General features: G+C 68.3%; 107 protein-coding genes, 4 tRNA genes and 2 pseudogenes (2 of these 113 only partly in view). 45 read left to right on the forward strand and 68 right to left on the reverse strand.

The genetic code is table 11. The features are described from left to right. The 4 genes from Q9R39_RS01315 to Q9R39_RS01330 form a co-directional block, all read left to right on the forward strand. Window positions 1-63 carry the 3' portion of a helix-turn-helix domain-containing protein gene (locus tag Q9R39_RS01315; RefSeq protein ID WP_068971883.1) on the forward strand. The gene continues 327 nt to the left of window position 1, outside the view, so 63 of the gene's 390 nt are visible here — the last part of the coding sequence; its start codon lies beyond the left edge, outside the window; it ends in the stop codon at window positions 61-63. Window positions 64-123: 60 nt separating this feature from the next. Next, window positions 124-312, forward strand: coding sequence for a hypothetical protein (locus Q9R39_RS01320; RefSeq protein ID WP_058252067.1), 189 nt, complete (start codon window positions 124-126; stop codon window positions 310-312). Window positions 313-438: 126 nt separating this feature from the next. Then, window positions 439-511, forward strand: a tRNA-Asn gene (locus Q9R39_RS01325). A gap of 122 nt (window positions 512-633) precedes the next feature. Continuing rightward, window positions 634-707: transfer RNA gene (locus Q9R39_RS01330), tRNA-Ile, on the forward strand. 62 nt (window positions 708-769) lie between these two features. Here Q9R39_RS01330 and Q9R39_RS01335 read toward each other — a convergent pair. From Q9R39_RS01335 to Q9R39_RS01360, 6 genes are all read right to left on the reverse strand, one after another. Continuing rightward, window positions 770-1,009, reverse strand: coding sequence for a three-helix bundle dimerization domain-containing protein (locus Q9R39_RS01335; RefSeq protein ID WP_311276985.1), 240 nt, complete (start codon window positions 1,007-1,009; stop codon window positions 770-772). 99 nt (window positions 1,010-1,108) lie between these two features. Continuing rightward, entirely contained in the window at window positions 1,109-1,660 is a 552-nt protein-coding gene (locus Q9R39_RS01340) for a dihydrofolate reductase family protein (RefSeq protein ID WP_311276986.1), read from the reverse strand. Between the two features lie 162 nt (window positions 1,661-1,822). Next, window positions 1,823-3,745 carry a DNA primase gene (gene dnaG / locus Q9R39_RS01345; protein WP_311276987.1) on the reverse strand — a complete coding sequence of 641 codons (1,923 nt, stop codon included), beginning with the start codon at window positions 3,743-3,745 and terminating at the stop codon, window positions 1,823-1,825. Window positions 3,746-3,808: 63 nt separating this feature from the next. After that, window positions 3,809-5,125, reverse strand: coding sequence for a deoxyguanosinetriphosphate triphosphohydrolase (locus tag Q9R39_RS01350; RefSeq protein ID WP_078112889.1), 1,317 nt, complete (start codon window positions 5,123-5,125; stop codon window positions 3,809-3,811). Next, the gene (locus Q9R39_RS01355) at window positions 5,118-5,603 is read right to left on the reverse strand and encodes a cold-shock protein (RefSeq protein ID WP_058252071.1); all 486 of its coding nucleotides are present in this window, start codon (window positions 5,601-5,603) and stop codon (window positions 5,118-5,120) included. Before Q9R39_RS01355 ends, Q9R39_RS01350 begins: the two co-directional genes overlap by 8 nt. A 136-nt stretch (window positions 5,604-5,739) precedes the next feature. Then, a complete protein-coding gene (locus Q9R39_RS01360; RefSeq protein ID WP_078112890.1) occupies window positions 5,740-7,125 on the reverse strand; it encodes a glycine--tRNA ligase in 1,386 nt (461 codons plus the stop codon). 193 nt (window positions 7,126-7,318) lie between these two features. On the opposite strand from Q9R39_RS01360, the gene Q9R39_RS01365 reads away from it, so the two are divergent. The 3 genes from Q9R39_RS01365 to Q9R39_RS01375 all read left to right on the forward strand — a co-directional run bounded on the left by Q9R39_RS01365 (window position 7,319) and on the right by Q9R39_RS01375 (window position 9,744). Further along, window positions 7,319-8,857, forward strand: a complete 1,539-nt coding sequence (locus Q9R39_RS01365; protein WP_078112962.1) for a M28 family peptidase — start codon at window positions 7,319-7,321, stop codon at window positions 8,855-8,857. An 87-nt stretch (window positions 8,858-8,944) separates the two neighbouring features. Next, window positions 8,945-9,319, forward strand: coding sequence for a helix-turn-helix transcriptional regulator (locus Q9R39_RS01370; RefSeq protein WP_065631461.1), 375 nt, complete (start codon window positions 8,945-8,947; stop codon window positions 9,317-9,319). After that, window positions 9,316-9,744, forward strand: coding sequence for a Fur family transcriptional regulator (locus tag Q9R39_RS01375; protein WP_058252074.1), 429 nt, complete (start codon window positions 9,316-9,318; stop codon window positions 9,742-9,744). The genes Q9R39_RS01370 and Q9R39_RS01375 overlap by 4 nt, the downstream gene beginning before the upstream one ends. Before the next feature lie 303 nt (window positions 9,745-10,047). Here Q9R39_RS01375 and Q9R39_RS01380 read toward each other — a convergent pair whose 3' ends face one another. The 14 genes from Q9R39_RS01380 to hrcA all read right to left on the reverse strand — a co-directional run bounded on the left by Q9R39_RS01380 (window position 10,048) and on the right by hrcA (window position 23,944). Further along, window positions 10,048-10,458, reverse strand: coding sequence for a hypothetical protein (locus tag Q9R39_RS01380; RefSeq protein WP_068970366.1), 411 nt, complete (start codon window positions 10,456-10,458; stop codon window positions 10,048-10,050). Beyond that, window positions 10,455-11,276 (reverse strand): isoprenyl transferase, encoded by an 822-nt coding sequence (locus tag Q9R39_RS01385; protein ID WP_311276988.1) that lies wholly within the window; start codon window positions 11,274-11,276, stop codon window positions 10,455-10,457. The genes Q9R39_RS01380 and Q9R39_RS01385 overlap by 4 nt, the downstream gene beginning before the upstream one ends. Continuing rightward, window positions 11,257-12,060, reverse strand: a complete 804-nt coding sequence (gene recO / locus Q9R39_RS01390; RefSeq protein ID WP_055475472.1) for a DNA repair protein RecO — start codon at window positions 12,058-12,060, stop codon at window positions 11,257-11,259. The genes Q9R39_RS01385 and recO overlap by 20 nt, the downstream gene beginning before the upstream one ends. Window positions 12,061-12,114: 54 nt before the next feature. Further along, window positions 12,115-13,974, reverse strand: a complete 1,860-nt coding sequence (locus tag Q9R39_RS01395; RefSeq protein WP_176455918.1) for a pyruvate kinase — start codon at window positions 13,972-13,974, stop codon at window positions 12,115-12,117. A 55-nt stretch (window positions 13,975-14,029) separates the two neighbouring features. After that, window positions 14,030-15,442 (reverse strand): YhgE/Pip domain-containing protein, encoded by a 1,413-nt coding sequence (locus tag Q9R39_RS01400; protein ID WP_078112893.1) that lies wholly within the window; start codon window positions 15,440-15,442, stop codon window positions 14,030-14,032. 56 nt (window positions 15,443-15,498) lie between these two features. Next, entirely contained in the window at window positions 15,499-16,410 is a 912-nt protein-coding gene (gene era, locus Q9R39_RS01405; protein WP_055475474.1) for a GTPase Era, read from the reverse strand. Then, window positions 16,403-16,747, reverse strand: a complete 345-nt coding sequence (locus tag Q9R39_RS01410) for a hypothetical protein (RefSeq protein ID WP_078112894.1) — start codon at window positions 16,745-16,747, stop codon at window positions 16,403-16,405. Before Q9R39_RS01410 ends, era begins: the two co-directional genes overlap by 8 nt. Beyond that, the gene (locus Q9R39_RS01415) at window positions 16,744-18,168 is read right to left on the reverse strand and encodes a hemolysin family protein (RefSeq protein WP_078112895.1); all 1,425 of its coding nucleotides are present in this window, start codon (window positions 18,166-18,168) and stop codon (window positions 16,744-16,746) included. Before Q9R39_RS01415 ends, Q9R39_RS01410 begins: the two co-directional genes overlap by 4 nt. Continuing rightward, complete coding sequence (gene ybeY / locus Q9R39_RS01420) at window positions 18,165-18,767, reverse strand: rRNA maturation RNase YbeY (RefSeq protein WP_078112896.1); 603 nt, start codon at window positions 18,765-18,767, stop codon at window positions 18,165-18,167. Before ybeY ends, Q9R39_RS01415 begins: the two co-directional genes overlap by 4 nt. Then, the gene (locus Q9R39_RS01425) at window positions 18,764-19,846 is read right to left on the reverse strand and encodes a PhoH family protein (protein ID WP_055475523.1); all 1,083 of its coding nucleotides are present in this window, start codon (window positions 19,844-19,846) and stop codon (window positions 18,764-18,766) included. The genes ybeY and Q9R39_RS01425 overlap by 4 nt, the downstream gene beginning before the upstream one ends. Before the next feature lie 138 nt (window positions 19,847-19,984). After that, complete coding sequence (locus Q9R39_RS01430; protein WP_311276989.1) at window positions 19,985-20,764, reverse strand: alpha/beta hydrolase; 780 nt, start codon at window positions 20,762-20,764, stop codon at window positions 19,985-19,987. After that, window positions 20,761-21,510 (reverse strand): 16S rRNA (uracil(1498)-N(3))-methyltransferase, encoded by a 750-nt coding sequence (locus Q9R39_RS01435; protein ID WP_058252185.1) that lies wholly within the window; start codon window positions 21,508-21,510, stop codon window positions 20,761-20,763. The genes Q9R39_RS01430 and Q9R39_RS01435 overlap by 4 nt, the downstream gene beginning before the upstream one ends. A gap of 63 nt (window positions 21,511-21,573) precedes the next feature. After that, window positions 21,574-22,743: a molecular chaperone DnaJ gene (dnaJ, locus tag Q9R39_RS01440; protein WP_058252082.1), complete on the reverse strand. Its 1,170-nt coding sequence runs from the start codon at window positions 22,741-22,743 to the stop codon at window positions 21,574-21,576. Between the two features lie 166 nt (window positions 22,744-22,909). After that, entirely contained in the window at window positions 22,910-23,944 is a 1,035-nt protein-coding gene (hrcA, locus tag Q9R39_RS01445) for a heat-inducible transcriptional repressor HrcA (protein ID WP_055475525.1), read from the reverse strand. 162 nt (window positions 23,945-24,106) lie between these two features. Between hrcA and Q9R39_RS01450 the strand changes: the two genes are divergently transcribed. Beyond that, window positions 24,107-24,565, forward strand: coding sequence for a type II toxin-antitoxin system VapB family antitoxin (locus tag Q9R39_RS01450; RefSeq protein ID WP_058252083.1), 459 nt, complete (start codon window positions 24,107-24,109; stop codon window positions 24,563-24,565). Window positions 24,566-24,584: 19 nt separating this feature from the next. On the opposite strand, the gene hemW is transcribed toward Q9R39_RS01450, so the two are convergent. Then, window positions 24,585-25,784 carry a radical SAM family heme chaperone HemW gene (hemW, locus tag Q9R39_RS01455; protein ID WP_311276990.1) on the reverse strand — a complete coding sequence of 400 codons (1,200 nt, stop codon included), beginning with the start codon at window positions 25,782-25,784 and terminating at the stop codon, window positions 24,585-24,587. Window positions 25,785-26,153: 369 nt separating this feature from the next. Here hemW and Q9R39_RS01460 point away from each other — a divergent pair, with 369 nt between their 5' ends. From Q9R39_RS01460 to Q9R39_RS01480, 5 genes are read left to right on the forward strand one after another with little or no spacing between them, the layout of a single operon-like run. After that, window positions 26,154-27,917: a nitrite/sulfite reductase gene (locus Q9R39_RS01460; protein WP_211540193.1), complete on the forward strand. Its 1,764-nt coding sequence runs from the start codon at window positions 26,154-26,156 to the stop codon at window positions 27,915-27,917. Then, window positions 27,914-28,693 (forward strand): phosphoadenylyl-sulfate reductase, encoded by a 780-nt coding sequence (locus Q9R39_RS01465; RefSeq protein WP_055475483.1) that lies wholly within the window; start codon window positions 27,914-27,916, stop codon window positions 28,691-28,693. The genes Q9R39_RS01460 and Q9R39_RS01465 overlap by 4 nt, the downstream gene beginning before the upstream one ends. Then, on the forward strand, window positions 28,675-29,664 hold the full coding sequence (gene cysD, locus Q9R39_RS01470; protein ID WP_176455919.1) for a sulfate adenylyltransferase subunit CysD: 990 nt from the start codon (window positions 28,675-28,677) through the stop codon (window positions 29,662-29,664). Before Q9R39_RS01465 ends, cysD begins: the two co-directional genes overlap by 19 nt. Beyond that, window positions 29,664-30,959, forward strand: a complete 1,296-nt coding sequence (locus tag Q9R39_RS01475) for a GTP-binding protein (RefSeq protein ID WP_311276991.1) — start codon at window positions 29,664-29,666, stop codon at window positions 30,957-30,959. Before cysD ends, Q9R39_RS01475 begins: the two co-directional genes overlap by 1 nt. After that, complete coding sequence (locus tag Q9R39_RS01480; RefSeq protein ID WP_311276992.1) at window positions 30,956-31,687, forward strand: CbiX/SirB N-terminal domain-containing protein; 732 nt, start codon at window positions 30,956-30,958, stop codon at window positions 31,685-31,687. Before Q9R39_RS01475 ends, Q9R39_RS01480 begins: the two co-directional genes overlap by 4 nt. 279 nt (window positions 31,688-31,966) lie before the next feature. Here Q9R39_RS01480 and Q9R39_RS01485 read toward each other — a convergent pair whose 3' ends face one another. Continuing rightward, complete coding sequence (locus tag Q9R39_RS01485) at window positions 31,967-32,167, reverse strand: hypothetical protein (protein WP_055475487.1); 201 nt, start codon at window positions 32,165-32,167, stop codon at window positions 31,967-31,969. Window positions 32,168-32,318: 151 nt separating this feature from the next. On the opposite strand from Q9R39_RS01485, the gene Q9R39_RS01490 reads away from it, so the two are divergent. Beyond that, window positions 32,319-34,325, forward strand: a complete 2,007-nt coding sequence (locus Q9R39_RS01490) for a glycoside hydrolase family 15 protein (RefSeq protein WP_311276993.1) — start codon at window positions 32,319-32,321, stop codon at window positions 34,323-34,325. A gap of 21 nt (window positions 34,326-34,346) precedes the next feature. Here Q9R39_RS01490 and Q9R39_RS01495 read toward each other — a convergent pair whose 3' ends face one another. Genes Q9R39_RS01495 through lepA form a run of 3 tightly spaced genes read right to left on the reverse strand, consistent with a single transcriptional unit; the run spans window position 34,347 to window position 39,209 of the window. Further along, entirely contained in the window at window positions 34,347-35,258 is a 912-nt protein-coding gene (locus Q9R39_RS01495) for a cation diffusion facilitator family transporter (RefSeq protein WP_311276994.1), read from the reverse strand. Between the two features lie 13 nt (window positions 35,259-35,271). Further along, on the reverse strand, window positions 35,272-37,320 hold the full coding sequence (locus Q9R39_RS01500; RefSeq protein WP_311276995.1) for a M3 family metallopeptidase: 2,049 nt from the start codon (window positions 37,318-37,320) through the stop codon (window positions 35,272-35,274). A 32-nt stretch (window positions 37,321-37,352) separates the two neighbouring features. Further along, window positions 37,353-39,209 (reverse strand): translation elongation factor 4, encoded by a 1,857-nt coding sequence (gene lepA / locus Q9R39_RS01505; protein WP_311277065.1) that lies wholly within the window; start codon window positions 39,207-39,209, stop codon window positions 37,353-37,355. A 225-nt stretch (window positions 39,210-39,434) separates the two neighbouring features. Here lepA and Q9R39_RS01510 point away from each other — a divergent pair, with 225 nt between their 5' ends. Next, complete coding sequence (locus tag Q9R39_RS01510; RefSeq protein WP_226513646.1) at window positions 39,435-40,115, forward strand: alpha/beta fold hydrolase; 681 nt, start codon at window positions 39,435-39,437, stop codon at window positions 40,113-40,115. Between the two features lie 2 nt (window positions 40,116-40,117). Continuing rightward, window positions 40,118-40,543: a type II toxin-antitoxin system PemK/MazF family toxin gene (locus Q9R39_RS01515; RefSeq protein WP_065631478.1), complete on the forward strand. Its 426-nt coding sequence runs from the start codon at window positions 40,118-40,120 to the stop codon at window positions 40,541-40,543. A 16-nt stretch (window positions 40,544-40,559) separates the two neighbouring features. Here Q9R39_RS01515 and Q9R39_RS01520 read toward each other — a convergent pair whose 3' ends face one another. From Q9R39_RS01520 to Q9R39_RS01535, 4 genes are all read right to left on the reverse strand, one after another. Beyond that, a complete protein-coding gene (locus Q9R39_RS01520) occupies window positions 40,560-41,408 on the reverse strand; it encodes a transglutaminase family protein (protein ID WP_058252095.1) in 849 nt (282 codons plus the stop codon). Continuing rightward, window positions 41,405-42,382: an alpha-E domain-containing protein gene (locus tag Q9R39_RS01525; protein WP_058252096.1), complete on the reverse strand. Its 978-nt coding sequence runs from the start codon at window positions 42,380-42,382 to the stop codon at window positions 41,405-41,407. The genes Q9R39_RS01520 and Q9R39_RS01525 overlap by 4 nt, the downstream gene beginning before the upstream one ends. Then, on the reverse strand, window positions 42,379-44,280 hold the full coding sequence (locus Q9R39_RS01530; RefSeq protein ID WP_068970224.1) for a circularly permuted type 2 ATP-grasp protein: 1,902 nt from the start codon (window positions 44,278-44,280) through the stop codon (window positions 42,379-42,381). The genes Q9R39_RS01525 and Q9R39_RS01530 overlap by 4 nt, the downstream gene beginning before the upstream one ends. A gap of 92 nt (window positions 44,281-44,372) precedes the next feature. Further along, complete coding sequence (locus tag Q9R39_RS01535; protein ID WP_137810294.1) at window positions 44,373-45,545, reverse strand: sulfotransferase family protein; 1,173 nt, start codon at window positions 45,543-45,545, stop codon at window positions 44,373-44,375. Between the two features lie 239 nt (window positions 45,546-45,784). Between Q9R39_RS01535 and rpsT the strand changes: the two genes are divergently transcribed. Then, the gene (gene rpsT, locus Q9R39_RS01540; protein ID WP_004023072.1) at window positions 45,785-46,045 is read left to right on the forward strand and encodes a 30S ribosomal protein S20; all 261 of its coding nucleotides are present in this window, start codon (window positions 45,785-45,787) and stop codon (window positions 46,043-46,045) included. A 254-nt stretch (window positions 46,046-46,299) separates the two neighbouring features. Here rpsT and holA read toward each other — a convergent pair whose 3' ends face one another. Next, a complete protein-coding gene (gene holA / locus Q9R39_RS01545) occupies window positions 46,300-47,268 on the reverse strand; it encodes a DNA polymerase III subunit delta (RefSeq protein ID WP_311276996.1) in 969 nt (322 codons plus the stop codon). Between the two features lie 249 nt (window positions 47,269-47,517). Here holA and Q9R39_RS01550 point away from each other — a divergent pair. Continuing rightward, a pseudogene (locus Q9R39_RS01550) lies at window positions 47,518-48,845 on the forward strand (amino acid permease). 12 nt (window positions 48,846-48,857) lie between these two features. On the opposite strand, the gene Q9R39_RS01555 reads toward Q9R39_RS01550, so the two are convergent. The 11 genes from Q9R39_RS01555 to Q9R39_RS01605 form a co-directional block, all read right to left on the reverse strand. Beyond that, window positions 48,858-50,255, reverse strand: a complete 1,398-nt coding sequence (locus Q9R39_RS01555) for a ComEC/Rec2 family competence protein (RefSeq protein ID WP_311276997.1) — start codon at window positions 50,253-50,255, stop codon at window positions 48,858-48,860. Window positions 50,256-50,258: 3 nt separating this feature from the next. After that, window positions 50,259-51,260 carry a ComEA family DNA-binding protein gene (locus tag Q9R39_RS01560; protein ID WP_311276998.1) on the reverse strand — a complete coding sequence of 334 codons (1,002 nt, stop codon included), beginning with the start codon at window positions 51,258-51,260 and terminating at the stop codon, window positions 50,259-50,261. Between the two features lie 117 nt (window positions 51,261-51,377). Next, window positions 51,378-52,238 carry a DegV family protein gene (locus Q9R39_RS01565; RefSeq protein ID WP_311276999.1) on the reverse strand — a complete coding sequence of 287 codons (861 nt, stop codon included), beginning with the start codon at window positions 52,236-52,238 and terminating at the stop codon, window positions 51,378-51,380. Between the two features lie 4 nt (window positions 52,239-52,242). Then, window positions 52,243-53,067, reverse strand: a complete 825-nt coding sequence (octT, locus tag Q9R39_RS01570) for a diglucosylglycerate octanoyltransferase (protein ID WP_311277000.1) — start codon at window positions 53,065-53,067, stop codon at window positions 52,243-52,245. 13 nt (window positions 53,068-53,080) lie between these two features. Then, the gene (locus Q9R39_RS01575; RefSeq protein ID WP_058252104.1) at window positions 53,081-53,794 is read right to left on the reverse strand and encodes a histidine phosphatase family protein; all 714 of its coding nucleotides are present in this window, start codon (window positions 53,792-53,794) and stop codon (window positions 53,081-53,083) included. Continuing rightward, window positions 53,791-54,153, reverse strand: a complete 363-nt coding sequence (gene rsfS / locus Q9R39_RS01580; RefSeq protein ID WP_004023080.1) for a ribosome silencing factor — start codon at window positions 54,151-54,153, stop codon at window positions 53,791-53,793. Before rsfS ends, Q9R39_RS01575 begins: the two co-directional genes overlap by 4 nt. Before the next feature lie 10 nt (window positions 54,154-54,163). Beyond that, a complete protein-coding gene (gene nadD / locus Q9R39_RS01585) occupies window positions 54,164-54,943 on the reverse strand; it encodes a nicotinate-nucleotide adenylyltransferase (protein ID WP_058252105.1) in 780 nt (259 codons plus the stop codon). 48 nt (window positions 54,944-54,991) lie between these two features. After that, window positions 54,992-56,386: a VWA domain-containing protein gene (locus tag Q9R39_RS01590; RefSeq protein ID WP_311277001.1), complete on the reverse strand. Its 1,395-nt coding sequence runs from the start codon at window positions 56,384-56,386 to the stop codon at window positions 54,992-54,994. Continuing rightward, the gene (locus Q9R39_RS01595; RefSeq protein ID WP_175401209.1) at window positions 56,386-57,330 is read right to left on the reverse strand and encodes a MoxR family ATPase; all 945 of its coding nucleotides are present in this window, start codon (window positions 57,328-57,330) and stop codon (window positions 56,386-56,388) included. Before Q9R39_RS01595 ends, Q9R39_RS01590 begins: the two co-directional genes overlap by 1 nt. After that, on the reverse strand, window positions 57,330-58,628 hold the full coding sequence (locus Q9R39_RS01600) for a glutamate-5-semialdehyde dehydrogenase (RefSeq protein WP_058252189.1): 1,299 nt from the start codon (window positions 58,626-58,628) through the stop codon (window positions 57,330-57,332). The genes Q9R39_RS01595 and Q9R39_RS01600 overlap by 1 nt, the downstream gene beginning before the upstream one ends. Before the next feature lie 105 nt (window positions 58,629-58,733). Further along, entirely contained in the window at window positions 58,734-59,024 is a 291-nt protein-coding gene (locus Q9R39_RS01605; protein WP_197414683.1) for a metal-sensitive transcriptional regulator, read from the reverse strand. Between the two features lie 127 nt (window positions 59,025-59,151). Here Q9R39_RS01605 and Q9R39_RS01610 point away from each other — a divergent pair, with 127 nt between their 5' ends. The 4 genes from Q9R39_RS01610 to Q9R39_RS01625 are packed head-to-tail and all read left to right on the forward strand — an operon-like array spanning window position 59,152 to window position 62,830. After that, window positions 59,152-61,314, forward strand: a complete 2,163-nt coding sequence (locus tag Q9R39_RS01610) for an MMPL family transporter (RefSeq protein WP_068970229.1) — start codon at window positions 59,152-59,154, stop codon at window positions 61,312-61,314. Between the two features lie 53 nt (window positions 61,315-61,367). Then, window positions 61,368-61,772, forward strand: a complete 405-nt coding sequence (locus tag Q9R39_RS01615; RefSeq protein WP_068970230.1) for a DUF302 domain-containing protein — start codon at window positions 61,368-61,370, stop codon at window positions 61,770-61,772. A gap of 38 nt (window positions 61,773-61,810) precedes the next feature. Next, window positions 61,811-62,416: a DsbA family protein gene (locus Q9R39_RS01620; RefSeq protein WP_068970231.1), complete on the forward strand. Its 606-nt coding sequence runs from the start codon at window positions 61,811-61,813 to the stop codon at window positions 62,414-62,416. Window positions 62,417-62,464: 48 nt separating this feature from the next. After that, on the forward strand, window positions 62,465-62,830 hold the full coding sequence (locus Q9R39_RS01625) for a multidrug efflux SMR transporter (RefSeq protein ID WP_336276194.1): 366 nt from the start codon (window positions 62,465-62,467) through the stop codon (window positions 62,828-62,830). Between the two features lie 18 nt (window positions 62,831-62,848). On the opposite strand, the gene Q9R39_RS01630 is transcribed toward Q9R39_RS01625, so the two are convergent. The 3 genes from Q9R39_RS01630 to Q9R39_RS01640 form a co-directional block, all read right to left on the reverse strand. Continuing rightward, window positions 62,849-63,616 carry an HNH endonuclease family protein gene (locus Q9R39_RS01630; RefSeq protein WP_396275633.1) on the reverse strand — a complete coding sequence of 256 codons (768 nt, stop codon included), beginning with the start codon at window positions 63,614-63,616 and terminating at the stop codon, window positions 62,849-62,851. A gap of 125 nt (window positions 63,617-63,741) precedes the next feature. After that, a complete protein-coding gene (gene recG, locus Q9R39_RS01635) occupies window positions 63,742-65,988 on the reverse strand; it encodes an ATP-dependent DNA helicase RecG (protein ID WP_311277003.1) in 2,247 nt (748 codons plus the stop codon). Next, window positions 65,985-67,634: a DAK2 domain-containing protein gene (locus tag Q9R39_RS01640; protein WP_065632722.1), complete on the reverse strand. Its 1,650-nt coding sequence runs from the start codon at window positions 67,632-67,634 to the stop codon at window positions 65,985-65,987. Before Q9R39_RS01640 ends, recG begins: the two co-directional genes overlap by 4 nt. Before the next feature lie 281 nt (window positions 67,635-67,915). Between Q9R39_RS01640 and rpmB the strand changes: the two genes are divergently transcribed. Continuing rightward, window positions 67,916-68,107 carry a 50S ribosomal protein L28 gene (rpmB, locus tag Q9R39_RS01645; RefSeq protein ID WP_004023092.1) on the forward strand — a complete coding sequence of 64 codons (192 nt, stop codon included), beginning with the start codon at window positions 67,916-67,918 and terminating at the stop codon, window positions 68,105-68,107. Window positions 68,108-68,214: 107 nt separating this feature from the next. After that, a complete protein-coding gene (locus Q9R39_RS01650) occupies window positions 68,215-69,054 on the forward strand; it encodes an enoyl-CoA hydratase/isomerase family protein (protein WP_068970235.1) in 840 nt (279 codons plus the stop codon). Window positions 69,055-69,316: 262 nt separating this feature from the next. Here the strand turns inward: Q9R39_RS01650 and Q9R39_RS01655 are convergent, their stop codons facing one another. Genes Q9R39_RS01655 through Q9R39_RS01665 form a run of 3 tightly spaced genes read right to left on the reverse strand, consistent with a single transcriptional unit; the run spans window position 69,317 to window position 71,623 of the window. Beyond that, entirely contained in the window at window positions 69,317-70,000 is a 684-nt protein-coding gene (locus Q9R39_RS01655) for a uracil-DNA glycosylase (RefSeq protein ID WP_226513652.1), read from the reverse strand. A gap of 26 nt (window positions 70,001-70,026) precedes the next feature. Continuing rightward, complete coding sequence (locus tag Q9R39_RS01660) at window positions 70,027-70,548, reverse strand: gamma carbonic anhydrase family protein (protein ID WP_058252116.1); 522 nt, start codon at window positions 70,546-70,548, stop codon at window positions 70,027-70,029. Between the two features lie 31 nt (window positions 70,549-70,579). Beyond that, window positions 70,580-71,623 (reverse strand): thiamine-phosphate kinase, encoded by a 1,044-nt coding sequence (locus tag Q9R39_RS01665; protein WP_159371139.1) that lies wholly within the window; start codon window positions 71,621-71,623, stop codon window positions 70,580-70,582. Between the two features lie 225 nt (window positions 71,624-71,848). On the opposite strand from Q9R39_RS01665, the gene Q9R39_RS01670 reads away from it, so the two are divergent. Beyond that, a complete protein-coding gene (locus Q9R39_RS01670; protein WP_058252118.1) occupies window positions 71,849-72,094 on the forward strand; it encodes an Lrp/AsnC ligand binding domain-containing protein in 246 nt (81 codons plus the stop codon). Between the two features lie 84 nt (window positions 72,095-72,178). Further along, entirely contained in the window at window positions 72,179-72,772 is a 594-nt protein-coding gene (locus Q9R39_RS01675; protein WP_311277004.1) for a DUF3515 domain-containing protein, read from the forward strand. Window positions 72,773-72,786: 14 nt separating this feature from the next. On the opposite strand, the gene Q9R39_RS01680 is transcribed toward Q9R39_RS01675, so the two are convergent. Beyond that, complete coding sequence (locus Q9R39_RS01680) at window positions 72,787-73,794, reverse strand: NAD(P)H-dependent glycerol-3-phosphate dehydrogenase (protein ID WP_058252120.1); 1,008 nt, start codon at window positions 73,792-73,794, stop codon at window positions 72,787-72,789. A gap of 144 nt (window positions 73,795-73,938) precedes the next feature. Here Q9R39_RS01680 and cofC point away from each other — a divergent pair, with 144 nt between their 5' ends. From cofC to Q9R39_RS01695, 3 genes are all read left to right on the forward strand, one after another. Beyond that, window positions 73,939-74,676 (forward strand): 2-phospho-L-lactate guanylyltransferase, encoded by a 738-nt coding sequence (gene cofC / locus Q9R39_RS01685; protein WP_065632753.1) that lies wholly within the window; start codon window positions 73,939-73,941, stop codon window positions 74,674-74,676. Window positions 74,677-74,750: 74 nt separating this feature from the next. After that, a complete protein-coding gene (locus tag Q9R39_RS01690) occupies window positions 74,751-76,949 on the forward strand; it encodes an RNA degradosome polyphosphate kinase (protein WP_137808992.1) in 2,199 nt (732 codons plus the stop codon). A gap of 44 nt (window positions 76,950-76,993) precedes the next feature. Next, window positions 76,994-77,926 carry an NUDIX hydrolase gene (locus Q9R39_RS01695; protein ID WP_058252121.1) on the forward strand — a complete coding sequence of 311 codons (933 nt, stop codon included), beginning with the start codon at window positions 76,994-76,996 and terminating at the stop codon, window positions 77,924-77,926. A gap of 104 nt (window positions 77,927-78,030) precedes the next feature. Here Q9R39_RS01695 and Q9R39_RS01700 read toward each other — a convergent pair whose 3' ends face one another. The 3 genes from Q9R39_RS01700 to leuC form a co-directional block, all read right to left on the reverse strand. Continuing rightward, a complete protein-coding gene (locus tag Q9R39_RS01700; RefSeq protein ID WP_078112918.1) occupies window positions 78,031-78,657 on the reverse strand; it encodes an HU family DNA-binding protein in 627 nt (208 codons plus the stop codon). 173 nt (window positions 78,658-78,830) lie between these two features. Next, window positions 78,831-79,424: a 3-isopropylmalate dehydratase small subunit gene (leuD, locus tag Q9R39_RS01705; protein WP_078112919.1), complete on the reverse strand. Its 594-nt coding sequence runs from the start codon at window positions 79,422-79,424 to the stop codon at window positions 78,831-78,833. Between the two features lie 52 nt (window positions 79,425-79,476). After that, window positions 79,477-80,940, reverse strand: a complete 1,464-nt coding sequence (leuC, locus tag Q9R39_RS01710) for a 3-isopropylmalate dehydratase large subunit (RefSeq protein ID WP_078112920.1) — start codon at window positions 80,938-80,940, stop codon at window positions 79,477-79,479. Between the two features lie 107 nt (window positions 80,941-81,047). Between leuC and Q9R39_RS01715 the strand changes: the two genes are divergently transcribed. Continuing rightward, window positions 81,048-81,782 carry an IclR family transcriptional regulator gene (locus tag Q9R39_RS01715; RefSeq protein WP_058252125.1) on the forward strand — a complete coding sequence of 245 codons (735 nt, stop codon included), beginning with the start codon at window positions 81,048-81,050 and terminating at the stop codon, window positions 81,780-81,782. 60 nt (window positions 81,783-81,842) lie between these two features. Beyond that, window positions 81,843-82,340: a PPOX class F420-dependent oxidoreductase gene (locus tag Q9R39_RS01720; RefSeq protein WP_058252126.1), complete on the forward strand. Its 498-nt coding sequence runs from the start codon at window positions 81,843-81,845 to the stop codon at window positions 82,338-82,340. 130 nt (window positions 82,341-82,470) lie between these two features. Here Q9R39_RS01720 and Q9R39_RS01725 read toward each other — a convergent pair. The 5 genes from Q9R39_RS01725 to Q9R39_RS01745 all read right to left on the reverse strand — a co-directional run bounded on the left by Q9R39_RS01725 (window position 82,471) and on the right by Q9R39_RS01745 (window position 85,872). Next, a tRNA-Glu gene (locus Q9R39_RS01725) sits at window positions 82,471-82,543 on the reverse strand. 54 nt (window positions 82,544-82,597) lie between these two features. Then, window positions 82,598-82,669, reverse strand: a tRNA-Gln gene (locus Q9R39_RS01730). Between the two features lie 86 nt (window positions 82,670-82,755). Then, a complete protein-coding gene (gene gltX / locus Q9R39_RS01735) occupies window positions 82,756-84,234 on the reverse strand; it encodes a glutamate--tRNA ligase (protein WP_078112921.1) in 1,479 nt (492 codons plus the stop codon). Window positions 84,235-84,280: 46 nt separating this feature from the next. Further along, a complete protein-coding gene (locus Q9R39_RS01740; protein WP_065632710.1) occupies window positions 84,281-85,105 on the reverse strand; it encodes an alpha/beta fold hydrolase in 825 nt (274 codons plus the stop codon). Next, complete coding sequence (locus Q9R39_RS01745) at window positions 85,102-85,872, reverse strand: fumarylacetoacetate hydrolase family protein (RefSeq protein ID WP_078112922.1); 771 nt, start codon at window positions 85,870-85,872, stop codon at window positions 85,102-85,104. Before Q9R39_RS01745 ends, Q9R39_RS01740 begins: the two co-directional genes overlap by 4 nt. 151 nt (window positions 85,873-86,023) lie before the next feature. Between Q9R39_RS01745 and Q9R39_RS01750 the strand changes: the two genes are divergently transcribed. Next, a complete protein-coding gene (locus Q9R39_RS01750; protein WP_311277005.1) occupies window positions 86,024-87,253 on the forward strand; it encodes an MFS transporter in 1,230 nt (409 codons plus the stop codon). Window positions 87,254-87,327: 74 nt separating this feature from the next. Here Q9R39_RS01750 and Q9R39_RS01755 read toward each other — a convergent pair whose 3' ends face one another. Together Q9R39_RS01755 and serA are read right to left on the reverse strand one after the other, a co-directional pair. Continuing rightward, the gene (locus Q9R39_RS01755; protein ID WP_065632707.1) at window positions 87,328-88,335 is read right to left on the reverse strand and encodes a 3-isopropylmalate dehydrogenase; all 1,008 of its coding nucleotides are present in this window, start codon (window positions 88,333-88,335) and stop codon (window positions 87,328-87,330) included. Beyond that, window positions 88,332-89,927: a phosphoglycerate dehydrogenase gene (gene serA / locus Q9R39_RS01760; RefSeq protein WP_078112971.1), complete on the reverse strand. Its 1,596-nt coding sequence runs from the start codon at window positions 89,925-89,927 to the stop codon at window positions 88,332-88,334. The genes Q9R39_RS01755 and serA overlap by 4 nt, the downstream gene beginning before the upstream one ends. Window positions 89,928-90,266: 339 nt before the next feature. Here serA and Q9R39_RS01765 point away from each other — a divergent pair, with 339 nt between their 5' ends. Further along, window positions 90,267-90,932 (forward strand): serine protease, encoded by a 666-nt coding sequence (locus tag Q9R39_RS01765; RefSeq protein ID WP_311277006.1) that lies wholly within the window; start codon window positions 90,267-90,269, stop codon window positions 90,930-90,932. Between the two features lie 104 nt (window positions 90,933-91,036). On the opposite strand, the gene Q9R39_RS01770 is transcribed toward Q9R39_RS01765, so the two are convergent. Beyond that, window positions 91,037-92,107, reverse strand: coding sequence for a LacI family DNA-binding transcriptional regulator (locus Q9R39_RS01770; protein ID WP_396275634.1), 1,071 nt, complete (start codon window positions 92,105-92,107; stop codon window positions 91,037-91,039). Between the two features lie 198 nt (window positions 92,108-92,305). On the opposite strand from Q9R39_RS01770, the gene Q9R39_RS01775 reads away from it, so the two are divergent. The 6 genes from Q9R39_RS01775 to Q9R39_RS01800 all read left to right on the forward strand — a co-directional run bounded on the left by Q9R39_RS01775 (window position 92,306) and on the right by Q9R39_RS01800 (window position 97,531). Then, the gene (locus tag Q9R39_RS01775) at window positions 92,306-93,385 is read left to right on the forward strand and encodes an asparaginase (protein ID WP_311277008.1); all 1,080 of its coding nucleotides are present in this window, start codon (window positions 92,306-92,308) and stop codon (window positions 93,383-93,385) included. A gap of 4 nt (window positions 93,386-93,389) precedes the next feature. Beyond that, window positions 93,390-94,268 carry a polysaccharide deacetylase gene (locus Q9R39_RS01780; protein ID WP_058252135.1) on the forward strand — a complete coding sequence of 293 codons (879 nt, stop codon included), beginning with the start codon at window positions 93,390-93,392 and terminating at the stop codon, window positions 94,266-94,268. Window positions 94,269-94,362: 94 nt separating this feature from the next. Next, window positions 94,363-95,736 (forward strand): MFS transporter, encoded by a 1,374-nt coding sequence (locus tag Q9R39_RS01785; protein ID WP_058252136.1) that lies wholly within the window; start codon window positions 94,363-94,365, stop codon window positions 95,734-95,736. Continuing rightward, the gene (locus tag Q9R39_RS01790; RefSeq protein WP_058252137.1) at window positions 95,733-96,497 is read left to right on the forward strand and encodes an SDR family NAD(P)-dependent oxidoreductase; all 765 of its coding nucleotides are present in this window, start codon (window positions 95,733-95,735) and stop codon (window positions 96,495-96,497) included. Before Q9R39_RS01785 ends, Q9R39_RS01790 begins: the two co-directional genes overlap by 4 nt. A gap of 27 nt (window positions 96,498-96,524) precedes the next feature. Continuing rightward, a complete protein-coding gene (locus Q9R39_RS01795) occupies window positions 96,525-97,262 on the forward strand; it encodes an SDR family NAD(P)-dependent oxidoreductase (RefSeq protein WP_058252138.1) in 738 nt (245 codons plus the stop codon). Between the two features lie 47 nt (window positions 97,263-97,309). Then, window positions 97,310-97,531 (forward strand): hypothetical protein, encoded by a 222-nt coding sequence (locus Q9R39_RS01800; RefSeq protein ID WP_311277009.1) that lies wholly within the window; start codon window positions 97,310-97,312, stop codon window positions 97,529-97,531. A 71-nt stretch (window positions 97,532-97,602) separates the two neighbouring features. Here Q9R39_RS01800 and Q9R39_RS01805 read toward each other — a convergent pair whose 3' ends face one another. The 4 genes from Q9R39_RS01805 to Q9R39_RS01820 all read right to left on the reverse strand — a co-directional run bounded on the left by Q9R39_RS01805 (window position 97,603) and on the right by Q9R39_RS01820 (window position 102,222). Then, the gene (locus Q9R39_RS01805; protein WP_311277010.1) at window positions 97,603-98,454 is read right to left on the reverse strand and encodes an alpha/beta hydrolase; all 852 of its coding nucleotides are present in this window, start codon (window positions 98,452-98,454) and stop codon (window positions 97,603-97,605) included. A gap of 171 nt (window positions 98,455-98,625) precedes the next feature. Continuing rightward, window positions 98,626-99,639: a ketol-acid reductoisomerase gene (ilvC, locus tag Q9R39_RS01810; protein ID WP_058252140.1), complete on the reverse strand. Its 1,014-nt coding sequence runs from the start codon at window positions 99,637-99,639 to the stop codon at window positions 98,626-98,628. Between the two features lie 118 nt (window positions 99,640-99,757). Next, a complete protein-coding gene (gene ilvN, locus Q9R39_RS01815) occupies window positions 99,758-100,261 on the reverse strand; it encodes an acetolactate synthase small subunit (RefSeq protein ID WP_058252141.1) in 504 nt (167 codons plus the stop codon). After that, window positions 100,258-102,222 carry an acetolactate synthase large subunit gene (locus Q9R39_RS01820; RefSeq protein ID WP_058252142.1) on the reverse strand — a complete coding sequence of 655 codons (1,965 nt, stop codon included), beginning with the start codon at window positions 102,220-102,222 and terminating at the stop codon, window positions 100,258-100,260. Before Q9R39_RS01820 ends, ilvN begins: the two co-directional genes overlap by 4 nt. A gap of 347 nt (window positions 102,223-102,569) precedes the next feature. Between Q9R39_RS01820 and Q9R39_RS01825 the strand changes: the two genes are divergently transcribed. The 3 genes from Q9R39_RS01825 to ilvD all read left to right on the forward strand — a co-directional run bounded on the left by Q9R39_RS01825 (window position 102,570) and on the right by ilvD (window position 106,565). Beyond that, window positions 102,570-103,025 (forward strand): PH domain-containing protein, encoded by a 456-nt coding sequence (locus tag Q9R39_RS01825; RefSeq protein ID WP_068972332.1) that lies wholly within the window; start codon window positions 102,570-102,572, stop codon window positions 103,023-103,025. 80 nt (window positions 103,026-103,105) lie between these two features. Then, window positions 103,106-104,452 carry a magnesium transporter gene (gene mgtE / locus Q9R39_RS01830; RefSeq protein WP_311277011.1) on the forward strand — a complete coding sequence of 449 codons (1,347 nt, stop codon included), beginning with the start codon at window positions 103,106-103,108 and terminating at the stop codon, window positions 104,450-104,452. A gap of 268 nt (window positions 104,453-104,720) precedes the next feature. Further along, window positions 104,721-106,565, forward strand: a complete 1,845-nt coding sequence (gene ilvD / locus Q9R39_RS01835; protein ID WP_311277012.1) for a dihydroxy-acid dehydratase — start codon at window positions 104,721-104,723, stop codon at window positions 106,563-106,565. 70 nt (window positions 106,566-106,635) lie between these two features. Here the strand turns inward: ilvD and Q9R39_RS01840 are convergent, their stop codons facing one another. After that, window positions 106,636-107,850 (reverse strand): DoxX family membrane protein, encoded by a 1,215-nt coding sequence (locus Q9R39_RS01840; protein ID WP_311277013.1) that lies wholly within the window; start codon window positions 107,848-107,850, stop codon window positions 106,636-106,638. A gap of 108 nt (window positions 107,851-107,958) precedes the next feature. Between Q9R39_RS01840 and Q9R39_RS01845 the strand changes: the two genes are divergently transcribed. Then, a complete protein-coding gene (locus Q9R39_RS01845; protein ID WP_388031272.1) occupies window positions 107,959-109,152 on the forward strand; it encodes a PQQ-dependent sugar dehydrogenase in 1,194 nt (397 codons plus the stop codon). A gap of 295 nt (window positions 109,153-109,447) precedes the next feature. Here Q9R39_RS01845 and gatB read toward each other — a convergent pair whose 3' ends face one another. Beyond that, entirely contained in the window at window positions 109,448-110,953 is a 1,506-nt protein-coding gene (gene gatB, locus Q9R39_RS01850; RefSeq protein ID WP_311277014.1) for an Asp-tRNA(Asn)/Glu-tRNA(Gln) amidotransferase subunit GatB, read from the reverse strand. 131 nt (window positions 110,954-111,084) lie between these two features. Here gatB and Q9R39_RS01855 point away from each other — a divergent pair. Next, window positions 111,085-111,320 (forward strand): annotated as a pseudogene (locus Q9R39_RS01855) (PspC domain-containing protein). Between the two features lie 15 nt (window positions 111,321-111,335). Here Q9R39_RS01855 and Q9R39_RS01860 read toward each other — a convergent pair. From Q9R39_RS01860 to Q9R39_RS01870, 3 genes are all read right to left on the reverse strand, one after another. Beyond that, window positions 111,336-112,370: a 6-phosphofructokinase gene (locus Q9R39_RS01860; protein ID WP_137809003.1), complete on the reverse strand. Its 1,035-nt coding sequence runs from the start codon at window positions 112,368-112,370 to the stop codon at window positions 111,336-111,338. A gap of 89 nt (window positions 112,371-112,459) precedes the next feature. Further along, entirely contained in the window at window positions 112,460-113,110 is a 651-nt protein-coding gene (locus tag Q9R39_RS01865) for a response regulator transcription factor (RefSeq protein ID WP_065632692.1), read from the reverse strand. Between the two features lie 9 nt (window positions 113,111-113,119). Then, window positions 113,120-114,412 (reverse strand): histidine kinase, encoded by a 1,293-nt coding sequence (locus tag Q9R39_RS01870; protein ID WP_269553327.1) that lies wholly within the window; start codon window positions 114,410-114,412, stop codon window positions 113,120-113,122. A gap of 166 nt (window positions 114,413-114,578) precedes the next feature. On the opposite strand from Q9R39_RS01870, the gene Q9R39_RS01875 reads away from it, so the two are divergent. After that, a protein-coding gene (locus Q9R39_RS01875; protein ID WP_396275635.1) for a hypothetical protein crosses the window boundary here: on the forward strand, window positions 114,579-114,602 show its 5' end (the start). Its footprint extends 678 nt past the window's final position; 24 of the gene's 702 nt are visible here — the first part of the coding sequence; the start codon lies at window positions 114,579-114,581; its stop codon lies off the right edge, out of view.

The following is a 114,602-nucleotide window of genomic DNA, read 5'->3' on the forward strand; positions in this document are numbered from 1 at the left end:
GACAACATGCCGGCGGTCCGCGACGCCCAGGCCGACTACGACGAGCGACGCGGCGGCGACTGAAACCGCTCTCGTCGGGTACACGTGGAGACGTAGGAGTTCGACGACGAGAGGAGCGTCCCGATGACGTCACCGGAAGCCGACCTGCCGGTCGAGGCCAACGAGGCCGATGCACTCGAGCAGGCCCAGACGGCAGCGCCCGACCCCGCTGAAGGTGTCAACCCCAGCGTGCCGTTCGAAGCCGACGACGCCGACGCCGCCGAACAGGCCACCGAGGTCGAGATCGACCCCGAGGACTACCCCCGGGAGTAGCGCAGCGGGCGGCCTGGCCGCCGCATGCGGCTGACCGCCCGTTTTGTCGTCCGACATGACCATGCGCTAAAGTCTGTCCTCGGTCCTGATGACGCGCTCCACGAGCGCCGAGCAGGTCCGAGGCAGTCCCCCATAGCTCAATTGGCAGAGCATTCGACTGTTAATCGAACGGTTACTGGTTCGAGTCCAGTTGGGGGAGCAAGAGGCCCGTCACCCGCGTCGGCAGGTGACGGGTTTTCTCGTCTTCGGCAGTCGTGCCGGTCCGCATTCATATGACCGTCGACCGTGCGGTAATGTCCAGCAGCGGGCTCTCGGGCCCACGGGGCGGTAGCTCAGTCGGTTAGAGCCGCGGACTCATAATCCGTAGGTCGCGGGTTCGAGCCCCGCCCGCCCCACGCACGAAAAGCGTTGTAGCACAGAGCGAGAGCAAGCAATCCCCCGGCCGGGCCCGCAGCGCTCACTCACCCACGGCGGGTGGCACATCGGCCGAGTCGGCCATCACCGAGGAGCCACTGAGGGTCTCGTTGGCGCGGCGTTCGACCAGCAGCGGCACGAAGTCGCGCACGTCGGTGCCATCGAAGTGTCGATACGCGGCTTCGACCGCCTCGGCCACTTCCTCGGGTTTTCTGTCTCCGTACATCCCGATCAAGCGGTGCTGCACCTCGGTGACCTGCCGGCGCTCGTCATTCGCGTCCACGGCCCCACGCTAGGCAGTCGCCGGTCGCCTCGCAGCGTGGGAGAACGAACCGTCGCCGACTATTCAGCTCGAGTTCGTCGCCGACCGCCGCCACCGGGCTCATCGTTCGACGCGACACCAGTACTCGGTCTCACCAGGAATGGGCGTGAGTCTGACCTCGCCGCCCTGGGGACGGTCGAACAGCCGGACCCCCGCTCCCAGGAACACGGGGACGAAGAACACGAGCACCTCGTCGAGCAGCCCGTGATCGATCATCTGTCGCGCGACGTCGGCGCCGATGACGGTGACGTAGCCGTCGCCGGCCGTCCGTGCGGCCAGGTCGACGGCCTCGTGCAGATCCGAGACGAACGTGACGCCGTCGACGGGGTCTGCCGGCGGGTTGTGCGTGAGAACGACGGCGGGACCGTCGTATTCGCCGCCGAATGCACCTTCGCGGTCGGTGCCCTTGTTGGGGTCGTCGCCGCGGAACGACCGGTGGCCGACCAACACCGCGCCGGTACCGCGCATCAACCGGTCGGCCGCGTCGTCGGCTGCCTGGTTCTGGCCGTCGGCGGGGACGTCGAAGAACCGGGTCAGCCACGACATGTCACCGCCGGGGCCGGCGATGAACCCGTCGAGAGACGCCGTCGCCGAGTAGATGGTGGTCGCCATGTCCAGTGCCCTTCGTCGGGGTTGTCGACAGATAGACCGGCGCCACCACGGGAACTCATCGGTCCGGCGGGGGGCCGCGACTCGGCTCAGCCAAAGAAGGACGACCTGCCGCTGCGCTCGTCGCCGGCTCGACCCGCAGAGCCGGCGGCCGCCCCGCAGGACTCAGCCCGCGTCGACGATGGGGTCGACCGCCTGTTCCAGCAGGCTCCGACGGTAGGCCTCGAGGGCGACGAGATCGCCGAAGACCGCGTTGTACCCGTCCGGATCGTCGCTGGGTGCCATCCGGCGTAGACGCGACTTGATGTCGGCGATCTGGGAACCGACCCACACCTCTTGCAGCCTGGCGAGCACGCTCGTGATGTAGCGCGCGATGTTGTCCTCGTCGACCGGCATCGACTCGACCGCCAGTTCGGTCACCAGCGGGTCGATGACCGGGTCGTCGACGGCATTGCGCACGGCGTCGACCCAGGCCGCGCCACCCAGCCCGGCCGACGTGCCCCCGAGGCCGGTCATCGCCTGCCGGATGATGGCGTAGGCCGGCTCGTTGAAGCACTCGACGGGCAGCGAGTCGAAGACCGTGCCGGCGATCGCCGGATACTGCAGCGCCGCCTTCAGCGCTTCCCGCTGCGGCCACAGGCGCGGGTCGTTGGGCTGGGGGCGGGCCGACGTCGGCGCGGACTCCGCCTCCGGCCGGTTGCGGGCACCTCGACCGCTCCCCCGTCCGCCGGAGTTGCTGACGCCCTGCGCCTTTCGGATTCTCGCACCTTCTTCGCGCACCCTGCCGAGAACCTGGGAGACCTCTTCCCAACCGACCCAACCGGCCAGCTGGCGGGCGTACTCGTCACGCAGCGCGATGTCCTTGATCCGGGCGACCACCGGCACGGTGTCGCGCAACGCGTGCACGCGGCCCTCCGCGGTGTCGAGGTCGTGGCCGGCGAGGAGGGCCTTGATCGCGAACTCGAACATCGGCACCCGACGCGCGACCAGATCGCGGACGGCGGCGTCGCCCTTCTCCTGCCGGAGTTCGCAGGGGTCCATGCCGTCGGGCGCGATCGCCACGAACGTCTGCCCCGAGATGGACTGCTCGCCCTCGAAGGCCTTGAGCGCGGCTGCTTTACCGGCATCGTCCCCGTCGAAGGTGTAGATCACCTCGCCACGGAAGTACGAGTCGTCCATCATCAGCCGCCGGATGAGGGCGAGGTGGTCCTCACCGAAGGCGGTGCCACACGAGGCGACCGCGGTGGTGACACCGGCCAGATGCATCGCCATGACGTCGGTGTAGCCCTCGACGACCACCACCTGATGCCCCTTGGCGATGCTCTTCTTCGCGTGGTCGAGACCGAACAGCACCTGAGACTTCTTGTACAGCATGGTCTCCGGCGTGTTCATGTACTTGCCGAGGTTGTCGTCGTCGAACAGTTTGCGGGCGCCGAACCCGATGATGTCGCCACCGAGATTGCGGATCGGCCAGAGCAGACGGCGGTGGAAGCGATCGATGGGCCCCTTGCGGCCCTGCTTCGACAGACCGGCAGCCTCGAGTTCGCTGAACTCGAAGCCCTGCGACAGCAGCGCCTTGGTCATCGTGTCCCAGCCGGCAGGTGCGTAACCGCAACCGAATTGGACGGCCGCCACCGCATCGAAGTCGCGTTCCTTGAGGTAGTCGCGCGCGGGCTGCGCCTCGGGTGACTGCAGCGCGGCCGCGTAGAACTTGGCCGCGGCGGCGTTGGCGGCCACCAGTCGCGCGCGGGTGCCGCGGTCCCGCTTGATGGCGGTACCGCCGCCCTCGTAGTTGATCTGGTAGCCGATCCGGTCGGCGAGCTGCTCGACCGCCTCGACGAAGCTGATGTGCTCCTGCTTCTGCAAGAAGCTGTAGACGTCACCGCCCTCGCCGCAGCCGAAACAATGGAAGTGGCCGTGATTGGGACGGACGTGGAACGACGGCGACTTCTCGTCGTGGAAGGGGCACAGGCCCTTGAGGCTGTCGGCACCGGCTCGACGCAGGGCGACGTAGTCGCCGACGATGTCCTCGATCCTCGTCTGCTCACGGATCGCCGTGATGTCGCGATCGGGAATTCGGCCTGCCACGCGACCAGTGTAGTGACGCCGGTGAGGCCGCCCGGCCGGGTACTTCGTCGACCACGATCCGGCCTACCCGAGGTGCGCCTGGGCCCCCGAGTTGTGCTTGTCGGTGCGCTCGAGCCGGCCTTCGGTCATGGACGCGATCTGGTCGACGATGACGCGCATGCGGGCGGCATCGTCGGACGCGGCGTTCCACCACGGCACGAAGATCGGGTCCAGGCCCCCGGGCGCCGCCTCGGCGAACCAGTTCGCGACCCGGTGGATGCGTTCCCGCTGACGACGCTGCGTCGCCTTGTGCCGCTCGTTGGAGAAGATGAAGCGCAGGGCCAGGGTCTTGAGCATCGACACCTCGGCGGCGATGAGTTCCGGCACCTCGAGGTCGGCGTCGTAACGCGACACCGGCCGGTCGCCGACCACCTCGCGGGTGCCGGTGATCGCGGCCGACGCGAATCGGCCGATGAACTCACTCGTCAACCTCTTGAGCGCGACGTAGGAGTCGAGCGTGCCGTCGAAGACACCCACCGACCGCACGATGTCCATGCGGTGCAGGCGGGCGGCGGCGTCGACGAGGGCCTCGGGGTCGAGACCCGGGAATTCCTTGGCGCCGATGTCGGCGAGCGCGCGTTGGTCCTGCGGATCGCCGAGGGTCCGCAGGTCGATCCGGCCACCGATGACGCCGTCCTCGAGGTCGTGCACGGAGTACGCCACGTCGTCGGACCAGTCCATGATCTGCGCCTCGACGCACTGTCGGGTCCCGGGCGCCTCCCGACGAATCCACGCCAGCATGGCGGCATCGTCGTCGTAGGCGCCGAACTTGCCTCCGGGTGTGCGTCGGGTCCACGGATACTTCAGGGTCGCGTCCAACGACGCGCGGGTGAGGTTGAGGCCGGCGCTGCGCCCGTCGGCATCGAGCAGCTTGGGTTCGAGCCGCGTCAGGATGCGCAGGTTCTGGGCGTTGCCCTCGAAACCACCGTGGTCCGCCGCCACCTCGTCGAGCGCGCGTTCGCCGTTGTGTCCGTAGGGCGGATGCCCGATGTCGTGGGCGAGTCCGGCGAGTTCGACAAGGTCGGGTTCGGCGCCGAGACCGATGGCGATCCCCCGGCCGATCTGCCCGACCTCGAGCGAATGTGTGAGCCGGGTACGGGGCGTGTCGCCCTCGCGCGGACCGACGACCTGCGTCTTGTCGGCCAGCCTGCGCAGGGCGGCCGAGTGCAGGACCCGCGCACGGTCCCGCGCGAAGTCGCTTCGATGGTCGGTCCGGGTGCCGGGCAGGCTCGCGACCTTGGCGCCCTCGGGCACGAACCGCTCGACGGCCTCGTCGCCGTAGGTTGCCACCGTCGGGAGCACATGCCCGACCGTCTCGGGACCCTGTCGGGTGCTAGTCAAGCACCCAGCCCCGGGCGACGGCGAAGTCGGTGACCCGCTGCCTGATCGCCACGATCTGACGAGCCGTGAGGGCGCCGTCGGCGTCGAGGAGCAGCTCGGTGAGCTCTTCGGTGAACGCGGCGGCATCCAGCGAGCCGCCCCCGCCGCGCGGACGACGACTGCCGCGGTCGTCGTGACGTCCGCGGTCGCCCCGGTCCCCACGATCACGGTCGCGGCCGTGGTGCTCGTCGCGGCGGTGCGCCCGTGCGCCGGCGGTGTCGTCGGCCGGCGCGGCCTCGGTCACCGCGACGTTGACGGCCTTGGAACCGCGGTCGGTCTCCTCGATGTCGAAGGACACCTTGGCACCCGGTTTCAACGAGTTCTCGTCGATGTCGATGTCGTTGATGTGGAGGAACACATCGGCGCCGCCCGATTCCGGCGCCAAGAACCCGAATCCCCGATTCGCGTCGTAATGAACGACTTTCCCGCTGACAGACACGACTCCACTCACTCTCTCGTCGCGCGCACGACGGACCCCATGCCCTACTCCACGCGACAACTCGTCATCGATTGTGACAGACATCCGCAGGTCAGGCGGAATCGTGAACACCCGGCCCGCGCGGCCGGGAGCAGGATCAGGCGCCGAGCAGCTTGCCGCCGAGATACTCGGCGACCTTGTCGAGCGCGACCCGCTCCTGGCTCATGGTGTCCCGTTCGCGCACCGTGACGGCCTGGTCGTCGAGGGTGTCGAAGTCGACCGTCACGCAGAACGGCGTGCCGATCTCGTCCTGCCGGCGGTACCGCTTGCCGATGCCCTGTGCGTCGTCGAACTCGACGTTCCAGTGCTTGCGGAGTTCGGCGGCGAGGTCGCGGGCTTTCGGCGAGAGCTTCTCGTTGCGCGAGAGCGGCAGCACGGCGACCTTGATCGGGGCCAGCCGGCGGTCGAGCCGCAGCACCGTCCGAGTGTCGGTGCCGCCCTTCGCGTTCGGCACCTCCTCCTCGGTGTAGGCGTCACACAGGAAGGCCATCAGCGAGCGGGTCAGGCCGGCCGCCGGCTCGATGACGAACGGGGTGTAGCGCTCACCCGACGCCTGGTCGAAGAACGACAGGTCCTCCCCCGAGTGCTTGCTGTGGGTGGACAGGTCGTAGTCGGTCCGGTTGGCGACACCCTCGAGCTCACCCCACGGGTTGCCGGTGAACCCGAACTTGTACTCCACGTCCACGGTCCGCTTGGAGTAGTGCGACAACTTCTCCTTCGGGTGGTCGTAGAGCCGCAGGTTCTCCGGGTCGATGCCCAGGTTGACGTACCAGTCGAAGCGCTGGTCGATCCAGTACTGGTGCCATTCCTCGTCCTCGCCCGGCTTGACGAAGAACTCCATCTCCATCTGCTCGAACTCACGGGTGCGGAAGATGAAGTTGCCCGGTGTGATCTCGTTGCGGAAGCTCTTGCCGATCTGCGCGATGCCGAACGGCGGCTTCTTGCGCGCGGTGGTCATCACGTTCTTGAAGTTCACGAAGATGCCCTGCGCGGTCTCGGGACGCAGGTAGTGCAGACCCTCTTCGTCGTCGACAGGCCCGAGGAACGTCTTCATCAGACCGCTGAACGCTTTGGGTTCGGTCCAGTTGCCGGGCTGCCCGGTCTCCGGGTCGTTGATGTCGGCCAGACCGTTGGCCGGCGGGTGCCCGTGCTTGGCCTGGTAGGCCTCGATGAGATGGTCGGCGCGGTAGCGCTTGTGGGTGTGCAGCGACTCGACCAGCGGGTCGGTGAACACCTCGACGTGGCCCGAGGCCTCCCACACCTGACGCGGCAGGATGACCGACGAGTCGAGGCCGACGACGTCCTCGCGGCTGATGACCATCGTGCGCCACCACTGCCGCTTGATGTTCTCCTTCAGTTCGACGCCGAGCGGGCCGTAGTCCCACGCCGATTTGGTACCGCCGTAGATCTCACCGCACTGGTACACCAGGCCCCGGCGCTTGGCGAGGTTGACGACGGATTCCACATTGGACTGGGCGGCCACGGTTAACTGCTCTCCACGGGTTGAGGTGTTCGGCTGGGACGGTCGTACTGACGCTCGGTGCTCGACGTGCATCCACCAGATGCGGGCGGCAACCCGTACAGACTACCGAGCACGTGTGCCGATTCCCGAAACCACCGGCAACGGTGCACCCGTCGGACCCACATGCACCGACGGGAACTGCGAGAGTGGCAGGGTGATCGTTCGCATACGCCGACGCGTCGGCGTCCCCCCATCGGCCCGCGGGCGTCGGCCGGTCCTCGCCTCGGCCGGCCTCGCACTGACACTGGCACTGGCCGTGGGGTGCGCGGCCGAGCAGTCCGCCGAGCCCCAGCGACCCTCGTCGGCGCCGGTGTCGACGCCCTCTCCCGAACCGCCGATCGACGAGGTCACCCCGGCCGCGCTGGCCGAGGCCGTCACCCTCGACAACGTGATGGCCCACGTTCGCGCGCTGGCCCAGATCGCCGCCAACCACGGCGGCAACCGCGCGGCCGGCACACCCGGATACGACGCCTCGCTGGACTACGTCGCCGGGCTCCTCCGCACGGCGGGCTTCGACGTGACGACGCCGCCCGTCGAGTACGAGCGCTTCGACGCCGGTCCGGTCAGCCTCACCGCCGACGGCCTGAAGGTCGCCACCCGCGTCGTCGAGTATTCGGCCGGAACCGGCGACACCCCGGTCACCGGGGCCCCGGTTGCCGTCAACGGCCTCGGATGCGCGAGCACCGACTTTCCGGCCACGACGCGTGGTGCGATCGCCGTCATCACCCGAGGAACCTGCACCTTCGCCGACAAGGCACGGAACGCGGAGTCGGCCGGCGCGGTCGGGGTCGTCATGGTCAACAACGAGCCCGGCCCGCTCACCGGCGCCACCCTGGGGCCGGACGACCGTCCGGGGATCCCGGTCCTCGGCATCGCGGGCGACGACGCCGATCGGGTGCGGTCGGCGCGATCGGTCGCGCTTGCGGTCGAGGCGAAGACCACCGGCATCACCACGCGAAACCTGATCGCCGAGACCCGGACGGGCACCGGCGACGACGTCGTCATGGCCGGGGCACACCTCGACAGCGTCGCCGAGGGACCCGGCATGAACGACAACGCCAGCGGCTCCGCGGCCGTACTCGAGACGGCTCTGCGACTCGGGTCGTCGCCGCGGGTCCCGCACCGCGTGCGATTCGCGTTCTGGGGCGCGGAGGAGGACGGGCTCGTGGGTTCCACCGAGTACGTCCGGGGACTCGACCCGGCCGCGCGTACGGCAGTGGCCCTCTACCTGAACTTCGACATGCTCGCCTCACCCAACGGCGGGTACTTCACCTACGACGGCGACGACTCCGAGCGTCAGGGCGCCGGCCCCGGCCCGGACGGCTCCGGGGGCATCGAGCGGACCTTCGAGAAGTTCTACGCCGATCGCGGCATCCCCCTCGCCCCCGACGACTTCGACGGCCGTTCCGATTACGGCCCGTTCATCGCGGTGGGCATCCCCTCCGGCGGGGTGTTCACCGGCGCGGAAACAAAGAAGGACGAAGCGCAGGCGGAGATGTGGGGCGGCCGGGCCGGCGAACCCTTCGACCCCGACTATCACACCGCGCGCGACACCCTCGACAACCTGAACACCGACCTGCTGGCCGTCAACTCGGCTGCGGTCGCGTCCGCGGTCGCGACCTACGCGTTGTCGACCGCAGGTGCGGACGGGGTCCCGCCGCCGGCCGAGCGCCGACGTGCAGACGAGGGCTGACCAGCGGCGACACCGGTGGCACGGATTGAAAACCATTTCCGATAGAATGGCCGGATCAGTGGCGCGAGCCAGGCGAGGAGGAGCGTGATGTCGACGCAACCGTTGGACGGGCCCGGACCGATCGAAGCGGCCGATGCCGCGGCGCGGGAAGCCGCCGCCGACCTCCTGCGCGCCCTCGCCTCCCCCACTCGCGTCGCCATCGTGCTGTCCCTGCGGGAGCGGGTGCAGTGCGTCCACGAACTCGTCGGGCACCTGGGCTTGAGTCAGCCACTGGTCAGCCAGCACCTGCGCGTGCTCAAGGACGCCGGTGTGGTGCGAGGCCAGCGCAACGGCCGCGAGATCACCTACGAACTCCTCGACGACCACGTCGCGCACATCGTCGGCGATGCGCTGATCCACGCGAACGAGACCACCGACGGCCGCGCCGTGCCGTCCGATGCGTCCCGGGCGGTGAACGAATGAGTGGCGTCGCATCGGGGCCGCAGCCGGTCACCGGCATCCGGTCGACGCGCCAACGCGCTGCGATCGCCGACGCCCTGGCCGGCACCGAGGACTTCTGCTCCGCGCAGGAACTCCACGAGATCCTCAAGGCCCGGGGCGAATCCATCGGCCTGACGACGGTGTACCGCAATCTGCAGGCGCTGAGCCAGGCCGGGCAGATCGATGTCCTGTGGGACGGTTCCGGTGAGACCCGATACCGCCATTGTTCGTCGGGACACCACCACCATCTCGTGTGCCGGGAGTGCGGCACCACCGTCGAGGTCCAGGCCGAACCGGTCGAACGCTGGGCCGCGAAGATCGCCGCCCAGCACGGCTTCACCGACATCAACCACACCGTCGAGGTCTTCGGGCGCTGTGGGGACTGCCGAACCGCCGAGAAGGACTGAGCGGGCGGAACGAGCCCGCCTCCGCTCCCCGATCCGAAAAACCGCAAACTACTGCTCCCTGAGGTGCGAGGAGCGCTAGCGACGAGCCACGAAGGGTCCTGGCGAGACACGTTGCGGCCCTTCGTGGCTCGCTTCGCTCGCACCTCAGGGAGCATTGGTCGCGCTCAACGCCTCAGGGAGCATTGGTCGTGCTCAACGCTCTTCAGTCCTCAGGGAGCATAGGTCGCGCTCAACGCCTCAGGGAGCATTGGTCGTGCTCAACGCTTCTCAGTCCTCAGGGAGCGGGATCCGATGTCGCCAGACTCAAGCAGAAGCCGGGCCCACCAGCCGTTCGGCGGCGTCGACACCGGCGGCGAGGACGATGTGCAGGACCGTCAGCAGCGGCACGTCGTCGAGCTGGCTCGCCGGAAACGTGTAGTACTGCAGCACATCTGTGGTGACCCCCGCACGGTCGGAGCGTCGGAGGCTGCCGAAGCTGAGCTGAGCGGCGCACGCCTCGACGTCGTCCCGGAGCGTCGGGGTGTTGGGCAGGTCCATCGCGACCATCTGCGTCAGGGCCAGTACGTCGAGCCCGTCGGCCAGCGTGAGCACGCGGATGGAGGCACGCGTCGGACCGACCTGCACGACGAGGGAGTCGGCGTCGGGTCGGTCGACGGGACCGAGTTCGGCGACGATCTGCGCGGTCCGGTCGAGGAGCGCGGCGGCGTCGGTCACGACGGCTTCACCCCGCCGAATCGCCGGTCGCGCGAGGCGTATTCGAGACAGGCCGCCCACAGGTCACGCCGATCGAAGTCCGGGAAGAGTTTCTCCTGGTAGACCATCTCGGCGTACGCCGACTGCCACAGCAGGAAGTTCGAGATCCGCTGCTCCCCCGACGGACGCAGGAACAGGTCGACGTCGGGCATGTCCGGCTCGTCGAGGTACCGCGCGAAGGTCGACTCCGAGATGCGCTCCGGGTCGATCTCGCCGCGCGCCGCGCGTCGCGCGATCTCCCTTGCGGCGTCGGCGATCTCGGCACGACCGCCGTAATTGACGCACATCGTGAGCGTCATCACGGTGTTGTCCCGGGTCATCTCCTCGGCGATCTCGAGTTCCCGGATCACGCTGCGCCACAACCGGGGTCGGCGTCCGGCCCAGCGCACCCGGACGCCCATCTCGTGCATCTCATCGCGTCGACGGCGGATGACGTCGCGGTTGAAGCCCATGAGGAACTTCACCTCATCGGGGCTGCGCGACCAGTTCTCGGTGGAGAACGCGTAGGCGGAGAGCCAGCCGACCCCCAATTCGATACAGCCGCAGACGGTGTCCATCAACACGGCCTCGCCGCGCTTGTGCCCCTCGGTGCGCGGGAGCCCGCGATCGGTGGCCCAGCGCCCGTTCCCGTCCATCACCAGCGCCACGTGCTTGGGCACGAACTCCGCGGGGATCGCCGGGGGCCGGGCACCGCTCGGATGCGGATCGGGGGGACGGACATCCGTCCAGAGGCTCGCGGCCTTGCGTCCCTTCGCCGAACTACCCGGCCGCAACGCCATCGTCGACCCTCCTCACGCCCGTGTCCACACCCGTCTCCATCAGCCTATGAGGGGCGGTGCGTTCGATCAGCGGCAGGGTTCGGAGCTGGCGTTCCAGATGCCACTGCAGATGCGCGGCGGTGAGCCCGCTGGCCTGTCGACGCAGCGACGGCGTGGCGTCGACGACCTCATCCCACCGACCGCGGAACAGGGCCTCCATGAGGTCGAGCACGCCGGGCGAGGGGGTCGCCGATCCGGGTGGCCGGCACGGCAGACAGACGGCGCCGCCGGCGGCGACGTGGAAAGCGCGGTGAGGACCGGGTGTCGCGCACCGCGCGCACTCCTCCAGCGCCGGCATCCAGCCCGCGCTGTACATCGCGCGCAGAAGGTAGGCGTCGAGGATCAGCTCACGCGGCCGGCGGTCGTCGGCCAGCGCGGCCAGCGCCCCGACCGTCAGCCGGTGCAGCTGACGGGTGGGCGCTCGTTCCTCACCCGCGAGCCGTTCCGCGGTCTCGAGGACCGCGCAGGCCGTGGTGTAGCGCCCGTAGTCGGCGACGATGGCGTCGGCGAAGGCGTGCAGGCTGTGCACCTGGGTGACCACGTCGAGGCTGCGGCCGGGATACAGATGTACGTCGATGTGGGCGAAGGGTTCGAGGCGGGCGCCGAACTTCGACCGCGTCCGCCGCACGCCCTTGGCGACCGCGCGCACGAGACCGTGTTCGGCGGTGAGCAGCGTGATGATGCGGTCGGCTTCGCCCAGCTTGTGCTGGCGCAGCACGACGGCCTCATCCCGGTAGAACCTCACCGGGACATTCTCCCATCGGGTACCGACACGACGTGCCCCGACATGCCCGCCGGCCTACCCCGGATCGATGTCGAACGAGGTCAGCGGCCGCAGCAGCGAGCGCTTCTTCTCGACGTGACCACCCATCCGGTCGAGGATCGACGTCAACGCCTCGATGGCCTCGACGATGTAGGGCCCCTTGTTCAGCATCACGCCCTCCGCACGCCGGCTCATCGCGGCGTCGGTGACCTCGGCCCGGGACGGCACGCCCTTCTTGGCCAGTCCGTCGAGCACCTGTGTCGCCCAGATGACCGGCACATGCGCGGCCTCACACAGCCAGAGGATCTCCTCCTGCACTTCGGCGAGCCGGCCGAACCCGACCTCGACGGCGAGGTCGCCGCGAGCGATCATGACCCCGACCGCGTCCCAGCGCATCGCCTCGAGCAGCATCTGCGGGAGCGACTCGAAGGCCGCCCGGGTCTCGATCTTCAGCACGATGCCCACATCGGACGCACCGCGACGGTTCAGTTCGCCGATGAGATCGGCCACGTCCTCCGGCGACCGGACGAACGAGCAGTTCACCATGTCGGCATGTGCCGCGACGAACTCGAGGTCATCGCGGTCCGACGCGGTGAGCGCCGGGATGTGCAGTGTCGTGTCCGGGAGGTTGATGCCCTTCTCGGCGCGGAGTTTCGTCCCGTCCGGCGCGGCACGCTCGACGTCGACCACGATCTCGCCGTCGAGCTTATCCCGCACTCGCCCGGCGATCTTGCCGTCGTCGAACAACACCCGATGGCCCGCCTCGACGTCGTCGAAGGCGTCCCCGAGCTCGCATCCGATCCGATGCGGCCCGGTCCGGGTCGCCGGTGTCGGCGTGAGGTCGCGCTGCAACCGGATCTCGTCACCGGTGCGCACGAGCAGATGCTGACGCTTCTCGGGCAGATCGTCGACGACGATCGGAGCGGCGTCGGCAGAGCCCGACAACCCGATCGGCGTACCCGTCTCGTAGTAGACGGTGCGATCACATTCGACGTCGATCCCCGCCTCGGACACCGCGACCACCTCGAGTCGCCGTCGGCGACCACGAGCGTCCCGTAGGCGCAACCGGTCTCCCTGCACGACGTCGGCGAGTGCGCGTACCGGGATGACCGCGTCGATGCCGTCGGGCAGGCGTGCGCCGGGGTCGAACGGTGCGGCACTGAGCCGCACCCGCGACCGCCGTTCGACGGTGCCATCGTCGGCGCGGACCGGTTTGACCTTGATCACCTTCGGTCCCGGTTCGAGCGGGCCGGTGCGCAACTTCGGACCGGCGAGATCCATGGCCACCCGCACCCGGCCGGGTAGAGCACGCACCGACTCGATCATCCGCGCCCATTCGGCCGGGCCGTCGTGTGCGCAGTTCACCCGCGCGACGTCCATTCCGGCGGCGCCCATGGCGCGGACGAGGTCGGGGTCGTCGGCGGCCTGGGTCGGCATCGTGACCATCACACGGGTGGCCCGCTCGCCGTGCTCGTCACCGGGTCCGTCGACGATGGCGTCATCGCCGCCACCGGGATGCACGCGCCCGAGGAGCCGGTCGCGATTACGCGTCAGGGTCCGCACCCCGCCCGCGAGGTCACCCCAGATCGGATGCCGGGTGCGCCCCTCGACCAGGGCGTCCACCGTCTCGATGACCGTCTCGATCCACGAATAGACGATCGACTCCATCCGGCCGAGACTCGACAGTCCGTGCGCGGACATCGACTCCTGCAGCGGACGCAGATCGCGGCGTCGCACCGCGACGTAGTGCACGAGGTTGCGGGCGCTGTCCCGGTGCTGGTCGGCGACCGCAGCGATGAGCGAGGCGGCCTGCTCCTCGGCGCGATCGAGGTCGTCCCGCAGTTCGTGCAGGGCCGAGGACAATTCGGGGATCGACATGACGACGGGGTTACCCATCCGGCCACCGTGTCAGACCCAGGTGAACGGTCGGGGCGAGGCGGCGCCGCCCGTGTCAGCCGGCGTTGACGATCTTGTCCAGCTTCGGCGGCAGCGTCATCCCACCCGGGTATCGGTGCCAGCCCTTGCGGTCGTAGAACTTGGTGCCGAGCAGACCGAGGAGCACGCCGACGAGCAGGCCGATGAAGCACTGGATGATCGATCGGCCCAACCCCGCCGACAGGTCGGCGTCGAAGTACAGGACCGCACGCACACCGAGGTAGATCACGTGCATCGGCTCGATCGCGGCGATCCACTCGAAGAGGCGGGGACTCGCCTCCAGCGGTAGCGTCCCGCCCGACGACGGCAGGCCGAACACCACGAAGAAGAGCAGATTGAACAGCAGACCGGGGTTGCCGAACACCGCCATCATCGCGCTCGCGCTCACGCCGACGGCGAAGATGCCGAGGACCGAGAGCATCCAGAGCACGAAGCCGTTCGGGATCGACGTCCCGACCATCGCGCCGACGGCGATGAACAAGGTCGAGAGCACCACCGCGACCAGGAACATGATCGTCCACTTCGCCGCGAGCGTCGCCCACCGGCTGATCGCGAGCCGCTCGCGCAGCTGATAGAACGGCCCGTATTCGATGGGGGTCTGGCCGAGCATGCCGTCGACCACGATGCTGACCATCATCGCCCCGGTGAACCCGGCGAGCACGAGCAGCAGGGTCAGGTAGAACGCCGACAATCCGTTGCCCGCACCCTCGGGAAGCGGGGTCGGCTCGGACACCTCGACGGCCACCGGGGTCGCGAGCGCGACCTGCGCCGCCCCGGTGAAGGTGATGTCGTTGCGCTCGAGCTGGGTACGGACCTGTTCGGTCAGCTGCGCGCCCACCTGCTCGTTGACCCGTTCACGGACCTGATCGGCGAGGGTGGTGGTGATCGACGACGCGAACGCCCCGGAGCCCCGGTTGATGAAGATGTCGATGGTCGGTTTCGCCGGGTCGGCGGTGAGAACCGTCGACCGGCCCAGTGCGACCGCCCGATTCGTGAAATTGGACCCGACGACGATGACGCCGTACACCTTGCCGCTGTTCAATTCGGACAGCGCGGTCGAGCGATCCGTGCGGGTCACGACGATCCCATTCTGCGCCGCCGAGGAGATGATGCCCTCGGCGACCTGGTCACCGAAGTTCTGCGGCGTGGACTGTCCGTCGGCATTCTGCACCTCACCGCCCGCGTCCTCCTGCACCAGGGCGACGGGGAAGTCGTGGAGGTGACGCTGCGGGTCGACGACCGCCGCCATGTACAGCGCGGCCATCAGCGAGAACATCACCGCGACGAGAGCCAACGGTGCCAGCCAGAAACGCGGCGATCCGAGGACGCCGGCGATCGTGCGCCCGGTCGGCTGGTCGGTGTCGGGCGCCTCGTGCGCTCCCCTACCGGAATCGTCTCCCGGCTGTTGTGGCGATTCGTGCGTTCCCATCGGCGTACCTCCCCGCAGGCCGCCCCTGCCGGCGCCGGGCCGTCAGGAACACGCTGCTAGAAACCCAATCGACGCAACTGCTTGGGGTCGCGTTGCCAGTCCTTGGCGACCTTTACGTGCAGATCCAGGTACACCTTGGTGCCCAGCAGCCGCTCGATCTGTGCGCGGGCAACTGTACCGACCTCCTTCAGACGCGCGCCCTTGCGGCCGATGATGATGCCCTTCTGGCTGTCGCGTTCGACGAACAGCACGGCGTGGACATCGACCATCGGCGGTAGGTCGGGGTCGCGGTCCTCACGATCGATGACCTCTTCGATGACGACGGCCAGCGAGTGCGGCAGCTCGTCGTGCACCCCCTCGAGCGCGGCCTCGCGGATGAACTCCGCCATCAGCACCTGTTCGGGTTCGTCGGTGAGTTCGCCGTCCGGGTAGAACGCGGGGCCTTCCTCCATGAGGCTCACGAGCACGTCGGACAGCACGTCGAGCTGCTTGCCCGACTTCGCCGACACCGGAACCACTTCCGAGTCCGGCCCGAGTACCTGCGACAGTGCGAGCAGCTGTTTGGCGACCTGCTCCGGCCCGACCCGGTCGATTTTGGTGACCACCCCGACGATCGTCGTGCGCGGCGCCATCTCGCGGACCTGCGAGATGATCCACCGGTCACCCGGACCGATGGCCTCGTCGGCCGGTATGCACACTCCGATCACGTCGACCTCGGAGTAGGTGTCGCGGACGAGGTCGTTCAGGCGCTGACCCAGCAGGGTGCGCGGTCGGTGCAGGCCCGGGGTGTCGACGAGGATCAGCTGGGCGTCGGGCCGGTTGACGATCCCGCGGATGGTGTGGCGGGTGGTCTGCGGACGATTCGAGGTGATCGCGATCTTCTCGCCGACCAGGGCGTTGGTGAGCGTGGATTTGCCGGTGTTGGGCCGGCCCACGAAACAGACGAAGCCCGAACGGAACTCAGGCATCCGCGCGCCCCAGCCGCTGCTGAGGACGACCCGCGGTGTCGGTGAGGACCGCATAGGCCTCCGGGCTCAGCTCGTGCAGGGTGTCCAGGCCCGGGTCGCCGGCGTCACCGTTGACGACGACCGCCGCCTCGAAGGAGCGGGCGCCGCTCGAGATCGCCGACGCCACCGCGACCTGGAGTCCGGTGAGGGTCAGCGAGCGGGTCCGCACGTCGGCCCCGGCGTAGGTGCGACCGTCGCCGTCCCGGACCGCCGCGCCCGAGGGCGACTCGGCGCGCGCCAGCGCACCTCGGGCGAGCACCACGAGCTTGCGATCCTCGTCGGAGAGGGTCTCGGTCACTGGTTCATCCTTGCTCTCGACTCGCCTGCGCGCTCCCGGCCGGCGGTGTCCGTGTCCTGGTCGTCGTGGGCGTTGCCCGTAGTGCGCTCGGCACGCCCCTGCGATCGACTCGACTGCCCGCCGTGCTCGTCGCGTCGGGAATCCTCGTCCGCGTCGGGGACCCGGGTGACCAGCACCGTGATGATGCGTTGGCGCCCTTGGCGATTGGGCCCACCCTCGGCCACCAGCTGCAGCCCGTGCGACTCGACCCGGGCGCCGGGCAGTGGCACCCGCCCCAGTTCCAGACCCACGAGTCCGCCGACCGTCTCGACCTCTTCCTCGGCGATCTCGACGCCGAACAGCTCGCCGAGATCCTCCACCGGCAGTCGTGCCGACACCCGGTACGACCCGTCGCCCAGGTCTTCGACCGGTGCGAGCTCGTCGATGTCGTACTCGTCGGTGATCTCGCCGACGATCTCCTCCAGCACGTCCTCGATGGTCACCAGCCCGGCGATGCCGCCGTACTCGTCGACGAGCATCGCCATGTGGTTGCGCTCGCGCTGCATGTCGGCGAGGACCCGGTCCAGTGGCTTGGAGTCGGGGATGAACTCGGCCTCGCGCATCACGTCGACCACGCGGAGGGTCGTGGGATCGATCCGCTGGGCGACCGTGCGCGCCACCAGATCCTTGAGGTACACAATGCCCAGGACGTCGTCGGTGTTCTCCCCGATCACCGGGATCCGCGAATGTCCGGACCGCGTCGCGAGACTCGTGGCCTGCAGCGCGGTCTTGTCGGCTTCGATCCACACCATCTCCGGGCGCGGGACCATCACCTCGCGGGCACTGGTGTCGCCGAGGTCGAAGACCGACTGGATCATCCGGCGCTCGTCGGCCGCGACGACGCCCGAGGCCTCGGCCAGGTCGACGACCTCGCGCAACTCGACCTCGGTGGCGAACGGACCGTTGCGGAACCCGCGACCCGGGGTGAGGGCGTTGCCGATCAGGATCAACAGCCGGGTCAGCGGTTTGAGCAGCACGCCGAGCGCGAACAACAGGTACGACGACGACAGCGCGATCGTGTACGCGTGCTGCCGGCCGAGGGTGCGGGGGCCGACGCCGACGGCGACGTACGAGACGACCGTCATGGCGGCGATGGCCACCGCCAGTCCCCCGCCGACGCCGATCAGCTGCGTCGCGGCGACCGCGACGAGCGCGACCGCCGCGGTCTCGCACACGACTCGGAGCAGCACCACGAGGCCGACATAGGTCGCACGTGCCTCGAGGATGCCCGCCAGGCGGCGCGCACCGGCGCGCCCTTCCCGGACCATGTCGTCGACCCGGGCGTTCGACACCGTCGACACCGCGGTGTCGACGGCCGCGAAGACGCCGCCCACCACGATCAACACGACTGCCGCCACGATGAACCAGTAGTCGGAGGTCACCCTCGGTCCTCCTCGGACCGCGACTGCTCGGGCACCGACTGGGCACCGGGGGTCGGTGAATCGCCCTCGGCTCCGGTGAACCCGATGTTGGACAGCAGCCGGGAATCGCGGTCGGTCTGTCGTTGCTCCTGGGCGCGACGGTGACGTTCGACGTAGAACCCGTCGAGGATGCGGTTCTGCAGTCCGAACATCTCGCGCTCCTCCTCCGGCTCGGCATGGTCGTAGCCGAGGAGGTGGAGCACTCCGTGGATGGTCAGCATGGCGAGCTCGTGCTCGAAGGATCGCTTGGCCTCGCGCGCCTGTTTCCGGGCGAAGTCCGGGCACAGCACAATGTCCCCGAGGATCGCCGGGCCCGGGTCGGTCGCATCCGGCCGGCCGCCGGGCACCAGTTCGTCCATCGGGAAACTCATGACATCGGTCGGGCCCGGCAGGTCCATCCACTGGACGTGCATGTCGGCCATGGTGTCCTCGTCGACACACAGCACCGACAGCAACGCGGCCGGGTTCACGTCCATCGCGGTGACCGCGAAACGCGCGGCGTCGATGATCAACTCGGCCGGGACCTCGACCCCGGATTCGTTGGCCAGTTCGATGCTCATGAGCGACGACCCTGCGCCGCTGCCCGGCGTGCGGCGCGATTGCCGCCGATGGCCGTGTTGGGCAGACCCCGCTGCGCCTCCTCGGCTCGCCCGTAGGCGTCGACGATGTCGGCGACCAGGCGGTGCCGGACCACGTCCTGGCTGGTGAGGCGGGCGAAGTGGATGTCGTCGATGCCCTCGAGGATCTCCGACGCGGCGAGGAGTCCGCTGCGGGCGCCGCCGGGCAGGTCCACCTGGGTGACGTCGCCGGTGACGACGACCTTGGAACCGAAACCGAGGCGCGTGAGGAACATCTTCATCTGCTCGCTCGTGGTGTTCTGCGCCTCGTCGAGGATGATGAACGCGTCGTTCAGGGTGCGCCCGCGCATGTAGGCCAGCGGCGCGACCTCGATGACCCCGGCCGCCATCAGCTTCGGGATCGCGTCGGGGTCCATCATGTCGTGCAACGCGTCGTACAGCGGGCGCAGGTACGGGTCGATCTTCTCGCTCAGCGTGCCCGGCAGGAAGCCGAGACGTTCGCCGGCCTCGACCGCCGGCCGCGTCAGGATGATGCGGTTGACCGACTTCGACTGCAGCGCCTGCACGGCCTTGGCCATCGCCAGATAGGTCTTGCCGGTGCCGGCCGGGCCCAGTCCGAACACGATGGTGTGCTCGTCGATCGCGTCGACATAGTGCTTCTGGTTGAGCGTCTTGGGCCGGATCGTCTTGCCGCGCCGCGACAGGATGTCCAGTGACAGCACATCGGCGGGCGATTCCTCGGTGCCGTCGGACAGCATCGAGACGCTGTGCCGGACGAGATCTGGTGTCAGCGGGGTTCCGCGCCCGACGAGGTCGACGAGTTCGGCGATGACGCGCTCGGACGCGGCTACCTCGGCGGGTTCACCGGTCAATGTCACCTGGTTGCCACGGACGTGGATGTCGGCGGGCAGGAGCTGCTCGAGGGTACGCAGGTTGACGTCACTCGCGCCGAGCAGCCCGAACACGACTCCGGGAGAGACTTCGACAGTGGATGTGACCCCAGACCGGCGCGGCTGCGTACGGCTGGATTGCCCGCTCTGGTCGGGGTTGTCGTCACTCACGTATGAAATCACTCCTGGTGTTCTGGTCCGGATGGATGTTCGGTTCTGGATGCGGCGCCCCCGGACGACGCGGTCGCGGCGGCAGGGGTGTGGTCAGTGTATCGCGGTGCAACAGCCGATCAGCAGGCAATATTTCCGTCAGATCCCGAGCACGCGGATCGTCTGTCGCGTGCCGACGCTGCGCGGGTCGACGAAGGCGTCGTGCCCCTCACCGGGGACGACGATGAGTTCGGCGGACTGTCCGCGTGCGATCGCGGCGTCGACGTACCGGCGGCTGGACTCGACCGGGATCAGATCATCGGCGTCGCCGTGGATCGCGACGACGTGGGCGTCGACCACCGGTGCCAACAGTGGTGAGGCGTCGGAGTAGCGGCGCGGCGACTCGCTGAACGGCCGGCCCATGAACGCCCGCACCGACTCCCGGTCCGCTGCGCCGACGGTGTCGAGCACGGCCGCCTGGGCGATCACGGTGGTAATGGTGGCCGTGGCGGTCCGGGCTCCGAGCTGACCGACGGCCCAGACCGCGAGCTGACCACCCGCGGAATGCCCGACGACCGCGGTCGAGGCGAAGTCGACAGCGCCGGGCGGGAGCAGGTCGCGGACGGGACCGTCCAGGGCACCGAGCGCGTCGAGGACATCCCGGCCGGTATTCGGCCACCCGCCGCCCTCTTCACCCACCCGGCGGTACTCGATGTTCCACACCACCGCCCCGCGTTCGGCGAGCATCCGGGCGATCGCGGTCTGGGTCGTCGACCCGAACTCGACAGACCAGGACCCGCCGTGGACAAGCACCACGAGCCGCGTCGGCGTCGCGGCGTCGAGCCCCTCGGAAGGCACGTACAGGTGCCCGAATTGGGAAGGCGCAGAGCCGTATTCGATCTTGGTCCGACGCACCGAACGGCGTCCGACGACACTCATCGGGCCCACCGGCGGGTGAGCACCCCGATCGCGCCGAGGGCCACCGCGGCGGCCGTCGACGTACGCAACACCTCGGGGCCGAGCACGACCGAGTTCGCACCGAGCGCGGTCAGGTCGGCGACCTCGCCGGCGTCGAGTCCGCCCTCGGGCCCGACCACGAGCAGGATCTCGGTGGCGTCGGCGAGGGGTAGCCGGGCCAGGGGTTGCGCGGCTTCCTCGTGCAGGACGGCGACGACCCCTCCCTGCGCCACGACGTCCGCGCAGCGGGCCCGGACGTCGATGGTGGCCGCGAGGTCGGTGATCTCCGGAATCCATGGTCGACGGCTTTGTTTGGCAGCTGCCGAGGCCGCGGCCCGCCATTTGGCAACGCCCTTGTCCGCCTTGCCCGTCCACCGCGACACGCACCGCAGCGCCTGCCACGGCACGATGACGTCGGCGCCGGCCTCGGTGGCGAGGTCGACCGCGAGCTCGGACCGCTCCGACTTCGGGAGCGCCTGCACCACGGTCACCTGCGGGGTCGAGCGAGCCTCGAACGCGAGGTCGTGGACGGTCGCCACCAGTGTGTCCTTGGCGGTGATCTCCCGGATCTCGCAACCGCCGACCGAGCCGGCGCCGTCGCCGACGAGGATCCGTTCGCCGACGCCCAGCCGGGCGACGGTGACCGCATGACGACCCTCGGCGCCGCTCAGGATCAGGTCAGCGCCGGGCGCGGGCACGGAGTCCGCCCAGAACAGCGGTGGACTCACCGCGTACCCGCCGTCCCGAACGCGCACATCCACTCGGAGATCGCCGCCGCGGACACCAGGTGCCTACTTCCCGGCGAACGCGTTGCGCAGCCGCGAGAAGAGACCGCCGGGCGCCGCGGCCGCCGAGGTGTTGACGACCTCGATCTCGTCGGCGGCGATCTTGCGGTACTTCTTCAGTGCTTCGGTCTGCGCCGCATCGAGTCTGGTCGGTACGACGACGTCGAGGTGGACGTGCATGGTGCCGCGCACACCGGAGCTGACGTGCGGCATGCCCTGCCCGCGCAGCTTCACGATCTGGCCCGGCTGCGTGCCGGGCGCGACCGTCACGGTGACCGGGTCGCCGAGAATCGTCTCCACCTCAAACTCGGCGCCGAGCGCGGCGTCGGCCATCGGGACCTTGACGGTGCAGTGCAGGTCGTCCTTATCGCGCAGGAACACCTCGTGCGGCCGTTCGGAGACCTCTACGTACAGATCGCCGGCGGGGCCGCCGCCGAGACCCACCTCACCCTGACCGGTGAGGCGAACCCGCATGCCGTTCTCGATTCCGGCCGGGATGCGCACGGTCATCGTGCGTCGCGAGCGGTAGCGTCCGTCGCCGCCGCACTTGTGGCAGGGGTCGGGGATGACCTCGCCGACGCCGTGGCAGGTCGGGCACTCGCGCACGGTCATGACCTGCCCGAGGAAGGAGCGCTGCACCGACTGGATCTCCCCGGCGCCCTTGCAGATGTCGCAGGTGACCGGCTTGCTGTCGCCGTTGGTTCCCGAGCCGGTACACACGTCGCAGAGGATCGCGGTGTCGACGGTGATCTCCTTGGCGACCCCCTTGGCGCACTCGGCGAGATCCAGGGTCACGTTCACCAGCGCCGGCTCACCCGGCTGGACACGGGACTTGGGTCCGCGGCCCGAGCCGAAGCCCCCGCCACCGCCGCCGAAGGCACCGCCGTTGCCGAAGAACGCCTCGAAGACGTCGCCGAATCCCCCGCCGCCGCCACCGAAACCGCCGAAGCCGCCCGCACCGGCGCCGGCCAGCGGATCGCCGCCGGCGTCGACGATGCGACGCTTCTCCGGATCGGTCAGCACCTCGTAAGCGGTGCTGACCTCTTTGAACTCGTCTTCTTTGCCCGGGTTGACGTCGGGGTGCAGCTCCCGCGCCTTCTTGCGGTAGGCGCGCTTGAGCTCCTGATCACTGGCGCCCTTCGCCACTCCCAGGATTGCGTAGTAGTCACGTGCCACGGTTGTAGTGATCCTTCGGTCTCAGTTGGTGCCTGGCGGCGGGTGCTCTCACGATCGCGCGACGCGCGGATGGACCGGCCGTCCCCACCGTCGTCCCGGCTCGGTGTCGCGAGCGGCCGCCGTCGACGCTGCGGTGTGCCCGACAGCGATCATGGAGAAACAGCGATCATCGTTCGGCGAGCACCTCGCCGATGTACTTGGCAACGGCCGCCACCGAGGCGATGGTTCCCGGATAGTCCATCCGTGTGGGGCCGAGCACACCGACGCCGCCGAACACGGTTCCCGAAGCACCGTACCCTGTCGACACGACCGAGGTCCCACGCAGGTTCTCGGTCCGGGTCTCCTCGCCGATCTGCACCGTGACCTGGCCCATGTCCTGGGTCGTCGCCAAGATCTTGAGCACCACCACCTGCTCCTCGAGGGCTTCGAGAACGGTGTCCATCCCGCCGACGACCGGGGTGAAGTCGGCCGCCGACCGCGCGAGGTTCGACGTGCCGCCCAGCACCAGCCGGTCGTCACCGCGTTCGACGAGGGTCTCCACCAGCACGGTGGCGATGTTGAGCACCGCACCGCGCAGATCCTCGGGCGCGGAGTTGGCGAGCTCGGCGACCGCGGCCGACGCGGCTTCGAGCCGTTTGCCGTGCAGTGCGGCCGAGAACAGATCGCGCAACCGGGCGATCTCGTCCTCATCGTGGTCTTCGCTCAGCGCCACCATGCGCTGTTCGACCCGGCCGTTGTCGACGATGACGACCAGCAGCAGGCGCGACGGCGACAGGGTGACGACCTCGAGGTGACGCACGGTCGCCGCCGACAGCACCGGGTACTGGATGACCGCGACCTGTCTCGTCAGCTGGGCGAGGAGCCGCACCGAGCGCCGGAGCACGTCGTCGAGGTCGACGCCGGAGTCGAGCACCGAGAGGATCGCCCGGCGCTCGGCGGCCGACAGCGGCTTGATCTCGCTGATCCGGTCGACGAACATCCGGTAGCCCTTGTCGGTGGGCACCCGGCCGGAGCTGGTGTGCGGCTGGGTGATGTATCCCTCTGCCTCCAGGACCGCCATGTCGTTGCGGACGGTGGCACTCGACACCCCCAGCTGGTGTCGCTCCACGAGCGCTTTCGAACCGATCGGTTCCTGCGTGTCGACGTAGTCGGTCACGATCGCACGCAAGATCTCGAAGCGACGATCATCGGTGGTAGACACGCGGCACACCTCCTGACTCGGGTCCCTGCCATACAGTTGGGTGCGTTCCATAGTACGAAATGGGATCGCGATCACCGTGCCACGGCGCGGTGTCGCGCACTGACCGTCGACGCGTCGTCGCAGATCAGCAATCGTCGAGGCACGGGCGTCGGAGGAGTTCGCATGATCTTCAAGGGGGTGCGGGAGGGCAAGCCCTATCCCGACCACGGGCTGTCGACGCGTGGTTGGGCCAAGATCCCGCCGCGGCAACTCCGGCTCGACCAGCTGACGCCGATCACGAAGGTCCTCGCCCTGGACAAGCTCCTCAGCGAGGACTCCACCTTCTACGGCGACCTGTTCGCCCACGTCGTGCGGTGGGAGGGCGAGCTCTACCTCGAGGACGGACTGCATCGCGCGGTGCGGTCGGCGCTGCGCAACCGGCACATCATCCACGCGCGCACCCTCGACCTCGACGCCCTGGACCTGTCCGATGCGGCCAAACCCCTCGACGAGCAACTCGAGGACACCGCCGAGATCCCGGCGCGCCGGCCCCCGACCACGCCCGACGGCCCCGGTGCGCATCGGCGCGGGGCGCGATCGACGGGCTGGACGAGTCCGCCTCGCCCCGATCAGAGCTGGTAGGCCGACAACCGGCCCCGCGTCAGCCCCAGAGCACGCGGCGGATCACGCCGTCGGCCAGCAACCGACCCGCGTCGGTGAGCACGTAGGCGTCGTCGGCCGCGGTGAGCAGTCCGTCGGCACGGAGTTGTTCGGCATGCGCGGTCTCGGCGTCGTCGAGGAGATCGCGCGGCAGTCCGGTGCGGCACCGGGTGGTCAGCATGACGGCCTCGAGGTGCCGGTCCTCGGGGGTCAGCTGTTCTGCCGATGCGATGGGCAAGACCCCGTCCGCCAGCGACTTCGCGTAGCGCGCAGGATGTTTGGCGTTCAGCCAGCGCACGCCCGCGACGTGGGAATGCGCCCCCGGACCGATGCCCCACCAGTCGTGGCTGTGCCAGTAGGCGATGTTGTGACGACACACCGACTTCTCGCCGCGGGCCCAGTTCGACACCTCGTACCAGTCGAGTCCGTCCGCACGCAGACGGCGGTCGAGGATCTGGTAGCGGTCGGCGAGGACGTCGTCGTCGGGTGCGGGCATCTCCCCGCGCCGGATGCGGCGGGCGAGCGCGGTGCCGTCCTCGACGATCAGCGCGTAGGCCGACACGTGGTCGACCCCGGCGTCCAGCACCGCGTCGACGGTGGCGTGCAGGTCGGCGTCGGTCTCGCCGGGCGTGCCGTAGATCAGGTCGAGGTTGACGTGGTCGAACCCGGCCGCTCGTGCCTCCCTGGCGGCCGCAACCGCCCGACCCGGGGTGTGCGTGCGATCGAGCAGCCTGAGCACGTGTGCGGCGGCCGACTGCATGCCGAGCGAGATGCGGGTGAAACCGGCGGACCGGAGGTCGTCGAAGAACTCCGGCGAAGTCGACTCCGGATTCGACTCGGCGGTGATCTCGACGTCGTCGGACAGGTCGAAGTGGACCCGGACGGCGTCGAGGAGTCGTGTGAGGCCGTCGCCGCCGAGCAGCGACGGCGTGCCCCCGCCGACGAAGATCGTCGAGACCGGCCGGGTGGGGGCCAGCATCCGCGATGCCGCCTCGAGCTCGCGGGCGACCGCGTGCTGCCACGATTCCGGTGACGACGACGAACTGAGTTCGCCCGCCGTATAGGTGTTGAAATCGCAGTACCCACACCGGGTCGCGCAGAACGGGACGTGCAGGTACAGCGCGAGAGGCACGTCCGCGTCGACGTCGCGGCACGCAGCGGCGACCAGGTCGGCTGCGATGGTGGTGGTGTCGACGTTCACCGTTCCATGATGCCGATCGCGGCGGCGTGGGAGGAAATCGTCGCCCCGATCGGGAACAGCACGGTCCTCGACGGCGTTGTGCGGCGCAGGCAGGTGTGGAGGCCGGCCCGGTTTTCCATCACCATGATGGAAAATAACCCCAAGTAGACGAGCCGATAGGGAGCGTGGCACTATGGACCGCGTGATTTTCCCCGGGGTGTGGCTCGCAGCTCGCCGCCACATTGATCTCAAGCGCGTCAACAGCGCTTTCTGTCGCATCTAGCGACGTCTCGGCCCCGATTTGTCCCCGATTCCCTGGGGATGCCGGCACGTTTCAGCCCGTAACTCGTGCAACGAACGCCGGCCCTGTGCGCCGGCACAGGAGAGTTCATGACGTCCACCACCGACGCCCCCGCCGCTTCCGGTCCGGGTGCACCGAACGACGCTGCCGCTGCAGAGCCGGTCGCCCCGAAGCCCGCGCGCCCGGCCCGCAAGGCCCGTCCGACCAAGCGCCGCGCCGAGGGTCAGTGGAAGCTCGGTTATCGCGAGCCGCTGAACCCCAACGAGCAGGTCAAGAAGGACGACAACCCGCTCAACGTGCGTGCGCGCATCGAGAACATCTATTCCAAGCAGGGTTTCGACTCGATCGACAAACAGGACCTGCGCGGCCGGATGCGCTGGTGGGGTCTCTACACCCAGCGCGCCGAGGGTTACGACGGCACCTGGACCGGCGACGAGAACATCGACATCCTCGAGGACAGCCACTTCATGATGCGGGTGCGCTGCGACGGCGGTGCGCTCAACGTCGAACAGCTGCGCACCCTCGGTGAGATCTCCACCGAGTTCGCCCGCGACACCGCCGACCTCTCCGACCGGGAGAACGTCCAGTACCACTGGATCCGCATCGAGGACGTCCCGACCATCTGGGAGCGCCTCGAGGGCGTGGGGCTGCAGACCACCGAGGCCTGCGGCGACTGCCCCCGCGTCGTGCTGGGTTCGCCGCTCGCCGGCGAGTCCCTCGACGAGGTCCTCGACCCCACCCCGGCCATCGACGAGATCGTGCGCCGCTACATCGGCGACCCGAAGTACTCGAACCTGCCGCGCAAGTTCAAGACCGCGATCTCGGGCCAGCAGGACGTGGTCCACGAGATCAACGACGTCGCGTTCGTCGGCGTCGTGCATCCCGAGCACGGCCCCGGACTGGACCTCTGGGTCGGCGGCGGATTGTCCACCAACCCGATGCTCGCCCAGCGCGTCGGCGCCTGGGTGCCGCTCGACGAGGTGCCCGACGTCTGGGAGGCCGTGGTCTCGATCTTCCGCGACTACGGGTACCGACGTCTGCGCGCCAAGGCGCGGCTGAAGTTCCTCATCAAGGACTGGGGCATCGAGAAGTTCCGCCAGGTGCTCGAGGACGAATACCTGGGGCGCAAGCTGATCGACGGCCCGGCGCCGGAAAAGCCGGAGCGTCCGATCGACCACATCGGTGTGCAGAAGCTGAGCAACGGACTCAACGCGATCGGCTTCTCCCCCATCGCCGGTCGCGTCTCGGGCACGATCCTGACCAAGACCGCCGACGCGGTCGCCGCGGCCGGTTCCGACCGTGTGCGCTTCACCCCGTACCAGAAGCTGATCGTCCTCGACGTCCCCGACGACAAGGTCGAGTGGCTGATCGACGAGCTCAAGCCGCTCGGCCTGCACGGCCGGCCCACGCGGTGGCGCCGGAACCTGCTGGCGTGCAGCGGCATCGAGTTCTGCAAGCTGTCGTTCACCGAGACCCGCAAGCGCTCGCAGGTCCTCGCCCCGGAACTGGACGAGCGGCTGTCCGACATCAACGCGAAGCTCGACGTGCCGATCACGGTGAACATCAACGGCTGCCCCAACTCCTGCGGACGGTCGCAGATCGCCGACATCGGCTTCAAGGGACAGCTCGTCGAGGACGCCGACGGCAACCAGACCGACGGCTTCCAGGTCCACCTCGGCGGCAGCCTGGGCCTGGACTCGGGTTTCGGTCGCAAGTTGCGCCAGCACAAGGTGCTGGGTACCGAACTGGGCGACTACATCGAGCGCGTGGTCCGCAACTTCGTCGACCAACGCGAAGAGGGTGAACGGTTCGCGCAGTGGGCCGTTCGTGCCGATGAGGAGGCGCTGCGATGACCATCGAGACCACCACCCGTACCGGCCGGCGCTTCAGCGAGGACCAGCTGCGGGACATCGCCGAGAAGGGTGCTGCGGACCTCGGTTCCGACGCCACCCCGGAGGAATTGATCCGCTGGACCGCGCAGACCTTCGGCACCAACTTCGTCGTCGCGTCGAACATGCAGGACGCGGCCCTGGTCGACCTCGCGGTGAAGAACATCGACCGTGAGCTCCTCGACGGCGACCCGGTCAAGGTGCTCTTCCTCGACACCGGATACCACTTCGCCGAGACCATCGGCACCCGCGACGCCGTCGAGCAGGTCTATAACCATTCTGCCCCTCGCTTCGCTCGACCGGGCGTGGAGATGGTGAACCTGACCCCCGAGCACAGCGTCGCCGAGCAGGACGAGCTGTTGGGGCGCAACCTCTTCGCGCGCGACCCGGGCGAATGCTGCCGACTGCGGAAGGTCGTGCCGCTCAAGGCCGGGCTCGCCGGGTACGACGCGTGGATCACGGGCATCCGTCGTGTGGAGGCACCGACTCGGGCCAACGCGCCGCTCATCTCCTTCGACGAGGGCTTCGGACTGGTCAAGATCAATCCGATCGCGGCCTGGTCCGACGAGACGATGCAGGACTACATCGACACCAACGGCGTGCTGGTGAATCCGCTCGTCGACGAGGGATATCCCTCGATCGGGTGCGCACCGTGCACCGCCAAACCCGAACCCGGATCCGATCCGCGCAGCGGCCGCTGGGCCGGTCGCGCCAAGACAGAATGTGGGCTGCACGCATGACCGTGACCGAAACACCGTCCGTTCCGGCGACGCCCGGCGTCGCCGCTGCCCAGACGAGCGGCGCCGCCGCGGAGGCCGACGAGTTCACCACACTCGACGCCCTGGAGTCCGAGGCGATCCACATCTTCCGCGAGGTCGCGGGCGAGTTCGAGCGGCCGGTGATCCTGTTCTCCGGCGGCAAGGACTCCACAGTGCTCCTGCACGTCGCGCTCAAGGCGTTCTGGCCTGCGCCACTGCCCTTCTCGCTACTGCACGTCGACACCGGGCACAACCTGCCCGAGGTCCTCGAGTTCCGTGACCAGGTCGTGGAACGGCACAACCTGCGGCTGCACGTGGCCAAGGTGGAGGACTACCTCGCCGACGGCCGGCTCACCGAGCGCCCCGACGGGGTCCGCAACCCGCTGCAGACCATCCCCTTGCTCGATGCCATCACCGAGAACCGTTTCGACGCGGTGTTCGGCGGCGGTCGGCGCGACGAGGAGCGGTCGCGCGCCAAGGAGCGGATCTTCTCGCTGCGCAACGCCTTCGGCCAGTGGGACCCGAAGCGACAGCGCCCCGAGCTGTGGAACCTCTACAACGGCCGCCACGCCCCGGGTGAGCACGTGCGGGTGTTCCCGCTGTCGAACTGGACCGAGCTCGACATCTGGCGCTACATCGCTCGCGAGCAGGTGCTCCTCCCGTCGATCTACTACGCCCACGAGCGCGAGGTCTACCAGCGCGACGGCATGTGGATGACCTCGGGAGTCTGGGGCGGTCCCCGCGAAGGCGAAGAGGTGCAGCGACTCTCGGTGCGCTACCGCACCGTCGGCGACGGCTCCTCGACCGGCGCGGTCCTCTCCGACGCCACGGACAACGAGGCCGTGCTCGCCGAGGTCGCCGCGTCGCGGCTGACCGAGCGTGGCGCCACCCGTGGCGACGACCGGGTCTCCGAGGCCGCCATGGAAGACCGTAAGCGCGAAGGATATTTCTGATGAAGCACGCTCCTGATCTCCTCCGCATCGCGACCGCGGGCAGTGTCGACGACGGTAAGTCCACGCTCGTGGGCCGCCTGCTGTACGACACGAAATCCGTTCTGGCCGACCAGATCGACGCGGTCACGAAGGCGTCGGTGGACCGCGGTCTCGACACCCCGGACCTGTCGCTGCTCGTCGACGGGCTGCGGGCCGAGCGCGAACAGGGCATCACCATCGATGTCGCCTACCGCTACTTCGCCACTCCCGCGCGCTCGTTCGTGCTCGCCGACACCCCCGGGCACGTCCAGTACACCCGCAACACGGTGTCGGGTGCGTCGACTGCGCAGCTGGTGATCCTGCTCGTCGACGCCCGCACCGGCGTCGTCGCCCAGACCCGCCGCCACGCCGCGGTGATGGCCCTCCTCGGCGTGCCCCAGCTGGTGCTCGCGGTCAACAAGATCGATCTCGTCACCGATCAGGCGTCGGTGTTCGCCGAGATCTCCGCTGAATTCGCCGAACTCACCCGGTCACTGGGCTGGTCCGACGAGCAGGTCACCGCGATCCCGGTGTCGGCGCTGCACGGCGACAACGTGGCTCACCGCTCGGAGACCACCTCCTTCTACGATGGGCCCACACTCATCGAGCATCTCGAGACCGTGCCCAATCTGGTGGAGCGCAACGACGTCGGCCTGCGGTTCCCGGTCCAGTACGTCATCCGTCCCCGCACCCCGGAACACCCCGACTACCGCGGTTACGCGGGTCAGATCGCCGCCGGCCGGGTCTCCGTCGGCGACGAGGTGGTCGTCCTGCCGTCGGGGCAGCGGACCACCGTCAGCCAGATCGACACCGCCGACGGCGAATTGCCCACCGCGCACACCGGACGCAGTGTCACGATCCTGCTGGCAGACGACGTCGACATCTCGCGCGGTGACCTCATCGCCGCCGCCGCTGACGCCCCGGAACCGTTGCAGCAGTTCAGCGCAACGGTCTGCTGGCTCGCCGAGAAGCCGCTGCGCCCGGGCGCTCGCCTGCTCCTCAAGCACGGCACCAAGACCACCCAGGCGATCATCGGCGCCCTCGACGCGCTGTTCGACGAGCAGAACCTCGCCCTGATGGAGGCTCCGGAATCGGTGGAACTCAACCAGATCGTGCGGATCTCGGTGCAGACCGCCGAGCCGATCCCGGCCGACGACTACCAGGTCAACCGGGAGTCGGGCAGCTTCCTGCTCATCGACCCGCAGGGCGGGAACACGCTGGCCGCAGGCCTCGTGGGCGACGCCTTGGCGCCGCTCCATCTCAAAGAGTTGGTGTGACACCGACTCTCGTCCTCGCCGCACACGGCAGTCGCGATCCGCGCTTCGGCGCGACCGCGCGCCGTGTGCGGAACGCCGTCGCGTCGAGCCTGCCCGGTGTCGAGGTGGTGCTCTCCTATCTCGACCTCGACGAGCCGTTGGTCGGGGATGTGTTGAGCCGGACCGACGCCGATCCGGTGGTCGTGCCAATGCTGCTGTCCGCGGGGTTTCACCACAAGGTCGATCTGCCGGCGATCATCGAGTCGCGTCGACCCTCCGCTCGACAGACCGACGTCATGGGTACGCGCTCGTTGACGGGTGCCCTGGCAGACCGTCTCGTCGAGGCCGGCCTGGGGCCGCGCGACGGGGTAATCTTGTCCGCGGTCGGGTCCTCCGACCCGGCCGCCGATCGTTCGGTGCGCCTACGGGCGATCGAACTGTCGACACGGCTCCACCGGCCGGTCGAGGTGGTCTTCGCGACCAAGCTGGGGCCGCACAATCGCGCCGTCGTCTCGGCCGTGCGCCGACTCCGCGCCGGCGGTGCCCGACGTATCGCGGTGAGTCCGTACTTCCTGTCGGCCGGACTGCTCACCGAGCGGGTCGAGTCGGCTCTCGACGCCCTGGTCGACGACACCCTCGTGGCCGGTCCCCTCGGCACCCATCCGGACGTCATCGAGGCGATCGGGTCGCTCTACCGCACGGCGACCGACCGCCGCGCGATTCCCGCTGGGTACCACCCCGCTCCTTGAGGGGACCCTCAGGTCCCAGCCCCTGCTCCCTGAGGTGCGAGGAGCGCAAGCCGCCGGGCCGAGCAAGCGACGAAGGAGCGCGTCGAGGTCGACGAGCCACGAAGGGCGGGCGAGGCACGTCACCATGCCGGTCGTGGCTCGCTTCGCTCCCACCTCAGGGCGCATGACAAACAAGCCGCGAAGCGCCCGATGACGCTCAGCCGGTGACAAGCCAGGCGATGATGACCAGGACCAGCAGCGCCAGCAGCGCGAAGGTGACCGGCGAACGCAGTATCTTCTTCACAATCCGGTCCCGTCGTCGTCGGCGAAGCGGCGTCGGTCGACCAGCGTGGCAGCGGCGTCGACCAGCAGACTGAGCACGTAGGCGATGAGGATCGCCACCGGGATCACGACGGCGACGGTCACCAGCAACTGGGGCACGAAGGACAGGCCCGTGAGCCACTCCTCCACGCTGTCCCACCAGTCGAAGAACGCCGACACCTCATCACCCCGTCATCCGTGCACTCGTTCCCGCGGGCAGCCGTATATCCGTCCGCGGCATCTGCGTCGCTCCGAGTCCGTGATCACCGCCACTGTCTCGCTCACGGGAGCCGAGTGGCGTCGGCGAGAACCCGTCGCAATGATGGAACTCATGTCTGTCGCAGATGACTCCACCGTAACGTCCCTGCCGACCGTGCCGCCGCGGGCATCCGGGACCGCGGCCGACGCCGACGTCTCCCCGGCGGCTCCCCCGGCTCCGTCGCACACGAGCGCCTTCCCGCCGATCGGCGACTATGCGTTCCTGTCCGACACCGAGACCAACTGTCTCATCGCGCGCAACGGCTCCGTCGAGTGGATGTGCATACCCCGGCCCGACTCTCCGAGCGTCTTCGGCGCCATCCTCGACCGTAGTGCCGGCCACTTCCGACTGGCGCCCTACGGCGTGAACGTCCCGGTGGATCGGCGCTACCTGCCCGGCAGCCTGATGGTCGAGACCACCTGGCAGACCGACACCGGTTGGATCATCGTCCGTGACGCACTGGTCATGGGTCCGTGGCACGACAACGAACGTCGTTCGAAGACGCACCGCCGGACGCCCACCGACTGGGACGCCGAGCACATCCTGCTGCGCACCGTGCGCTGCGTGTCCGGCACCGTCGAACTGCACATGAGTTGCGAACCCGCTTTCGACTACCACCGCGGGACGACGAAGTGGGAGTACTCGGGCCCGGCCTACGGCGAGGCGATCGCACAGGCCAAGGACACCGATGCCGACACGCCCACCCTGAAACTCACCACGGACCTCCGGCTAGGTCTGGAAGGTCGCGAAGCGCGGGCACGTACCCGGCTCGTCGAAGGCGACAACCGCTTCGTCGCACTCAGCTGGTCCCGGCAGCCGGCGCCGCAGAACTTCGAGGAAGCCGCCCAGAAGATGTGGGCGACAAGCGAGTCGTGGCGGCAGTGGATCAACATCGGCAGCTTCCCCGATCATCCGTGGCGCTCACATCTGCAGCGTTCGGCCCTCACGCTGAAGGGACTCACCTACTCCCCGACCGGCGCACTGCTCGCCGCCGCGACCACGTCGCTGCCGGAAACCCCTCAGGGCGAACGTAACTGGGACTACCGCTATGCGTGGGTGCGTGACTCGACCTTCGCCCTGTGGGGTCTGTACACGCTCGGTCTCGACCGCGAGGCCGACGACTTCTTCTCCTTCATCGCCGACGTCTCGGGCATCACCAACGGGGAACGTCATCCGCTGCAGGTGATGTACGGCGTCGGCGGCGAACGCACCCTGGAAGAGGAAGAGCTGACCCATCTCTCGGGCTACGACGGCGCACAACCGGTCCGTATCGGCAACGGCGCCTACAACCAGGCGCAGCACGACATCTGGGGCACGATGCTCGACTCGGTGTACCTCAACATCAAGTCGCACGAAGCCGTGCCGGAGACGCTGTGGCCCGTGTTGAAGGCCCAGGTCGAAGAAGCGATCAAGCACTGGAAGGACCCCGACCGCGGCATCTGGGAGGTGCGCGGCGAGCCGCAGCATTTCACGTCGTCGAAGGTGATGTGCTGGGTCGCGCTCGACCGCGGGTCACGCCTCGCGACGATGCACGGCGAGCAGGCGCACGCGCGCGAATGGGCGGCGATCGCGGAGGAGATCAGGGCCGACGTCCTGGCGCACGGGGTCAACGAGCGCGGGGTGTTCACCCAGCGTTACGGCGACGACGCGCTCGATGCCTCGTTACTACTCGTCCCGCTGCTGCGATTCCTGCCGCCGGACGACCCCCGGGTGCGCGCAACGGTTCTCGCGATCGCCGACGAACTCACCGAGAACGAACTGGTGCTCCGCTACCGGGTCGAGGAGACCGACGACGGCCTCAGCGGCGAAGAGGGTACGTTCACCATCTGCTCGTTCTGGCTGGTGTCGGCCCTCGTCGAGATCGGCGAACTGTCACGGGCGAAGACGCTGTGTGAACGACTGCTGTCCTACTCGAGCCCGCTCAAGCTGTACGCCGAGGAGATCGACGCCAAGACCGGACAGCATCTCGGCAACTTCCCGCAGGCGTTCACCCACCTCGCCCTCATCAACGCGGTGATGCATGTGATCCGCGCCGAGGAAGCCGCCCACCAGGCCACCTTCCAGCCGGCGAATCACTGAGCGCGACGAGCCGGAACGCGCTCAGTCCAGCCGCCAGTCCTCGTAGGCGCGTGGGTCGTTGATCGGTTCGACGTGCAGGGTCACGGTGAGATCGTCGACCGCGGCGCGGAGTTCGTCCTCGATCGTCTCGGCCAGGTCGTGCGCGCGCTGCACCGACCAGTCACCGGGGACGAGCATGTGCAACTGGACGAACCGTTCATGACCGGCCTCCCGCGTGCGGACGTCGTGGAAGTCGATCCGGTCGGCGCGGTGACGCGCGAGGACGGCGTCGATCGCGGCACGCAGGTCGTCGGGCAGCGCCGAGTCCATCAGTCCCGCACCGGATCGCCAGACCAGCCGTCCGCCCACGACGAGGATGTTGGCAGCCACCGCGATGGCGATCAGCGGGTCGAGCGGCAGCCAGCCGGTCACGGCGACCAAGAAGACGCCGACGACGACCCCGATCGTCGTCCACACGTCGGTCATGAGATGTTTGCCGTCGGCTTCGAGGGTCAGGGACCGATGACGACGACCGGCTCGGATGAGCACCCAGCCGACGACCGCGTTGACCACCGTCGCGCCCACCGAGATCGCCAGTCCTACACCGACTTCCTCGAGTTCCTGCGGATCGAGCAAGCGGTCGACGGCCGTGGCGATGATGACGACCGCGGCGACCACGATCATCACGCCCTCAAAGACCGCCGAGAAGTACTCCGCCTTGGTGTGCCCGAAGTTGTGACTCCGGTCCGGTGGCTTCGCCGCAACCCGCAGCGCGACGAACGCACCGATCGCCGCCACGAGGTTGACAGTGGACTCCAGCGCGTCGGAGAGCAGACCGACCGAGCCGGTGATCCGCCACGCGATCAGTTTGAGACCGATCACGACGATCGCGGTCACGATGCTCAGCACCGCGAACGCCGACAGGTCCCGGCGCGGGGTGCGCGTCGTCGTCATGACCGGGACCCGATCAGGCCGCGAGCCCCCGGCGCCGCAGCAGCGGTTCGATACGCGGCCGGCGACCGATCAGGCCCTCATGTGCGACAAGCGGATCCACGCTGTCTCCGCGGGAGAGAGTGGCGTCGGCGAACCGGCGGCCGTTCTCACGACGCAACCCGCCCTCGGCGAGGAACCACTGCTCGGTCTCTGCGTCGAGCACCTCCGACCAGATGTAGCTGTAGTAGCCGGCGGAGTAGCCGCCACCGAAGATGTGGTTGAAGTACGAGCTCCGGTAGCGCGGCGGGATCAGCTCGGTGTGCAGTCCTGCGTCGGTGAGCGCCCGCGCCTCGAAGGCCTCGACGTCGGACACCGCCTCGGCCTCCGCCACCGACAACCGGTGCCAGGCCAGGTCCAGCGAGGATGCAGCGAGGTATTCGATGGTGCCGTGCGCGGACTCGGCTCCCGCCGACTCCCGCGCCGCATCGGCGAGCTCAGCCGGGATCGGCTCTCCGGTCTCGTGATGCCGGGCGTAGTTCGCCAGCACGTCCGGGTGCAGCGCCCACATCTCGTTCACCTGCGACGGGAACTCGACGAAGTCCCGCGGTACCGATGTCCCGGATTGCGACGGATACTCCACCGACGACAGCAATCCGTGCAGGGCGTGCCCGAACTCGTGAAAGAGCGTGGTGAGCTGATCCATCGTGAGCAGACACGGTTGTCCGGCATCGGGTTTGGTCAGGTTCAGCACGTTCACGATGATCGGCTGGGTGTGCAGGACCGACGACTGGTCGACGATGTTGTTCATCCACGCCCCGCCGCGTTTCGACGGCCGGGCGAAGAAGTCGCCGAGGAAGAGTCCGATACCGACGCCCGCGTCGTCGCGTACCTCCCAGGCGCGCACATCGGGGTGGTACAGCGGGAGATCGGTGATCTCCCGAAAGGTCAGGCCGTACAGCTTGTTCGCGGCGAAGAAGACACCCCGGGTCAGCACCGCGTCCAGTTCGCAGTAGTCCGCGAAGTCGTCGAGCGGCACCGCCGAGTGCGACCGCTTCTCCCGATCGAGCCAGAAGGTGAGATCGGCGGGGCCGATCGTCGCGTCACCCGCGAACTCGGTGAGCCGGGTGAGTTCGCGGCCACCGGCACGCATGGCCGAGGAGTTGAGCTCGCGCAGCATGTCGTCGACGGCCCCCGGGTCCGGCGCCGTCTGCTCGGCGATCACGTATTCGGCGTGGTCCCGGTAGCCGAGCATCTCTGCTCGGCGTGCCCGCAGGCGGACGATCTCGAGGACCAGTTCCCGAGTGTCGTTTTCGTTGCCTCGGGCGCACCGCGCCACCGACGCGTCGAACACCCGCCGGCGCACATCGGCATTCGTCAATTCGGTGAGGACCGACTGGCTCGTCGGGAGTTCGAGTGTGACGAGGTATCCGCTGTCGTGCCCGGCCTCGCCGGCGGCACGACGGGCGGCGGCGATCTGTCCGGCCGACAGACCGTCGAGTTCGGCGGCATCGTCGACGAGCACCGCCGAGTCGTTGGTGTCGTCGAGGATCTTCTGGGAGAACGTCGTCGTGAGATAGGCCAGGCGGGATGCGATCTCCCGCATCTCACGCTGTGCGTCGGGGTCGAGTCCGGCTCCGGCGCGGACCGATTCTCGGTACCGCTTGTCGAGCAACCGGCGCTGGGCTTCGGTGAGATGAAGGTCTTCGGCGCGCGAATGGAGGTCGGAGATCCGTTCGAAGAGAACCGGATTCATCGCGATCGTGTTCGCATGATCGGTCAGGAGCGTCGACAGCTCCTGGGAGATCTCGTTGCGTCTGGGGTTCGTGTCGGGCCCGACGAGGTTGAAGAAGATCCCCGACGCCCGGGCCAGGTCGCGCCCCGACAGCTCCAGCGCCTCGATCGTGTTGGCGAAGGTGGGCGCCGCGGGATCGGCCGCGATCGCCTCCACCTCGGCCACATGCGACGCCATGGCCTCGGTGAACGCCGGCAGGAAGTCGTCGTCGGAGATCGATGCGAAGTCGGGGAGGTCGTAGGGCAGGCTGCTCTCCGCCAGTACCGGATTGGTGCCCTGTGCTGCGGTCATCGTCTCCCCGCTCCCGGTCTGCCCGTCGCCCATCACTTCCCCTTCGGCTTGTCACCCACCGCGTCGGTCGAGAGCGCGGCCACGAAGGCCTCCTGCGGGACCTCGACGCGGCCGATGGTCTTCATCCGCTTCTTGCCCTCTTTCTGCTTCTCGAGCAGTTTGCGCTTACGGCTGATGTCGCCGCCGTAGCACTTCGCGAGCACGTCCTTGCGGATGGCCCGGATGTTCTCGCGCGCAATGATCTTCGAGCCGACGGCGGCCTGCACCGGGACCTCGAACTGCTGGCGCGGGATGAGCTCCTTGAGCTTGATCGCCATCCGGTTGCCGTAGGCATAGGCGGCGTCCTTGTGGACGATCGCACTGAACGCGTCGACGGCCTCGCCCTGGAGCAGGATGTCGACCTTCACCAGATCGGCTTCCTGCTCGCCCGCCTCCTCGTAGTCGAGGCTGGCATAGCCACGCGTCCGCGACTTCAAGGCGTCGAAGAAGTCGAAGATGATCTCGGCCATGGGCAGCGTGTACCGCAGTTCCACGCGCGTCTCCGACAGGTAGTCCATCCCGCCGAGCTCACCTCGACGCGACTGACACAGCTCCATGATCGCGCCGATGAACTCGCTCGGCGCGATCACGGTGGTCTTGACGATGGGTTCGTAGATGTGCCGGGTCTTGCCTTCCGGCCAGTCCGACGGGTTGGTCACCACATGCTCCGAACCGTCTTCCATGACCACCCGGTAGACGACGTTCGGGGCCGTCGAGATCAGGTCGAGGTTGAACTCGCGCTCGAGACGCTCGCGGGTGATCTCCATGTGCAGCAGACCGAGGAAGCCGCAGCGGAAGCCGAACCCCAGCGCGACCGAGGTCTCCGGCTCGAAGGTCAGTGCGGCGTCGTTGAGCTGCAACTTCTCGAGCGCCTCGCGCAACACCGGGTAGTCGGACCCGTCGAGCGGGTACAGCCCCGAATAGACCATCGGTCGCGGCTCGCGGTACCCCGTCAGCGCCTGTTCGGCACCCCGGCGGGCGGTGGTGACGGTGTCACCGACCTTCGACTGGCGAACGTCCTTCACACCCGTGATCAGGTAACCGACCTCGCCGACACCCAGCCCCGTGGTCGGCTTCGGTTCCGGGGACACGATGCCCACCTCGAGCAATTCATGCGTGGTGCCGGTCGACATCATCAGGATCTTCTCCCGCGGCACGATCTTGCCGTCGACGACGCGGACGTAGGTGACCACGCCGCGATAGGTGTCGTACACCGAGTCGAAGATCATCGCCCGCGCCGGGGCGTCGGAGTCGCCCACCGGAGCCGGCACCTTCCGGATGACCTCGTCGAGCAGCTCGGTGACCCCGACGCCGGTCTTGCCCGACACACGCAGCACGTCTTCCGGCTCGCAACCCACGATGTGCGCGAGTTCGGCAGCGTAGCGCTCGGGGTCGGCCGCGGGCAGGTCGATCTTGTTGAGCACCGGGATGATGGTGAGGTCGTTCTCCATCGCCAGATACAGGTTGGCGAGGGTCTGGGCCTCGATGCCCTGCGCGGCGTCGACGAGCAGGACAGCTCCCTCGCACGCTTCCAGAGCGCGGGACACCTCGTAGGTGAAGTCGACGTGCCCGGGGGTGTCGATGAGGTGCAGGACGTAGTCCTCGTCACCCGCCGCCGACTTCACCGTCCAAGGCAGACGGACGTTCTGCGCTTTGATGGTGATGCCGCGCTCGCGCTCGATGTCCATTCGATCGAGGTACTGCGCCCGCATCTGCCGCTCTTCGACGACGCCGGTGAGCTGCAGCATCCGGTCTGCCAGCGTCGACTTGCCGTGGTCGATGTGGGCGATGATGCAGAAGTTCCGGATACGTGCCGGATCGGTGAAGGTGGTGTCGGCGAAGGTGGGAATGGAACTACTCCTCGAACGAGAACTTCGGTAGAGAACGGGTACGGATACGGGTTGTGCTCCAGTTTCTCATGAGCACCCCGCGTGGCGCGTCCGGCCACGTCGCACCCTTCGAGACGGCCCTCCGCAGGCTCCGGGCCTCCTCAGGGATCGGGGAGACGGCCCTCCGCAGGCTCCGGGCCTCCTCAGGGATCGGAGAAGTCCGCGAGCACCTCCGAAGGCGCTACGGTGGCAGCCGTGTCCGCGTCCACCGTCACCACCATCGAGTCCGACGACGTCGCCGCCGAGGTACACCGCCCGGGGATCCCGGCACGTGCCACGCTCGTCCTCGCCCACGGCGCAGGCGGCAACCGCGACGCCGTGATCCTGCGTGCCCTGGCCGAGGAACTGTGCGACCGCGGGTTCGTCGTCGCCCGGATCGACCTGCCGTATCGACGGCGCCGGCCCAAGGGCCCGCCCAGCCCGTCCACCGCCGCCGCCGACCGGGACGGCATCCGTGCCGCGTGCGCAACGCTGCGCGCCGAGTCCGACGGGCCGTTGATCGTGGGTGGCCACTCCTATGGCGGGCGACAGTCCTCGATGGCCGTCGCCGAGGACGGAACAACTCTGGCCGACGGCCTGCTGCTGACGTCGTATCCGCTGCATCCGCCGGGCAAGCCCGACCGACTGCGCACCGAACACCTGCCGTCGATCACCGTCCCCACCCTCGTGGTCCACGGGAGCACCGACCCGTTCGGCACCACCGACGAGATGACCCGCGCGATCGGCCTCATCGACGCGCCGACACACATCGTCGAACTCGAGAAGGTCGGACACGACCTCAACCCGAAGAGGAAACCCACCGCAGCCCTCACCGCGGACGCGATCGAGGACTTCCTGCTACCCCACATCTCCGGAGAGGACTCCTGACGATGACCAGTCGCGACGCCCGGCCCGCACTTCGGCCGACAACCGATCTCGCCCGCACCATCAGCTATTCCCCCGACCTCGACGGCGACGCCGACCCCGGCGAGATCGTGTGGACCTGGGTCGCCTACGAGGACGACCCGAACCAGGGAAAGGACCGGCCGGTCCTGGTCGTCGGCCGGGACGCCCGGGCCGACCGGTCCGACACCGTGCTCGGGCTCATGCTGTCGAGCAAGGACCACCGGGACGACGGCAACTGGCTTCCCGTCGGGTCGGGCGCATGGGATTCCCAGGGCCGGCCGAGCTTCGTGCGCCTCGACCGTGTACTCGTCGTCGACGACGACGGCATCCGCCGGGAAGGCGCGATCCTCGACCGCACGACGTTCGACGCCGTCGCCCAGGAACTCCGCGGGCACTACGGCTGGCGGTGACCCGGAGGACGAAACCCTAGGCGAGCCGGGTGATCTCGACGATGACGTCGAGGTCGGTCGCGCCGCCGCCGGTGTAGATACCCTTCAGCGGCGACACATCGGCGTAGTCACGACCCACGCCCACCGACACATGCTGCTCGGTGATCGGGGTGTCGTTGGTCGGGTCGTAGCCCCACCAGCCGCCCGTCCACGCCTCGATCCAGGCGTGACTCTGACCCTGCACCGTCTTGTCGATCTCGGCGTCGGGTTCGGGATGGAGATACCCCGACACGTACCGGGCGGGGATGCCCAGCCCGCGGAGCATCAGCAGGGTGAGGTGCGCGTAGTCCTGACACACGCCCTTGCGGTCGGTCCACGCGTCGACCGCGGTGGTGTGCACGCCCGTCGTGCCGGGGACGTACTCCATCTCGGTGTGGATGAAGCGACACACCGCCTCGACCGCCTCCTCGGGGGTGAGCCCCTTGGTCACCTTCTTCGCGGTCGACAGCAGTGACCGGTTGCGGGCGACATACGGTGTGTAAGACAGCATCTCGTCATACCGGTCGATGACGTGATCGCTGTTCACGTCGTCCCACGAGACCTGATCCTCCTCGTCGGGACGTTGTCCGGCCTCGGTTTCGACGACCGACAGCCCCGAGACCTCGAGTTCGTTGTGCGGCGCGTGCAGATCGAAGGCGGTGACCGCGGTACCCCAGTAGTCGGTGTACCGGTAGGACCTCGTCGCCGGGACCGTCTCGACCCGGTTGACGATCACGTTCTGGCGGGCGTCGCTGCGCGGAGTGAGCCGGGCTTCGTTGTACGACGAGGTGACCGGACTGTGGTAGGCGAAACCCGTGGAATGGACAACACGCAGACGCCAGCTCACAGCTCACTCTCCTCGATGACATGCCCGTCGCTGACGCGGGCGTCGGCCCACGAGACATAGGGCGACACATGGAAATACTGCTTCGTGACCGCCTCGTTGACCGCGCGGCAGGTGTCCTGCAGGTCAACGAGCCGGTCCTGCAGATCGTCGAGCAACTTCCCGGGCTCGAGGAACTCGAGCGAACTGCGTGCGCGGCCCAGCAGCAACTGCGCCTCGGCCTGGGCCCCGACCCGGCTCGGCCCACTCTCGAGCTGGCCCAGATTGCGCTCGGCGACGCTGAGGGCGTGGAAGATGGACCGTGGGAACAGCCGGTCGAGAAGCATGAACTCGACGATGTTCTCGGCGTCCAATACACCGCGGTAGGTCCGCAGGAAGGTGTCGTGCCCGCCGGCGGACACGAGGACGTTCACCCAGGCCGGCGACGTCGTCCGATCCCCGGCGCGGGACAGCAACATCCGGATGGTCATGTCGACCCGCTCCACCGACCGACCCAGCAGCAGATATCGGTAGCCGTCGTCGTGGCTGAGGGTGGCGTCGGCGAGGCCCGCGAACATCGCCGCCCGGTTCTTCACGTACGACAGGAACTCGTGGGGACCGAGGCGACGCGAGCGCCGTTCGGCGCCGTCGAGTCCGTTGTAGGTGGTGTTGAGGCATTCCCACAACTCGCTGGACGTGACTTCGCGTGCGCCCCGGGCGTTTTCCCGCGCCGCCCGGATCAGGTCGACGATCGATCCCACCGCGTCGGCGTCGTAGGCAACGCGTTCGGTCAGCGACCAGACGTCGAGCTCGTCGTCGTCCTCCGGCGCGGTGAGCCCGAGCACCTGGATGATCAGGCGCGCCTGCCGGTCGACGTCGACCGTGGTGTCCTCGAGGATCTGGTGGATCGCGACATCGAGGATGCGCGCCATGTCGTCGGCGCGCTCGACGTATCTGCCGATCCAGTAGAGCGATTCGGCGTTACGCGCCAGCATCATCGGACATCACCGCTCTGCTGCTGTGTCATGTCGCCGGACGCGGTCGTCGAATTCGGTTGCTGCGTCATGCCACCCATCTGCTGCGTCCCACCCAACTGCTGCATCATGGAGCCCATCTGCTGCGTCCCACCCAACTGCTGCATCATCGAACCCTGCTGTTGCTGTTGAGTCTGCGTGTGCACCGGGTCGGGGGCGCTCTCCGCCGGCCGGGCGGCGGCGACACCGCTCGTCGTCACGACCTTCGCACCCGACAACTCCCGGTCCCCCTCGGATGTGCGCGAGGCCAGCACCCAGGTGTCCTTGGAACCGCCGCCCTGGCTCGAGTTGACGACGAGCGATCCCTCCGGCAGCGCCACCCGGGTCAGGCCGCCGGGCAGGACCCACACGGACTCACCGTCGTTGACCGCGAACGGACGCAGGTCAACATGGCGCGGCCGGATGGCGTCACCGATCTTCGTCGGCACCGTCGACAGCTGCACGACCGGCTGTGCGATCCACCCGCGCGGATCGTTGCGGACCTTGCGTGCCAGTGCGTCCAATTCGGCGCCGGTCGCGTCGGGGCCGAAGACGATGCCGTAACCGCCCGATCCCTCAACGGGTTTCACGACGAGTTCGTCGATGCGGTCGAGCACCTCCTCGCATTCGTCGGGCAGCCAGCAGCGTAGGGTGTCCACGTTCTGGAGACTCGGCTTCTCGCCGAGGTAGTACTGGATGATCTCCGGCACGTAGGTGTAGATCAGCTTGTCGTCGCCGACGCCGTTGCCGACCGCACTGGAGATCACCACGTTGCCCGCGCGCGCGGCGTTCAGCAGCCCCGCCACGCCGAGCATCGAATCCGGCCGGAACTGCATGGGATCCAGGAAGTCGTCGTCGATGCGGCGGTAGATGACGTCGACCCGCTGCTCCCCCTCGGTCGTGCGCATGTACACGACGTTGTCGCGGCAGAACAGGTCACGGCCCTCGACCAGCTCGACGCCCATCAGGCGTGCGAGGAGCGAGTGCTCGAAGTAGGCCGAGTTGGCCACGCCCGGGGTCAGCACGACGATGTTCGGGTCGGCCTCGTTGAACGCCGCCGACGCGCGTAGCGCGCGCAGGAGGTGGCTCGGGTAGTCGGCGACCGCACGCACCTTGTGTTTGGAGAACAGGTCCGGGAAGACGCGGGCCATCGCGCGCCGGTTCTCGAGCACATAGGAGACGCCCGACGGCGACCGCAGATTGTCCTCGAGGACCCGGAAGTCGCCGTTCTCGTCGCGGATCAGGTCGATACCCGCGACGTGGATGCGAACACCGTTGGGCGGCCGAATGTTTGCCGCCTGTCGATGAAAGTGCTCACAGGAGTGGACGAGTCGCTTGGGCAGTACCCCGTCGCGCAGGATCTCCTGCTCGCCGTAGATGTCGTCGAGGAAGAGTTCCAGCGCCTGTACGCGCTGGGTGATACCCGCCTCGAGCTTGTTCCACTCCGCCGCCGAGATCACCCGTGGCACAACATCCAACGGGAAGGGGCGTTCCTTGCCGGACAGCGAGAACGTCACACCCTGGTCGAGATAGGCACGCCCGAGGGCCTCCACACGGGCCTCCACGAGGTCGGACTGATCCTCGTCGGCCATGGCCTTGTAGATACCGCGGTACGGTGTCCGCACCTCGCCGGCGGCATCGAACATCTCGTCATAGGCCCTGCCGTACGGGCCTTTTGCGTACCCGCCGAAGTTGCCGGTGAAATTCTCCCCGGTGGTTGCGTCGCCCGCGCCCTTCGCCGACCGGCTGCCGGAACCGGAACCCTTGGTCGAACCGGACTTGGCGGAGGCCGTCCGTCCCGACGAGGTGGACGACGCCGCTTTCGCGGCTGCGGACTTACGCGCCGCCTTCTTGGCTGGCGCACTTGTCGATGCGGGGGTCATAAACTGCCATGGTGCTACAGAATGCCGAAATTGGCAGGACGTCGACCGGCCGTGTCATCGACGAAGCCGCACCGCCGTTCCGGGGCCACCGATCAGGATGATCGGCGCGCGGCGATCACCCGCCGCTTGACCCGGCGCACCACATTCGCCGCCCGCGTCCGCGCACGGGGTCCGACCTTGGGCAAGGGCGCCGCGAGCACCATCGCCGCGATCGTGTCGAGCGCGACGTCGAGCACCTCGCCGTCCGACGGCGGCGGCACGTCGCCGGCGTCGTGTTCGGGCGACACCACCAGATCGTCGAGGTCACCGACGACGTCGTAGCCGGCGTCGCGGACCGCCGCGACCATCCGCCGGGACTCCCCCGCCGCCCACTCCCGGCTCTTGTCCGAGAGTCCCTGCGGCGGGCCGGACGGTGCCTCGAACAGGATCTCCCCGATCACCTGCCCCTTGATGATCCGCTCGTATCGGCGCCACTCGATGGCGTCCGGCTGCAGGCGGCGGTTGAGGCCGCGCAGGAACTCGGCCTGCGGCGCGGACAGCGAGCTGTTCAGGCTGGGGACCGGGATCCGCAGCGGGACCGGATCGATGTTCATCACGCGCAGGAACCGATCCCAGAGCGTGTCGCCCGACGCCGCCCCGCGGGGCGGCACCGTGACGATGTGGACACGCTCGGGTCCGACGACACGCGACCAGCGTTCCAGGATGCCGACGTAGTCCTGGAACTCCCAGAACGGCTCCTCGTCGACCTCGTCGGCCGGGGCATCGTCAGCGGGGGTGCTGACGACTACGGGACCGCCGGTCCGGCGCCCCTCGGAAGCGAAGGCCACCGAATCCACGAACTCGTCGAACGACGCCCGGCGCTGGTTCTTCACGTTCTCCTGCCACACGGACGGGAGCTGGCGGCCGAGGTCGCGGACGGTCGCGATCACGTGGACCTCGTCGGCGAAGGACAGGTCGGCCATCAACCGTTCGATCTGGTCGACGGTCGCGGTGCTGTACAGCTCGTGCGACAGCAACGAGATCTGCGGCCAGGCCCGGATCTGTCCGAGGAGCGTCGGCCAGGTGCCGGCGAAGGCGGGATCGACCCAGTCGAGGTATCGCTCCGGCTGCAGGTGCACCGCGGCATGGAAGTGATCGGAGATCACGTTGCCCGGGTACAGCAGCCCGGAGGACTGCAAGGCCAGGTCGCGGTTTCGCCAGAGGCGATCCTGGAGGTGTGTGGTCCCGGTCTTGGGAAGGCCGATGTGTACGTAAACGACGGACATGATGGGTCCACCGTAGACATAAGTTCACGATGATTCTTATTGGCCGACGCGGCGGCCCGCCGTTCCCGACGCATGGATTTTGGCGGGCTGACCCCGGCTGGTAATGTTGTGCGCTGTTGCGGTGACGCCGTGGAGATGCTTCACGCGCCGACACCGCCCGGTGCGAGTTCAGCCCCCAGGGCCGACCGCCCGACCCGAACAGACAGACATATCCACCAGCAACGACAGAGGTAACACGCGTGGCAAACATCAAGTCTCAGATCAAGCGCAATCGCACCAACGAAGCGAACCGCCAGCGCAACCAGTCGGTGAAGTCGGCCCTTCGTACCGCGATCCGCAGCTTCCGTGAGGCTGTCGAGTCCGGCGACAAGGCGAAGGCCGCCGAGCTCGGCCAGACCGCCAGCCGCAAGCTCGACAAGGCTGCCAGCAAGGGCGTCATCCACGCCAACCAGGCCGCCAACAAGAAGTCGGCCATCGCTCTCGCGGTCAACAAGCTCTGATCTGACGCCGACCCCGGGTCGGTCCGACGGTTGATCCGTCGCCACCTCTCCATACCTCGATCACCCCGGCAGCATCCACGCGGTTGCCGGGGTGATCGACGTTTCTCGATACTCCGCGACGAGTCGAAGCCACTGCCGCGCCCCTGCTCCGCGAGGCGGCACCCACCGCTGGTTGAGCCGGCCCCGAGCGGAGCGAGGCGCCGAGTCGAAGCCACTCCCGTCCGACGGCCGACTCAAGACCGGCCGGACGGGCGTCAGCTCCGCCGACGCCCGTCCGGCCGGAGGTCGGCGACCGTGGCGACGGCGTGGGTGAGGCTGTAATCGGGGTCGGCGGCCTGCCCCTTCACATCCGCGTTGAGCGCCGCGACCACGCCGACCGCCCGCGCGATCGACTCCGCGTCCCACGCCTTGGCCTTCGGCTGCACGTTCTTGACCCGGTTGGGCGGCATGCCGAGTTCGCGGGCCGCATCGAAGTGGTTGATCGACCCCATGGGTCGGATGCGAGCGATGGCGTGGACGGCCTCGGCGAGGGCGTCGGCAAGCAGCACCCGCGGTACGCCGTGGTGCAGTGCCCAGGCCAGGGATTCCAGCGCGCCGGCACGGTCGCCCGTCACCGCCCGGTCGGCCACCTCGAATCCGGTCACCTCGGGGCGGCCCTGGTAGTACAGGCGCACGGTGTCGCGGTCGACCTTGCCGCCGGTGTCGGCCACGAGTTGCGCGCACGCGGCGGCCAGCTCGCGCAGTTCCGATCCGACGCCCTCGACCACCTGCTCGACGACATCGGCGCCGACCTTTACGCCCAGCGAACGGAACTCGTTGCGCACGAAAGTCATTCGCTCCGACGGCCACTTCGGGGCGGTCGTCTCATGTTCGACGGCCCCGGCCTTCTTCAACGCGGGGACCATCGACTTCGCGCGGCCTCCGCCGTGATGGATCACCATCAGCGTGATGCCCTCGGGCAGCGACGACGCGGTCGCGGCGATGAGCGCGGCCGGCTCCTTGCCCGCGTCGGCGGCGGCCTCGACGACGACGATCCGCTCTTCGGCGAACAGCGACGGACTGAGCAGCTCTGCGAGTTCGTGTTCGCTCACGTCGCCGGCACGTACCCGGGTCACCGGCACCGGGGTACCTGCCGCTTTCGACGCGGCGTCGACCACGGCCGAGATCACCCGGCCGGTGAGGAAGTCGTCGTCTCCGAGCAGCAGGTGCAGGCGATCGGTCACGGCGACAATGGTGCCAGACGGCGCCGACACGATCACCGGACCGCCGCCCGGCCAACCGAATACGACAAAGTGGACGGGTCCTGTGGGCAAGTGAATCCGGTCGATCGCGGGCCGTTACGGTGAGCTTCTGCCATCGGCCCACCGACATTCGGAGGAGTTGCCCGCGTGACTGTCGAGCATCCCGGCACCGACACGGGTGCCGACACCGACGAGGGATACCAACGCGGGCTCACCGCCCGCACCGTGCAGATGATCGCCATCGGCGGCGCGATCGGCACCGGCCTCTTCTACGGCGCGGGTGGCGCGATCGAGAAGGCGGGACCGGCACTCATCCTGGCGTACGCGCTCGCCGGCCTCGCGATCTTCATCGTCATGCGCGCTCTCGGCGAACTCCTCATCTACCGGCCGATCTCCGGTGGCATCAGCGAGTACGCCGACGAGTTCCTCGGACGGTTCGCCGGTTTCAGCCAGGGGTGGACCTATTGGGCCGTGTGGACGACGACGTGCATGGCCGAGATCACCGTGGCGGGCAAGTACATCAACTACTGGTGGCCCTCGGTGCCGGTGTGGGTCACCGCCCTCATCGCGCTCATCGTGCTGTTCGGCGCGAACCTGATCTCCGTCGGGGTGTTCGGACGCGCGGAGTTCTGGTTCTCCGCCATCAAGGTCACCGCCATCCTCGGCATGATCATCGCCGGCATCGGTGTGCTGCTCCCGATCGCCGGGCTGGGGCCCGAGACCGGTCCGTCGGTGACGAACCTGTGGAACGACGGCGGCTTCTTCGCGACCGGCTTCAGCAACGCGATGCTGAGCCTGCAGATCGTCATGTTCGCCTATGTCGGCGTCGAGCTCGTCGGCGTGACCGCGGGAGAGGCACAGAACCCGCGCGTCACGCTGCGCAAGGCGATCAACACCGTTCCGTTCCGCATCGGGATCTTTTATGTCGGCTCGCTGCTGGTGATCCTCTCGGTCCGCAGCTGGACGGACTTCCAGGCCGGCGAGAGCCCCTTCGTCTCGGTCTTCTCCTACATCGGCATCCCCGGCGCCGCGGGCATCGTCAACTTCATCTTGCTCACCGCTGCCCTCTCGTCGTGCAACTCGGGCATCTACTCGACCGGGCGCATGCTGCGCTCCCTCGCCCACACCGGCGACGCCCCGCGGCAGCTGACCCGACTCTCGACCGCAAGGTCCCGGCCGTCGGCATCACGCTGAGTGCCGCCGTCATGGCGATCGGCGTGGTGGTGAACGTCATCGATCCCGCACACGCCTTCGCCTACATCACCGCGGTGTCGACGGTCGGGATCATCGTCATCTGGTCGACGATCCTGCTGTGCCGGATGGCCTACCGCCGGAAGGTCGCGCGCGGCGAACTGCCGCGTTCGGACTACCGGGTCCCCGGCGCCCCGATCACCACGTGGCTCGCCCTCGCCTTCCTCGCGCTCGTCTTCGTCCTGCTGTTCTTCGACCGCGACGGTCGGATCGCACTGATCGTCGGGGCGGTCTGGTTCGCCGCCGTCGGCGTCGGCTACATGGTGTGGAACCGCACCGCGGGCGAGCTGGCCGACCGCGAGGTCTGACTGCGGGCAGCCTCATCCGAACGGCGAGGGCACCTCCACACTCGCCCAGCCCACGCCGCCGAGGGTGCGCGCGCACACGACCATCCACCACAGTTCGGGGGCGAGGGCGCGCACCAGCAGTTCACCCACGAGCGCGCCGACGCCGTCGGGCGGCCCGATCGCGCCGATGAGTGCGGCGAGGGTGCCGACCACGCTGATCACCGCGACCACCGGGGCGACCAGAAGGTTCGCAACGATTCCCACCACCGAGAACGTGCCGGTCACCACGACCACGATCGGCGCCGTCACCAACTGCGCGGTGACCGCCATCGCGATCACCTCGGCGACACCGGGCGGACAACGCCACTCGCGCAACCGGTCGCGGAGTCGTGGGGCCCACAGCACGATGGCGGCGGTGGCGGCGACCGACAAGGCGAACCCCGGTTGCAGCGCCAGTTCGGGCCACCACAGGAGTCCGCCGACGACCGCCGCACCGAGCGCCGGGAACGCCTGCGCCCGACGAGAGGCGAAGAGCGCCAACACACCCACCGCTCCCATCAACGCGGCACGCACGACACTAGGCGACGGCCGGACGAGCACCACGAATGCCAGGATCACCACCAGCCCGACGACCGCGGCCGCCCGCGGTGGCACACCCGCACTGCGAACCACGAGAAGCGCTGCCCCGCAGACGATCGCGAAATTGCTGCCGCTCACCGCGGTCAGATGGCTCAGGCCGGCGTCGCGGAAATCGTCCCGCAGGCCGTCGTCGAGGGAGCTCTCGTCGCCGAGCACGAGGCCGGGCAGGAGTCCGGCCGCGTCCTCGTCGAGCGCCCGCGCGGCCAACACCTGCAACCGTTCCCGGATCGCACCGGCCACCTGCTGGTGGGCGGGCGGCGAGCCGACGACCCGGGGCTGCTGCGCAGTCAGGGTCGCCACCAGCAGCGAGTGCTCGGGCGGCGGCCGCACCCGCGCGACCGTGAGCACCCGTTGCCCGGGCAACAGTCCCGACCACTCTCCGAGATCTCCCATCAGGTCGGCGGAAGCCGTCGGAACACGATGCGAACCAACCTGTTCCACGTCGACGCGCAGACGGACGCGTCCGGCCGACGAGGGCCCGACAACCACCGGGTCCCCACGCACGGTCAGCACGACCGTCGACTTCCCGGTCGACGCGGCCAGCGGGTGATCGGAGCGGACCTCCTGCCGGATCGCCAACGAGGTCGCGCACACCGCCGCGAGGCCGGCCACGACGACGATCAAACCGACCGCGTCCCATCCGAACCGGCCGCCGGCACAGACCAGCGTGCCGACCGAGGCCACCGCGCCCGAACAGATCGCCAGCCCGAGCGTGTACCCGGGCGGCATCACCAGCCCGAACGCCGTCACCGACCACACCGCCACCGCCGGTACCAGCAGGCGGTAGTCCACCCGTCAGACCGTCACGAGATCGCGCAGTCCGGCCAGGCGTGCCGGACCGATCCCGTCGACCTCGGCCAGCTGGTCCACGGAGCTGAAGCGCCCGTTGCGTTCCCGCCACGACAGGATGGCCTTCGCGGTCACCGGCCCCACCCCGGGCAACTCGTCGAGGTCGGCCTCGGTGGCGGTGTTGAGGTTCACGAGTCCGCCGGTGGCCGGCGGACCACCCGAACCGCCGGCGGGAGCACTTGCATCTGCCGGGGGTGCACCCGCGGGTGCGGGTGGCGCGCCCGAGGCCCCGACGACGGCACTGCGCAGCGACATCTCGCCCTGCCCGCCCGCGTAGCCAACGAGGATCTGATCGCCGTCCCGGAGGACCTGCGCGAGGTTCAGCGACAGCAGATCCGCGTTCTTGCGCGCGCCCCCCGCCCGGTCGATCGCGTCGGCGACCCGCGCCCCGGGCGTGAGTTGCACCAGACCCGGCGCGTGCACCAAACCGACGACACTGACCACCATCTGCGCCGGGGTCGATTCGGTCGGCACGGCCGGCGGCGTCGACGGGTCCGACGTCGACGAGGTACCGGCCACCGCACCGAAATCCACGACCGGCGCCGACTCCGACCCGCGGAACAGTCCGAAGGCCGCGACGGCACAGACGACGACACCGACCGCGATCAGCGCGAGAGCGGCCGGCGGCGCGACCGCGAAGCGCCGCCGAGGGACGGGATCGTCGTCGAAGTCATCGTCATCCTCGACACCGACGCCCCCGACACTGTTGCCGCCGTCGGCGTCCGCCCGTCGACGCGGGGTTCGCGCCGGCGTGTCGAGCCACGTCGGCATCCCGCCGATCCCCCACCCGGGATGCTCGGGTTCCTCGACGGGGCCGAGCGGGTCGTCGATGTCCGGCGCGAGCGGCGGCGACTCGGTGTCGATGCCTGCCGTACCGTCCCGTCGGCCCGGCAGATCGGCCACCGGCGCCAGCCGGTCCAGCGGGTTCCGCCGTCCTGATGCGCTCATGACGCCACACGCTAGGTCGCACAGCCGCCGCTGATCCGCACGTGAACCGCGGAGCCCGCGATCTGTGGACGATCACCGCGAGCTGTGGATGACGCCGAGCCCGGCGGGGCCCGACCTCTAGGACTCGCCGAGACCCTCGATCGGTTCGAGGTGCGCGGCGATCACGACGCCCACCGCGCCGGGGCCGACGTGGGTGCCGAGGATGGGACCGAGATCGACGGTCAGCTCGGAGGTCACCACCCGCAGCCTGGCGTGGACGGCCGCGCGCAGTTCCTCGGCCACGTCCGGGCTCTGACAGTGCTGGATGCCGACCGTGACCGCGCGGCCGCCCGCGGAGTCGGCGGCGGCGTCGACCATCTTGTCCAGCGCCTTGGAGAACGTGCGATGACGTTCCTTCAGCGTCAGGGTCCCGTCGACCATGTGCAGGATCGGTTTGATGGACAGCGCCGATCCGAAGAGCTTGCCCGCGGCGCTGATCCGGCCACTGTTGCGCAGATTGTCGAGCTGCTGCACACACAGCAGCGAGTCGACGGTCGCTGCCTGTCGGATGGCGGACTCGTACACGCGGTCCCGGTCGGCTCCCCCGGCGGCGGCCTGGGCAGCCGCGACGGCGGTGAAACCGACTGCGAGACCGACAGATCGGGAATCGACGACCCGAACCTGCCCGGAGAACTTCTCGGCAGCCATCCGCGCCGAACTCCAGGTCCCCGACAACCGGCGGGACATGTGAACGGCGACGACGCCGGCACCCTGACTCGCCTCGAGCGCGGACTCGAAATGTTCGGAGAGGTCGTTGGGGTTGGCCCCGGAGGTGGTCACGCCCGGTGTCGTCACGATGTCGGCCGGGATGTCGTCGACACCTTCGCGGTAGTCCTTGTCGCCGACGGCGAGGTGCAGTGGAACCTGCCGTATGCCGTAGTGCTCGGTCACCGACCGCGGCAGTCGGGACGAGGAGTCTGTGACGACGACGACAGGCACGCGTCTACGTTAACGGGTTCACGCGCCGGGCCTCCACGGGCGTCGGGGTCGGGCCGCCGGCGTCGCGGTTCGCGCGCCGCCGGACGGCGTCGACGACGGGGGCGACCAGGTCGGCGATCCCCCGGTGGCACGAGAAACCCCAGTGGATTCCGTCGGGATTCATCTCGGCGGTGTCGTCGTCGAAGGCGTCTCTGGTGACCGGGTAGAAGTCGACACACGGTAGGCCGTGGCTCGACGCCCATCGCGACATCGCCGCGGTCGTCGGGATCCGCCCGGCATGGACATTGCCGTAATACGGACTGCGGTGGGTGGGCGGCAGGCACACGACGATCGGGAGGTCCGGACGCAGCTGGGCGAGCGCCGCCCGGATCTTCTCCAGGTACTCGATCGTGACGTGCGGCGGCAGCGCAAGCGGCCAACCAAGGTGGGACCCCCGCGGTTGGATCCACGCATAGGCTGCGCGTACACGCTGCCGCAAACCGTTCGGGCGGATGTAGCGGATCTGCTCCCGGAAAGCCGTCGGAAGCGGCGAGGGCAGCGTGTCCATCCCTCCGAATGCGAGCACGACGACGTCGGCGCGGGGCACGGTGGCCCAGATGTTCGGGTCCTGGGTGAGGGCCCACCAGACGTCCCGGCTCGTCCACCCGATCCGGCCGAACAGCCGCACCTCCGAACGCGTCGCAGCGCCCACGAGCATCGGCCAGATCCGAGGGTCATCCGCGGGCAGACCGCCCTGCGGACCGTAGTACGCGAGCGAGTCGGACAACACCAGCACACATCGCTCCCGCGCATCGGCAGCGGATGGACCGGGTCCGGCAGCCTTGGTCATCGGCGGACGTCGCTCACTGCACCGCCGGGTCGGAGTCCTCGGCGGACGCGTTCCACACGTCCAGGCGCCACCGCGGCAGTTCGCCGGGCATGCTGTGCCCCGACAGCTGCACCCAACTCGTGTTCGCGAGCCCCCCGAAGACGGGCCAGTTCTCGACCGGCAGCCCGAGCAGCGCCGCGGTCATCGCCGCGATCACTCCCCCGTGGGCCACCAGCACCACCGGCGCCTCCGGGTTGTCGCCGACGCCCCACTCCGGCAGCAGCTCGATCAACTCGTCGACCAGGGGTGTGGAGCGGCGGGCGACGTCGACGCGGCTCTCCCCGCCCGGCGGCGTCCAGGTCGCGTCATCGCGCCAGACGGCGCGCGCGCCCGGCATCGCGGCATCGACGTCGAGGTGCGTCAGACCCTGCCACTCACCGAGATGTGTCTCCCGTAGGCGTACGTCGGTGGTCACCGGGAGACCGGTTCGTTGCGCGAGCGCCTCGGCGGTGTCGCGGGCCCGTCGCAGATCCGACGACCAGATGACCACCGGCTGCCGCTTGGCGAGCTCGACCGCCGCCGAACCAGCTTGCCGGACACCGAGTTCGGACAGATCGGTGTCGATCTGGCCCTGCATCCGACTCGCCGCGTTGTACTCGGTCTGCCCGTGCCGCAACAGGATCAGGCGACGCACCACCGGGGTGAGACGTTCGACGGCGGTGTCGTGTGAGTCGGGACCGCCACTCACGACAGCCCGTCCACCTCGACCACCGGGCAGTCCTTCCACAGACTCTCCAGCGCGTAGAAGCGTCGTTCGTCGGTGTGCTGGATGTGCACCACGATGTCGGCGTAATCGAGCAGTGCCCAACGACCTTCGCGAGTGCCCTCGCGCCGCAGCGGCTTGTGGCCGGCCTCCCGCAGCTTCTCCTCGACCTCGTCGACGATCGAGTTCACCTGACGCTCGTTGTCGGCGGAGGCGATCACGAAGGCGTCGGTGATCACCAACTGCTCCGACACGTCGATCACCGTCACCTCATGGGCGAGCTTCTCGGCCGCGGCCAGGGCGGCCACCTTGGCCATCTCCAGCGCTTCAGCTGACGCAGTCACACTTGTCCTCTCATTCGGTCACGGCCTGTTCGCCCAGGGCGCGGCCCGACCCGTCGGTATCGCCCTGCAACTCCCCGGGAGGAATTTCCTCGGGCGGGAGCCGCTCGGGGCGGTTGGCCCCCGGAAGCGCCGGGGCGGAGACACCGGGCGACGACGCCCGGGGCGCACGATACAGCTTCCGCTTGGCGATGTACTGCACGACGCCGTCGGGCACCAGGTACCAGACGGGCCGACCCTGCAACGCGCGCGTCCGGCACTCGGTGGACGAGATCGCCAGCGCCGGGATCTCCAGCAGATGCAGGGTGTCGGCGGGCATGGCCTCGAGATGGTGGGCCAGGTGCGTGGCGTCGAGCTCGTACCCCGGGCGGCTCACGCCGACGAATCGGGCGAGGCCGAACAGCTCCTCCCAGTCCTGCCACGACAGGATGGATTCCAGCGCGTCGGCACCGGTGATGAAGTACAGCTGGGCTTCCGGAAGCAGCGCTCGCAGGTCGCGGAGCGTGTCCACGGTGTAGGTGTCGCCGTCGCGGTCGATGTCGACACGACTGACGCTGAACTGCGGATTCGACGCGGTCGCGATGACCGTCATGAGGTAGCGGTCCTCCGGCGGGCTCACCGTCGTCGCCTCGCCGATCTTCTGCCAGGGACGGCCGGTCGGGACGAAGATCACCTCGTCCAGCGAGAACCGGTGGGCGACCTCGCTGGCCGCGACGAGGTGCCCGTTGTGGATCGGGTCGAACGTGCCGCCCATCACGCCGATACGGCGCGCACGCGGGCGGTCGGGTGACATGGACGGTCAGTCTACGCGTCGAGCACTGATGCGAATCGGCAGCGCTGGTCAGATCGGCAGGAGGTCGGCGATGACCGTGCCCAGTTGTGTGGCGTTCCGGCATTCGAACATGTCGATCACGTCCGCGTAATCGGTCGCGACCGAGTCACCCGTGCCCCAGTGCTGCTTGGCCTCCGGGTTGAGCCAGTAGGCGTGCCGGGCCCGTTCCACCAGTTCGGCGAGCGCGTCGGCGTGCGGATCGTGATAGTTGTTCCGCCCGTCCCCCAGGATCAGCAACGCACCCCGGTGGGTCAGCGTATCGCCGTAGTCGGCGACGAACCCGGCCAGCATGTTGCCGTAGTCCGAGTGACCGTCGCGGGTGGAGATCCGCGCGGTGGAGATCATGTGGTGCATCGCCGCACCGAAATCCTCTTCGCCGTGGTCGAAGTAATCGGTCACCTCGTCGACGGTGTCGACGAAGGCGAACACCCGCACCTTCGAGAACTGTTGCCGCAGTGCATACACCAAGCGCAACGTGAACTGACTGAACCCGGCCACCGACCCCGAGACGTCGCAGATGATGATGAGTTCGGGCCGCCCCGGTCGGGGCTTGCGGTGACTGAGTTCGATGGGCACCCCACCCGTGGACATCGAGGCGCGCAGCGTCTTCCGGACGTCGACCGCGCCGCGGTGAGCGCGCCGTCGCCTCGTCTCGAGCTTCGCGGCCAGCAATCTGGCCAGCGGTTCGATGGTCTTGCGGATCTCCACCTGCTCTTTGGCACCCGCCGACAGGAAGTTGACGTTCTCCGGTAGCGGGGGCACCGCGTAGGCGCCGACCTTCTCGCGGCCGTTGCGGTCGGCCATGCGCCGCTGGGTCTCTCGCTCGATCGCCGCACGCAGATCGTTGGCCTTATGGCGCGCCGCCTGCCGGTAGAGCGGTTCCGTACCGGCCCGGCCGCCGTCCCCGTCGCCATCCCCGGCCATGGCCGCCGCGATCTTCGCGATCAGTGTCTGCGGACTCACCGCGGTGATGGCCTGATAGGCCGAGAACGCCTCGCCCCGAGTCGATCCGTACCGTCCCAACTCGTCGACGATCATCGCGATGGCCTGGTCGAGCCGGCCGTCGTTCGCCGACGCGTCGTCGGCGAGCATCTCCGCCAGCGCGTCCCGGACCGCCTCGACATCGAGCTCGCCGTCGGGGGTGCGCGGGAGATCCTCGGTCACGGTACGCATTCCGGCGCCGAGCGGGAACCACAGGTCGAAGACCCGGTCGAACACACCGCGATGGGCGTGATCGACGAGCAGTGTCGTCGCGAGCCCCTCGCGCAGACGGGGGCGTTCGAGGAGATCGAGGACCTCCACCGCACTCGCCGCATCGATCAGCGCCGACGGCCCGACCACGATCCCGCGACGACGCAACTCGTCGACGAAATCGGTGAGGTGCGCGACGAGCGGAGCCGTCATCAGCCCAGCTTGAGTTCTTTGAGAGCCGTCTTGAGGTCCGGCCGGTGCTTCAGCACGACACCGAGAGTCCGTGCGATGAGTCCGTCGTCGAATCCGCCACCGCTCTTCGCCGTGGCCTTCTCCCCGGCCCCCAGCGCCAACAGCGTGTTCGCCCAGTCGATCGTCTCGGCCACCGACGGCTTCTTGCGGATGTCGAGTGTGCGTAGGACACCGACGATCCGCACCAGCTCGGCGCTGAGCGAATCGGACAGGTTCGGCACCCGCGACGCGAGGATCTCCTTCTCGCGCTCGGCATCCGGGAAGTCGATGTAGAGGTACAGACAACGACGCTTGAGTGCCTCGGACAGTTCACGGGTCGCGTTCGATGTCAGCAAGACGATCGGACGACGCTGAGCGGCAACGGTTCCCATCTCCGGGATGGTGATCGCGAAATCGCTGAGCACTTCCAGCAGCAGACCCTCCATGTCGACGTCGGCCTTGTCGACCTCGTCGATGAGGAGCACGGTGGCACCCTCGCGCGAGATCGCCTTGAGCAGCGGCCGCGGCAGGAGGAACTCGTCGGAGAAGATGTCGGCCTTGGCCTCATCCCACGCGCGGTCCCCCGTCGCCTGGATGTGCAGGATCTGCTTGGCGTGATTCCACTCGTACAGCGCGCGGGCCTCGTCGATGCCCTCGTAGCACTGCAGGCGGATGAGTTCGGCATCCGTGGCCGCCGCGATGGACCGGGCGAGTTCGGTCTTGCCGACACCCGCCGGCCCCTCGACCAGCAACGGCTTGCCGAGACGGTCGGCCAGGAAGGTCGAGGTCGCGGTCGCGTCGTCGGCGAGGTAACCCGTCGCGCGAAGGCGACCGACGACGTCGTCGACACCCTCGAACGACGGCACGACGGCCGGGCCCGAGCCGGTGTATCCCGCGGTCCCCGCGTCCGGGGTCGTCGCGCTCATCAGGCGGGCCGCACGTGGCCGTTGCCCCAGACCACCCATTTGGTCGAGGTCAGTTCCGGCAGACCCATCGGGCCGCGGGCATGGAGCTTCTGGGTGGAGATGCCGATCTCGGCGCCGAAGCCGAACTGCTCGCCGTCGGTGAAGGCGGTCGATGCGTTGACCATGACGGCGGCGGCATCCACCCGCCGGGTGAACTCGTCGGCGGCCGCCAGGTCGGTGGTGATGATCGCTTCGGTGTGGCCGGTTCCGTAGGTGTCGATGTGGGCGACCGCGGCGTCGAGCCCGTCGACCACCTTCATCGCGATGTCCATCGACAGGTATTCCATGGACCAGTCGTCCTCGGTGGCCGGCTCCATACCCGGCTCGTCGCCGTGGATGACCACGCCCTGGGTCTGCAGCACCGAGGTGATCCGCGGCAGCGCGTCGGCCGCGACGGCCTTGTCGATGAGCACGGTCTCCGCGGTGTTGCAGACACTCGGCCGGCGGGTCTTGGAGTTGAGGATGACACGCGCCGCGACATCGAGGTCGGCGAGTGCGTGGACGTAGACGTGGCAGTTGCCGACGCCGGTCTCGATCGTCGGGACCGTCGCATTCGACACCACGGCCTCGATGAGGCCCGCGCCGCCACGGGGGATGACCACGTCCACGAGTCCGCGCGCCCGGATGAGCGCGGTCACGCTGGACCGATCGTCGCTGGGCAGCAGCGACACCGCATCCGCGCTGACCCCCTTGGCCGACAGGGTCTCCCGCAGCACGCGCACGAGTTCGGCGTTCGACGACGCGGCCGACGACGAGCCACGCAGCAGCACCGCGTTCCCGGACTTGAAGGAGATCCCGAACGCATCGACGGTGACGTTGGGGCGCGCTTCGTACACGATGCCCACGACCCCCAGGGGCACGCGCAGCTGACGCAGCTGCAGCCCGTTGGGGAGGGTCTTCCCCGCAACCACCTCACCGATCGGGTCGGGGAGCACGGCGACCTGCCGCAGACCGTTGGCGATACCGGCCACGCGCGACGCGTCGAGCCGCAGCCGGTCGAGCAGGCTCACCTCGATGTCGGCCGCCTCGGCACGTGCGATGTCCTCGGCGTTCGCGGCGAGGATGGTGTCGGTGGCCGCCTCGATGGCGTCGGCCGCGGCGAGCAGGACCTCGTTCTTGCCCGCGGTCGTCAGACCGCTCAGCGAGCGGGACGCCGACTTGGCGGCACGGGCAAGCCCGAGAACGACCTTCTCGGTGTCGGACTTCTCGGCGCCGGAGCCGCCTTCGGCGACGGACTGCTCTGCGGTGGGTGCGCTCATCAACATCCTCGACTTCGGTGGTTCCGGGCGCAACCGCCCGGACAGTGCCGTTCTCAGAGTAACGCCGCAGTTTCGGAGTCCCCAACGAGATCCACGGTCGGCGCCTCAGGCGAGTGCGAGGAAGAGTTTCTCCAGCTCTGCCTCGGTCAACGGCGGTTGCTCACCGTCAACGGTCTCGATGCACTGCCGCATTCCCGAGGCCACGATCTTGAAGCCGGCGCGGTCGAGCGCGCGGGACACCGCGGCGAGCTGGGTGACCACATCCTTGCAGTCACGCCCGGCCTCGATCATCGCGATCACGCCGGCGAGCTGCCCCTGCGCTCGGCGTAGACGGTTGAGGACGGCACTCATCGCATCGTCGCCGACGGCCACGTGGGGCCTCTTGTCATCGGCCATCGAGGCCTCCTCGCTGTCGTGCACCACCGACGTCCGGTTGGGTGCTGAATTCTTGACGTCAAGATACCCCCATGGGTATGTTGGCCGCCAGACGGATACCCCGAGGGGTATATACGAAAGGAAATCCATGGCGCCGATCACACCTCTGTCCGACGAGGCGACCACTACCGACCCCGCGGGCTCCCCGCCCGGGGGCCTCGGCCGGTGGGGTGCGGCCATGGCCGCGCACGCCCGCTGGGTGTTCGGCGTGTGGCTCCTCGTCCTGCTCGTCCTGGGAGCCGCGGCGCCGTCGGTGTTTTCCGCACTCGCGGGCGCGGGCTGGCAGGCCGACGGGTCGGAGTCCGTGCAGGTCCGCGAGCTGGCTCAGCAACATTTCGGCGGGAACTCGTCGGCAGCGGTCCATGTGGTCGTCCACTCCGAGCGCGACACGGTCGACGGTCCCGCGATTCGAGAGGTGGTCGGCGAGATCGCTGCACTGGCGGGGACGGACAGCCGGTTCGCCCAGGTCGTCCCGCCACAGCCCGGCATGTCGATCAGCCCGGACGGCCACACCGGGATCGTCATAGTGGGCGCGGCCGCCGACACCGACGAGATGGTGCGCGCTGTCGATGAGCACAAGGACGCGTTGATCGCCCTGTCCGGAAACGGGATCGAGGTGTACCCGACGGGTGCCTCGGCCCTGTGGAGCGACTTCAACGAGGCCAATCACGACGCGATGATCAAGGCCGAGCTGTTCTCATGGCCGGTCACGCTGACGATCATGGTGCTCGCCTTCGGGTCGCTCGTCGCGGCCGGTCTCCCATTGTTGCTGACCATCGCCGGTCTCGTCGCATCCGCGGGCGGCCTGGTGTTGTTGAACCAGGTCACCCCGATCTCGGTGTGGGCCATGAACTTCGCGATGATGTTCGCGCTGGCGCTGGGCATCGACTACGCACTGTTCCTGGTGTCGCGGTTCCGCGACTCGGTCCGGGAGCACGGCGACGACATGCGCGCGGCGGTGGCGCAGACGATGGACACCGCAGGCAAGGCGGTGTTGCTGTCCGGCATCACGGTTCTGGTGAGCCTGTCGGCCGTGCTGCTGGTTCCGGCACCGGCGGTGCGCACGATGGCGGTGGGCATCATGCTCGCGGTGGCCTTCGTCCTCGCGGCAACCCTCACTCTCCTACCCGCCGCGCTGGGCGCCCTGAGTGGCCGGATCAACGCGGTCTCGCTGCCGTACGCGCGCCGCCAGCAGCACCGATCGCCGGTGTTCGCACGCTGGGGCGGCTTCCTGCAGCGCCATCCGTGGGCTGTCGCCACCGGCTCCCTGGTTGTTCTCGTCGCGCTCGCGATCCCGGTCGTCGGGTTGAAGGTCGCTATGCCCTCCATCGGCGTCGTCCCGGCCGACGCGCCCGTCCGCCAGGGCTATGAACTCGTGCAGTCGCAGATGGGCGAGGGCGCACCGGGGATGCTGCAGATCGTCGCACCCGCCGACGAGGCGCAGCAGGCCGCCGCGGTCGCGGCGCAGTCCCCGGGGATCACCATGGTCACTCCCGCGACGCCGGCCGCGGACGACTCGGACCTCGTTCTCATGCAGGCTCTTCCGACCGTCGACCCGTCCGCCGGCCAGATGGCCACAATCGTCGACGACCTGCGTGACGCATTGCCCGACGGCGCTCTCGTCGGCGGCGCGCCCACCGAGAACCTCGACCTGCAGCACGCTCTGAACGACTACTTCCCGCTGGTCGTCGCCGTCATTCTCGTCCTCGGTTTCGTCTTGCTGCTGGTGTCACTCCAAGCGCCGCTGATCGCACTCATCGGCACTGTGGTGAGCCTGCTGTCCACCGCCGCGGCGTTCGGCGTCGCGAAGCTGATCTTCCAGGACGGGCACCTGGCAGACCTGCTGGGCTTCACACCTCAGGGATTTCTCGACGGCTGGGCCCCCGTGTTCTTCTTCGCCATGATCTTCGCGATCGCGATGGACTACACCGTGTTCCTCCTCGCCACCGCCAAAGAACACTACGAACGCTCCGGGGATCCATCGACCGCGCAGGTCGACGGCATGGCCCACTCCGGGCGGATCATCTTCGCCGCAGCTGCGGTCATGGTCGCCGTCTTCTTCACCTTCGCCCTGGCCCAACCACTCCCTCCGAAGGAGATGGGGATCATCCTGGGTGTGGCAGTCCTGCTCGACGCCGTCCTGATCCGCCTCACCCTCCTGCCGGCGCTGCTACGCATCACCGGCCGGGCGGCGTGGTGGACACCATCCTGGTTGCGCCGGATCCTCCCGTCGATCAGCTTCAAGCATTGACCTCACCCGAATCGGGTACACGCCCCTTGAGGGCCGACAAGAAAGGACACACGATGTCACTCGCGCTGACCACCACGCTGCCGCACCCCTTCCCGGAGGCGGTCGAACGGACCAGAGCCGCGCTCGCCGATCAGGGATTCGGCATCCTCACCGAGATCGACGTCCAAGCGACGCTCAAAACGAAACTCGACGAGGACATGGAGCCCTATCTGATTCTCGGTGCCTGCAATCCGCCGCTGGCGCATCGGGCGCTCGGCGTCCACCGGCAGATCGGGTTGCTGTTGCCGTGCAACGTCGTCGTCCGCGCCGACCCGGGCAACCCCGACCACACGCTCGTCGAGGCGATGAACCCCGACCTCATGGTCCAGGTCTCGGGCGAACCCGACCTCGAACCGGTCGCACGTGATGCCGCGGAGAAGTTGCGCGCCGCGATCGATTCCCTGACCGCACAGTCCTGAATCCCCTTGCACATCCGCCCGAGACCTCCGGAGTTCTCATGACCCACTTCGATTTCTACTTCGACCCCGTGTGCCCCTTCGCCTGGGTCGCATCGCGATGGCTCATCGATCGGGCTCAGGCACACGATGCCTCCGTCGACTGGCACGTGATGAGTCTGGCCATCCTGAATGAGGACCAGGAGCCGGATTCCGACGAGCAGCGGCAGCAACTCGACACCTCGCGGCGACTCGGACGTGTGTTGATGGCGGCCGTCGACGAGTCCGGGACCGATTCGCTCGAACCCCTCTATTCGGCGATCGGCCGACGGCTCCACCATGTGGGCGACGAGATGACGCCCGCGGCGGTGTCGGAGATCCTCGTCGACACCGGCCTCCCCGCCGGCCTGGCCGAGGCAATGGACGACGAGTCGTTCGACGACGCCCTGCGCGCGTCGCATCAACGCAGTCAGGATGCGCTGGGCGAGGCCGGCGGCAGCCCCATCACCGGGATCGACGGCAACCATTTCTTCGGTCCCGTCCTCTCCGACATCCCGACCGGTGACGAAGCGGACGCACTTTTCTCGTCTCTGGTGACGCTCGCGGGCGTCTCGGCATTCGCACAGGTGAAGCGGCCGGCAGGAGGACCTCCGTCGTTCTCGGACTGATCTCGGCGCGCATCCCGCCCGTCTCCCGCCTACTGTGACGCCGTACAGATGTCCGAAGACGGGAGCGATCGCGAAGTGGCGTGGCTTGTCCTGGTGACCGCGGGTCTGGTCGAGATCATCTACATGGCAGCTCTGGAGAAGTCGAACACCTTCACACGTCCGATGTGGACGGCCCTGTTCATCATCGGGGTGATCGTGAGCATGGCCGGTGTCGCCTACGCGATCCGCTCGATCCCCCTGGGCACGGCCTACGCGGTCTGGGTGGGGATCGGCGCGGTCGGTACCGCGATCTATGGAATCCTGTTCCTGCGAGAACCGGCCGGCCTCGCTCGGCTCGGATGCATCTTCCTCATCCTCACGGGTGTCGTCGGACTGAACCTGTTGCACAACTCGGAGGGCGCGGGGGCGCATTGACGCGGCGGCGCATGGTCGTCAGTCCGCACACCGCAGCGCCTCCGACAGGACGCGTCGGGAGGGTTCGTCGATCGCCAATCCGTATGTAGCCGTGACGATCACGAACTGAATCGCGTACTGGCACCAGAATCCACGGGCCGGTGGCATCCAGCGCGCGGGTTCGGAGTCGCTCTTTTCCTGGTTCGAACGCCCGTCGACGGCAACGAGATTGGCGGGGTCGTTCGCGAAGTCCAGCCGCCGGTCGGGCGGCCACGCCCACGCTCCCATGTCCCAGGCATACGACAGCGGGACGATGTGGTCGATCTGCACCGCCGACGCGCTCCGATCGCGCCGGAAGACGACGAAGTCGCCGGTGTACGGGCTCCGCAGTTCGCCCGCCAGTACGGCACGAGGACAACTCGGCGTCGGGCCGGCTCGGATGTCGTGGAGATCCCGGGCGAGTACGTCATTGCGTGTGTCGCACCCGTTGCCGCCTCCGGGGACGGACGCGGCGTCCGACCAGGCGCTGCCGAACGCGGACCGGTCGTAATCCTGTCGGTCGGTACGACCCGCGCTGATCGGGATCGAGGCGAGCGACGACGCCGCCTGCCCCGCCATCGCCCGCACTGTTGGGTCGATGTCAGGGTCGGCCGAGAAGGCGTCGACCCCGACGGCGACCACCACCGCCGTGACGACGGCGGCGACGAGCACCGCCCACTGACGTGGCGACCAGGACGGCGAGTCCCGCGGCGTCCAGCGCATCCATCGGATCCGCATGCGGAGTCGTCGCAGCGTCGGCGAACGCATCACCATGCATTCTCAGACGCACGCGGCGACCTTCTGGTTCCGTGTGTCGATCGGCCCGGTACCGGTGTCGCAGAACGTGGCGCCAGGCGCACCGACACGCGACAACTGGCCTCGGGCCGAGCCGGTCAGGACTTGTCGAGGTACGCGATCTTGTGTGGTACGAGGATTCCGTCGACGAGGTCGGCGAGCGGCCGGTGTTCGAGCAGCGTGATGTCCTCGCTCACCACGTCTTCCGCGAGTTCGCGGGCGTCCTCGATGACCTCGACGTCCTCGAGCAGGGACAGGAACCGCAACGACGTGTTGACGCCCGACTGTAGGGACCCGAGCAGATCACCCTCCCGGCGTTGCTCGAGATCGACTCGCGCGAGCTCGAATCCGTCGTTCGAACCGGCCACGGCGCGGAGGCGGTCCATCGACGGCGAGCCGTCCCGGGCATTCGTCATCAGCAGGCACAGACCCGCATGCCGCCCGCGTCCCACACGACCGCGCAACTGATGCAGCTGGCTCACGCCGAACCGATCGGCGTCGACGATGACCATCGTGGTCGCATTGGGCACGTCGACACCCACCTCGATGACGGTGGTGGACACCAGCACGTCCACCTCGCCCCGACCGAAGGCATCCATGACGGCGTTCTTCTCGTCGGCGGGTAGGCGGCCGTGCAGGAGCTCCACGCGTCGGTGCGCGAACGGGCCGGCGACGAGGGCCTCGTACTGCTCGAGGACCGAGGTCGTCCGCGGGCCCTTCTCCTCGTTGTCGTCGGGCTCGGGTTCGGGCCCGTCGCCGATGCGGGAACACACGACGTAGACCTGACGGCCGGCGTCGATTTCCTCGTTGGCCCTCGACCACACCCGGTCGACCCATGAGGATTTCCCGGTGGGCACCACCGAGGTGGTGATCGGCTGCCGGCCGCGCGGCAGCTCCCGGAGGACCGAGGTCTCGAGGTCACCGAAGGCGGTCATGGCGACGGTCCGCGGGATCGGCGTCGCGGTCATCACGAGGAAATGCGGTATCCGTCCGTTGCGGCCCTTGCCGCGCAACACATCTCGCTGCTCCACGCCGAAGCGGTGCTGTTCGTCGATCACGACGAGTCCGAGGTCGAAGAACTCGACCTTGTCCTCGAGGAGCGCGTGGGTCCCGATCACGATCCCGGCCTGGCCCGTCACCACGTCGAGGAGCGTCTCGCGCCGGCCCTTGGTCTTCATCGAACCCGTCAGCAGCGCGAGGCGCGTCGCGCCGTCGGCCGCGGTCAGTTCGCCCGCCTCGGCGAGGTCGCCAAGCATCGTCTTCATCGTCCGGTAGTGCTGTGCGGCAAGCACTTCCGTCGGGGCCAGGATGGCACATTGGTACCCGTTGTCGACGACCCGCAGCATTGCCAGCAACGACACGAGCGTCTTCCCGGACCCGACCTCGCCCTGTAACAGCCGCGACATCGGCTGCGCGCGGGCCAGATCCTCGGCGAGCTCCTCCCCCACCTCGACCTGACCGTCGGTCAGGGTGAACGGGAGTCGGTCACGCAACTTGTCCTCGAGACCGCCGTGCACGCGTGGACACGGTGGCGCCGACTCGCTCCGCCCCGCCAGCCGGCGCTGCGCCAGCACGGTCTGGATGGCCAGCGCCTCATCGAATTTCAGCCGGTGGGCGGCGACCTTCACGTCGTCCTCGGCATCGGGCAGGTGGATCCTGCGGATCGCCTCGTCGGTGCTGACGAGACCCCGCGCGCGGCGTTCGGCTTCGGTGAGTGCGTCGGGAATCGGCGCGCTCTCACTCAGGACCCGACGGACCGCGCCGAGGATGTCCCAGGTCTGAATGTTCTTGTTGGCCGGATACATCGGCAGGATGTCGCGGTCGAACATGGTGACCAGGGGGTGATCGCCGCGCTCTCCGGTGATCTGCTCCTCGATCGCGTACATCTCGGTCAGCATCTTGGAACCGACGACGTCCTCGATCTCCGGATCGCCGTCCGGAAGGATCATCCATTCCGGATGCGACAACTGGATCTGGTCGCGGAAGTACTTGACCGCGCCGGCCATCATCACCCGTGCACCGGGTCGGAACAGCCCCTTGAGGCGGTGGGCGTTGAAGAAGCTGGCCTCGTAGACGTCGTTGTCGTCGGTGACCTTCACCTTGAGGAACGACCCTTTGCGGCTCCTCATCTTGATGAGATCGGACTTGGTGATCCGTCCGACGATCGTCAGCCACTCACCCGGTTCGGGCCGCTCCTGGTCGACCACGTGGCCGCGTCGGATGTACCGGCGGGGCGTGTACCGCAACAGCTCCCCGACCGTGTGCACGCCGACGGTGGCGAGCTGTTCGGCGGGCTTGGTCCCCAGGACGTCGGACAGCGAATCCGACAGTGCCAGTTCGGTCACTCCACACCCACCTGGACGAGATCGGTGCGCTGTCCGGTGCGGTACACCGCCAATTCGATGCCGGGGTAGCTGCGCCGCATCTGCTCCGCGACGGCCTCGAGGGCGGCCTCGTCGACCTCGACCCCGGCGAGCACCGTGACGAGCTCGCCTCCGGTGGAGAGCATGAGGTCGACGAGGGCGGTGCACGCCGACGTCTGATCCGGCGCCACGACGAGCACGTCGTCGCCGATCAGCCCCAGCACGTCACCGACCTCGCTCATCCCCGCCAGCGTCATCATCCTCGTGGTCGCCGACTGCAGCGATCCCCAGCGTGCCCCGGCGGCGGCCTCGGCCATCGCGTAGGCGTCGACGTCGGGGACCTCGCTCGGATCGTGCACGGCGAGAGCGGCGAGGCACTGGGTCATCGACGACGTCGGCAGCATCAGGACCGAGCGCTGGGTGGACCGCACCTCGGTGGCGACCGTGACGAGATCCTGCGATGTCAATGCGCCGTTGGCCATGACGACGACGTGCGCGCTGTCGGTGTCGCGGATCGCGCGGCCCAGCTCGTGGGCGGAGAGTCCGTCGTCGGCGCGCAGCACGACCGCACCGGCCTCGCCGAACAGTTCGGCCGCGCCGTCACCGGACACGACGACCACCACCGCCCGTTTGTGCCGGGGCGGCGGCTCAGCCGAATCCGCCTGTGCCCGAATGGCATCGAGAGCGAAGCAAGTGATCCGGACATCCGAGAGCTGCCCGAGGCCCGCGCCGGCCTCGACCGCCGCACCCGGGTGGCAGGTGTGGACGTGTACCGAGAAGCGTTCGCCCTCACCGCTGGAACTGTCGCCGACGATCACCACCGCGTCGCCGAGTTCGTCCAGACGTTCGCGCAGTTCGGCGATCTGCTCGCCGGCCGCGCCGTCGAGGAGGTACATGACCTCGAAGTCCTGGTCGCTCCCGTCGAGGCAGCTGTCGTCCGGTCCGTGACCGAGCGTGGTGCTGTCGGTGAGGATGCCCCGGTAACGCCGGCGGCGGTGCGAGACGCCGGTGATGACCTTGACCATGGCGTCCACGATCGCGAGGAAGCCACGCCCGCCCGCGTCCACCACGCCCGCGTTCGCGAGCACCGACAGCTGTTCCGGGGTGCGTTCGAGCGCTTCGGCACAGTCGTCGGCGACGGCGCGCACCTGGTCGGCCGGGGACTCGTGCTCGTGCGCCGCGGCCGATTCGGCGGCGACCCGCACCAGCGTGAGGACCGTACCCTCGCGCGGTTCGCTCACCGCACGGGTCGCCGCGAGCGAACCGAGACGCAGACCCAGCGTCGAGAACTCGGCGAAGGTCAGGGCGTCGGTGTCGCCCAGGATCTCCGCACCGTCCGCGAGTCCGACCAGCACCTGCGAGAGGATGATCCCCGAGTTGCCCCGCGCCTGCGCCACCGCGCCGTCGGCCATCGCGCGGGCGACCTCGGGCAGCGACGCGTCGGGCGGCGTCTTCTCGACCGCCTCGGCCGCGGCCCGCATCGTGAAGAGCATGTTGCTCCCGGTGTCCGAATCGGGGATCGGGAACACGTTGAGGTCGTTGATCTCGCCGCGCAGCGACTCGAGCTGTTCGACCGAGACTCGGGCCCAATCGCGCAGCAACTGCGGGTTGACGGTGCGGGCGATCACACGGTGGCTCTTTCTCGCAGACGCGGCGCGCGACGTACTGTGCTCTCGCGCGCAACGTGACCGGCTGGTGAGGTTGTGGGCAAGGTTACTCGGGGTGTCCGACCGTGCGGCGCGCCCGAGCGGGACCGGGTGGCGGATCGGCTCGGATTTGGTCACGCCACCACGACCTGGTTATCCTTGCAGGGTTGCCTTTCGCCTCGAGCGCGCACACCCACCGGTGGTGCCGATCGATCCGAGCGGCTGAACACCAGACCATGATCATCTACCAAGGGAGTTCGACGATGGCTGCCGTCTGCGATATTTGCGGCAAGGGCCCGGGCTTCGGCAAGTCGGTGTCTCACTCGCACCGCCGTACCAACCGCCGCTGGAACCCGAACATCCAGTCCGTTCGCGTGGAGGTCGCCCCCGGCAACCGCAAGCGCAAGAACGTCTGCACCTCCTGCCTGAAGGCCGGCAAGACCGCAGCTGTCTGACCTCCTCGCCCGTCCGCGGGTGGGAGTTCGAGAGCACGAGACCCGATGCCATGAGCGCAAGCTCCCCGGCATCGGGTCTTTGGTGTGTGCGCGATAGGGTTTCGCGCATGGCCTCATCGAACCCCACCGCCCCCGCTGCCGTAGACGACACCGACGCTCTGGTGCACGAGCGCAACGGCGTCCTCACCCTCGCGGTCTCGACGGCGGGCGCGGGCAACTCGCTCGACGACGCCGCCCTCGCCGCGGGAACCCAGGCACTGCGCGAGGTCGCGCGTGGACAGCGTGACGTGGGGGCGGTCCTGCTCGTCGGGCTGGGCAAGAACTTCTGCGCCGGCGGCAACGTCCGCGCCTTCGCCTGTGCGGACGACCGCCCGACCTATCTGCGCGAGATCGCCGACAACTTCCATCAGCTCGTCGGCGCCCTGTACGAGGCGAACCGCCCCGTCGTCGTCGCCGCGAAGGGCTGGGCCGCCGGCGCGGGCATGTCGCTGGTGTTGCACGCCGACGTCGCCGTCGGTGGTCCGTCGACCCGGCTGCGGCCCGCCTACCGCGGTATCGGTCTCACTCCCGACGGGGGTCTCACCTGGACCCTCCCCCGCGCCGTCGGCGCTGCCCGGGCACGCCAGATCATCCTGACCGACCGCGTCATCAGCGCCGACGAGGCCCAGCAGTGGGGGCTGCTGTCGGAGATCGTCGCCGACGACGAGGTCGAGTCCGCCGCGCGCACGGCCGCCGAGGCCATCGCGTCGGGTCCCCGTGACGCCGACGCGATGACCAAGCATCTGTTGGCCGTCTCCGCCGACACCACGTTGGTCGAGCACCTCGCCCTCGAAGCCCGCTCCATCTCCGAACGGTCCGGACTGCCCGAGGGCATCGAGGGAGTTGACGCCTTCGTCGGCAAGCGCGCGCCGGACTTCACCCGGGGCCGTGCCACCACCGCCCCCTGATCCGAAAGAACTACATAACCATTGCTCCCTGAGGTGCGAGGAGCGCCAGCGACGAGCCACGAAGGGCCTGGTGAGACAGGTTGCGGAGCCCTTCGTGGCTCGCTTCGCTCGCACCTCAGGGAGCAGAGATGTGGACGCTCAAGAGTGTTCTTTCGTAGTCCTCGACGGCCGCCAGGCCGCAGGTACTGAGGTGCGAGGAGCGCCAGCCGCCGGGCCGAGCAAGCGACGAAGGAGCGCGTCGAGGTCGACGAGCCTCGAAGGGTCACGGCAGACGCCACTCCACCGGTTCGGCGCCGAGGTCCAACAGTTCCTCGTTGGCCCGGCTGAAGGGTCGGGACCCGAAGAACCCGCGCGAGGCCGACAACGGTGACGGATGCGCCGACACGATGGTCGGGACGTCGGGCAGCCACTTCTCCAGTCCCGCGGCGTCCCGGCCCCACAGGATCGCGACGAGCGGCTCGTCGCGGGCGGCAAGCGCCTTGATCGCGCACTCGGTCACCTCTTCCCAGCCCTTCCCCCGGTGAGAGGCCGGCTCGCCGGGGGCCACCGTGAGCACGCGGTTCAACAGCAGCACACCGTTGTCCGCCCAGGGCGTGAGATCCCCGGTGGTCGGCATGGGGTAGCCGAGATCGGCGCAGTACTCGGTGTAGATGTTCGTCAGGGAACGCGGGATCGGGCGCACGTCGGGCGCCACCGAGAAGCTCAGTCCGACGGCGTGTCCGGGCGTCGGGTATGGATCCTGCCCGACGATCAGCACGCGCACGTCGTCGAGGGGGCGCGTGAATGCCCGCAGGACATGTTGTCCCGCAGGCAGATAGCGCCGTCCCTCGGCGATCTCGGTGCGCAGGAACCGGCCCATCTCGGTGATGAGCGGCTCGACCGGGGCGAGCGCCTGCGCCCAGCCCGGGTCGATCAGTTCGGCAAGGGGTTTGGGTGGTGCGGTCACTCGATTGCCTCCGTCGTGGGCGGTCGTCAGTCCAGTCGTTTCAGGGCGGTGCGATAGTGCTGCGCGTTCTGGAAGTACATCTCGCAGTTGAGTTCGGTGTGCCCCTCCGGTACCTCGTAGCCGTCGCGGAGCCGGGCCGGTACACCGAGCGCCATCCGTCGCGAGGGAACGTCGAACTTGAACGGGACCACCGCGCCGGCTCCGACGATCGCGCCGTCGCCGACCGTGGACCCGTTCAGGACCACCGATCCCGAGGCGATGAGGCAGTCGTTTCCGATCGTCGCGCCCTCGATGTGCGCGTTGTGTCCGACGACGCACCGTTCGCCGATCACGGTCGGGTCGAGAACCGTGCAGTGGATGACGGTGCCGTCCTGGATGTTGCTGCGGGCGCCGACGGTGATGGTCCCGTAGTCGCCGCGGAGTACCGCGCCCGGCCACACCGAGACACCGTCGCCCAGGGTGACCGCGCCGATCACCACCGCGTCCGGGTGCACGTAGGTGTCCTGTCCCAGGACCGGTTCTCGGTCGTCGAGTGCGTAGATCGCCATGAGGCGACTCTAATGGTGCGCCCCGGGGACCTCAGTCACCAGTCGGGTCGGCGAAGGACTGCCACCCGTGCAGTTCGAGACCGTCGGGCCCACCGACCCGGCGGTCGTCGACCCAGACCTCGGGCGCCGACGAGGACTTCTCCCCCACCGAGCCGATGACGGTCCACCCTGGCGGCACCACCGCGGGCCCGCCGAACGCCGCGAGCAGGTGATGGTCCTCGCCGCCGGCCAGTACCCAGCGGTCGACGTCCGCCCCGAGTTCGCTTGCCGCGGCAGCCAGATCCGGGCGCCGCGGTACGGCGTCGCCATGCACGGTCATGGCGACCTGCGCAGCCCTCGACATCGTGAGCAGTTCCTCGACCAGACCGTCGGAGATGTCGGTCATGGCGTGCGCACCTGCCGCCGCGGCGACCGGCCCCTGGGTGAGGTCGGGGTTCGGAACTCGGTGCAGTGCAACCAGTTCCGACCAATCGCTGACCACCGGACGCGGATCGGACAGCACCGCGAGTCCCGCGGCGCTGGCCCCCAGCGGACCGCTCACCGCGAGGACGTCACCAGGCCGGGCACCGCCCAGCGAGACGGGGGGCCGACCCTCGAGCGCGCCGACCGCGGTGACACTCACCACCACCTGACCGGCCGCGACGAGGTCGCCGCCCAGCACCCGGGCCCCCTGTCCGTGTGCCGCGCGGACCACGCCGTCGTTGAGGTCGAGGACGACGCCGACCGGCGTGTCCGACGGACACGCGATGGACACGACGAGACCCGTTGTGCGGCCGCCCATCGCGGCGACGTCGGCGGCACTCTGCACCACCGCGCGGGCGCCGACCTGCTCCGGCGTCGACCAGTCGAATCGGAAGTGGCGCCCCTCGACGACGGTGTCGGTGCTGATCACCGCCGATCCCCCGATGTCGAGAACGGCTGCGTCGTCACCGGATCCGATCACGATGTCGTCGGCGGGCTCACCGGAGGTCGCGGACGCGGTCAACGCGGCGATCACGGCACGCTCACCGATGGCCCCGACCGTGTCGGTCCGGTCGATCGCGCGGTCCTGCCGACCTGTCTCGTCGAAGGTCACTCGTCGGGGCCTTTCCTCTTCCGGTCGCGCGCGCACGGGGTTGTCGGTGACAATGTGTGCCACAGTGTATGGGGCCGCGGGGCGAGAGCGATCCGCAACAGTCCGGCCGCCCGCGGCAGTCGTGCACTGCCCGACGACCGCGCATGCGCCGAGCCGCCGGTACGACAGCCCGTGTCGACGATGTGCCCCATACGATGTGGCCCGGGTACGACACAGACGGAGAGGATGTCCGTGGTTCAGGCATACATACTGATCCAGACCGAGGTCGGCAGGGCCGCCCTCGCAGCTGCGACCATCGCCGAGATCGCCGGGGTCGCCTCGTCGGAAGAGGTCAGTGGGCCGTACGACGTGATCGTCCGGGTCGACGCGTCCGATGCCACCCACCTGACCGAGAACGTGGTTCCGCAGATCCAGAAGGTGGACGGGATCACCCGCACCCTGACCTGCCCGGTGGTCCCCACGACGCGCTGAGGGGCGTCGGCCGGCCGCCCACGACGGGTGATCGTGACGGGTCCCCGTGCGCGGGTTCGGCAGACCGACTCCTACTGTTGTGGGGTGACGTCAGCAGGTTCGGATGACACCCAGCAGGATCCCGTCGACGGCGAATCCGCCGAGGACTCCGCGCGGTATGGCGGCGGCGGACGTCTCAGCCCCGCACTCGTCGCGACCCTGGTAGCCATTCCGGTGATGGTGCTCGCCGGCTTCATCGTGTTCGCCGCGATGCGCCCCGATCCGGTGACCCCGATCGAGTCCTACGACTCCGTCGGCCCGGTCGCCGCGGAGTGCACCCGCTTGCTCACCGAAGCACCGGACACCTTCGAGGGTTTCGGCACCAAAGAGGTCTCCGGCGACCGCGCGACGTGGCCGTCGACCGGCCCGGGCGACGACATGACACTTCGGTGCGGGGTGACCCGACCTGCCGAGCTGTCTCCCACCAGCAGTCTCCAGGAGATCCACGCCGCCGGCCAGGCCGGGGTCCAGTGGTTCATCACGGACACGGTCGACGGCTCGGGCCAGGCCTATGTGTGCGTCGACCACCGGCCCTATGTCGCGATGTGGATTCCGACGAACGCCGGCAACGGACCCATCACCGACATCTCGGGACTGATCGACCGCACCCTCGAACGGGGACCGCTCGACTTCGGCTGATCGGCGGCGGGCGCTCAGTCCCGGTAGATCTCCGGCTTGGTGCTGCGGCCCAACAGCGAATTGACCGCGTCGGCCACCGACATGCCGTCGTGACAGACCTGGTGGACCGCGTCGGTGAGCGGCATCGGCACCTGGTGTCGCTCGGCCAGCGCACGCACCGACGAGCACGACTTGACGCCCTCGGCGACCTGCCCGTTGGTGGCCTCCTGAGCCTGCGCCATGGTGGCACCCTCCCCCAGCCGCGCGCCGAACGTGCGGTTGCGCGACAACGGCGACGAACACGTCGCGACGAGATCCCCGATCCCGGCGAGACCCGCCAGCGTCTCGATCTGCGCGCCCACCGCGACGCCCAACCGGATCGTCTCGGCGAGCCCACGAGTGATGATCGTCGCCAGGGTGTTCTGACCGAACCCGATGCCGCTGGCCATCCCGCAGGCCAGCGCGATGACGTTCTTCGCAGAGCCGCCGATCTCACATCCGACGACGTCGGTGTTGGTGTACGGCCGGAAGTATCGCGTACTGAACGCGCTCTGCAGCGTCACCGCCCGCGCCTCGTCGGCACAGGCGATCACGGTCGCCGCCGGTTGACCCTCCGCGATCTCGCGTGCCAGGTTCGGCCCGGTCAGCACCGCGATCCGGTCGTCGGCGACACCGGTCACCTCGGCGATGACCTCACTCATCCGCAGCAGGGTGTTGGATTCGATGCCCTTGGCGAGCGACACCAACGACGCATCCGACCCGATGTAGGGCGTCCACTGCGTCAGGTTGGGGCGCAACGACTGCGACGGGACACCGCAGACGACGACGTCGGCGCCGAGCAGGGCATCGACCGCCGAACTCGTCGCGGTGAGCGCGGCGGGCAGCGCGATGCCGGGTAGATAGTCGGCGTTGACGTGCTCGGTGTTGATCGCCTCGGCGAGTTCGGGTCGCCGCGCCCAGATCACGGTGTCGGTACCGGCATCGACCAGCACCTTCGCCACCGAGGTTCCCCAGGAACCCGCACCCATCACCGCTGCGCGCACCGCAACCTCCCACCGGGCAAGCCCAATTCCGTATTCCCACCGCCGGCGCCGGCCGGACGGCCGACCCTGCTCACCCTAGTGCCTGCCGGGTATGGCCGACCCGGAATGTCACCGACCAGGGGTCGGTGCATCATGATGGTCGGCATGGAACACAGCACCGTCGGCGCGGGCGCCGACTCGACGGTCGTCGACGCGGGGGGCAACGAGCCCGTCGCGACGTCGGTCGCGGCCGTGCTGGCGGTCAAGAATCTGCACCGCGCGAAGTCACGACTGGCGGCGACGCTGTCCACCGCATTCGAGGGTGACGACCCCGTCGCCCGGGGTTCCCTCGTCCTGGCGATGTTCCTCGACACCGTCGACGCCTTGCGCGGCGCCGGGATCTCTCGGCTCGTCGTCGTCAGCCCCGACGACGAGGTGCTCGCCGCGGCGCGGCGCTCGGGCATGCGCGGCCTGAGCGAGTCGCCGCACCGGGCACCCGCGGACGCCGGTCTCAACTCCGCGTTCGTCGAGGGTGCGCGCTGGGCGCGCGAGGCGTGGCCCGAGTCGACGGGCCTGATGTACGTGCAGGCCGATCTGCCGGCGGCGACGAGCACGTCCGTCGCCGCCGTGTTGCGCGCCGCCGGTGAACACCGCTCGAGCTTCGTCACCGACCGGGACGGCTCCGGGACGGTGCTGCTGCACGGCACCGGTACCGGCGTCCCCGCTCCCCGTTTCGGTCCCGGTTCGGCGGCCGCCCACCGGGCCGCCGGCGCCGTCGAACTCGACCCGGCCGGCCGGGAGTGGGCCGACCTGCGCACCGACGTCGACACCGCGGCGGACCTGGGCGTCGCCCGCGAGCTCGGCCTCGGACCGCACACCGTCGCTGCGCTGCGTCATCTCTGACCCCGACCCGCAATCGACAAGCGTCCGACCGGCGGGCGTGTACGCCGGGGACGGCGATGGGTCATCATTGGGGGGTGAGCCCCGCCGACGATGACGTATCGCAGACCGCCACGGTCACCACGACACCGATCCCGCATGCCCCGCCGGCCGCCACCCTGGTGCCCGACGAATCCGCCGACCTGCCCGAGGACCGTTACCTCAACCGGGAATTGAGCTGGCTGGACTTCAACTCCCGGGTGCTCGCACTCGCCGAGGACACCTCCCTGCCGCTCCTCGATCGTGCGAAGTTCCTCGCCATCTTCGCCTCGAACCTCGACGAGTTCTTCATGGTGCGGGTGGCCGGACTCAAGCGGCGCGACGAGACCGGCCTGTCGGTCCGGTCCGCCGACGGCCTGTCGCCGCGAGAACAACTCATGCGCATCGCCGGACGCGCGCAGACCGTCGCCGACCGGCACGCGCGCGTCTTCCTCGATTCGGTCCGACCGGCGTTGGCCGACAACGACATCTACGTGGTGTCCTGGTCGCAGCTCACCGCCGAGCAGCAGGCGCGGATGACCGATTATTTCCAGGACGAGGTATTTCCGGTCCTGACGCCCCTGGCGGTCGACCCCGCTCATCCGTTCCCGTACATCAGCGGGTTGTCGCTGAACCTCGCGGTCACGGTCCGCGACGTCAACGAGAGCGGCGAGCACTTCGCGCGGGTCAAGGTACCGGACAACGTGAACCGCTTCATCCGCGTCGACCGGCTGTCGCCCGCTCGGGCGCCCGACGACGACAAGGCCGCCAGGAGCGCGGTGTTCCTACCGTTGGAGAGTCTGATCGCGGCCAACCTCGGGACGTTGTTCCCGGGTATGGAAATCGTTGAGCACCACGTCTTCCGGATCACCCGCAACGCCGACTTCGAGGTCGAAGAGGACCGCGACGAGGACCTCCTCCAGGCGCTCGAGCGAGAACTCGCGCGCCGCCGGTTCGGCTCGCCGGTGCGGCTCGAGGTCGCCGACGACATGAGCGAGCACATGCTCGAGTTGTTGCTGCGCGAGCTCGAGGTGGACCCCGCCGACGTCATCCAGGTGCCCGGACTCCTCGATCTGTCATCACTTTTCGAGATCTACGCGCTCGACCGCCCGCATCTCAAGGACCGTCCGTTCGTCCCCGCCACCCACCCCGCGTTCGGCGAGCGAGAGACACCCAAGAGCGTGTTCTCTACTCTTCGCGACGGTGACGTACTCGTCCACCATCCGTACGACTCGTTCTCGACGAGCGTGCAGCGGTTCATCGAGCAGGCCGCGGCCGACCCGCAGGTCCTGGCCATCAAGCAGACGCTGTACCGCACCTCCGGCGACTCCCCGATCGTCAACGCGCTCATCGACGCCGCCGAGGCCGGGAAGCAGGTCGTCGCGCTGGTGGAGATCAAGGCCCGCTTCGACGAGCAGGCGAACATCAAGTGGGCCCGCAAACTGGAACAGGCCGGCGTCCACGTCGTCTACGGCCTCGTCGGTTTGAAGACCCACTGCAAGACCTGCCTGGTGGTGCGTCGCGAGGGCTCGACGATCAAGCGGTACTGCCACATCGGGACCGGCAACTACAACCCGAAGACCGCGCGGCTCTACGAGGACGTGGGCCTGCTGACCGCGGCCCCCGACATCGGCGCCGACCTGACCGACCTGTTCAACACCTTGACGGGCTACTCCCGCAAGCAGGAGTACCGCAACATCCTCGTTGCGCCGCACGGCATCCGGGCGGGCATCATCAAACGGATCCATCGCGAGATCGAGCTGTTCCGCGACGGCGACACGCGCGCGAGAATCCAGCTCAAGGCGAATGCACTGGTCGATGAGCAGGTGATCGATGCGCTGTACCGGGCCTCGCAGAGCGGGGTACCCGTCGACGTCGTCGTCCGTGGCATCAGCGCGCTGCGGCCCGGGGTCGAGGGTTACAGCGACAACATCCACGTGCGGTCGATCCTGGGGCAGTTCCTCGAGCACTCCCGAATCCTGTATTTCGGTGCGCAGAACGAGTACTGGTTCGGCAGCGCGGACATGATGCACCGCAATCTCGATCGGCGCGTGGAGGTCATGGTGAACGTCCGTGACGAGCGTCTGGCCGGTGAACTCGGTGACATCTTCGCCTCCGCCCTCGATCCGCGGACCCGCTGCTGGGTCCTGCAGTCCGACGGGAGCTGGGTGGCCTCACCCGCCGAGGGCGAAGAGGTGCGCGACCATCAGCGACAGATGATGCGGCGCAATCGTCGTCGGCCGGAGACCAGTTCGTGACCGGCACCGACGCGTAACCTTCGACCTCTACGATCACCATCGACATGGCGAAGAAGACTAATGAGGTGTGGGCCGCCGGCGGTGTGGTCTGGCGACCGGTTGTCCCCGGTCCGACCGGGAACGATGCCGCCGAGATCGACGATGTCGAGATCGCGGTCGTCCACCGCCCCGAGTACGACGACTGGACGCTGCCCAAGGGAAAGGCCGAGCCGGGCGAGACCCTCATCGACACGGCGGTGCGCGAGATCGCCGAGGAGACGGGCCAACACGTCGTTCTCGGCCGGCACCTGGACGACGTCCACTACGACCTCGGCAGTACCCGCAAGCATGTGCGCTACTGGTCGGCGCGAGCGTCCGACGGAGAGTTCGTCGCCGGGCACGAGGTCGACGAGCTGCGGTGGCTCTCCGTCGACGAGGCCCGGGAGATGTTGAGCTATCCGCTCGATCGCACGATCCTCGAGGAGTTCGTGCGGCTACCCGCGGACCTGCACACGTTCCTGTTGGTACGGCACGCCAAGGCCGGTCGGCGCTCGACCTACAAGGGCGACGACCGGTTGCGGCCCCTCGACAAACTCGGCCGGGCGCAAGCCGCCGCCCTCGCCCCACTGCTGATCGCGTTCGGGGCGAGCCGGGTGCACTCGGCCGATCGCGTCCGCTGTGAGCAGACCCTGGAACCGCTACGCGACCGGCTGGGGGTCGAGTTGCACAGCGAGCCGGATCTGTCGGAGGAGACGTATCGGACCAATCCGGCAGCGGCGCAACGCCGGATCCTCGAACTCGCCGCCGACACGACGTCGACCCTGGCGGTCTGCAGTCAGGGCAAGGTGATCCCGCCCCTCATGGACTGGTGGTCCGAGCGCGACTCGATCCCGCTTCCCAAGGCCTCCAACCGCAAGGGCAGTGTGTGGGTTCTGTCCCTGTTCGACGGCCGGCTGGTGGCGGCCGATCACATCGCCGGGCCGCTCCCGACAGCCTGAGTCCCGCGCCCCTCCGCCGGTTGACCCCGAACACGATTCAGCCCCCGGCGGGGGAAGTACGCCGGGGGCTGAATTGTGGTCGTCGACCGCGGTTGTCCCGCAGGTCAGCGACGGGTGGTCTTCTTCGCCGCGGTCTTCTTCGCGGCAGCCTTCTTGGCCGGAGCCTTCTTCGCCGCGGTGGCCTTCTTCGCCGGCGCCGCCTTCTTGGCCGGAGCCTTCTTCGCCGCAGTGGTGGTCTTCTTGGCCGCCGTGGTCTTCGCCGGAGCCTTCTTCGCCGCGGTGGTCTTCTTGGCCGCCGTGGTCTTCGCCGGAGCCTTCTTGGCCGCCGTGGTCTTCTTGGCGGCGGCGGTCGTCTTTTTGGCGGCCGTCTTCTTCGCCGGCGCAGCCTTCTTGGCTGCCGTGGTGGTGGCCCCGCTTCCGCGCTTCACAGCCGGACCGGTCGCGGACAGCTTCTGCTTGCCCGCCACAACAGCTTTGAACTGAGCGCCCGGACGGAACGCCGGCACCGAGGTCGCGCGGACCTTGACGGTCTCGCCGGTGCGCGGGTTACGGGCGACGCGCGGTGCGCGCTTCCGCTTCTCGAATACGCCGAAGCCGGTGATCGTCACGCTCTCGCCCTTGTTGACTGCGCGCACGATCGTGTCGACGACGAGCTCGACGGCTTCAGTCGCAGTCTTGCGATCCGCGTCGAGCTTCTTGGTCAGCTCATCAATGAGCTCCGCCTTGTTCATGAGTACCTCCGCAAGCTGATCTGACCGAGTTTCGGCCAGCTACCAACACACGGTAAACGTCGGATGTGAAAACGTCCATCTTCCACGCCAATTAGGACGCCGTGTTGCGAAATGGCATGGCAGCTCACGACGGTGCCGCCGCGGCGAGATGTCCCCGCCGCGGCGGTGCGGAATCAGTCCGCGAGGGTGCGCGGCTTGAATGCCGGACGCGCCGACTCGTACTCGGAAATCGCCTCTACCTGGCGCAACGTGAGTCCGATGTCATCGAGACCCTCCATCAGACGCCACCGCGTGTAGCCATCAATTGCCAACGGCACCACGAGGTCTCCGGCGGTGACCGTCTTATCGACAAGGCTCACCGTCACTTCGAGGCCAGGATTCTCCTCGAGGCGCTTCCACAGCAGGTCGACGTCGGGCTGCTCGACCTGCGCGGCCACCAGACCCGCCTTGCCCGAGTTGCCGCGGAAGATGTCGGCGAAACGCGACGAGATCACCACGCGGAAGCCGAAATCGGACAGCGCCCAGACCGCGTGTTCACGCGACGACCCGGTGCCGAAGTCGGGACCGGCGACCAGGACCGACCCGCGGCTCCAGGGCTCGTTGTTGAGGATGAAGTCGGGATCGGTCCGCCAACCGGCGAACAGACCGTCCTCAAAGCCGGTGCGCGTCACCCGCTTCAGATAGACGGCCGGGATGATCTGGTCGGTGTCGACGTTGCTGCGACGCAGCGGGACACCGATACCGGTGTGTTCGGTGAACGGTTCCATGAGAAAAGCCCCTGTTCGAATGATGTGGCTGGGATATGGGTCGGACCGTGACTCAACCGAGATCGGCGGGCGCCGGCTGCGAGTCCAGGTCGGCGGGCGCGGACAAGGTGCCGCGCAGCGCGGTGGCCGCTGCCACTCCTGGAGACACGAGGTGCGTTCGGCCACCCTTGCCCTGGCGCCCTTCGAAATTGCGGTTGGAGGTCGACGCACACCGCTCGCCCGGGGCGAGCTGGTCGGGGTTCATGCCGAGGCACATCGAGCACCCGGCCTGCCGCCATTCGGCGCCGGCCGCGAGGAAGATCTCGCCGAGTCCTTCGTCCTCGGCCTGTGCACGCACCCGCATCGAACCGGGCACGATGAGCATCCGCATCCCGTCCGCGACCCTGCGCCCCTTGAGGATGCCGGCGACCTCGCGCAGGTCCTCGATCCGCCCGTTGGTGCAGGAGCCGACGAAGACCGTGTCGACCTTGATGTCGCGCAGCGGCGTTCCGGGCTCGAGGCCCATGTACTCCAGCGCCTTGGCCGCGGCACTAGCCTTGACCTCGTCGCCGTACTCCGCCGGGTCGGGTACCGCGGCGCCGAGCGGTGCACCCTGTCCCGGATTGGTCCCCCACGTGACGAACGGGGTCAGCGAGGCGGCGTCGATGTGCACCTCGGCGTCGAAGGTGGCACCGGGATCGGTGCGCAGACTGTCCCAATAGGCAACGGCAGCATCCCAATCGGCACCCGACGGGGCATGCGGGCGGCCCTTGAGGAACTCGTAGGTGACCTCATCGGGTGCGATCATCCCCGCCCGGGCGCCTGCCTCGATCGACATGTTGCACACCGTCATCCGCGCTTCCATGGAGAGCTTGCGGATCGCCTCCCCGCGGTACTCCAGCACGTAACCCTGCCCGCCGCCGGTGCCGATCTTCGCGATGATCGCGAGGATCAGGTCCTTGCTCGTCACACCGGGCGGGAGCTCGCCGTCGACATTGATCGCCATCGTCTTGAACGGGCGCAGCGAGAGGGTCTGCGTCGCAAGGACGTGCTCGACCTCACTGGTACCGATACCCATCGCGATCGCTCCGAAGGCACCGTGCGTCGAGGTGTGGCTGTCACCGCACACGACGGTCATGCCGGGTTGGGTCAGGCCCAACTGCGGCCCGACCACGTGGACGATGCCCTGCTCGGCGTCACCCATGGGATGAAGGCGGACGCCGAATTCCTCGCAGTTGCTGCGCAGCGTGTCGACCTGGGTCCGCGACACGGGATCGGCGATGGGCTTGTCGATGTCCACCGTCGGGACGTTGTGGTCCTCGGTCGCGATGGTCAGATCCGGTCGGCGGACCGGACGACCGGCGAGGCGCAGACCCTCGAAGGCCTGGGGGCTGGTGACCTCGTGGACGAGGTGGAGATCGATGTAGATCAGGTCGGGATTGGTGTTGCCGGACGCATCGACGTCACCGGGGACGACGACATGGTCGCGCCACACCTTCTCGGCGAGAGTCAGCGGCTGGGCTGGGCTGTTGCTCATGGCTTCACTCGTTATCTGCTCGGGTTCTTCGGACTCTGCACGCGGTGTTGACGTTCTGGCTGTGTTTCGAACGTGCATCTCACTATTTGGACAGCTAGTATCGTCCTATGGGAAAGGATACCGCATCCGCGGTCAGCAGCGGAATCGGAGTGCTCGACAAGTCCGTGGCGGTGCTGCACGCGATCGCCGAGGCGCCGTGCAATCTCTCCGAGCTCTGCGAGCGCACCGGTCTGCCCCGGGCGACGGCACATCGACTCGCCGTGGGACTCGAGACGCACCGCTTTCTGACCAGGGATGTCACCGGCCGCTGGCAGCCCGGCCCCGTCCTCGGCGAACTCGCCTCCTCGGCACACGATCCCGTCACCGAGTCGGCTCTCATGGTCCTCCCCCGGCTCCGCGACATCACCGGCGAATCGGTTCAGGTCTATCGCCGCGAAGGTGCCGAACGCGTCTGCGTCGCCGCGATGGAACCACCGACCGGCCTGCGTGACACCGTGCCGGTGGGCACCCGCTTCCCCATGAGCGCAGGGTCCGCGGCGAAAGTCCTCCTCGCCTGGGCCGACCCTGCCACCCAGCGCGCGCTCGTGCCGGACAGCGTCTTCAGCGAGCGCGCACTGCACGAGATCCGCCGGCGCGGGTGGGCCCAGAGTGCCGGTGAACGCGCCGCCGGAGTCGCGAGTGTGTCGGCTCCCGTGCGCGACGGCAACGGTGACGTGGTCGCCGCGATCTCGGTGTCCGGGCCGATCGACCGGATGGGCCGACGACCCGGTGCACGCTGGGCCGCCGATCTGCTCGCCGCCGCCGACGCCATCCACAAACGCCTCCAGGCCGCACGTCCCTGACCCAGAGCCGTTGCACCCGGAGCGGTTCCGATGGACCCGCCGGTGGGCTAGCGTCGGGGAATGGGAGTCAACCAACGCAATCAGATCGTCATGTCCGAGGCCGAGATCGCGGAGTTCGTGGCGCGCAGCCGGACCGCGACCCTCGCCACCACCGGAGCGGACGGGAGCATCCACCTCGTGGCGATGTGGTACGGGATCATCGACGGCGAGATCTGGTTCGAGACCAAATCCAAGTCGCAGAAGGCGGTCAACATCCGTCGCAACAACCGGTGCTCGGTGATGATCGAGGACGGTGACACCTACGACACACTGCGCGGCGTCACCTTCGAGGGCACTGCCGAGATCCTCGACGACCCGGACTCGTGCCTGAAGGTCGGCATCAGCGTCTGGGAACGCTACACAGCGCCCTACACCGAAGAGTCGCGACCATTCGTCGAGCAGATGATGAACAAGCGCGTCGCCGTCCGGATCCGTCCGTCCCGCACCCGTTCCTGGGACCACCGCAAGCTCGGCATCCCCGAGATGCCGGCCTCGGGCACCACCGCCGAATTCCTCTGACCGCAGTCCCGGCGCGACACCTTCCGACCCTTGTCCGTGTTTCGGTGTGATCATCGCAACACGGACGAGATGGTCTGTCGCGCAATGAAAAACACCCTCCCCCTGCATCGCAGAGGAAGGGTGTTTCTCGTAGCCCCGACGGGATTCGAACCCGCGCTACCGCCTTGAGAGGGCGGCGTCCTAGGCCGCTAGACGACGGGGCCATGGGAACTTCCGGCGATCAAGACCTTAGCACGGTCTCGATCTCTTTCTGTCCGCTGGGGTACCAGGACTCGAACCTAGAATGGCGGTACCAGAAACCGCTGTGTTGCCAATTACACCATACCCCATTGGCTTGGTTCTCCTTGCGGAAAACTGCCGAGAAAGAGAGTATCAAAGGGTTACCGTAAGTCCACAAACGTGCAGCTCAGCGGCACTATTTGGCTGCGATCTCCCGTGCCGAGGCCAGCCGCGCGAGCGCCTTGTCGCGACCCAGGATCTCCATCGATTCGAAGAGCGGCGGACTGACCTGGGAGCCGGTCACCGCCACGCGTACGGGACCGAACGCCTTGCGCGGTTTGAGCCCCAGATCGTCCACCAGCGCAGCATTCAGTGCGTCCTGCAGTGCGGCGGTGGTGAAGGAGTCCAGCGACTCGACCGCGGCGATGGTGGCGTCCAGGACCGGCACCGCGTCGGCGCCCAGGTTCTTGCTCGCCGCCTTCTCGTCGATCGTGAACTCGTCGTCGGAGACGTAGGCGAAGGAGATGAGGTCCCAGGCGTCGCCGAGGACCTGGATACGCGTCTGCACGAGTTCGGCCAGAGCCGCGAAGGTCTCGTCGTCGGCGCTCTCGGGGAGCTTGCCCTGCGCGACGAGATACGACCGCAGCCGCGCCGTGAAGTCGGCGACCTCGAGCATCCGGATGTGCTCGGCGTTGATGGCGTCGGCCTTCTTCTGATCGAACCGTGCGGGGTTCGAGTTGACCTGTCGCACATCGAAAGCCGCGATCATCTCGGCCAGGCTGAAGACGTCGACATCACTCTTGTAACCCCAGCCGAGCAGCGCGAGGTAGTTGAGCAGACCCTCGGGGATGAAACCGCGGTCGCGATGGTGGAAGAGGTTCGACTGGGGGTCGCGCTTGGAGAGCTTCTTGTTGCCCTCACCCATCACGAAGGGCAGGTGCCCGAAGGCCGGCACGGCGTCGGCGACGCCGATTCGGATCAGCGCGTCGTACAGCGCGAGCTGCCGCGGAGTCGACGACAGGAGATCCTCGCCGCGCAGCACATGGGTGATCTTCATCATCGCGTCGTCGACCGGGTTGACCAGCGTGTAGAGCGGATCGCCGGTCGCACGGGTCAGCGCGAAGTCGGGAACGGTACCCGCCTTGATCGTCGTCGTGCCGCGCACGAGGTCGTCCCAGGTGAGGTCGGTGTCCGGCATCCGCAGGCGGACAACGGGTTTACGTCCTTCGGCGAGGTAGGCCGCACGTTGCTCGGGCGTCAGGTCACGATCGAAGTTGTCGTACCCGAGCTTGGGGTCGCGTCCGGCGGCGCGGTGCCGGGCCTCCACCTCTTCCGGGGTCGAGAACGCCTCGTAGGCCTCGCCGGCCTCGAGAAGGCGGGCGACGACGTCGGCATGGAGTTCCCGCCGCTCGGACTGCCGGTAGGGACCGTAGGGACCGCCCACCTCCGGCCCCTCGTCCCAGTCGAGACCGAGCCAGCGCAAGGCGTCGAGGATGGCCTCGTAGGATTCTTCGCTGTCTCGCGACGAGTCGGTGTCCTCGATGCGGAAGACGAAGGTGCCACCGTCGTGCCGGGCCTGCGCGAAATTGAAGAGCGCGGTCCGCACGAGTCCCACGTGGGGAGTGCCGGTCGGGGATGGACAGAATCGGACGCGAACGGCCTCACTACTGGTCATGAGGCTCAGCGTATCGAAGCCGACCGCCGCCCCCGCACGCCCGCCGTCAGGCCCGGTGGCGCTCGCAGAACTCCACCAGGACCCGGTTCACCTCGGCCGGCTGTTCGAGATAACCGAAATGACCGGCCCGCTCGATCTCGACGTACTCCGCGCCCGGAATGGCCTCGGCGACTTCGCGCGCCAGCTTCGCCGGCAGGGTCCGGTCGTCGGCGAATCCGACGACCAGCGCGGGCCGGGTGATGCCGCGGTACGCCGCGAGACGGTTGGACTCCTTGTTGTGGAGTTCGAGCTGTGCGCGGACGCCCGGGGTGATCGTCTGCGGGGAGAACCCGATGATGTCGAGCCAGTCTCGCGCGGTGCGGTCGTCGTCGAGCGTGTGCGGCGACAGGTTGAGATGCGCGGTGATGGCGGCCTCGTACTCCGGTGGCAGCTTGATCTTGTTGTCGTAGAGGGCCCGCTCACCGGCCGAGATCGCTTCCTGCAGTGGGGTGTTGCGGCCGTACGTCGCAACCATCACCGCCGCCTTGACCACGTCGGGGCGGGCCAGCGCCAGTTCCTGGGTGATCCGGGCACCCAACGAGGTGCCGATCACGATCGCCGGACCGCGGCCGAGGTGTTCGATCAGGGCCGCGGTGTCGGCGACCATGTCGTCGAGCGTGAAACCCTCGGCACACTCCGACGACGGTGCGACACCGCGGTTGTCGAACGTCACGACGGTGAAGCCGGCTTTCACCAGCGCGGGTTCCTGATGCGCCTTCCAGACGCGGCCGGGACTTCCGGTTCCCATGACCATGACCACGAGCGGGCCCGACCCGGCGAGGCTGTAGGAGATGTCGATCCCGTTGACACGGGCCGTGCTGGGAGCTGTCACTTGTCCACCACCGGGTTGGAGAGCGTACCGATACCGTCGACGGTCACCGAGATACGTTGACCGGCGACCATGGGCCCGACCCCTTCCGGGGTGCCCGTGAGGATCACGTCGCCGGGCAGCAGGGTCATCACGCGCGAGATCCACTCGACGATCTCACCGACGTCGTGGAGCATCAGCGATGTCCGGGTCCGCTGCTTGACCTCGCCGTCGAGTTCCGTCACGAGTTCGACGTCCGACGGATCGAGCGCGGTGTCGATCCACGGGCCGAGCGGACAGAAGGTGTCGTACCCCTTGCCGCGGGTCCACTGACCGTCGGCCTGCTGGTGGTCGCGGGCGGTCACGTCGTTGGCGACCGTGTATCCGAGGATCACGTCCTTCGCCTGCGCGGCCTTCACATCCTTGCACGGGCGTCCGATGACGGCCGCGAGTTCTCCCTCGTAATCGACCCGTTGCGACGACGGCGGACGCACGATGGGTACCTCGGGGCCGATGATCGAGGTGTTGGGCTTGAGGAAGATCACCGGGTCGGCCGGCGCCTCGCCGCCCATCTCCGCCGCGTGTGCGGCGTAGTTCTTGCCGATGCAGATCACCTTGCTGGCGAGGATCGGCGCCAACACCCGAACATCCGCCAGCTTCCACGACCGGCCGGTGAACGTCGGCGTACCGAAGGGATGTTCGGCGATCTCCTTGACGACGGCGTCGTCTCCGTCGCCCTCGACGGACACGAAGGCCACGCCGTCAGGACTCGCAATTCGACCTAAGCGCATGTCCAGACCCTATCGCACCGCCGATCCCACACGTTGGGAGACGAGTGGGCGGACGTCGGTGCCGGTTTTACAATGTGGTCATACTGTTTCATATATTGAGATAGCCAACCCCGGTTCACCGGGTCCGGACAGACAGCGAGGTGAGTAGACCATGACCGATGTCGACGACATCACCACTGCCCGAAGGTGGATCATCCTCGGGTGCTCGCTGCTCGCCGCGCTCACCACGACTTGTGTGGTCAGCGGTGTCGCCTACCTGATCCCCACGCTGCACACCGACGCCGGACTCACCCTGACCCAGGCCTCGGCGCTTGCCGCGATCCCGACGGTCGGACTGATGGCGGCGACGATCCCGTGGGGAATCCTGTTGGACCGCTGCGGCGAACGACGGATGCTATTGCTGTCGCTGTCGATCTCGCTCGCCGGCGCGACCGGGGCGGCCGTCGCCGCGTCAGCCGATGCGTCCTATGCCGTCGTGGGTGCCGCGCTCTTCGTGGGTGGTCTCGGCTCGGGTGCGGCGAACGGGGCCAGCGGCCGCATCGTCGTCGGCTGGTTCCCCGCACACCAGCGTGGGACTGCGATGGGCATCCGGCAGATGGCACAACCGCTGGGGATCGGCGTCTGCGCTCTCACCATGCCGGTTGTCGCAGCGAGTTCGGGACCCGCTGCGGCACTAACGATCCCAGCCGTGGTGACTGCTGCAGGACTCGTCGCGGTGGTCGTCGGCATCACCGATCCGCCGCGTCGGCCGGCTCCCGCGTCGACGGTCGGCAACCCTCCCCCGCGCATGAATCCCTACCGCGACAACTCTTTCCTCGCACGCATCCACATCGTCAGCATGCTGCTGGTCATCCCCCAGTCCATGCTGTGGACCTTCGTACCGACCTGGCTGATCGTCGCGCACGGGTGGTCACCGGCCGGCGCCGGAACCCTGATCACCGTGACCCAGATCATCGGTGCACTGGGCCGGATCGTCGCCGGACGGTGGTCGGACGCCTGGATGTCGCGGATGCGACCGGTCCGCGTGATCGCGGTGGCCGGTGTCGCCGCCATGTCCGCGCTCGCGATCGCCGACTGGTTCGACAGCCCACTCGCGCCCGCGCTCATGGCGGTGGCGAGTGTGATCTCGGTGGCCGACAACGGCTTGGCGTTCACCGCCATCGCCGAGTACGTCGGACCGGAATGGAGCGGCCGCGGACTCGCCGTACAGAACACCGGACAGTATCTGGTGACCGCGGCGACCACACCGCTTCTCGGAGCACTCATCGCGACCGTCGGTTTCCCGATCGCCTTCGCCGCAACCGCCCTGGCACCCCTCGTCGCGACGCCCCTGGTCCCGCGCGACCGGATGCGAGAACCCGATGAGCTGGTCGACGCCTGAACCCACCACCAACGGACGAACCCGCCTCCGAATTGGTGGCGGGTTCGTCCCTTGCTGGTGAATATGCCTGCGAACTACAGCCGTTCGCGGATACGCGCACCGATCTCTGAGGTGCTGAACGTACCGCTGCGCTCGGCGAGGTCGTCGGCGACGGCCTTCTCGATCCGGGCGGCGGCGTCGTCGTCGCCGAGATGCTGGAGCAGGAGCGCGACCGACAGGATCGCGGCTGTCGGATCGGCCTTGCCCTGCCCGGCGATGTCGGGTGCCGAGCCGTGCACCGGCTCGAACATCGACGGGTTGGCGCCGGTGGCGTCGATGTTGCCCGACGCAGCCAGCCCGATACCACCGCTCACCGCGGCGGCGATGTCGGTGATGATGTCGCCGAACAGGTTGTCGGTGACGATCACGTCGAAGCGGCCGGGGTCGGTGACCAGGTAGATGGTCGCCGCGTCCACGTGGCAGTAGTCGGTGGTGACGTCGGGGAACTCGGCACCCACCTCCTCGACCGCGCGACTCCACATCGACCCGGCGAAGGTCAACACGTTGGTCTTGTGGACCAGCGTCAGCTTCTTGCGACGCTGCTGGGCACGCTGAAATGCGTTGCGCACGACGCGTTCCACACCGAACCGGGTGTTGACGCTGACCTCGGTGGCGACCTCGTTCGGGGTTCCGACACGGATGGCGCCACCGTTGCCGGTGTAGGGCCCCTCGGTCCCCTCCCGAACGACCACGAAGTCGATGTCGGGGTCGCCCGCGAGGGGCGAGGAGACACCGGGGAAGCGGCGCGACGGCCGCAGGTTGACGTGGTGGTCGAGTGCGAATCGCATCGTCAGGAGCAGACCGCGCTCCAGCACGCCCGACGGTACGGACGGATCGCCGATGGCGCCCAACAGGATCGCGTCGTGACGACGAAGCGACTCGAGGTCGTCCTCGGTGAGCAGCTCGCCGTTGCGGTGGTAGCGGCGCGCGCCGAGGTCGAACTCGGTGGTGCTCACCGACGGTACGACCGAGTCGAGGACGCCCAGCGCCTCGCCGATGACCTCGGGACCGATGCCGTCGCCGGCGATGACTGCGAGTTTCATGCGAGGTCGACCTGTTCGATGAGGGTTGCGCTGACCGCGTCACCGATCGCGGCGACGACCTGGTCGTCGAGGACGCTGCTCACGCGCAGCATCATGGTCGCGCCGCCGCCCTCGGCGTCCTGCGACAAACCGGCCGCCAGGATGTCGATGCCGGCGTTCCCGAGCAGCGTTCCGATCTTGCCGAGGGAACCCGGCTGGTCGGCGTAGCTGACGATGAGGTTGTGCCCTTCGGCACGCAGGTCGAAGTTGCGGCCGTTGATGTTGACGATCTTCTCCACCAGGCGCGGACCCGACAGGGTGCCCGAGACATTGTGGGTCGAGCCGTCGGCGAACACGGCCTTCACGTCGACCACGCTGCGGTGGTTGGGGCTCTCCGGGGCGGTGGTGACCTCGCTGGTCACGCCGCGTCCCTCGGCGACCGCGGGGGCGTTGACGAAGGTGACCGGCTCGTCAAGCACCGCGGAGAACAGGCCGCGCAGCGCGGACAGGCCGAGCACGTCGACGTTGTTCGCGGCGAGTTCACCCCGTACGTCGACGACGATGGAGGTCGGCGGCTCCTTGCTGATGGCGCCGACGAGCACGCCCGCCTTGCGAGCGACCTCGAGCCACGGTGCGACCTCTTCGTCGACGGCACCCCCGGTGATGTTGACGGCGTCGGGGACGAAGTGACCGGCCAGCGCTAGGCGGACGCTCTTGGCGACGTCGGTGCCCGCGCGATCCTGCGCCTCGCTGGTCGATGCGCCGAGGTGGGGCGTCACGACGACCTGCGGCAGCTCGAAGAGCGGCGAGTCGGTGCAGGGCTCGGTGGCGAAGACGTCCAGGCCGGCCGCGCGGACCTGACCGGAGTTGATCGCGTCGGCCAGTGCCTGCTCGTCGATGAGACCACCGCGGGCGGCGTTGACGATGACGACGCCCTTCTTGGTCCGGGCGAGCTGCTCGGCGCCGATGAGGCCCAGGGTCTCCGGGGTCTTCGGCAGGTGGACGGTGATGAAGTCGGCGCGCTCGAGGAGTTCGTCGAGGCTGACCAGCTCGATCCCGAGCTGGGCCGCACGAGCCGGCGACACGTAGGGGTCGTAGGCGATGATGTGGGTTTCGAAGGCTGCCAGCCGCGCGGCCACCAGCTGGCCGATGCGGCCGAGTCCGACGACACCGACGGTCTTGTCGAAGATCTCGACGCCGTTGAACGACGAACGCTTCCAGGTCTTCTCGCGCAAGGTGGCGTCCGCGGCCGGGATCTGGCGCGACGCGGCCATCAGCAGCGCGACGGCATGTTCGGCCGCGGTGTGGATGTTCGAGGTCGGGGCGTTGACGACCATGACGCCGCGCTCGGTCGCGGCAGGCACGTCGACGTTGTCCAGACCGACACCCGCCCGGGCGATGATCTTCAGCTTCTTGCCCGCGTCGAGGACCTCGGCATCCACGGTCGTCGCGGAGCGGACCAGGATGGCGTCGGCGTCGACGACCGCCTCGAGCAACTTGGGACGATCCGGGCCGTCGACCCATCGCACCTCGACACCGTCACCGAGTGCTTCCACGGTGGACGGCGCCAGCTTGTCGGCGATGAGTACAACCGGGCGGCCAGCAGAGCTCACAGTCATTTCTCCAGGTTCGGGGAGTGCGGTTTCACGAACGTCGGTACGGAGTGTCGATGACGACTCCGTACGACAGCTTAAAGGTGTGGTAGGTCCCGTCGAGCACGCGGTCTACCCCGAAACGAGAGCCCTGTCCCCCGGCACGAGTAGAGTGTGACGCGCATTACGGCAACTCGCGCGGCGCATCACAGAAGTGTTGCAAACCGACCGCGGCTCGATCCCACGCCGCCGTGCGCGCGTGGGGCGCCCGGTACGGTGTGCTTGCCGCCCATCGCGAAGTTCCCGACGGGCGGCGATGCCCGTGATCGAGAACTGGTTGACCCGAGAAGTGGAGTGCGGATGACGAAGAAGCTGACAGTACTGTTGGCGGTTTTGACTGCGACGGTGCTGGCCGGCTGGGGAGGGGGCGTCGCGGTCGCCGCACCGGCGAAGATCTTCATGGGAGGCGGGTCCGGAATCCTGGTGCTCAAGGGCGGCAACTCGGCCGCGGCCTGCACCCTGACCACCATCGGCCGCTCGAAGACCAACAAGCTCATCGGGGTCACCGCGGGACACTGTGGCACTCCCGGCCAGAAGGTCTACTCCGAGACGTTCCAGGACCGCGGCCAGGCAGGCACCATCACCTACACCGCGCCGGATCTCGACATGGCGATCATCGAACTCGACGCCTCTCGAGTCGTGCCGCTGCGCACGGTCCGCGGCGTGACGATCCGCTCGGTCGACCAGGCGCCGCTCGCCTTCCCGACCATCGCCTGCAAAGAAGGCCGAACCACCGGCAACACCTGCGGCATCGCCTGGTTCTCCGACGGCGACGTGCACGTCAGCCAGATGTGCGTCATCGAAGGTGACTCCGGTAGCCCCGTGGTCGTCGGCGACCGGCTGGTGGGCATGGTGAACGCCTACTACTTCCTCGGTTGCCTCGGCCCCGAGACCGGCACCAACATCCAGCCGATCCTGAAGCGGATCGCTTCGCTCGACGCTTACAAGGGATTCCGGGTCGCCTGACGACTCTGGGTCCCACCCCCACCGACGCCCCGGATGGTTTCCCTCCGGGGCGTCGTCGTGTCCGGGGTGACGTACGCGACGCCGCTGCATGTGGTGTTCGCCCGTCAGGCCTCGACGGATGGCGGGTCGCCCGCCTGCTCGCTCACGGAGGTGCTGCTCGATCGGATGATCAGCTCGGGCTCGAGCACGACCGACTCGGGCGTCCGGCCGCCGATGACCTCGAGCAGCAAGCCAACCGCTCGTCTGCCCATCTCGTGCATGGGCGACCGGATCGTGGTCAGTGGGACGGCCCCGCCCGATGCGATGGGCGTGTCGTTGTAACCGACGAGTGCAACGTCATCGGGTACCCGGATCCCGCGATCGCGCAGGGCCCCGAAGGCTCCGATGGCAGCGAAGTCGTTCGTCGCGAAGATGGCATCCGGCACCGACCCGGTCTCCAGCAGCTGCTCGACCGCGGCACGACCGCCGGCCGGGTCGAAACCCGAATAGACGATACGGTCGTCCGGGATCTCGACGCCCTGTTCGGCGAACGCGGTCACGATGCCGTTGGTGCGGTCACGTGCGGTGGACGCGAACTCCCAGCCGGCGAGGACCGCGACATCTCGCCGCCCGGTGTCGTACAGATGCCCACCGACCAGCCGTCCGCCCTTGACGTCGTCGACCGTCGCCGAGGGATAGTCCCCCGCCGTTCGTGACACGAGCGCGAATTTGACTCCCTCCGAATAGATCTCGTCGAGGAAGTGGTGATCGAGATGAGCGTCCCCGTAGATCAGGCCATCGACACGGCGGTCGATCATCATGCGGGTCCGCGAGCGTTGATTATCGGGCTTGTCCAGTGAGTTGGTGACGAAGGTCGAGAGTCCCGACTCGTAGGCCGCCTCCTCGACTCCCTCGTAGATGGTGGCGAGTACGTAGTCCTGTAGCCGCGGTACGAGTACGCCTATCAGTCCGGAGCGACGGGTCCGCAGGCTCGATGCCTGGGGGTTCGGGGAATAGCCGTGTTCGGAGGCGAATGCGCGTATCCGGGCGACAGTGTCGGAGGACCCCCAGCGGAGCGCGGCGTCGCCGGGCGTGTTGAGCACCCGGGACACGGTTGACGGGCTGACCCCCAGTTCGGTGGCGATCATGCGGAGTGTCAGCGGCCCCCTCGCCGTCCCCTGTACTGGCTTTCTCAACCCGGCCCTCTCTCGTCGATGGCCCACAGCGTACCCAACGACTTCTGTTACGTCGCGATTTACACAAACGTTTGGCGGAAGTTACACAAACGATTGCGTCAAACGTTTGGGTTGTGCTTCACTTCACGTCATGCACGTCACAGTCATCCGAATCGCTCCCGCCATCGGGGGCCTCACCACACCTTCGAGCCGCAACCGATGACGCGGATCGCCATCGTCGCCACGGGCGGCACCATTGCCTCCGAGGCCACCGACGCCGGGGTCGTGGCGACCAAGACCGCCGCGCAACTAGTCGAACGGGCGGGCCTCGACGACATCGAGATCGAGACGGTCGATCTGATGACGGTGGGCTCCTACCGGCTGACACTCGGACATCTGCGGCAGATCAGTGACGCGGTCGGCGCACTTCTCACCCGGTCCACGGAACGGGTCGACGGCGTGGTGATCACGCACGGAACCGACACCATGGAGGAAACTGCGATCCTCCTCGACCTCGTCCACGACGATCCCCGGCCCGTCGTCCTGACGGGTGCCCAACGGGCCGGCGACAACGCCGACGGTGACGGTCCGGGCAACCTCACCGACGCCGTCCGCGTCGCCGCGACGCCGACCGCCCGCGACCGTGGCGTCATGATCGTCTTCGCCGGACAGATCATCCCCGCCCGGGGGGCACGAAAGATCCACACGACCGCACTCGATGCATTCCGCTCCGTCGTTTCTGCCTCGTCGGGGAAGGTGACGAATGGGCAGGTCTGCTTCGGGCCCACGGCGCCGCGACCCGACCCATTGCCACGCCCAGATGCTGGATTCGACGACACGCGTGTCGATCTCGTCGACGTCTATCCCGGTGCGGACGACGCGCTGCTGCGCGCGGCTGCGGCCTGCGGCGCCGCCGGAATCGTGCTGGCGGGAACCGGTATCGGCAACGGCAACCCGGCGATCGTCGAAGCCGCGGCCGACCTCGTCGATGACGGCCTGGCGCTCGTCCTGTCCACCCGTGTACCGGCCGGACCCGTCCGCGGCGTCTACGGCAACGGCGGCGGTGCGGATCTGGTCGGCGCCGGCGTCCCACCCGTCTCCGGCCTGCCTGCGACGCAGGCACGGATTCTGTTGGCGCTGTTGCTGTCCACCGGCCGGACGCGCGACCAGCCCCTCGCCCACTTGATCGAGACATATGCAGATGTGTCGCCGAACCGGGCATCGAATTCCGACGGTTCCACCGACATCCACACGACCCTCATCCACGACAACGAGCTCCCGAACACCAAGGAGGACTGAAACAATGGCCAAGGAAATCTTCGTAGCTTTCGGCATCGACGTCGACGCGGTCGGCGGCTGGCTCGGCTCATACGGCGGCGAGAACTCTCCCGGGGACATTTCTCGCGGAGTGTTCGCGGGTGAGGTCGGCGTCCCCCGCCTCAACAACCTGCTCGCGAAATACGATCTCCCGGCAACCTGGTTCTGGCCGGGGCACTCCGTCGAGACATTCCCCGAACAGTTCGATCAGGTCGTCGCCGCGGGACACGAGATCGGTTTGCACGGATACAGTCACGAGAACCCGATCGCGATGACACGTGAGCAGGAATCGGAGATCCTCGATCACTGCATCGATCTGATCAGCACTCGGACCGGCAAGCGGCCCACCGGATACGTCGCGCCATGGTGGGAGTTCAGCAAGGTCACCAACGAGTTGCTCGTCGAGCGCGGGATCACCTACGACCACTCGCTGATGCATCGTGACTTCGAGCCGTACTACGTCCGGGTGGGTGACTCATGGACCCCGATCGATTACGACAAGCCGGCCGCGGAATGGATGAAACCGCTCGTCCGCGGTGAGGAGACCGACCTGGTCGAGATCCCGGCGAGCTGGTACCTCGACGATCTCCCCCCGATGATGTTCATCAAGGGCAGCCCGAACAGCCACGGATTCGTCAATCCGCGACACATCGAGGAGATGTGGCGTGACCAGTTCGACTGGGTCTATCGCGAAAGCGACTACGCCGTCTTCACATTCACCATCCACCCGGACGTCTCCGGCCGGCCGCAGGTGTTGCTCATGCTCGAGCGCCTGATCGAGCACATCAATTCGCACGACGGTATCCGTTGGGCGGATTTCGACACCATCGCCGAAGACTTCAAGAAGCGCTCGCCGCGCCGCTGACTTCCGGGCCGCCGACTGCCGCACCGCCCATTCCCCTATGCCGACCCGATGACGCGCCGGCTTCGCACATCCCACTGAGCAAGAGAGCACAACCATGTCTCAATCCACCACCCCACCCCCGGGGCTGCGTCGTGTCACCGGCAAGGAGACCCGACGCGCGTCCGGAATCGCGTTCTTCGCCTGGACGATCGCGGTGTACGACTTCATCCTGTTCGGCACGTTGCTCCCGCGGATCGAGGAGTCGTTCGGCTGGTCGACCAGTCACGCACTCCTGGTCTCCACCCTGGTGAGCGTCGGCACCGCGATCGTGGTCCTCCTCGTGGGTCCCATGGTCGACAAGCTCGGACGTCGCAAGGGCATGATCATCTCGGTCGGCGGTACCGCGGCGTCGTCGGCGGCCACGGCGGCGACGTTCGGCGCGACCTCGCTGATCGGTGTCCGCGCGATCAGTGGCCTCGGCCTCGCCGAGCAGTCGGTCAACGCCACGTATCTCAACGAGCTCTACGAGCTGACCGAGGACGAGAAGATCAAGAAGCGTCGTGGGTTCGTCTACTCGATGGTCCAGACCGGTTGGCCGGCCGGCGCATTGCTCGCGGCCGGATTCGTCGCCATCGTGACGGCCATCTTCGGCGCGGACTCCTGGCGGATCGCGTTCCTGCTGGCCACCATTCCCGCGGTCATCGTCGCCCTCGTGTGCCGCACCCTCAAGGAGAGCCCGCAATTCGAGGCGCAGCACGCGGTCAAGCAACTCCGCAAGGCCGGAAAGCACGACGAGGCGGAGGCCCTCGCGGCCGCGACCGCCACGGTCGAGCAGACCTCGGCACCCTTCAAACGGATCTTCACCGGCAAGCACCTGCGCAACACCGTCGTGTTGTCCCTGGCCTGGCTGCTCAACTGGTTCGCGATCCAGACCTTCTCGGTCCTGGGTACCACGGTGCTGGAGAAGGGTAAGGGGATCGACGCCTCGAGCACCCTCATCCTCGTGGTGCTGTCGAATCTGGTCGCGGTCGCGGGTTACCTCGCGCACGGCTGGGCCGGCGACCGATTCGGGCGGCGCAACACCATTGCCGTCGGCTGGTTGCTCTCGGGTCTGTTCTTCGGCGCGATGCTGCTCGGACCGTCGAGTCAGATCTTCGTGCTCGTGACCTACATGATGGGCCTGTTCTTCCTCCTCGGCCCGTATGCCGCCATCATGTTCTTCCAGGCGGAGTGCTTCGACACCGATTGTCGCGCAACGGGAAGTGCCTTCATCGGCGCGATGTCGCAACCCGGAGCGATCATCTCGGGCTTCATCCTGACCGGTCTCACCGCGGCATCGGTCGGTTACTCGACCGCCGCGCTCTGGGTCGGTGCGCTCGGCGCCATCGCGTCGGCGGTGATCGTGCTCGGCGCACGCAAGGTCGCCGACACGCCGCCGCAGGCCGGTGTGCCCGCGGGCCCCACGACGACGGCAGGAGCACAGGCATGACCGACCCGGCCGTCGCCATGATCACCGGCGCCGCTTCGGGCATCGGCGCCGCCACCGCGGTCTGCCTGGCCGAACGAGGCGTGCGCGTGGGGATCGGGACATTCCCGGGCGACCCGCACGATCCGGAGACGACGCTGCGGGACGTCAGCGACGCCGGTGGACAGGGGCGGATCGTCGAGGTCGACGTGCGCTCGACCGAGTCGGTGGACGCCTTCGCCGCGGACCTCGTGTCGGCGTGGGGACGGCTCGACATCGCGGTCGCAAACGCGGGAATCCTCCGCGAGGCCTCGTTCGATTCCATCACCGACGAACAATGGCACGACATGATGGCCGTCGACCTGCATGGCGTCATGCGGACGGCTCGCGCCGGACTGCGCCACATGACCGAAGGCGGATCGGTGACCGTGATCTCGTCGATCGCCGGCGGTGTCTACGGCTGGCAGAACCACGCCCACTACGCGACGGCCAAAGCCGGGATCATCGGTCTGGCTCGAAGTCTCGCCGTCGAATACGGGCCCCGGGGCATCCGCGCGAACGCCATCATCCCCGGCCTCATCCGAACTCCGCAGTCGAGTGACGCCGTCAATTCGCTCGGCCCCGAGGGCTTGGACCGGGCAGGGGGTTACATCCCCTGGGGTCGGGTCGGCCATCCACGGGAGGTAGCCGAGGTGATCGCCTTCCTCTCGAGTCCGCAGGCCTCCTATGTCAGCGGTCAGGCGATCGTCGTCGACGGCGCACTGACCACCGCTATGCGCGACTGAACAACGGGCTGAAAGAGAGGATCTGACATGACCGGAATTCTCCGGGACCGGCGCGCTCTGGTCACCGGCGCGGCGTCGGGAATCGGGCGTGCGATCGCGTCGGCCTATCTCGCCGAGGGCGCCACTGTGACGCTTGCGGATCGCGATCATCGGGTGACCGCAGTCGCCGACGAGGTCGGCGCCCGGCGCGGGGTCGTTCTGGATGCGACATCCGAGCCCGAGGTCGATGCGCTGGTCGCGCGGATGGTCGACGAGGACGGTGGACTCGACATCCTCGTCTGCTCACACGGCATCCTCACCCAGTCGCCGACCGTGGACATGTCCACCGAGATGTGGCGCGAGACCATCGACATCGATCTCACCAGCGTCTTCTTGTGCAACCGGGCGGCGCTGCGGCCGATGTTGGCCCAGGGCGCCGGGCGCATCATCAACGTGGCCTCGCAGCTGGGTATCAAAGGCGGTGTCTCGCTGGCGCATTACGCCGCGGCGAAGGCTGGCGTGATCGCGATGACGAAGTCGATCTCGCTCGAGACCGCGGGACGTGGCGTGCTCGTGAACGCCATCGCACCCGGTCCGATCGACACCCCCATGGTCGAGGGCATCGACGACGAGTGGAAGCGAGACAAGCGCGCCGAACTCCCCCTCGGACGGTTCGGCCGGCCCGAGGAGATCGCACCGGCAGCCGTGCTCCTCGCCTCCGATCCGGGTGGCAACCTGTTCGTCGGGCAGGTACTCGGCCCCAATTCCGGCGACGTGATGCCCTGATGTGCGGAGGTTGCGCAGGCGCACCGCCGGATTGGGCCGCGGAGTTCGTGTCCGGGCCTCGCCGGCGTGCGGACGTGGCCCGGCGGATGTCGGAGCTGCTGCGCCGCGACCATGTTCGGGCCATCCCCTCGGGATGGGTGGTCAGCGCCCCCACCGGTTCCGCGGTGGTGTGTCGCACCTACGACGAACTCGTCGACATCGTCTCCCGGCGGTCCGGACTCGAGACTGCCCACGTACGGGAACGGGGTCTGTCTGCACACGCCATGTGACGATCACGATCACCGCCGCGGCTACCGGAGAACCTCCGGCAGCCGCGGCGTCGTCGGTGAGGTCACCGCGGTCACGTCACCGCCCCGAGCCAGTCCTCGATCGCCCGGGTGACCGCTGCCCTCGCCTCCAGCGGTGCGAGATGTCCGACACCGTCGAGGATCACGGGGTCGCGGCGGTCGGGCAGGAGGTCTCGTAGCTGCGTGGCCTGCTCGACGGGAATCCACGGATCGTCGGCGCCCCAGCCGATCCGTGTCGGGCACCGGACCTGCGCCAGGCGTTCCGCGACGGGTCTGGTGTGCTCCGGCCGCAATGCCGCGATCTGACGATAGAACCCGGCTTTGCCGGCCCCGCCGAGCCACGGACGAGTCAGCGCGTCGAGGTCATCGTCGGTCGGCCGATGCCGCGCGGCACCGGCGATGTACTCGCGCACCAACGCCGCGTGCAAGGGGTCGGGAAGTTGCTCGAAGACCTCGGTGTTGTCGGCGACCAGTCGAAAGAAGGGTGACCCCCACGGATCCAGAGTCACGATGTCCCAGAGGAACAACGACGCGTACTCGCGACCGTGGAGCAGATGCGCACCCAGTGCCACCGCGCCCCCGATGTCGTGTGCGATCACGTGCGGCCGCGTCAGACCCCACTGTGACTGCAGCACAGCGAATCTCGACATCTGGGTCGCCAGATCCACCGGTGCGTCCCTGACCATCGACTGCCCGTATCCAGGCATGTCCCACAGGAAGACCCGGCGACCGAGGCCGATCTGTTGCGCCACGCCGGCCCACACGTACGCCGACCACGGGGTCCCGTGGCACATCACCACATCGATGTCGGTGTGCCCCGCCGGCTCGAGAACATATGTCGCAACACGCTCCCCGTCGACGTCGACATAGACCGGCGGCGGCAGAACGATCCCTTGGCTGTCCACGAGTCAGACACTAAACCCGTCGAGCCGAACCCACCCTTTTTCGGTATTTCCTCACCCCGCGACCCCGGTGGGTTTACCGAAAAGGGGTGGGTGTGCGGAGACGCAAGCGGGTCCGCACCACATCGGTGCGGACCCGCTGTCGGCGCTGCGTTCAGCGCAAACCGCTGCGACTCAGGCGGTCTCGGTGATCGGACGATCAACCCAGCTCATCAGGTCGCGCAGCTTCTTGCCGGTGACCTCGATCGGGTGCTCGGCGTTCTCCTTGCGCAGGCCCTCGAGCTCCTTGTTGCCGCCCTCGACGTTGGCGACGAGGCGCTTCACGAAGGTGCCGTCCTGGATGTCGGTGAGGATGCCGCGCATGCGCTCCTTGGTGTCGGCGTCGATGACCCGCGGGCCCGACACGTAACCGCCGAACTCGGCGGTGTCGGAGACCGAGTAGTTCATGCGCGCGATGCCGCCCTCGTACATGAGGTCGACGATCAGCTTTAGCTCGTGCAGCACCTCGAAGTAGGCCATCTCGGGGGCGTAACCCGCCTCGACCATCACCTCGAAGCCGGTCTTGACCAGTTCCTCGGTGCCGCCGCACAGCACGGCCTGCTCGCCGAAGAGGTCGGTCTCGGTCTCTTCCTTGAACGTGGTCTTGATGATTCCGGCACGACCACCGCCGATGGCGCTGGCGTAGCTCAGCGCAAGCGCCTGGCCCTCGCCCTTGGGGTCCTGGTGGACGGCGATGAGCGCGGGAACGCCCTTGCCGTCGACGAACTGGCGGCGCACGAGGTGGCCGGGGCCCTTCGGGGCGACCATCGCGACGGTCACGTTCTCCGGCGCCTTGATGAGGCCGAAGTGGATGTTGAGACCGTGGCCGAAGAACAGCGCGTTGCCGTCCTGCAGGTTCGGCTCGATGTCCTCGGTGAAGATCTTCGCCTGCGAGGTGTCGGGCGCCAGCACCATGATGACGTCGGCCCAGGCGGCGGCCTCGGATGCGGTGAGCACCTTGAGGCCCTGCTCCTCGGCCTTGGCCTTCGACTTGGAGCCCTCACGCAGACCGATCACGACGTCGACGCCGGAATCGCGCAGCGACAGCGAATGCGCATGGCCCTGGCTGCCGTAACCGATCACCGCGACCTTGCGACCCTGGATGATCGACAGATCCGCGTCGTCGTCGTAGAACAGTTCGATGGCCACTATGTTTCCCTTCGATATGTGGTGTCCCTGGCGGATTCTCGGAATCCGTCGGGATTCGTAATTCCCTTGTCGCTCCTCGCCGATGCTCAGATGAGCGCGAGGACAGCGGGATTCTCTGTCAGCGGTTGGCCGACATGCTCTTCGGTCCCCGACCGAGGGTCACCGCGCCCGATTGCGCGATCTCCCGGATTCCATACGGATCGAGCATCCGCAGAAGTGCTTCGAGTTTTTCCGACGTGCCGGTGGCCTCGATCGTCAGCGACTCGGGCGAGACGTCGATCACCTTGGCGCGGAACAGATTCACCACCTCGATGACCTCGGTGCGCACCGTCGAATCCGACCGCACCTTGACCATCATCAGCTCGCGCGAGACCGAGCTCGCCGGGTCCTGCTCGACGATCTTGATCACGTTGATCAGCTTGTTGAGCTGCTTGGTGACCTGCTCGAGGGGGAAGTCCTCCACCGAGACCATGATGGTCATCCGCGAGATGCCCTTGAGCTCGGTGGGGCCCACGGCGAGTGACTCGATGTTGAATCCGCGCCGCGAGAACAGCGCCGAGATCCGCGCGAGGACGCCGGGTCGGTCTTCGACCAGGACACTGAGGGTATGGGTGGTGCTCACTGCTCGTCCTTCTGGTTTGCGCGATCGGCCGGCGCGTTGTCGACCGTTTGATGGCCATCCATCGCCTGGTGGATCTCCACCGGGCCCGACGCCGACTCGTCGTCGTCGAACAGCGGCCGGATGTCGCGGGCGGCCATGATCTCGTCGTTGCCGGTACCGGCGGCGACCATCGGCCACACCTGGGCGTCCTTGCCGACGATGAAGTCGATGACCACCGGGCGGTCGTTGATCTCCCGCGCCTTCGCGATCACCTCGTCGACGTCCTCCTCGCGCTCGACGCGGAAAGCCACGCAGCCCAGCGCCTCCGAGAGCTTGACGAAGTCCGGGATCATCCGCGAGTGCGTCGACAGATCGGTGTTCGAGTAACGCTCTTCGTAGAACAGCGTCTGCCACTGGCGCACCATACCCAGGTTGCCGTTGTTGATCAGCGCCACCTTGATCGGGATGCCCTCGATCGCGCAGGTGGCGAGTTCCTGGTTGGTCATCTGGAAACAGCCGTCACCGTCGATCGCCCAGACCTCGGCGTCGGGGTCGGCGGCCTTGGCGCCCATGGCGGCGGGCACCGCGTAGCCCATCGTGCCCAGACCACCGGAGTTGAGCCAGGTGCGCGGCTTCTCGTAGGAGATGAACTGTGCGGCCCACATCTGGTGCTGGCCGACACCTGCGCAGTACACCGCGTCCGGGCCGGCGGCCTTGCCGAGGGCCTGGATGACGAACTCCGGCGACATCGAGCCGTCGGTCTGACGGTCGTAGCTCAGCGGATAGGTCCGACGCAGGTTGTCGAGGTAGGACCACCACTGCGAGATGTCGGGAGTCGAGCCGCTGGTCGCCCGCTCCTCGCGCAGCGCCTCGGTGAGCTCGGCGATGACCGCCTTGCAGTCACCGACGATCGGCACGTCGACGGGCCGGTTCTTGCCGATCTCGGCGGGGTCGATGTCGGCATGGATGACCTTGGCGTTCGGCGCGAACGACGACAACTGTCCGGTGACCCGGTCGTCGAAGCGTGCTCCGAGGGTGATCAGCAGATCGCTGCGCTGCAGGCCCGCGACCGCCGCCACCGTGCCGTGCATGCCGGGCATGCCCAGGTGCAGCTGGTGGCTGTCGGGGAACGCGCCGCGTGCCATCAGCGTGGTGACCACCGGGATGCCGGTCAGCTCGGCCAGTTCCAGCAGCTCGGCCGACGCGTTCGCCTTGATGACACCGCCGCCGACGTAGAGCACCGGCGACTTCGCGGCGTTGATCATGCGGGCCGCCTCGCGAACCTGCTTGCCGTGCGGCTTGGTCACCGGACGGTAACCGGGCAGGTCGATCTGCGGCGGCCAGGAGAACGTGGTCTGGGCCTGCAAGATGTCTTTGGGGATGTCGACCAGGACCGCGCCGGGACGACCGCTCTCGGCGATGTGGAACGCCTCAGCGATGGTCTTCGGGATGTCGATCGCCCGGCTGACCAGGAAGTTGTGCTTGGTGACGGGCATCGTGATACCCGAGATGTCGGCCTCCTGGAACGCATCGGTGCCGATGAGCGCGCGACCGACCTGGCCGGTGATCGCGACGACCGGCACCGAGTCCATCTGGGCGTCGGCCAGCGGGGTCACCAGGTTGGTGGCACCGGGACCGGACGTGGCCATCATGACGCCGGCCCGCCCGGCGACCTGGGCGTACCCGGTCGCGGCGTGACCTGCGCCCTGCTCGTGACGGACGAGGACGTGGCGGACCTTCTGCGAGTCCAGCAGCGGGTCGTAGACCGGCAGGACCGCGCCACCCGGAATGCCGAAGACGACCTCGACACCGAGCTCCTCGAGGGAACGAACCACAGACTGGGCGCCGCTGACACGCTCGGGAGCAACGGTGTGCTGGGTTACCGCACGGAGGTTGCCCGCCGCCGGAGACTGCTGCCGCAGTCCTGCGTTGCGCGTCGGCTCGTTGCGGCCGGCGTCGGTGCGTGCTGTTGGTGCGCTCACTGCACGATCCTCATCTTGGTTGTGGAATCCGATATCGGTGATGGAAGTACCTGGCATGAAAAAACCCCCGACAGCTTCCGCTGTTCGAGGGTGGCGCGTCGATGCCGGTTGGGGGTCTGCGAGGTGACCGGTCAGGCGAAGACGCGCCAGCCGATTACTACGAGGATCCCGTTCTGCATCACGGGTTCACGGTAGGACTGTGTTCGGTTCCGAGTCAAACTCCGGACCACACCGTCTCACCATCTGGGAAAACACTGGTCGAGTCGGTTGTCTGCGCACCTCGATTTCGGTCCGGCGCGACGAACCCGTCGGCGAGAGGCCTCGGGGCCGGTTGGCACAATGGAGCGGTGCCGACTGATTCCACCGACCCCGTAGACCCGAAGACCAGCGCGACCCCTGCCGACGACGTCGCATTCGACTATCCGGTGACGTTCCGTATCAACCGGACCGCCTACTTCACGGTCCCGATGGCCGCGCTGGTGGTCGTGCTCCTGGTCGGCGCCTCCCCGTGGTTTGCCTTCGCCCTGATCGTCCCGGTCCTGGTCTGGTTGTGGATCCACCGGTTGCGGACCGTGGTCACCGAGAACGGACTCACCTCGGTGCGGATGTTCTCGACCACCGAGATCGCCTGGTCCGACATCGCCGGACTGCAGTTCCCGAAGTGGAGTTCGGTGCGTGCGGTCCTGACGGATGGCAGTCGAGTTCGTCTGCCCGCCATCGGTTTCCGTGATCTTCCCGCGTTGTCGCTCGTCAGTGGTGGCCGCATTCCGGACCCCTTCGAGGCGGCCCGCTCTGCCGAGTAGTCACGGTCTCCTCGTTTCCGGCACGGATCCGACTCCGCTCGGTCTCAGAGGCCTCCACCTGCCGGCGATAGAGTGCGGCCGTGGAGCACACCCGAACATTCGACGCCGGTGAACTCGACGAACTGATCTCGGCAGGTCGCCTCGCAGACGTCGGGACGACGCTGTCCGCGATGCCCGCGGGCGACATCGCCGCCCTGCTCGACCGGCTCCCCCACAAGTCCCGTGGCGTCGCGTTCCGTCTGCTGGCCAAGTACCTCGCGGTGGAGGTGTTCGACGATCTGTCGGCCGGCTCGCAGCGCCGCCTCATCGACGATCTGGGCACCGCGGACGTGGCCGCCGCCTTCGACCACCTCGACCCCGACGATCGCGCCGAGTTGCTGGACGAGTTGCCCGCGGGAGTCGCCAAGTCGCTGATCCAGCAGTTAACCCCGGCCGAACGCGACATGACCGCGGTGGTTCTCGGCTACCCGCGCGGTTCGGTGGGGCGTCGGATGAGTCCCGAGTTCGTCCACGCCCGAGAGGACGAACCGGCCGGCGACGCGTTGGCCCGCGTGCGAGAACGCGGACACGCCGCGGAGACGATCTACACGGTGCCCGTCCTCGACGGCGCTCGCTCGCTGTGCGGTGTGGTCAGCCTGCGCGACCTCCTCCTGGCCGACCCGGCCGAACCCGTCCACGACCTGATGAACAAGCCGATGTTCGCTCATGCCGAGGATGACGCCGAGGCCACCGCACAGAGGTGTGTGGACCGGGGAATCCTCGCCATGCCCGTCGTCGACAGCGACAGCCGCCTGGTCGGCGTCCTGACGATCGACGATGCCGTCGACGTCGTCGAGCAGGCCCGGGACACCGACGAGGCCCGTGCGGGCGCGCGTGAACCCCTCCGCGACCCGTACCTGTTCTCGTCCATCCTGTCGATCACGCGCGCCCGGATCGTGTGGCTGTTCGTGCTCGCGGTGTCGGCGATCCTCACCGTCAACGTGCTGGAGATCTTCGAGGGCACCCTCGAGCAGCGGGTCGCGCTTGCACTGTTCATCCCGCTGCTCACCGGGATCGGCGGGAACACCGGTTCGCAGGCGGCGACGACCGTGACCCGCGCACTCGCCACCGACGAGGTCGCCCCGCGCGACGTCGCCCGCGTCGCCGCCAAGGAGGTCCGCGTCGGACTGACCATGGGCGCGCTACTCGGACTCGCCGGGTTCACCGTCGCCGCACTCGTCTACGGCCTCGAGATCGGTGTGGTGATCGGCCTGACGATCCTGTCGGTGTGCACCCTTGCCGCGACCGTGGGCGGCGTGATGCCGCTGATCGCGAAGTCGATCCGCGTCGATCCCGCGGTGTTCTCCACGCCGTTCATCTCGACGTTCTGCGACGCCACCGGCCTTCTCCTCTACTTCTCGATCGCCAAGACGGTGCTGGGGATCTGACCCCGACCGAGGACGGCACCGGCGCGGCCCGGCCCGCACGCCCGAATGGTTTTGTTACCCATCGTCACAGCGGAGTAGCCTGCTTCTCGGTGCTCCCTCACGCCCACCCTCAGCGAGGCGGCGCCCGTCAACACAGTTCGCCCCGGCCACAGCCCGTGGGAACACACCCGGGGTCGCGGTGTTGAGCCGAAGAGTCCGGCGCCGGTCCGTCACCGCACGTCCGATCGCGCCGGGCCCGCCTGAGCCACACGATCGATTCGAGGAACCCATGCCTGCTCTGAGGTCACGTACCACCACCGTCGGCCGCGAAGCCGCCGGCGCCCGCTCCCTGTGGCGCGCCACCGGGATGACCGACGACGACTTCGGCAAGCCGATCGTGGCCATCGCCAACTCCTACACCCAGTTCGTGCCGGGGCATGTGCACCTGAAGGACGTCGGCGACATCGTGGCCGAGGCCGTGCGGGCCGCCGGTGGCGTGCCGCGGGAGTTCCACACCATCGCCGTCGACGACGGCATCGCGATGGGTCACGGCGGCATGCTCTACTCGCTGCCCAGTCGCGAGATCATCGCCGACTCGGTCGAATACATGGTCAAAGCCCACACCGCGGACGCGCTGGTGTGTATCTCCAACTGCGACAAGATCACTCCCGGCATGCTCAACGCCGCGATGCGCCTGAACATCCCGACGGTGTTCGTCTCCGGCGGGCCGATGGAAGCCGGCAAGGCAGTCGTCGTCGGCGATGTCGCACATCCGTCGTCGGACCTGATCACCACGATCTCGGCGTCGGCGAACAGTGCCGTCGACGACGCCGGACTCGACGAGGTCGAGCGGTCGGCGTGCCCCACGTGCGGTTCGTGCTCGGGCATGTTCACGGCCAATTCGATGAACTGCCTCACCGAGGCTCTCGGACTGGCACTGCCCGGCAACGGCTCGACGCTGGCCACCCACGAGGCCCGCCGCGCCCTGTTCGCGCGCGCCGGCACGGTCGTCGTCGATGCGGCGACACGTTGGTATCGCGACGACGACGCATCGGTGCTGCCGCGGAACATCGCCACGCCGACCGCGTTTCGGAACGCGATGGCCCTCGACGTCGCGATGGGCGGTTCGACCAACACCGTCCTGCACATCCTCGCCGCCGCGCAGGAGGGAGAGGTCGCCGATTTCGACCTCGGGGTCATCGACGAGATCAGCCGCAACGTGCCGTGTCTGTCGAAGGTCTCGCCGAATTCGGACTACCACATGGAGGACGTCCACCGGGCCGGCGGAATCCCGGCGATCCTCGGGGAACTGCGCCGCGCGGGCCTGCTCGACGACACCGCGTCGACCGTGCACACCCCGACCATGGCCCAAGCGCTCGACGACTGGGACATCCGCGGCGGCAAGGCTATCGACGAGGCCGTCGAACTCTTCCACGCCGCACCGGGCGGCGTCCGCACCACCACTCCGTTCTCGACGTCGAACCGGTGGAGTTCGCTCGACACCGATGCCGCAGGCGGTTGCATCCGCGACCTCGAGCACGCCTACACCGTCGAAGGCGGTCTGTGCGTGCTGCGCGGCAACCTCGCCCCCGACGGCGCTGTCCTGAAGACCGCGGGCATCGACGAGGACCTGTGGCACTTCGAGGGCCCGGCCCGCGTCGTCGAGAGCCAGGAAGACGCCGTCCAGGTCATCCTCTCCAAGACCATCCAGGCCGGCGAGGTACTCGTCGTGCGGTACGAGGGTCCCGCGGGTGGCCCCGGCATGCAGGAGATGCTGCATCCGACAGCCTTCATGAAGGGCACCGGGATGGGCAAGAAGTGCGCGCTCATCACCGACGGCCGGTTCTCCGGCGGGTCGTCGGGCCTGTCGGTCGGTCACATGTCCCCCGAAGCCGCGTCGGGTGGTGCCATCGGACTCGTCGAGGACGGCGACCCGATCCTCATCGACGTCAAGACCCGCCGCCTCGAGGTCCTGGTCGACGACGAGGTGCTCGCCGAGCGCCGCGCCAAGATGGAGGCCTCCGAACGGCCGTGGCAGCCGAAGGATCGTCAGCGCACGGTGACCACCGCACTGCGCGCGTACGCCAAGCTCGCGACGTCGGCCGACCGCGGCGCGGTGCGTCAGGTCGACTGACTACTCAGCACAGAGTGCGGGGGACGTATCGGATTCCGATACGTCCCCCGCGTTCTGTGTCGGTGCCGACTCAGATGAGCGGGTTGCTCCCGTTGGCCAGGACCCAGACCGCGACGGCTGCCGCCACGCCGACGATGAGCCAGAGGAACGAGCCGACGAACGGCCGTCGCGCCCAACCCCGTGGATAGTCGAGTGAGTACAGACCCGGGCCGGTCAGGATGACGACCGCCGCGGCCACCGCGAGGAAGAGCTCGAACTCGACCCCGCCGGCGGCGGCGAAGAACGAGAAGCCATCGGCCATCGACATCTTGTAGGCCGCGGCGACGAGCATGGTGCCGAGGATCGCCGACGCCCCGATCGGGGTCAGCAGCCCGAGGATCACCATCAGTCCACCGATCGTCTCCGACAGCGCACCGACGATCGCGAGGATCTGGGCGTAGTCGGCGGTGAAGCCGGCGTCGACGAGCATGGACTCGAAGCCGCTCAACCGCGGACCGTTCCACAACCCGAAGAGCTTCTGCAGGCCGTGCGCACCGACCAGGCCGCCGAGCGCAACACGCAACAGCAGCAAACCCAGGTCGATGGTGCCGCGCCGCGATTTCGCGAGCGCGTCCTCGAGGTCGTCGTCGGCCCCGGCACCGCGCCGATCATCGGTGTCGTCGTCGGTTCGGCGCCGCCCGAACCGACGTCGACCGCGCGGCTCGTCGTCGAGCACTTCGGTGTCGGACGCGGCGTCGTGCGCTCGGGCGCGGGAGATCAGATCGTCGTCGTCATCGACGAAGTCGTAGCGCGCGGTGCCGACCGGCGGCAGGGCGGGCTCCGGGGTGGTGACCGCGTCGTCGGCGGTCTGCACGCGCGCGGGGCCGGGCTGTTTGGCGAACTGTACGGTCTCGAAGTCGTCATCGGACGGTGCACCCGTTCCGGCGGCAGGCCGTGAGGTCGCCGCGACCGGTCGCGTCGGCGCCGGGCCGGGCCGAGGAGTCGCGGCCGGACCAGCGGCGACCGAACGGGTCTCGACGTCGCCGGGATCGAGGTCGTCGAGATCGTCCACCCGGGAGTAGGGGGCCGGCGACCGCCGGGCGTGCCGGTTGTAGAAGTCGTCTCGGTCGGTCACCGCGGGTGGCGTCGGCGGGCCGGCGTCGGGACTCGAACTGCCCGCCCCGGGTCCCGTGCCGGGTGCGCCGGTCGCGCCGCCCGGGACCGGGATCTGTCCGGTCGGTTCGTCGTAGGGGCTCGTCGCCGGTGTGTCGCGCTCGCTGGTGCCCGACGTGTCGCGTTCGCTCACACGCCCGACTCTAGAGGCTCGCGGACTGCGGTCACCGGACCCCGACGGGGTGAGTCGGGGCACCACGCTCGGGGCACCGCCACCCGGAGCACCATTACTGTGGACGGCATGTGGAAGGGGCGCCCGACGGGCACGCGCGACGATGCCCGGACGAGTTCAGCCGCGACGGCGGACCGCCGGGTGTGGGCCCGGTGGCGAGTGCTGGTGACGTTGCTGACGGCGGTCGTGGTGCTGGTCGGCGGCTGCGCGGACTTCAGCGCCCAGGACAATCAACGCGAGGCGGGTGCGTTCAGCCCCAACAACCGGCCGAGCGGCCAGCCCGAACCGACGCCACCGCCGGAGACCCCGCGCGAGACGCAACCGCCACCGACCGGCCCGTGCGTCGACCCCGACCCCGCGGTGATCGCGACGTGCCTCGCGTCCACCGGCGGTGTGATGCCCGGCGACGAGCAGGGCGAGGTCACCGTGGTCGCCGAACGTACGACCGGCAAGATCATCACAACCAAACGCTACGGGCCTGCCCGGACCCTGGGAGAGACGCCGGTCGATGCGTCCGGTGACGGCGGTCTGATCGATTTCGCCTACTCCCCCACCTATTCTCAGGACCGGTTGATCTACGCCTACATCACGACCCCGTCGGACAACCGCATCGTCCGCCTGGCACCGGGAGACGTGCCCAAGCCGATCCTGACCGGCATCCCCAAGGGCGCCACCGGGAACATGGGCGCGATGTACTTCCGGTCGCCGACCGAACTCGTCGTCGCCACCGGCAATGCGGGGAATCCCGCGGCCGCGGACGATCCGTCGTCCCTCGCCGGCAAGGTACTGCTGGTGACCTCGTTCACCTCTGGCGACGGCCCTCGGCCGGCGATCCTCGCATCCGGCTTCGGGTCGTCGGTGGCGTTGTGTCCCAACGCTTCCACCGGGACGGTCTACGTCGCCGACCAGACGGCCACCGAGGATCGCGTGCAGGTGCTCGAAGAAGGCGGACCAAAGGTGCTGTGGACGTGGCCGGACCGGCCGCAGATCGCGGGTTGCGGGGTCGCCGGCGGCAGCATCTTCGTTTCGACGACGCGCACCCAACGGATCGAGGCCATCAACGAGCCCACTCGCGAGGAGCCGACGATCACCGCTCCTGCTGTCGTGCTCGACCGGCGGTACGGTGCCCTGGGCCGGATGGCCGCGCTCCCCAACGGGCTGCTGCAGGTGGCGACCGTCAACAAGGAGGTGGGTTCAGCGAAGCCCACCGACGATCGCGTGTTCCGCTTCCTGCCCTCCGGCGGTGGCAACGACCGGACGTGACCGGGACGCGCCCTTCAAGGCTCGTCGACCTCGACGCGCTCCTTCGTCGCTTGCTCGGCCCGGCGGCGTGCGCTCCCCGCACCTCAGTAACTGCGGCCGGGCGGCCGTCGTGGATCGTGAAAGAACACTCTTGAGCGTCCACATCTCTGCTCCCTGAGGTGCGAGCGAAGCGAGCCACGAAGGGCTCCGCAACCTGTCTCACCAGGCCCTTCGTGGCTCGTCGCTGGCGCTCCTCGCACCTCAGGGAGCAATGGTTGTGTCGTCTTTCGGATCAGGGAGCAGAGGGGCTGCGCCGTCAGGAACAGGCCGCGATGACGAGTTCTTTGACGCGGGCCGGGTCTGCTTGTCCGCGAGTCGCTTTCATGACGTCTCCGACGATCTTGCCGGCGGCCTGGACCTTCCCGCCGCGGATCTTGTCGGCGATGTCGGGGTTGGCGGCGAGCGCGTCGTCGACCGCCTTTTGGAGCGCGGAGTCGTCCCGAACCACCTCGAGGCCGCGGTCGGCAACGATCTGGGCGGGCTCACCCTCACCGTCGAGGACGGCGGTCGCGACCTGCTGCGCCAGCTTGGTCGTGAGTTTGCCCTCGTCGACCAGTCCGATGATCTCGGCGACCTGCGCCGGCGTGATGGACAGGTCGGCGAGTTCGACTCCGCGAGAATTGGCCTGCTGCGCAAGGAAGGACACCCACCAGCCGCGCGCCGCTTCGGGTGCTGCCCCGGCGTCGACGGTGGCGATGATGAGATCGACCGCGCCGACGTTGACGAGGTCACGCATGACCTCGTCGGAGACTCCCCAGTCCTCCTGGATGCGGGCGCGACGTAGCCACGGCAGCTCGGGCAGGTTCGCCCGCAACTCCTCGATCCACGCCGAATCCGGCTGCACCGGAGGTAGATCCGGCTCCGGGAAGTAACGGTAGTCCTCGGCGGTCTCCTTGCGGCGCCCGGCCGACGTGGTGCCGTCGGTCTCGTGGAAGTGCCGCGTCTCCTGGACGATCTCGCCCCTGGCCTGGAGGATGGCGGCCTGACGGCGCATCTCGTAGCGAACCGCCACCTCGACGCTCTTGAGCGAGTTGACGTTCTTGGTCTCGGTGCGCGTACCGAATTCGGTGGCGTCCTTCGTCTTCAGCGACAGGTTCACATCGCAGCGCATCGACCCCTGGTCCATACGCACGTCCGACACGTCCAGCGACTTGAGCAGGTCGCGCAGCGCCGACACGTAGGCCCGGGCGACCTCGGGCGCGCGTTCCCCCGCGCCCTCGATGGGCCGCGTCACGATCTCGACGAGCGGCACACCGGCGCGGTTGTAGTCGAGCAGCGAATGACTCGCGCCGTGGATTCGACCCGTCGAGCCGCCGATGTGCAGCGACTTGCCGGTGTCCTCCTCCATGTGGGCGCGCTCGATCTCGACCCGCCAGGTGGTACCGTCGCCGAGCACGACGTCGAGGAAACCGTCGTAGGCGATCGGCTCGTCGTACTGCGAGATCTGGTAGTTCTTCGGCTGATCCGGGTAGAAGTAGTTCTTCCGCGCGAAGACGCTCGACGGCCGGATGGAGCAGTTCAGCGCGAGGCCGATGCGGATCGCGGACTCGATGGCCTTGGCGTTGGCGACCGGGAGCGAACCCGGCAGTCCGATACACACCGGGCACACCTGGGTGTTCGGGTCGGCGCCGAACTCGGTGGGGCACCCGCAGAACATCTTGGTCGCGGTGCCCAGCTCGACGTGCACCTCGAGACCCATCACCGGATCGAATGCGGCAAGCACCTCGTCGTAGTCCAACAGGTCGACGGCTGCGGAAGTCATAGCGGCCAGTTTATGCGGCGATATCCCAGGGGCACGTTCAGGGTGATCACCGATGCCGGGAGCCGGACCCGCTCCTAGCGTGGATGTCACCGGCGAACGACGCCGGACCACAATCCACACAGGAGGACGAGATGACCACCCCACAACCCGCCGGCACCGGCCCCCGCCTGATGCGCTCGCGCACGAACTCGTGGCTGGGCGGCGTCTGCGGCGGCATCGCCCAGCGCTGGGGGTGGGATCCGACGCTCATCCGCGTCCTGTTCGTTCTGTCGATCCTCTTTCCCGGCCCCAGGTGCTGATCTACCTGGCGCTCTGGATCATCATCCCTCGCGAACCGGTTGCGTCGGCGGTGTCGCCTGTCGTCTGACGCGCGGCCGCGATCTCACCCGAAGATGACCCGGATCTCCTTGTACTGATCCAACGGCACCGTCTTCAGTTCACCAAGTGCCTCGTCGAAGGTGATGCGTGCGATCTCGGTGCCGTGCAGCGCGACCATCTGCCCCCAGCCCTTCTCGGCGACGAGGTCGGCGGTCGCCATCCCCATGCGGGTCGCGAGCACCCGGTCGTAGGCCGACGGCACGCCGCCGCGCTGGATGTGGCCGAGGATGGTGGCCCGGGTCTCGATCCCGGTCCGCTCCTCGATGAGCGGGGCGAGCACCTCCCCCACACCACCGAGTCGGGGACGGTTGAAACCGTCGAGGCCCTTGGTGGAGTACGCCTCCTTCATCTCCGGGAGCTTGAACCCCTCGGCGACGACGACCATCGGCGAACGCCCGCGCGACTTGACGCTGGTGACCCAGGCACAGATCTGGTCGAGACTCTCGGGGTTCTCCGGGATCAGGATGACGTGGGCGCCGCCGGCGATCCCGGAGTGCAGGGCGATCCAGCCCGCGTGGCGACCCATGACCTCGAGGACCATGCACCGCTTGTGCGAGTTGCCGGTGGTGCGGAGGCGGTCGATGGCCTCGGTCGCGATCTCCACCGCGGTGTTGAACCCGAAGGTGTAGTCGGTGGCGGCGATGTCGTTGTCGATGGTCTTGGGAACCCCGACGATGTTGATGCCGTCGTCGAACAACCGCTTCGACGCCGCCGCCGTGCCCTCGCCGCCGATCGCGATCACGCCGTCGATCTCGAGGTTCTTCAGCACCTTCTTGATGTTCTCGGGACCGCCGTCGGGTTCGGAGTAGGGACCGAACCGGCTCGTGCCGAGAATGGTGCCGCCCTGGTTCGACAGGCCGCGGACCGTCGACCGGTTCAATTCGACGATGTCGCCGTAGACCAGTCCGGCCCAGCCGTCCCGGAAGCCGACGAACTCGTGGCCGTACACCGTCTCACCCTTGAGCACTGCGCCGCGGATGACCGCGTTCAGTCCGGGGCAGTCTCCCCCGGACGTCAGAATGCCGAACCTCTTGGCCACTGGTGAGACCACCCTCCCTGTCGTCATCGGTCAACCTGCCCGAGCAACCCCAATCTAGTGCCCCGGCGAGCCCGGCGCTGGTCGCGAAATCACTTGATGCCGTTCTCGTAGGCGAACACGACGGCCTGCGCCCGATCCCGGAGCCGGAGCTTGTTCAGGAGACTGCTCACATGGGTCTTCACCGTCTGCTCGGTCACGAACAGGTCCGCGCCGATCTCGGCGTTGGACTTGCCGTCGGCCACCAGGTCGAGCACCTCGCGCTCCCGTGGGGTGAGCGTGTCGAGCTTCTGATCCCGCGCCGGCCGCCGGCGCCTGGCGGTGACCTCGGTGATCAGCCGCCGTGTGATCGACGGTGCCAGCAACGCCTCACCCGCGGCCACGACGCGGACCGCTCGCACCAGCTCATCGGCGGGCGCATCCTTCAGCAAGAATCCCGATGCCCCTATGCGCAGCGCCTCGTACACGTAGTCGTCGATGTCGAAGGTCGTCAGCATCAACACGCGCGTGGGTGGTTCGGCAGACGACGCGAGTATCTGCTCCGCGGCCCACAGTCCGTCCTTGCGCGGCATCCGCACATCCATCAGCACGACGTCGGGACGCACCCGACGACACACCTCGACGGCCTCGACCCCGTCGGCGGCATCGCCGAGGACCGAGAGGTCGGGTTGCGCGGCGAGCAGCGCCGAAAAGCCCTGACGCACCATGGCCTGGTCATCTGCGATGACTACGGTGATCGGCACGCCGTCACGCTACCGTCGTCGCGACGACGGCTCACCGGAACCCGTGGAGGTCACGACCGGCTCGGGCACGACCACGTCCCGGCGCGGCGTCGCCGGGATGCGAGCCCGCACCGCGAACCCGCCGGTCGATGTGGGGGTGGCGACCAGTGAACCACCCACCGCCTGAGCGCGATCGATCATCCCGGGGATACCCACTCCGCTCCCGCCGATCTGCAATGGTTCAGCGGTCGCGGCCGTGTTGACCACGGCGACGTCGACGAGATCGCCCTCCCCGTGCGTCACCTCGACGTCCACGCGCCCGCCGGGGGCGTGCCGGGTGGCGTTGGCGAGCGACTCCTGCACGATCCGATAGATCACCAGCGCGGCCGATTCACCGACGTCGTCGGCGTCGATGGCCAGGTTCAGCACGACCTCGGCACCCGCGCGGCGCGTCTCGGTGACCAGCGAATCGAGTTCGGCCAGGCCGGGATTGGGTGCTGCCGAAGCATCCGCACCCTCGACGCGCAGGACCCCGAGCAACTGCCGGACCTCGTCGAGGGACGTACGTGCCGCCTCCGCAATGGCGTCGAACTCCGCTGCGGCAGAAGGGCTCACATCCGGCAGGCGATATCTGGCGGTCTGTGACATCACGACCACCATCGACATCCGGTGAGCGACCACATCGTGCAGGTCCCGGGCGATGCGCGCCCGCTCCTGGAGTACGGCCGCCTCGGCTTCGGCGGCCTCGGTCTGCTCGGTGCGCACCGCCAACTGCCGTCGCGAAGCCATCAGTCCGCGCAGCAACGCGACCAGGACCGCGAGCACCGAGATCCCGAAGACCCACCCGACGCGCGCGGTCGGTTGCACGGCGAAGGCAATGACGATCGACGTCGAGACCCAGACCACCGGAATCCATCGCAGCGGGCACTTGAGGAAGGCCATGAACGTGAGGACCAGCAGTTCGATCAGGTGGGTGACCTGGATCGTCAGCTCCCACCCGCCCCGGGTCGGGACGACGATGCCGATGAGCTGGGCGGAGACCACCGAGATCGCCCACCCCAGCAACGGGGCCGACCACGCGAGGGCGATCGGCAGGGCCGCAAAGGCAGCGACCACGGGTAGCACGAACACCGGCATCGAGTGGGTGATCGGCAGCGTCGGCCACGCAACCGAGTACATGACCAGTGCGACGAACAGAAAGAACCAGTTGAGGCGCGACGAGAAGTAGTGGCGCACCGCGGGGTCCTGGGCCACCGGGGCGGTCGAGGCCCATTCGAGTGAGGACGCCCCCACCGCGCGGAGCTTCTTGCGGTATCCGAACATGCCCTCACCCTAGGCTCGGCGACCACTCGAGGACCTCATACTTCCGAGGGAGACGACCCGATACCGTCGTAGCGGTTCGACGCCGCCGAACCGGCCTGGGGACGAGGCGTGGCCGGTCCCGCGGAGCGATGTGCCGGCCGGATCCGGCCTCATAGCGTCGGTGACCATGACCGAATCAGAGAACATCCGA

The organism is Gordonia sp. AC31, from assembly GCF_031844505.1.
Classification (GTDB): Bacteria; Actinomycetota; Actinomycetes; order Mycobacteriales; family Mycobacteriaceae; genus Gordonia; species Gordonia hongkongensis.

Excerpts from the sequence above, each read along its gene's own strand:
- Q9R39_RS01320 (WP_058252067.1), top strand. The coding sequence starts at position 124 with ATGACGTCACCGGAAGCCGACCTGCCGGTCGAGGCCAACGAGGCCGAT.
- Q9R39_RS01340 (WP_311276986.1), bottom strand. The coding sequence starts at position 1,660 with ATGGCGACCACCATCTACTCGGCGACGGCGTCTCTCGACGGGTTCATC.
- Q9R39_RS01370 (WP_065631461.1), top strand. The coding sequence starts at position 8,945 with ATGTCGACGCAACCGTTGGACGGGCCCGGACCGATCGAAGCGGCCGAT.
- Q9R39_RS01375 (WP_058252074.1), top strand. The coding sequence starts at position 9,316 with ATGAGTGGCGTCGCATCGGGGCCGCAGCCGGTCACCGGCATCCGGTCG.
- Q9R39_RS01385 (WP_311276988.1), bottom strand. The coding sequence starts at position 11,276 with ATGGCGTTGCGGCCGGGTAGTTCGGCGAAGGGACGCAAGGCCGCGAGC.
- Q9R39_RS01395 (WP_176455918.1), bottom strand. The coding sequence starts at position 13,974 with ATGGGTAACCCCGTCGTCATGTCGATCCCCGAATTGTCCTCGGCCCTG.
- Q9R39_RS01400 (WP_078112893.1), bottom strand. The coding sequence starts at position 15,442 with ATGGGAACGCACGAATCGCCACAACAGCCGGGAGACGATTCCGGTAGG.
- era (WP_055475474.1), bottom strand. The coding sequence starts at position 16,410 with ATGCCTGAGTTCCGTTCGGGCTTCGTCTGTTTCGTGGGCCGGCCCAAC.
- ybeY (WP_078112896.1), bottom strand. The coding sequence starts at position 18,767 with ATGAGCATCGAACTGGCCAACGAATCCGGGGTCGAGGTCCCGGCCGAG.
- Q9R39_RS01430 (WP_311276989.1), bottom strand. The coding sequence starts at position 20,764 with ATGAGTGTCGTCGGACGCCGTTCGGTGCGTCGGACCAAGATCGAATAC.
- Q9R39_RS01450 (WP_058252083.1), top strand. The coding sequence starts at position 24,107 with ATGATCTTCAAGGGGGTGCGGGAGGGCAAGCCCTATCCCGACCACGGG.
- Q9R39_RS01460 (WP_211540193.1), top strand. The coding sequence starts at position 26,154 with ATGACGTCCACCACCGACGCCCCCGCCGCTTCCGGTCCGGGTGCACCG.
- Q9R39_RS01465 (WP_055475483.1), top strand. The coding sequence starts at position 27,914 with ATGACCATCGAGACCACCACCCGTACCGGCCGGCGCTTCAGCGAGGAC.
- cysD (WP_176455919.1), top strand. The coding sequence starts at position 28,675 with ATGTGGGCTGCACGCATGACCGTGACCGAAACACCGTCCGTTCCGGCG.
- Q9R39_RS01475 (WP_311276991.1), top strand. The coding sequence starts at position 29,664 with ATGAAGCACGCTCCTGATCTCCTCCGCATCGCGACCGCGGGCAGTGTC.
- Q9R39_RS01490 (WP_311276993.1), top strand. The coding sequence starts at position 32,319 with ATGTCTGTCGCAGATGACTCCACCGTAACGTCCCTGCCGACCGTGCCG.
- Q9R39_RS01495 (WP_311276994.1), bottom strand. The coding sequence starts at position 35,258 with ATGACGACGACGCGCACCCCGCGCCGGGACCTGTCGGCGTTCGCGGTG.
- Q9R39_RS01500 (WP_311276995.1), bottom strand. The coding sequence starts at position 37,320 with ATGACCGCAGCACAGGGCACCAATCCGGTACTGGCGGAGAGCAGCCTG.
- Q9R39_RS01515 (WP_065631478.1), top strand. The coding sequence starts at position 40,118 with ATGACCAGTCGCGACGCCCGGCCCGCACTTCGGCCGACAACCGATCTC.
- Q9R39_RS01525 (WP_058252096.1), bottom strand. The coding sequence starts at position 42,382 with ATGATGCTGGCGCGTAACGCCGAATCGCTCTACTGGATCGGCAGATAC.
- Q9R39_RS01530 (WP_068970224.1), bottom strand. The coding sequence starts at position 44,280 with ATGACCCCCGCATCGACAAGTGCGCCAGCCAAGAAGGCGGCGCGTAAG.
- Q9R39_RS01535 (WP_137810294.1), bottom strand. The coding sequence starts at position 45,545 with ATGTCCGTCGTTTACGTACACATCGGCCTTCCCAAGACCGGGACCACA.
- Q9R39_RS01560 (WP_311276998.1), bottom strand. The coding sequence starts at position 51,260 with ATGAGCGCATCAGGACGGCGGAACCCGCTGGACCGGCTGGCGCCGGTG.
- octT (WP_311277000.1), bottom strand. The coding sequence starts at position 53,067 with ATGACCAAGGCTGCCGGACCCGGTCCATCCGCTGCCGATGCGCGGGAG.
- nadD (WP_058252105.1), bottom strand. The coding sequence starts at position 54,943 with ATGTCACCCGACCGCCCGCGTGCGCGCCGTATCGGCGTGATGGGCGGC.
- Q9R39_RS01590 (WP_311277001.1), bottom strand. The coding sequence starts at position 56,386 with ATGACGGCTCCGCTCGTCGCGCACCTCACCGATTTCGTCGACGAGTTG.
- Q9R39_RS01595 (WP_175401209.1), bottom strand. The coding sequence starts at position 57,330 with ATGAGCGCGACGACCCCGGACGCGGGGACCGCGGGATACACCGGCTCG.
- Q9R39_RS01600 (WP_058252189.1), bottom strand. The coding sequence starts at position 58,628 with ATGAGCGCACCCACCGCAGAGCAGTCCGTCGCCGAAGGCGGCTCCGGC.
- Q9R39_RS01605 (WP_197414683.1), bottom strand. The coding sequence starts at position 59,024 with ATGGCCGATGACAAGAGGCCCCACGTGGCCGTCGGCGACGATGCGATG.
- Q9R39_RS01610 (WP_068970229.1), top strand. The coding sequence starts at position 59,152 with ATGGCGCCGATCACACCTCTGTCCGACGAGGCGACCACTACCGACCCC.
- Q9R39_RS01615 (WP_068970230.1), top strand. The coding sequence starts at position 61,368 with ATGTCACTCGCGCTGACCACCACGCTGCCGCACCCCTTCCCGGAGGCG.
- Q9R39_RS01620 (WP_068970231.1), top strand. The coding sequence starts at position 61,811 with ATGACCCACTTCGATTTCTACTTCGACCCCGTGTGCCCCTTCGCCTGG.
- Q9R39_RS01625 (WP_336276194.1), top strand. The coding sequence starts at position 62,465 with ATGTCCGAAGACGGGAGCGATCGCGAAGTGGCGTGGCTTGTCCTGGTG.
- Q9R39_RS01630 (WP_396275633.1), bottom strand. The coding sequence starts at position 63,616 with ATGCGTTCGCCGACGCTGCGACGACTCCGCATGCGGATCCGATGGATG.
- rpmB (WP_004023092.1), top strand. The coding sequence starts at position 67,916 with ATGGCTGCCGTCTGCGATATTTGCGGCAAGGGCCCGGGCTTCGGCAAG.
- Q9R39_RS01650 (WP_068970235.1), top strand. The coding sequence starts at position 68,215 with ATGGCCTCATCGAACCCCACCGCCCCCGCTGCCGTAGACGACACCGAC.
- Q9R39_RS01660 (WP_058252116.1), bottom strand. The coding sequence starts at position 70,548 with ATGGCGATCTACGCACTCGACGACCGAGAACCGGTCCTGGGACAGGAC.
- Q9R39_RS01670 (WP_058252118.1), top strand. The coding sequence starts at position 71,849 with ATGTCCGTGGTTCAGGCATACATACTGATCCAGACCGAGGTCGGCAGG.
- cofC (WP_065632753.1), top strand. The coding sequence starts at position 73,939 with ATGGAACACAGCACCGTCGGCGCGGGCGCCGACTCGACGGTCGTCGAC.
- Q9R39_RS01695 (WP_058252121.1), top strand. The coding sequence starts at position 76,994 with ATGGCGAAGAAGACTAATGAGGTGTGGGCCGCCGGCGGTGTGGTCTGG.
- Q9R39_RS01700 (WP_078112918.1), bottom strand. The coding sequence starts at position 78,657 with ATGAACAAGGCGGAGCTCATTGATGAGCTGACCAAGAAGCTCGACGCG.
- leuD (WP_078112919.1), bottom strand. The coding sequence starts at position 79,424 with ATGGAACCGTTCACCGAACACACCGGTATCGGTGTCCCGCTGCGTCGC.
- leuC (WP_078112920.1), bottom strand. The coding sequence starts at position 80,940 with ATGAGCAACAGCCCAGCCCAGCCGCTGACTCTCGCCGAGAAGGTGTGG.
- Q9R39_RS01715 (WP_058252125.1), top strand. The coding sequence starts at position 81,048 with ATGGGAAAGGATACCGCATCCGCGGTCAGCAGCGGAATCGGAGTGCTC.
- Q9R39_RS01720 (WP_058252126.1), top strand. The coding sequence starts at position 81,843 with ATGGGAGTCAACCAACGCAATCAGATCGTCATGTCCGAGGCCGAGATC.
- gltX (WP_078112921.1), bottom strand. The coding sequence starts at position 84,234 with ATGACCAGTAGTGAGGCCGTTCGCGTCCGATTCTGTCCATCCCCGACC.
- Q9R39_RS01745 (WP_078112922.1), bottom strand. The coding sequence starts at position 85,872 with ATGCGCTTAGGTCGAATTGCGAGTCCTGACGGCGTGGCCTTCGTGTCC.
- Q9R39_RS01750 (WP_311277005.1), top strand. The coding sequence starts at position 86,024 with ATGACCGATGTCGACGACATCACCACTGCCCGAAGGTGGATCATCCTC.
- Q9R39_RS01755 (WP_065632707.1), bottom strand. The coding sequence starts at position 88,335 with ATGAAACTCGCAGTCATCGCCGGCGACGGCATCGGTCCCGAGGTCATC.
- Q9R39_RS01765 (WP_311277006.1), top strand. The coding sequence starts at position 90,267 with ATGACGAAGAAGCTGACAGTACTGTTGGCGGTTTTGACTGCGACGGTG.
- Q9R39_RS01775 (WP_311277008.1), top strand. The coding sequence starts at position 92,306 with ATGACGCGGATCGCCATCGTCGCCACGGGCGGCACCATTGCCTCCGAG.
- Q9R39_RS01780 (WP_058252135.1), top strand. The coding sequence starts at position 93,390 with ATGGCCAAGGAAATCTTCGTAGCTTTCGGCATCGACGTCGACGCGGTC.
- Q9R39_RS01785 (WP_058252136.1), top strand. The coding sequence starts at position 94,363 with ATGTCTCAATCCACCACCCCACCCCCGGGGCTGCGTCGTGTCACCGGC.
- Q9R39_RS01790 (WP_058252137.1), top strand. The coding sequence starts at position 95,733 with ATGACCGACCCGGCCGTCGCCATGATCACCGGCGCCGCTTCGGGCATC.
- Q9R39_RS01795 (WP_058252138.1), top strand. The coding sequence starts at position 96,525 with ATGACCGGAATTCTCCGGGACCGGCGCGCTCTGGTCACCGGCGCGGCG.
- ilvD (WP_311277012.1), top strand. The coding sequence starts at position 104,721 with ATGCCTGCTCTGAGGTCACGTACCACCACCGTCGGCCGCGAAGCCGCC.
- Q9R39_RS01845 (WP_388031272.1), top strand. The coding sequence starts at position 107,959 with ATGTGGAAGGGGCGCCCGACGGGCACGCGCGACGATGCCCGGACGAGT.
- gatB (WP_311277014.1), bottom strand. The coding sequence starts at position 110,953 with ATGACTTCCGCAGCCGTCGACCTGTTGGACTACGACGAGGTGCTTGCC.
- Q9R39_RS01870 (WP_269553327.1), bottom strand. The coding sequence starts at position 114,412 with ATGTTCGGATACCGCAAGAAGCTCCGCGCGGTGGGGGCGTCCTCACTC.